The sequence below is a fragment of the Bradyrhizobium sp. I1.14.4 genome (assembly GCF_050435825.1).
GTDB lineage: Bacteria > Pseudomonadota > Alphaproteobacteria > Rhizobiales > Xanthobacteraceae > Bradyrhizobium.
Genome location: NZ_JBNDLA010000002.1, coordinates 333985 through 445292, shown reverse-complemented (window position 1 = coordinate 445292; position 111308 = coordinate 333985). Strand labels below are relative to the sequence as shown.

The 111308-nt window shown below is 64.7% G+C and carries 115 protein-coding genes and 2 pseudogenes (1 of these 117 running past the window's edge); 69 read left to right on the top strand and 48 right to left on the bottom strand.

Annotated elements, in window-relative coordinates:
- Positions 1-102: 102 nt before the first annotated feature.
- Together ABIB78_RS05915 and ABIB78_RS05910 are read left to right on the top strand one after the other, a co-directional pair.
- Entirely contained in the window at positions 103-351 is a 249-nt protein-coding gene (locus tag ABIB78_RS05915) for a hypothetical protein (RefSeq protein WP_429022503.1), read from the top strand.
- Between the two features lie 131 nt (positions 352-482).
- Positions 483-2564 carry a methyl-accepting chemotaxis protein gene (locus ABIB78_RS05910; protein WP_429022501.1) on the top strand — a complete coding sequence of 694 codons (2082 nt, stop codon included), beginning with the start codon at positions 483-485 and terminating at the stop codon, positions 2562-2564.
- A gap of 44 nt (positions 2565-2608) precedes the next feature.
- Here the strand turns inward: ABIB78_RS05910 and ABIB78_RS05905 are convergent, their stop codons facing one another.
- The 3 genes from ABIB78_RS05905 to ABIB78_RS05895 all read right to left on the bottom strand — a co-directional run bounded on the left by ABIB78_RS05905 (position 2609) and on the right by ABIB78_RS05895 (position 4924).
- Positions 2609-3772, bottom strand: coding sequence for an acyl-CoA dehydrogenase family protein (locus ABIB78_RS05905; protein WP_429022499.1), 1164 nt, complete (start codon positions 3770-3772; stop codon positions 2609-2611).
- Between the two features lie 138 nt (positions 3773-3910).
- Positions 3911-4243 carry a hypothetical protein gene (locus ABIB78_RS05900; RefSeq protein WP_429022497.1) on the bottom strand — a complete coding sequence of 111 codons (333 nt, stop codon included), beginning with the start codon at positions 4241-4243 and terminating at the stop codon, positions 3911-3913.
- A 3-nt stretch (positions 4244-4246) separates the two neighbouring features.
- On the bottom strand, positions 4247-4924 hold the full coding sequence (locus tag ABIB78_RS05895; RefSeq protein ID WP_429022495.1) for a nitroreductase: 678 nt from the start codon (positions 4922-4924) through the stop codon (positions 4247-4249).
- 149 nt (positions 4925-5073) lie between these two features.
- On the opposite strand from ABIB78_RS05895, the gene ABIB78_RS05890 reads away from it, so the two are divergent.
- Entirely contained in the window at positions 5074-5322 is a 249-nt protein-coding gene (locus ABIB78_RS05890; protein WP_429022493.1) for a hypothetical protein, read from the top strand.
- 224 nt (positions 5323-5546) lie between these two features.
- Here the strand turns inward: ABIB78_RS05890 and ABIB78_RS05885 are convergent, their stop codons facing one another.
- Positions 5547-5792 carry a PilZ domain-containing protein gene (locus tag ABIB78_RS05885; protein WP_429023002.1) on the bottom strand — a complete coding sequence of 82 codons (246 nt, stop codon included), beginning with the start codon at positions 5790-5792 and terminating at the stop codon, positions 5547-5549.
- Positions 5793-5943: 151 nt separating this feature from the next.
- Positions 5944-6819, bottom strand: coding sequence for an MBL fold metallo-hydrolase (locus ABIB78_RS05880; protein WP_429022491.1), 876 nt, complete (start codon positions 6817-6819; stop codon positions 5944-5946).
- 134 nt (positions 6820-6953) lie between these two features.
- On the opposite strand from ABIB78_RS05880, the pseudogene ABIB78_RS05875 reads away from it, so the two are divergent.
- Both ABIB78_RS05875 and ABIB78_RS05870 read left to right on the top strand, forming a co-directional pair.
- A pseudogene (locus ABIB78_RS05875) lies at positions 6954-7121 on the top strand (glycerophosphodiester phosphodiesterase family protein); the annotation flags it as partial.
- Positions 7122-7201: 80 nt separating this feature from the next.
- Positions 7202-7834, top strand: coding sequence for a DapH/DapD/GlmU-related protein (locus tag ABIB78_RS05870; protein WP_429022489.1), 633 nt, complete (start codon positions 7202-7204; stop codon positions 7832-7834).
- A gap of 1 nt (position 7835) precedes the next feature.
- Here ABIB78_RS05870 and ABIB78_RS05865 read toward each other — a convergent pair whose 3' ends face one another.
- Positions 7836-9458: an ABC-F family ATP-binding cassette domain-containing protein gene (locus tag ABIB78_RS05865; RefSeq protein ID WP_429022488.1), complete on the bottom strand. Its 1623-nt coding sequence runs from the start codon at positions 9456-9458 to the stop codon at positions 7836-7838.
- A gap of 158 nt (positions 9459-9616) precedes the next feature.
- Between ABIB78_RS05865 and ABIB78_RS05860 the strand changes: the two genes are divergently transcribed.
- The 5 genes from ABIB78_RS05860 to ABIB78_RS05840 all read left to right on the top strand — a co-directional run bounded on the left by ABIB78_RS05860 (position 9617) and on the right by ABIB78_RS05840 (position 15467).
- Positions 9617-10060 (top strand): DMT family transporter, encoded by a 444-nt coding sequence (locus ABIB78_RS05860; RefSeq protein WP_429022486.1) that lies wholly within the window; start codon positions 9617-9619, stop codon positions 10058-10060.
- A gap of 266 nt (positions 10061-10326) precedes the next feature.
- Positions 10327-11418 (top strand): hypothetical protein, encoded by a 1092-nt coding sequence (locus ABIB78_RS05855; protein ID WP_429022483.1) that lies wholly within the window; start codon positions 10327-10329, stop codon positions 11416-11418.
- A gap of 127 nt (positions 11419-11545) precedes the next feature.
- Positions 11546-14320, top strand: a complete 2775-nt coding sequence (locus tag ABIB78_RS05850; protein ID WP_429022482.1) for a xanthine dehydrogenase family protein molybdopterin-binding subunit — start codon at positions 11546-11548, stop codon at positions 14318-14320.
- Entirely contained in the window at positions 14317-14841 is a 525-nt protein-coding gene (locus tag ABIB78_RS05845) for a (2Fe-2S)-binding protein (protein ID WP_429022480.1), read from the top strand. Before ABIB78_RS05850 ends, ABIB78_RS05845 begins: the two co-directional genes overlap by 4 nt.
- Positions 14842-14852: 11 nt before the next feature.
- Positions 14853-15467: an Isoquinoline 1-oxidoreductase subunit gene (locus tag ABIB78_RS05840; RefSeq protein WP_429022479.1), complete on the top strand. Its 615-nt coding sequence runs from the start codon at positions 14853-14855 to the stop codon at positions 15465-15467.
- Between the two features lie 73 nt (positions 15468-15540).
- On the opposite strand, the gene ABIB78_RS05835 is transcribed toward ABIB78_RS05840, so the two are convergent.
- From ABIB78_RS05835 to ABIB78_RS05815, 5 genes are all read right to left on the bottom strand, one after another.
- Positions 15541-15690, bottom strand: coding sequence for a hypothetical protein (locus ABIB78_RS05835; protein WP_016843021.1), 150 nt, complete (start codon positions 15688-15690; stop codon positions 15541-15543).
- Positions 15691-15753: 63 nt separating this feature from the next.
- On the bottom strand, positions 15754-16575 hold the full coding sequence (locus tag ABIB78_RS05830) for a tetratricopeptide repeat protein (RefSeq protein WP_429022476.1): 822 nt from the start codon (positions 16573-16575) through the stop codon (positions 15754-15756).
- Between the two features lie 32 nt (positions 16576-16607).
- Entirely contained in the window at positions 16608-17294 is a 687-nt protein-coding gene (locus tag ABIB78_RS05825) for a substrate-binding domain-containing protein (protein ID WP_429022474.1), read from the bottom strand.
- A 5-nt stretch (positions 17295-17299) separates the two neighbouring features.
- Positions 17300-18004, bottom strand: coding sequence for a GrlR family regulatory protein (locus tag ABIB78_RS05820; RefSeq protein WP_429022472.1), 705 nt, complete (start codon positions 18002-18004; stop codon positions 17300-17302).
- 213 nt (positions 18005-18217) lie between these two features.
- On the bottom strand, positions 18218-19252 hold the full coding sequence (locus tag ABIB78_RS05815) for a glutamine synthetase beta-grasp domain-containing protein (protein ID WP_429022471.1): 1035 nt from the start codon (positions 19250-19252) through the stop codon (positions 18218-18220).
- A 538-nt stretch (positions 19253-19790) separates the two neighbouring features.
- Between ABIB78_RS05815 and ABIB78_RS05810 the strand changes: the two genes are divergently transcribed.
- The gene (locus ABIB78_RS05810; RefSeq protein ID WP_429022469.1) at positions 19791-20003 is read left to right on the top strand and encodes a DUF2735 domain-containing protein; all 213 of its coding nucleotides are present in this window, start codon (positions 19791-19793) and stop codon (positions 20001-20003) included.
- Positions 20004-20137: 134 nt separating this feature from the next.
- Here the strand turns inward: ABIB78_RS05810 and ABIB78_RS05805 are convergent, their stop codons facing one another.
- The gene (locus tag ABIB78_RS05805; RefSeq protein ID WP_429022467.1) at positions 20138-20449 is read right to left on the bottom strand and encodes an MliC family protein; all 312 of its coding nucleotides are present in this window, start codon (positions 20447-20449) and stop codon (positions 20138-20140) included.
- A 100-nt stretch (positions 20450-20549) separates the two neighbouring features.
- Between ABIB78_RS05805 and ABIB78_RS05800 the strand changes: the two genes are divergently transcribed.
- Complete coding sequence (locus ABIB78_RS05800) at positions 20550-21293, top strand: tyrosine-protein phosphatase (RefSeq protein ID WP_429022999.1); 744 nt, start codon at positions 20550-20552, stop codon at positions 21291-21293.
- A gap of 112 nt (positions 21294-21405) precedes the next feature.
- Here the strand turns inward: ABIB78_RS05800 and ABIB78_RS05795 are convergent, their stop codons facing one another.
- Both ABIB78_RS05795 and ABIB78_RS05790 read right to left on the bottom strand, forming a co-directional pair.
- The gene (locus ABIB78_RS05795) at positions 21406-21612 is read right to left on the bottom strand and encodes a hypothetical protein (protein WP_038375209.1); all 207 of its coding nucleotides are present in this window, start codon (positions 21610-21612) and stop codon (positions 21406-21408) included.
- A 148-nt stretch (positions 21613-21760) separates the two neighbouring features.
- Positions 21761-22450: an SGNH/GDSL hydrolase family protein gene (locus ABIB78_RS05790; RefSeq protein WP_429022463.1), complete on the bottom strand. Its 690-nt coding sequence runs from the start codon at positions 22448-22450 to the stop codon at positions 21761-21763.
- A gap of 124 nt (positions 22451-22574) precedes the next feature.
- Here ABIB78_RS05790 and fabG (ABIB78_RS05785) point away from each other — a divergent pair, with 124 nt between their 5' ends.
- Positions 22575-23255 carry a 3-oxoacyl-ACP reductase FabG gene (gene fabG / locus ABIB78_RS05785; RefSeq protein ID WP_429022462.1) on the top strand — a complete coding sequence of 227 codons (681 nt, stop codon included), beginning with the start codon at positions 22575-22577 and terminating at the stop codon, positions 23253-23255.
- Here fabG (ABIB78_RS05785) and ABIB78_RS05780 read toward each other — a convergent pair.
- Entirely contained in the window at positions 23252-23671 is a 420-nt protein-coding gene (locus ABIB78_RS05780; RefSeq protein WP_429022459.1) for a hypothetical protein, read from the bottom strand. The two genes, fabG (ABIB78_RS05785) and ABIB78_RS05780, sit on opposite strands and share 4 nt — an antisense overlap.
- 63 nt (positions 23672-23734) lie before the next feature.
- Here ABIB78_RS05780 and ABIB78_RS05775 point away from each other — a divergent pair, with 63 nt between their 5' ends.
- The 3 genes from ABIB78_RS05775 (at position 23735) to ABIB78_RS05765 (ending at position 25132) form a co-directional block, all read left to right on the top strand.
- A complete protein-coding gene (locus tag ABIB78_RS05775; RefSeq protein ID WP_429022457.1) occupies positions 23735-24418 on the top strand; it encodes a DUF2161 domain-containing phosphodiesterase in 684 nt (227 codons plus the stop codon).
- 16 nt (positions 24419-24434) lie between these two features.
- Entirely contained in the window at positions 24435-24734 is a 300-nt protein-coding gene (locus ABIB78_RS05770; protein WP_429022456.1) for a putative quinol monooxygenase, read from the top strand.
- An 89-nt stretch (positions 24735-24823) separates the two neighbouring features.
- On the top strand, positions 24824-25132 hold the full coding sequence (locus tag ABIB78_RS05765; protein ID WP_229184264.1) for a hypothetical protein: 309 nt from the start codon (positions 24824-24826) through the stop codon (positions 25130-25132).
- 81 nt (positions 25133-25213) lie between these two features.
- Here the strand turns inward: ABIB78_RS05765 and ABIB78_RS05760 are convergent, their stop codons facing one another.
- Both ABIB78_RS05760 and ABIB78_RS05755 read right to left on the bottom strand, forming a co-directional pair.
- The gene (locus tag ABIB78_RS05760) at positions 25214-25837 is read right to left on the bottom strand and encodes an N-acetyltransferase family protein (protein WP_429022454.1); all 624 of its coding nucleotides are present in this window, start codon (positions 25835-25837) and stop codon (positions 25214-25216) included.
- 139 nt (positions 25838-25976) lie between these two features.
- On the bottom strand, positions 25977-26375 hold the full coding sequence (locus ABIB78_RS05755; protein WP_429022452.1) for a PaaI family thioesterase: 399 nt from the start codon (positions 26373-26375) through the stop codon (positions 25977-25979).
- Positions 26376-26558: 183 nt separating this feature from the next.
- On the opposite strand from ABIB78_RS05755, the gene ABIB78_RS05750 reads away from it, so the two are divergent.
- On the top strand, positions 26559-27344 hold the full coding sequence (locus ABIB78_RS05750) for a cobalamin-binding protein (protein ID WP_429022450.1): 786 nt from the start codon (positions 26559-26561) through the stop codon (positions 27342-27344).
- Positions 27345-27538: 194 nt separating this feature from the next.
- On the opposite strand, the gene ABIB78_RS05745 is transcribed toward ABIB78_RS05750, so the two are convergent.
- Together ABIB78_RS05745 and ABIB78_RS05740 are read right to left on the bottom strand one after the other, a co-directional pair.
- A complete protein-coding gene (locus ABIB78_RS05745; protein WP_429022448.1) occupies positions 27539-28816 on the bottom strand; it encodes an ArgE/DapE family deacylase in 1278 nt (425 codons plus the stop codon).
- A 54-nt stretch (positions 28817-28870) separates the two neighbouring features.
- Positions 28871-29596 carry a pyridoxamine 5'-phosphate oxidase family protein gene (locus ABIB78_RS05740; protein ID WP_429022445.1) on the bottom strand — a complete coding sequence of 242 codons (726 nt, stop codon included), beginning with the start codon at positions 29594-29596 and terminating at the stop codon, positions 28871-28873.
- A gap of 72 nt (positions 29597-29668) precedes the next feature.
- Here ABIB78_RS05740 and ABIB78_RS05735 point away from each other — a divergent pair, with 72 nt between their 5' ends.
- From ABIB78_RS05735 to ABIB78_RS05725, 3 genes are read left to right on the top strand one after another with little or no spacing between them, the layout of a single operon-like run.
- The gene (locus ABIB78_RS05735; RefSeq protein WP_429022443.1) at positions 29669-31168 is read left to right on the top strand and encodes a PLP-dependent aminotransferase family protein; all 1500 of its coding nucleotides are present in this window, start codon (positions 29669-29671) and stop codon (positions 31166-31168) included.
- Positions 31169-31214: 46 nt separating this feature from the next.
- Positions 31215-31367 carry a hypothetical protein gene (locus ABIB78_RS05730; RefSeq protein ID WP_168200253.1) on the top strand — a complete coding sequence of 51 codons (153 nt, stop codon included), beginning with the start codon at positions 31215-31217 and terminating at the stop codon, positions 31365-31367.
- A gap of 11 nt (positions 31368-31378) precedes the next feature.
- Positions 31379-31624 (top strand): DUF6719 family protein, encoded by a 246-nt coding sequence (locus ABIB78_RS05725; RefSeq protein ID WP_429022440.1) that lies wholly within the window; start codon positions 31379-31381, stop codon positions 31622-31624.
- A 50-nt stretch (positions 31625-31674) separates the two neighbouring features.
- On the opposite strand, the gene ABIB78_RS05720 is transcribed toward ABIB78_RS05725, so the two are convergent.
- Entirely contained in the window at positions 31675-32070 is a 396-nt protein-coding gene (locus tag ABIB78_RS05720) for a hypothetical protein (RefSeq protein ID WP_429022438.1), read from the bottom strand.
- Positions 32071-32109: 39 nt separating this feature from the next.
- Positions 32110-32268, bottom strand: a complete 159-nt coding sequence (locus ABIB78_RS05715) for a hypothetical protein (RefSeq protein WP_429022435.1) — start codon at positions 32266-32268, stop codon at positions 32110-32112.
- 435 nt (positions 32269-32703) lie between these two features.
- On the opposite strand from ABIB78_RS05715, the gene ABIB78_RS05710 reads away from it, so the two are divergent.
- The gene (locus tag ABIB78_RS05710) at positions 32704-32931 is read left to right on the top strand and encodes a hypothetical protein (RefSeq protein WP_429022433.1); all 228 of its coding nucleotides are present in this window, start codon (positions 32704-32706) and stop codon (positions 32929-32931) included.
- A gap of 43 nt (positions 32932-32974) precedes the next feature.
- On the opposite strand, the gene ABIB78_RS05705 is transcribed toward ABIB78_RS05710, so the two are convergent.
- On the bottom strand, positions 32975-33532 hold the full coding sequence (locus ABIB78_RS05705; RefSeq protein WP_429022431.1) for a CreA family protein: 558 nt from the start codon (positions 33530-33532) through the stop codon (positions 32975-32977).
- A gap of 223 nt (positions 33533-33755) precedes the next feature.
- Between ABIB78_RS05705 and ABIB78_RS05700 the strand changes: the two genes are divergently transcribed.
- From ABIB78_RS05700 to ABIB78_RS05685, 4 genes are all read left to right on the top strand, one after another.
- The gene (locus tag ABIB78_RS05700; protein WP_429022429.1) at positions 33756-35519 is read left to right on the top strand and encodes a L,D-transpeptidase; all 1764 of its coding nucleotides are present in this window, start codon (positions 33756-33758) and stop codon (positions 35517-35519) included.
- Between the two features lie 82 nt (positions 35520-35601).
- Positions 35602-36171, top strand: coding sequence for a glutathione peroxidase (locus ABIB78_RS05695; RefSeq protein ID WP_429022427.1), 570 nt, complete (start codon positions 35602-35604; stop codon positions 36169-36171).
- 179 nt (positions 36172-36350) lie between these two features.
- Positions 36351-37349, top strand: coding sequence for a polysaccharide deacetylase family protein (locus ABIB78_RS05690; protein WP_429022425.1), 999 nt, complete (start codon positions 36351-36353; stop codon positions 37347-37349).
- An 83-nt stretch (positions 37350-37432) separates the two neighbouring features.
- Positions 37433-37990 (top strand): dihydrofolate reductase, encoded by a 558-nt coding sequence (locus tag ABIB78_RS05685; protein WP_429022423.1) that lies wholly within the window; start codon positions 37433-37435, stop codon positions 37988-37990.
- A gap of 39 nt (positions 37991-38029) precedes the next feature.
- On the opposite strand, the gene ABIB78_RS05680 is transcribed toward ABIB78_RS05685, so the two are convergent.
- A complete protein-coding gene (locus ABIB78_RS05680; protein WP_429022421.1) occupies positions 38030-38482 on the bottom strand; it encodes a DoxX family protein in 453 nt (150 codons plus the stop codon).
- 100 nt (positions 38483-38582) lie between these two features.
- Entirely contained in the window at positions 38583-40892 is a 2310-nt protein-coding gene (locus ABIB78_RS05675; protein WP_429022420.1) for an NADP-dependent malic enzyme, read from the bottom strand.
- A 223-nt stretch (positions 40893-41115) separates the two neighbouring features.
- Here ABIB78_RS05675 and ABIB78_RS05670 point away from each other — a divergent pair, with 223 nt between their 5' ends.
- Complete coding sequence (locus tag ABIB78_RS05670) at positions 41116-43128, top strand: hypothetical protein (RefSeq protein WP_429022418.1); 2013 nt, start codon at positions 41116-41118, stop codon at positions 43126-43128.
- 186 nt (positions 43129-43314) lie between these two features.
- On the opposite strand, the gene aspS is transcribed toward ABIB78_RS05670, so the two are convergent.
- Positions 43315-45090, bottom strand: coding sequence for an aspartate--tRNA ligase (gene aspS, locus ABIB78_RS05665; RefSeq protein ID WP_429022415.1), 1776 nt, complete (start codon positions 45088-45090; stop codon positions 43315-43317).
- A gap of 190 nt (positions 45091-45280) precedes the next feature.
- Between aspS and ABIB78_RS05660 the strand changes: the two genes are divergently transcribed.
- Entirely contained in the window at positions 45281-46753 is a 1473-nt protein-coding gene (locus ABIB78_RS05660; protein ID WP_429022413.1) for a protein adenylyltransferase SelO, read from the top strand.
- Positions 46754-46760: 7 nt separating this feature from the next.
- Here ABIB78_RS05660 and ABIB78_RS05655 read toward each other — a convergent pair whose 3' ends face one another.
- Positions 46761-47750 (bottom strand): zinc-dependent alcohol dehydrogenase family protein, encoded by a 990-nt coding sequence (locus ABIB78_RS05655; protein WP_429022411.1) that lies wholly within the window; start codon positions 47748-47750, stop codon positions 46761-46763.
- 102 nt (positions 47751-47852) lie between these two features.
- Here ABIB78_RS05655 and ABIB78_RS05650 point away from each other — a divergent pair, with 102 nt between their 5' ends.
- From ABIB78_RS05650 to ABIB78_RS05620, 7 genes and pseudogenes are all read left to right on the top strand, one after another.
- Positions 47853-48752, top strand: a complete 900-nt coding sequence (locus ABIB78_RS05650; protein WP_429022410.1) for a LysR family transcriptional regulator — start codon at positions 47853-47855, stop codon at positions 48750-48752.
- 123 nt (positions 48753-48875) lie between these two features.
- Positions 48876-49079 carry a hypothetical protein gene (locus ABIB78_RS05645; RefSeq protein WP_429022408.1) on the top strand — a complete coding sequence of 68 codons (204 nt, stop codon included), beginning with the start codon at positions 48876-48878 and terminating at the stop codon, positions 49077-49079.
- 50 nt (positions 49080-49129) lie between these two features.
- A pseudogene (locus tag ABIB78_RS05640) lies at positions 49130-49606 on the top strand (NuoB/complex I 20 kDa subunit family protein); the annotation flags it as partial.
- A gap of 83 nt (positions 49607-49689) precedes the next feature.
- A complete protein-coding gene (locus ABIB78_RS05635) occupies positions 49690-50184 on the top strand; it encodes a ferritin-like domain-containing protein (protein ID WP_429022406.1) in 495 nt (164 codons plus the stop codon).
- A 344-nt stretch (positions 50185-50528) separates the two neighbouring features.
- Positions 50529-50921 (top strand): VOC family protein, encoded by a 393-nt coding sequence (locus ABIB78_RS05630; protein WP_429022404.1) that lies wholly within the window; start codon positions 50529-50531, stop codon positions 50919-50921.
- 119 nt (positions 50922-51040) lie between these two features.
- On the top strand, positions 51041-52258 hold the full coding sequence (gene chrA / locus ABIB78_RS05625; RefSeq protein WP_429022402.1) for a chromate efflux transporter: 1218 nt from the start codon (positions 51041-51043) through the stop codon (positions 52256-52258).
- Positions 52259-52370: 112 nt separating this feature from the next.
- Positions 52371-53483 (top strand): acyltransferase family protein, encoded by a 1113-nt coding sequence (locus ABIB78_RS05620; RefSeq protein ID WP_429022400.1) that lies wholly within the window; start codon positions 52371-52373, stop codon positions 53481-53483.
- Positions 53484-53534: 51 nt separating this feature from the next.
- Here ABIB78_RS05620 and ABIB78_RS05615 read toward each other — a convergent pair whose 3' ends face one another.
- Positions 53535-53999 (bottom strand): hypothetical protein, encoded by a 465-nt coding sequence (locus ABIB78_RS05615; protein ID WP_429022398.1) that lies wholly within the window; start codon positions 53997-53999, stop codon positions 53535-53537.
- Between the two features lie 422 nt (positions 54000-54421).
- On the opposite strand from ABIB78_RS05615, the gene rnd reads away from it, so the two are divergent.
- Both rnd and ABIB78_RS05605 read left to right on the top strand, forming a co-directional pair.
- Positions 54422-55570 (top strand): ribonuclease D, encoded by a 1149-nt coding sequence (rnd, locus tag ABIB78_RS05610; protein WP_429022397.1) that lies wholly within the window; start codon positions 54422-54424, stop codon positions 55568-55570.
- A gap of 356 nt (positions 55571-55926) precedes the next feature.
- Positions 55927-56130 carry a cold-shock protein gene (locus tag ABIB78_RS05605; RefSeq protein ID WP_021079877.1) on the top strand — a complete coding sequence of 68 codons (204 nt, stop codon included), beginning with the start codon at positions 55927-55929 and terminating at the stop codon, positions 56128-56130.
- An 89-nt stretch (positions 56131-56219) separates the two neighbouring features.
- Here the strand turns inward: ABIB78_RS05605 and purN are convergent, their stop codons facing one another.
- Together purN and purM are read right to left on the bottom strand one after the other, a co-directional pair.
- Positions 56220-56870 carry a phosphoribosylglycinamide formyltransferase gene (gene purN / locus ABIB78_RS05600; RefSeq protein ID WP_429022394.1) on the bottom strand — a complete coding sequence of 217 codons (651 nt, stop codon included), beginning with the start codon at positions 56868-56870 and terminating at the stop codon, positions 56220-56222.
- Positions 56867-57952 carry a phosphoribosylformylglycinamidine cyclo-ligase gene (gene purM / locus ABIB78_RS05595; RefSeq protein WP_429022392.1) on the bottom strand — a complete coding sequence of 362 codons (1086 nt, stop codon included), beginning with the start codon at positions 57950-57952 and terminating at the stop codon, positions 56867-56869. Before purM ends, purN begins: the two co-directional genes overlap by 4 nt.
- Positions 57953-58112: 160 nt before the next feature.
- Here purM and ABIB78_RS05590 point away from each other — a divergent pair, with 160 nt between their 5' ends.
- The 4 genes from ABIB78_RS05590 to ppx all read left to right on the top strand — a co-directional run bounded on the left by ABIB78_RS05590 (position 58113) and on the right by ppx (position 63282).
- Positions 58113-58655, top strand: coding sequence for a CDP-alcohol phosphatidyltransferase family protein (locus ABIB78_RS05590; protein ID WP_429022390.1), 543 nt, complete (start codon positions 58113-58115; stop codon positions 58653-58655).
- 97 nt (positions 58656-58752) lie between these two features.
- On the top strand, positions 58753-59430 hold the full coding sequence (locus ABIB78_RS05585; RefSeq protein ID WP_429022388.1) for a chromosomal replication initiator DnaA: 678 nt from the start codon (positions 58753-58755) through the stop codon (positions 59428-59430).
- A gap of 132 nt (positions 59431-59562) precedes the next feature.
- Positions 59563-61767, top strand: a complete 2205-nt coding sequence (locus ABIB78_RS05580; RefSeq protein WP_429022386.1) for an RNA degradosome polyphosphate kinase — start codon at positions 59563-59565, stop codon at positions 61765-61767.
- Positions 61768-61779: 12 nt separating this feature from the next.
- Positions 61780-63282 (top strand): exopolyphosphatase, encoded by a 1503-nt coding sequence (gene ppx / locus ABIB78_RS05575; protein WP_429022384.1) that lies wholly within the window; start codon positions 61780-61782, stop codon positions 63280-63282.
- 12 nt (positions 63283-63294) lie between these two features.
- Here the strand turns inward: ppx and ABIB78_RS05570 are convergent, their stop codons facing one another.
- Together ABIB78_RS05570 and ndk are read right to left on the bottom strand one after the other, a co-directional pair.
- Positions 63295-64134 carry a TerC family protein gene (locus tag ABIB78_RS05570; RefSeq protein WP_429022383.1) on the bottom strand — a complete coding sequence of 280 codons (840 nt, stop codon included), beginning with the start codon at positions 64132-64134 and terminating at the stop codon, positions 63295-63297.
- Between the two features lie 110 nt (positions 64135-64244).
- Entirely contained in the window at positions 64245-64667 is a 423-nt protein-coding gene (gene ndk, locus ABIB78_RS05565; protein WP_429022381.1) for a nucleoside-diphosphate kinase, read from the bottom strand.
- A gap of 349 nt (positions 64668-65016) precedes the next feature.
- Between ndk and ABIB78_RS05560 the strand changes: the two genes are divergently transcribed.
- From ABIB78_RS05560 to ABIB78_RS05550, 3 genes are all read left to right on the top strand, one after another.
- Positions 65017-65283 carry a hypothetical protein gene (locus tag ABIB78_RS05560; protein WP_021079868.1) on the top strand — a complete coding sequence of 89 codons (267 nt, stop codon included), beginning with the start codon at positions 65017-65019 and terminating at the stop codon, positions 65281-65283.
- Positions 65284-65506: 223 nt separating this feature from the next.
- Positions 65507-65689, top strand: a complete 183-nt coding sequence (locus ABIB78_RS05555; RefSeq protein ID WP_429022378.1) for a hypothetical protein — start codon at positions 65507-65509, stop codon at positions 65687-65689.
- Positions 65690-65796: 107 nt separating this feature from the next.
- On the top strand, positions 65797-67659 hold the full coding sequence (locus ABIB78_RS05550; protein ID WP_429022376.1) for an ABC-F family ATP-binding cassette domain-containing protein: 1863 nt from the start codon (positions 65797-65799) through the stop codon (positions 67657-67659).
- A 232-nt stretch (positions 67660-67891) separates the two neighbouring features.
- Here ABIB78_RS05550 and ABIB78_RS05545 read toward each other — a convergent pair whose 3' ends face one another.
- From ABIB78_RS05545 to ABIB78_RS05535, 3 genes are all read right to left on the bottom strand, one after another.
- Complete coding sequence (locus ABIB78_RS05545) at positions 67892-68446, bottom strand: hypothetical protein (protein WP_429022374.1); 555 nt, start codon at positions 68444-68446, stop codon at positions 67892-67894.
- 103 nt (positions 68447-68549) lie between these two features.
- Positions 68550-69002: a DNA polymerase III subunit chi gene (locus ABIB78_RS05540; RefSeq protein WP_429022372.1), complete on the bottom strand. Its 453-nt coding sequence runs from the start codon at positions 69000-69002 to the stop codon at positions 68550-68552.
- A gap of 15 nt (positions 69003-69017) precedes the next feature.
- A complete protein-coding gene (locus ABIB78_RS05535) occupies positions 69018-70520 on the bottom strand; it encodes a leucyl aminopeptidase (protein ID WP_429022370.1) in 1503 nt (500 codons plus the stop codon).
- Positions 70521-70881: 361 nt separating this feature from the next.
- On the opposite strand from ABIB78_RS05535, the gene lptF reads away from it, so the two are divergent.
- The 8 genes from lptF to ABIB78_RS05495 all read left to right on the top strand — a co-directional run bounded on the left by lptF (position 70882) and on the right by ABIB78_RS05495 (position 81014).
- Positions 70882-72048, top strand: coding sequence for an LPS export ABC transporter permease LptF (gene lptF / locus ABIB78_RS05530; protein WP_429022369.1), 1167 nt, complete (start codon positions 70882-70884; stop codon positions 72046-72048).
- Complete coding sequence (gene lptG, locus ABIB78_RS05525; RefSeq protein WP_429022367.1) at positions 72045-73142, top strand: LPS export ABC transporter permease LptG; 1098 nt, start codon at positions 72045-72047, stop codon at positions 73140-73142. Before lptF ends, lptG begins: the two co-directional genes overlap by 4 nt.
- A 77-nt stretch (positions 73143-73219) precedes the next feature.
- A complete protein-coding gene (locus ABIB78_RS05520; RefSeq protein WP_429022365.1) occupies positions 73220-75637 on the top strand; it encodes an LPS-assembly protein LptD in 2418 nt (805 codons plus the stop codon).
- An 88-nt stretch (positions 75638-75725) separates the two neighbouring features.
- Positions 75726-76673: a SurA N-terminal domain-containing protein gene (locus tag ABIB78_RS05515; RefSeq protein ID WP_429022363.1), complete on the top strand. Its 948-nt coding sequence runs from the start codon at positions 75726-75728 to the stop codon at positions 76671-76673.
- A 17-nt stretch (positions 76674-76690) separates the two neighbouring features.
- Complete coding sequence (gene pdxA, locus ABIB78_RS05510; protein ID WP_429022361.1) at positions 76691-77692, top strand: 4-hydroxythreonine-4-phosphate dehydrogenase PdxA; 1002 nt, start codon at positions 76691-76693, stop codon at positions 77690-77692.
- Entirely contained in the window at positions 77693-78547 is an 855-nt protein-coding gene (rsmA, locus tag ABIB78_RS05505; protein WP_429022359.1) for a 16S rRNA (adenine(1518)-N(6)/adenine(1519)-N(6))-dimethyltransferase RsmA, read from the top strand.
- Between the two features lie 19 nt (positions 78548-78566).
- A complete protein-coding gene (locus tag ABIB78_RS05500) occupies positions 78567-79625 on the top strand; it encodes an alcohol dehydrogenase (RefSeq protein WP_429022356.1) in 1059 nt (352 codons plus the stop codon).
- A 354-nt stretch (positions 79626-79979) separates the two neighbouring features.
- On the top strand, positions 79980-81014 hold the full coding sequence (locus tag ABIB78_RS05495; RefSeq protein WP_429022354.1) for a hypothetical protein: 1035 nt from the start codon (positions 79980-79982) through the stop codon (positions 81012-81014).
- Positions 81015-81091: 77 nt separating this feature from the next.
- Here ABIB78_RS05495 and gmk read toward each other — a convergent pair whose 3' ends face one another.
- From gmk to ABIB78_RS05450, 9 genes are all read right to left on the bottom strand, one after another.
- Entirely contained in the window at positions 81092-81745 is a 654-nt protein-coding gene (gene gmk / locus ABIB78_RS05490; RefSeq protein ID WP_429022352.1) for a guanylate kinase, read from the bottom strand.
- Positions 81746-81748: 3 nt separating this feature from the next.
- Positions 81749-82636, bottom strand: coding sequence for a YicC/YloC family endoribonuclease (locus ABIB78_RS05485; RefSeq protein ID WP_429022350.1), 888 nt, complete (start codon positions 82634-82636; stop codon positions 81749-81751).
- A gap of 126 nt (positions 82637-82762) precedes the next feature.
- Entirely contained in the window at positions 82763-84022 is a 1260-nt protein-coding gene (mltG, locus tag ABIB78_RS05480; RefSeq protein ID WP_429022348.1) for an endolytic transglycosylase MltG, read from the bottom strand.
- A 127-nt stretch (positions 84023-84149) separates the two neighbouring features.
- Positions 84150-85415 carry a beta-ketoacyl-ACP synthase II gene (gene fabF / locus ABIB78_RS05475; protein WP_429022347.1) on the bottom strand — a complete coding sequence of 422 codons (1266 nt, stop codon included), beginning with the start codon at positions 85413-85415 and terminating at the stop codon, positions 84150-84152.
- Positions 85416-85511: 96 nt separating this feature from the next.
- On the bottom strand, positions 85512-85751 hold the full coding sequence (locus tag ABIB78_RS05470; RefSeq protein ID WP_056294916.1) for an acyl carrier protein: 240 nt from the start codon (positions 85749-85751) through the stop codon (positions 85512-85514).
- Between the two features lie 289 nt (positions 85752-86040).
- Positions 86041-86778: a 3-oxoacyl-[acyl-carrier-protein] reductase gene (fabG, locus tag ABIB78_RS05465; RefSeq protein WP_024581467.1), complete on the bottom strand. Its 738-nt coding sequence runs from the start codon at positions 86776-86778 to the stop codon at positions 86041-86043.
- A 21-nt stretch (positions 86779-86799) separates the two neighbouring features.
- Positions 86800-87753, bottom strand: coding sequence for an ACP S-malonyltransferase (fabD, locus tag ABIB78_RS05460; RefSeq protein ID WP_429022344.1), 954 nt, complete (start codon positions 87751-87753; stop codon positions 86800-86802).
- A gap of 222 nt (positions 87754-87975) precedes the next feature.
- Positions 87976-89001 carry a fatty acid desaturase family protein gene (locus ABIB78_RS05455; protein WP_429022342.1) on the bottom strand — a complete coding sequence of 342 codons (1026 nt, stop codon included), beginning with the start codon at positions 88999-89001 and terminating at the stop codon, positions 87976-87978.
- Positions 88998-89708, bottom strand: coding sequence for a TetR/AcrR family transcriptional regulator C-terminal domain-containing protein (locus ABIB78_RS05450; protein ID WP_429022340.1), 711 nt, complete (start codon positions 89706-89708; stop codon positions 88998-89000). Before ABIB78_RS05450 ends, ABIB78_RS05455 begins: the two co-directional genes overlap by 4 nt.
- 350 nt (positions 89709-90058) lie before the next feature.
- Between ABIB78_RS05450 and rpsF the strand changes: the two genes are divergently transcribed.
- From rpsF to rplI, 4 genes are all read left to right on the top strand, one after another.
- The gene (gene rpsF, locus ABIB78_RS05445; protein ID WP_029083529.1) at positions 90059-90523 is read left to right on the top strand and encodes a 30S ribosomal protein S6; all 465 of its coding nucleotides are present in this window, start codon (positions 90059-90061) and stop codon (positions 90521-90523) included.
- Positions 90524-90529: 6 nt separating this feature from the next.
- Positions 90530-90769, top strand: a complete 240-nt coding sequence (gene rpsR, locus ABIB78_RS05440; protein ID WP_016844287.1) for a 30S ribosomal protein S18 — start codon at positions 90530-90532, stop codon at positions 90767-90769.
- 126 nt (positions 90770-90895) lie between these two features.
- Positions 90896-91864 (top strand): hypothetical protein, encoded by a 969-nt coding sequence (locus ABIB78_RS05435; protein ID WP_429022335.1) that lies wholly within the window; start codon positions 90896-90898, stop codon positions 91862-91864.
- A gap of 51 nt (positions 91865-91915) precedes the next feature.
- Positions 91916-92518, top strand: coding sequence for a 50S ribosomal protein L9 (gene rplI / locus ABIB78_RS05430; protein WP_429022332.1), 603 nt, complete (start codon positions 91916-91918; stop codon positions 92516-92518).
- 40 nt (positions 92519-92558) lie between these two features.
- Here rplI and ABIB78_RS05425 read toward each other — a convergent pair whose 3' ends face one another.
- The 3 genes from ABIB78_RS05425 to ABIB78_RS05415 form a co-directional block, all read right to left on the bottom strand.
- Positions 92559-93020, bottom strand: a complete 462-nt coding sequence (locus tag ABIB78_RS05425) for a PaaI family thioesterase (RefSeq protein WP_429022329.1) — start codon at positions 93018-93020, stop codon at positions 92559-92561.
- Positions 93017-93622 carry a TetR/AcrR family transcriptional regulator gene (locus ABIB78_RS05420; protein WP_429022326.1) on the bottom strand — a complete coding sequence of 202 codons (606 nt, stop codon included), beginning with the start codon at positions 93620-93622 and terminating at the stop codon, positions 93017-93019. Before ABIB78_RS05420 ends, ABIB78_RS05425 begins: the two co-directional genes overlap by 4 nt.
- A gap of 91 nt (positions 93623-93713) precedes the next feature.
- Positions 93714-94697 carry a hypothetical protein gene (locus ABIB78_RS05415; RefSeq protein WP_429022325.1) on the bottom strand — a complete coding sequence of 328 codons (984 nt, stop codon included), beginning with the start codon at positions 94695-94697 and terminating at the stop codon, positions 93714-93716.
- Positions 94698-94955: 258 nt separating this feature from the next.
- Between ABIB78_RS05415 and ABIB78_RS05410 the strand changes: the two genes are divergently transcribed.
- A complete protein-coding gene (locus ABIB78_RS05410; RefSeq protein WP_429022323.1) occupies positions 94956-96209 on the top strand; it encodes a class I SAM-dependent methyltransferase in 1254 nt (417 codons plus the stop codon).
- A gap of 36 nt (positions 96210-96245) precedes the next feature.
- Here the strand turns inward: ABIB78_RS05410 and ABIB78_RS05405 are convergent, their stop codons facing one another.
- Positions 96246-96467 carry a hypothetical protein gene (locus ABIB78_RS05405; RefSeq protein ID WP_429022320.1) on the bottom strand — a complete coding sequence of 74 codons (222 nt, stop codon included), beginning with the start codon at positions 96465-96467 and terminating at the stop codon, positions 96246-96248.
- A 546-nt stretch (positions 96468-97013) separates the two neighbouring features.
- Between ABIB78_RS05405 and ABIB78_RS05400 the strand changes: the two genes are divergently transcribed.
- The 13 genes from ABIB78_RS05400 (at position 97014) to ABIB78_RS05340 (ending at position 111117) form a co-directional block, all read left to right on the top strand.
- Positions 97014-98522 carry a replicative DNA helicase gene (locus ABIB78_RS05400; protein WP_429022317.1) on the top strand — a complete coding sequence of 503 codons (1509 nt, stop codon included), beginning with the start codon at positions 97014-97016 and terminating at the stop codon, positions 98520-98522.
- Positions 98523-98570: 48 nt separating this feature from the next.
- Entirely contained in the window at positions 98571-99875 is a 1305-nt protein-coding gene (gene alr, locus ABIB78_RS05395; protein ID WP_429022315.1) for an alanine racemase, read from the top strand.
- Positions 99876-99905: 30 nt separating this feature from the next.
- Entirely contained in the window at positions 99906-100676 is a 771-nt protein-coding gene (locus ABIB78_RS05390; RefSeq protein WP_429022313.1) for an exodeoxyribonuclease III, read from the top strand.
- Positions 100677-101072: 396 nt separating this feature from the next.
- A complete protein-coding gene (locus tag ABIB78_RS05385; RefSeq protein WP_429022311.1) occupies positions 101073-101798 on the top strand; it encodes a sulfite exporter TauE/SafE family protein in 726 nt (241 codons plus the stop codon).
- A gap of 422 nt (positions 101799-102220) precedes the next feature.
- Positions 102221-102544 carry a hypothetical protein gene (locus ABIB78_RS05380; RefSeq protein WP_429022309.1) on the top strand — a complete coding sequence of 108 codons (324 nt, stop codon included), beginning with the start codon at positions 102221-102223 and terminating at the stop codon, positions 102542-102544.
- A gap of 168 nt (positions 102545-102712) precedes the next feature.
- Complete coding sequence (locus ABIB78_RS05375; RefSeq protein WP_429022308.1) at positions 102713-103327, top strand: hypothetical protein; 615 nt, start codon at positions 102713-102715, stop codon at positions 103325-103327.
- Between the two features lie 98 nt (positions 103328-103425).
- The gene (gene radA / locus ABIB78_RS05370; RefSeq protein WP_429022306.1) at positions 103426-104907 is read left to right on the top strand and encodes a DNA repair protein RadA; all 1482 of its coding nucleotides are present in this window, start codon (positions 103426-103428) and stop codon (positions 104905-104907) included.
- 172 nt (positions 104908-105079) lie between these two features.
- On the top strand, positions 105080-105715 hold the full coding sequence (locus tag ABIB78_RS05365; protein ID WP_429022304.1) for a CvpA family protein: 636 nt from the start codon (positions 105080-105082) through the stop codon (positions 105713-105715).
- 69 nt (positions 105716-105784) lie between these two features.
- Entirely contained in the window at positions 105785-107311 is a 1527-nt protein-coding gene (gene purF / locus ABIB78_RS05360) for an amidophosphoribosyltransferase (RefSeq protein ID WP_429022997.1), read from the top strand.
- Positions 107312-107323: 12 nt separating this feature from the next.
- Positions 107324-107467 (top strand): hypothetical protein, encoded by a 144-nt coding sequence (locus ABIB78_RS05355; RefSeq protein ID WP_429022303.1) that lies wholly within the window; start codon positions 107324-107326, stop codon positions 107465-107467.
- Positions 107468-107555: 88 nt separating this feature from the next.
- Positions 107556-108296, top strand: a complete 741-nt coding sequence (locus tag ABIB78_RS05350; RefSeq protein WP_429022301.1) for an SDR family NAD(P)-dependent oxidoreductase — start codon at positions 107556-107558, stop codon at positions 108294-108296.
- Between the two features lie 306 nt (positions 108297-108602).
- Positions 108603-109742 carry a hypothetical protein gene (locus ABIB78_RS05345; protein ID WP_429022299.1) on the top strand — a complete coding sequence of 380 codons (1140 nt, stop codon included), beginning with the start codon at positions 108603-108605 and terminating at the stop codon, positions 109740-109742.
- Positions 109743-109890: 148 nt separating this feature from the next.
- Positions 109891-111117 (top strand): ABC transporter substrate-binding protein, encoded by a 1227-nt coding sequence (locus ABIB78_RS05340; RefSeq protein ID WP_429022297.1) that lies wholly within the window; start codon positions 109891-109893, stop codon positions 111115-111117.
- A gap of 100 nt (positions 111118-111217) precedes the next feature.
- On the opposite strand, the gene ABIB78_RS05335 is transcribed toward ABIB78_RS05340, so the two are convergent.
- On the bottom strand, positions 111218-111308 hold the 3' portion of the coding sequence (locus ABIB78_RS05335) for a DUF2147 domain-containing protein (RefSeq protein WP_429022295.1). Its footprint extends 479 nt past the window's final position; the window shows 91 of its 570 coding nt (coding positions 480-570); the start codon falls outside the window, past its right edge — the gene reads right to left on this strand; it ends in the stop codon at positions 111218-111220.

Sequence of the window (111308 nt, the reverse complement as noted above, 5' to 3'; positions counted from 1 at the left end):
TTTTCCCGGCATTAAGCAATTCGTCGCAGGCGCTTCGCCGCGGCCCAAAATCGCCAGATTTCTTTTCTGGATATGCTTTCGCTTCGAGAAGGAGAACCCGACATGCGGATCGCAAAGCTGGTTTTCGCAAGCTCGCTTGCAGCCATCGCTGCCCTTGCCACGCCAGCGCTGGCGAAGCGTGCCGAGCGACAGAAAGCCGACGAGAAATCCACCACCAATTCGGCCGGCTGCCAGGCCTATCAGCAGGCCGCCGACGGTACCTGGACCCAGCTTCCTTGTGGCGAAGCGGGCTCCAACGCCGCGACGCAACACCGCGCCGCGACCAAGGGCGCTGACGACGACGAGCACTGACCGTCACGCCCTCGACTTTCGGACAATACAGACCTGCGGGACCGCCACGGCTCCCGCATCATAAACCCAAGCTTAATGCGCACCTGGTACGGTTGAGGCCTCCCCTCTCTCGTCAAGAATGGCGCGCATCCATGAAAATCGGTACTCTCCTGACGGCCGCGATCGTCTCCTTGTCCGCGGTCGGCGGTGGCTTGGCGGCCTACGTCGCGGTGACCAAGTACCAGACCATGGACAAGGTCTCGACCGCACAGAGCCGGCTCGAGATCGTCCGCGCCGTTGGCGACATCCCGCGCTACATGAACCCCGAGCGTGGCTACGCGACCAACCTGCTGCTCGCAGCTGGCACGATCGATCCGAAGCAAATCGCTGAACTCGACCGTCAGCGTCAACTGACCGACGGTGCCCTCGCCAAGGTCAACCAGGTGCGCGCCACCCTGCCGGGATCGCTCGACGATGGCGAGGCCGTCGCGCGCGAGATCGACGCGCTGAAGACGAAGTTTTCCGGGCTGCGCGACGCCATTGCGGCTGCAATCGCCGGCCCGGTCGATGCCCGCCGCGCGGCCGCCGGCAAGATCGTCGCCGACAACTCCGTGTTCAACGCCGGTGTCACCACGCTGCTCGACGAGCAGGTGCGCCGGCTCGCCGGCCTCGACGGCAATGCCTATCGCCAGGCCAGCTACGCCAACGTCGCCTGGACGCTGCGCGACACCGGCGGCCTGAATGCGAGCCTGCACAAGGCGCTGGTCGGTGCCAAGCGCGTCGCGACCGAGCCGGAGAAGCTGGAACTCTATCGCTCGACCGGCCGCACCGAGCAAATCCTCTCGACCCTGCAAGAGCTGCGCAACAATCCGGCAACGCCGGCGAACGTCATGACCGCGCTCGGCAAGATGCAGGCCGACTATGTCGAGCGATTCGGCAAGGCGCTGAAGCTCGCCAAGGAAGGCGCGGTGACCGGCAAGTACGAGCAGGATCTCGACACCTACTACCCCGAATCGCAAATCGGCCTCGCTGCCATCATCGCCGTGCGCGATGCGTTTTACGAGAATGCCGAGCAGGTCCTCGCGAGCGCCTATTCGTCGGCGCGCTTCAGCTTCGTGATCGCGCTGATCGGGCTGCTCGCGGTCATTGCCGTCAGCGCCGGCCTCATCGTCGTGGTCCGCCGCCGCATCCTCAATCCCATCGCCGCCCTCACCGGCCGCATGTCGCGTCTCGCCGCGGGCGACGTCGCCGAGGCGATCCCGGGCGCCGCGCGCAACGACGAGATCGGCGCGATGGCCGCCGCCGTTCAGGTGTTCAAGGACAACAGGATCGAAGCCGATCGCCTCGCGGCCGAGAAGGAAGCTGAGAACGACGTCAAGATGCGTCGTGCCCGCGTGCTCGATGATCTGACCCGCGCCTTCGAAGCCAAGGTGACCGAACTGGTCGGCGGATTGTCCGCGGCGTCCTCGGTGATGGAGGATACGGCGCAATCGATGTCGGCAACCGCAACCGCCACCAACCGCCAGGCCGCGGTCGTCGCCGCGGCGTCGGATCAGACCTCGACCAACGTGCAGACCGTCGCAAGCGCGACCGAGGAACTGACCTCCTCGATCTCGGAGATCGCCCGTCAGGTCGCCACCTCGACCGAGATCGCCGCGCGTGCCGTCGACCATGCCCGTCGCACCGGCGACACCGCGCGCTCGCTGGCCGAGGGCGCCCAGAAGATCGGCGACGTCGTGACGCTGATCCAGAGCATCGCGGCACAGACCAACCTGCTCGCGCTCAACGCCACCATCGAGGCGGCCCGCGCCGGCGAGGCCGGCCGCGGCTTTGCCGTCGTCGCGTCGGAGGTGAAGTCGCTGGCCGGCCAGACCGCGAAGGCGACCACGGAGATTTCCGAGCAGATCACCGCGATCCAGACCGCGAGCGACGAGACCGTGACTGCCATCCGCAGCGTCGTCGACGTCATCACCGAGATCGACCAGATCGGCACCGCGATTGCCGCGGCGATCGAGGAACAGGGCTCGGCGACCAAGGAGATCTCGCGCAGCGTTCAGGAAGCCGCGCGCGGCACGCAGGAGGTCAATTCCAATATCTCAGGCGTGCAGCGCGCCGCCGACGACACCGGCACGGCGGCAAACCAGGTGCTGGGCGCAGCCGAGCAGCTCTCGACGCAGTCCAAGGACCTCGCCGGCCAGGTCAACCGCTTCCTCTCCGACGTGCGGGCTGCGTAAGGTGGTGGCTTGGCCCGGTGCCGCCCGTCACGACCGAGAGCCCTCTAGCCGCCGCGCAGGCCGAGCACGCGGCGAGCGATCGCCTGGCGATGCACCTCGCTCGGGCCTTCGTACACCCGCATCAGCCGGGCCTTCTGCCAGAGCGCGTTCAGCGGCAATTCCAGCGTCACACCGAGCGCGCCGAGCGTCTGCATGGCGTGGTCGCAGGCGTCATAGGCCATTTCGGTCGCGAACACCTTGATCATCGAGGCCTCGTGGCGGATGTCCTCGCCGCGATCGGTCTTGTCGGCGGCCTCGCGCACCATCAGCCGGCACGCATGCATGCGCGTGGAGATATCTGCGATCCACCACTGGATCGCCTGGCGTTCGGCGAGCTTGACGCCGAACGTCTCGCGCTGCTTGGCGTGCTCGCACATCATGTCGAGCGCGCGCTTGGTGATGCCGACGCAGGTCGATCCCATCTCGAGCCGCCGCGTGCGCAGGCGCAGCTGCATCGGCGCATAGCCCTTGCCGACCTCGCCCAGCACGGAGTCCTTCGGGATGCGGCAATCCTCGAATACGATCTCGTAGGTCGAGCCGCCGCCGACCATCGGGATCTCTCGCTCGATGATGAAGCCCGCCGTGCCCTTCTCGACGATGAAGGAGGTGATGCCGCCCTGGCGCTGATCGTTACCGACCCGCGCCATCACGATGACGAAATCGGCGGCGCGCGCATTGCTGATCCAGATCTTGCGGCCGTTCAGCACCCACTGCTCGCCTTCGAGCACCGCGCGCGTCTTCATGGCCGCGGGATCGCCGCCGGCGCCGGGCTCGGAAATCGCGATCGCCGATGCCATCCGGCCCTCGATATAGGGCTGCAGATATTTTTTCTTCTGCGCGTCGGTGCCGACCGCCTGCAGCATGCGCAGGTTCGGCGAGTCCGGCGGCAGCACGAACGGCACGCAGCTGCGGCCGAGCTCCTCGTGCACCGCCGCCATCGTCCGCGTCGGCAGGTCGTGGCCGCCGAGATCCTCGGGCGCATCGAGGCCCCACAGTCCGAGCTCCTTCGAGACGTCGCGCAGCCGCTTGCGGTGCTCTGAGGTGAGCTCCGGATGATCGCTGCCGGGCAGTCGGGATTTCAGATATTGCGGCTCGAGCGGAATGAGTTCGCGATCGACGAATTTCGCGACGGTCTCGCGGATCATTGCTGTCTGTTCATCATCGCTCATCTGAGATTCCTCGCCTGTGCGTTGTGCTTCAAAAGATCAGTAGCGCATTCTTTGCTGGCCGGAATAGCGGAAACGCGCGCTCGCGCTCACTGTCGCGCGAGGGTTTCACCGCGCGGAATTCAATATCCCGCGGCGCGGTCAGCGGCTGCGCAATTGCGCCGGACGTGGCGGCGCGTCGAGCAACCGGTCGCGCGCCACGAGGTTGTTGGTGGAAAGAAAGCGATCGACGATCGGCACCCAGATCGCCGTTTCATTCTCGCCGAACGGCATGTGACCGTCGCCGCCGAATGCAGCCGTTCGAATCGGCGAGAGCTTGCTGCCTGATTTCGCGAACACCTCCGACAGCCGCGTTACAAGTTTCGAGGCGACGCGTATGCCATCGGCTCGCCCGCCACCGGAGGCCGAGATGAGGACGACCAAGGCCAGGACAACCGCGCCGATGCTGCTGCGGATCCGGACCGGTCGGATCATACTCTAGTCGGCAAAGCCGACGTAGCGGACAAAGTCGCCGTTGGCCTCGCGATCCGAGCGCACCGCATTCGCAGCGAAGCCGTCGTCGGGATAGCCCATCGCGACACAGGTCATGATCACCTGGTCTTCCGGGATATTGGCAACCTCGCGCACGATGTCGGAACGCGTGATGCCCTGGCCGTTGATCACGCTGCCAAGGCCCCGATCCCAGGCTGCCAGCACGATGCCATAGCAGAGCGCGCCGAGATCGAAATGGCAGACCGCGCCGGGATCGAGGATCCGGTCGTAGGTCAAGACCAGCGAAACCGGGGCGTCGAACTGGCGGAAGCCGCGCAGCACCCAGTCCTGCCGCATCGGCTTGTCGTCGCGGGCGATGCCCATCGCGCCGAACAGCTTCTTGGCGATGTCGACCTGGCGACCGCGGTGCACGCCCTGGTACTCGCCATGGCTGACGATGTCGCGCTTGGCTTTGGCGCCGGCGACCATCTCGTCCATGTTGCGGCGGCGCACTTCCTCCAGCGGCGCCCCGGTCACGACGTGGACGTGCCAGGGTTGGGTGTTCATCGAGGACGGCGCGCGCTTGGCCACCTCGATGATCTGCTCGACGGTCGCCCGCGACACCGGCTGCTTCTTGAACCCGCGCACGCTTTTGCGTGACTGTACCAGCGTCTCGAATTCCATTCCGCGTTTCCCCATTTTGTTCCGCACTGCACGCGGAATTTCTCACAGCTTGCCGGGGTATTTTATCGACAAAATCGGCGATGGGAACTTGATCGGGCCAGGAATCCGATATCCAATCCAGCCACTGGTTTGGTTTAGGGAGAACCCAGATGAAGCGGATTTTCTTGGCGGCCGTGATCGCGACCTTTGCCGCCGGTTCGGCATTTGCACAGGACGCCTCCTGCGAGACGAAGGCCGTCGGCAAGGACGGCAAGCCGCTGGCCGGCGCGGCCAAGACCTCATTCATGAAGAAGTGCACGACCGCCACCTGCGAGACCAAGGCGGTCGGCTCCGACGGCAAAAAGCTCGCGGGCGCTGCCAAGACGTCGTTCATGAAGAAGTGCCAGAGCGGCGCCTGAGCTCCTCGCCGGCGCTTGTTCGCCCCCTCAATCGGGACAGACCATCGGGTCGCGCAAGGCGCGGCCCGAACGGCTTTTGACGGGTGGACGGACCTTGATCGGCACGCGCCGTGGAGCATTCTCCGGTCCTGATTGAATCAGAACCGACGCTGCAGTTTCTTGTCTTGGCGTGTTTTCCTTCACGCGAACCGGCATCCACTTTGCCGAAAGCGCTGTAAAGGCGTTCAGAACGAGACGCCGACCCGCACGCCCCTGCTCCAGACCCGCCGGCAACGCTTCCTGGTGTTACCGTGAAACATTTCGAAACGTTCCGGCAGCTGGACCGGCTTCGAAAACTCCAGGCAGGCCCCGCCGGCGGAATAGTCCACCAGCCGGCATTCGATCAGCGGCGCCTTCGGTTCAAGCTGGAGCTTGACCATGCTGGACACGCAACCTGTCGGTCGAACACGCGCAAATCGCCGGGGATGCATCACCGCCGCCTCTGGTGGAATCATACCAATAAGCTCGCCGGCGACCGTTAAAATTCCGTTCAAGCCGATTGTCACGATTGGTGTCTGGCGGCAAACGAATCGGCGCGCTTCGCGCCAGCACGGCGCGGCCGGGGTGGCACTGCGCTCCCGCCTACCCGCGCTTGAAACGATAGTCGAAACGGTCGCCGTCCGCCGTGATCAGGCCGACCGTCGGGGCCGGAAAATGGATCGGCAGGATCAGCGTGTCGGTCCCCGCGACGGATGCAAAGAATTTCCGTCGCGATAGCGCCGATTGCTTCGGATCCCAATCTGGCTTCGCCGACCATTCCGGCTCGCGGCACTGGATCGCGTGGTGCATCAGATCGCCGGCAACCACCGCGCGCTGCCCCTTCGAGAAGATGTTAACGCAGCAATGGCAGGGCGAATGACCCGGCGTCGGCGTCAGCGTGACGCTGTCGTCGAGCGCATAGTCGTCGTCGACCAACAGCGCCTGCCCGGCCTCCACGATCGGCAGGCAATTGTCGCGAAATACCGTGCCGGGCGGATTGGCGCCCTTGGCGTTCTCGGCCTCCCAGGCCGCGTACTCACCCTTGTGAAAGACGTATTTCGCGTTCGGGAAGGTCGGCACCCAGCGCCCGTCGCGCAGCGTCGTGTTCCAGCCGGTGTGGTCGATATGCAGATGGGTGCAGAACACGTAGTCGATCTGCTCGTAGGAGATGCCGAGCGCGAACAGCTCGTTGCGCCAGCGCTGCTTGCCCGGGAAATCGAACGGCGGCGGGTGTCCCTTGTCCTCGCCGGTACAGGTGTCGACCAGGATGGTGTAGCGCGGCGTCCGCACCACGAAGGTCTGATAGGTGATCATCATCATGCCGCGCGCGGCATCGAAGACTTCGGGCTCCATCGTCTTCAAATGATGCGTGAACACATCGTCGCTATAGGTCGGGAAGAAATCCTGCGGCCGCCGCCACGGCCCTTCGCGCTCGATCACCGCGTCGATCGTGATGTCACCGATCCTGATCTGCTTCATGCCGTTTCGCTCCCGCTTTTTTGCGAAGCGTAACGGCCGCTACCGCCACCCACAAGCCGAGCGCCACGCAGCGCCCCATGCGGCTTTGCATTGCTGGTGGAAGCGGCCATGCCGCAATTCATCCGAAATGTTACCGCATGGCGGCGGCGAACAGCGCGGTTTTCGTGCTCGGCCCCTATCAGGGCGGCGAATTCTCGACCGGGATCGACAATGCCGGCATGTTCAGGCGCCTGCCCGAGAACTTTTCCGGCGGCATCTGGACCAACGAGATCGAGACCATTGCCCGCCTGACCGGCCGCTAGATGCAGCCTCTCTCTTCTTGTCATCTCGCCGTGATAGACAGCGCGCGACTCAAGCAGCTCACCGTATCGAGGATAACGCTATGAACGGACCGAACGTCCCCCGCCCCAAGCTTGCCGAAACCGTCATCGAGCCGACGGTCAAGCTGCGGGAGGTCAAGGTTGGACGTTGCTGTGAAATCCTCGGCGACACCGCAATCGAATACACCGAGCTTGGCGATTACTCCTACCTCGGCAGCGGCTGCATCGTCGCCGACGCCCAGATCGGCCGCTTCTGCGCGATTGCGGCGCAGGTCCGGATCGGCGCACCCAATCATCCACTCGATCGTCCCTCGCAGCATCGCTTCACCTATTGCCCTGAATATTACACGGCCGCCGCCGAGCGCGATCATCGCTTCTTCGGCGATCGGCGCGCCGATCGCGTCGTGATCGGCAACGACGTCTGGATCGGCCATGCCGTGATCGTGCTGCCCGGCGTCACCGTCGGAGACGGCGCGGTGCTGGCGGCCGGCGCGGTGGTCTCGCGCGATGTTGCGCCCTACACCATCGTTGGCGGGGTGCCGGCCCGGCCGATCAAGGAGCGGTTCAATCGCAGGATTGCGGCCGAGCTGTCGCAGATCGCCTGGTGGAACTGGCCGGCTGAGACCATCTGGGAGCGCCTCGGCGAATTCCAGTCCGGCGACATCGAGGCGTTTTGTGCGCGATGGAAGGCTTGAACTAGCTCCGCAACCCCGGCGCTTCGTGCCCGGTACGCGCGACATATTCGGTGTAGCCGCCGCCAAACTGATGGATGCCGTCCGGCGTCAGCTCCAGCACGCGGTTGGAGAGCGCGGCGAGGAAATGCCGGTCGTGGGACACGAACAGCATCGTGCCCTCGAACTCGGAGAGCGCGTTGATCAGCATCTCCTTGGTGGCGAGATCGAGATGGTTGGTCGGCTCGTCGAGCACGAGGAAGTTCGGCGGGTCGAACAGCATCTTGGCCATCACCAGCCGCGCCTTCTCGCCACCCGAGAGCACCCGGCACTTCTTCTCGACATCGTCGCCGGAAAAGCCGAAGCAGCCGGCGAGCGCGCGCAGGCTGCCCTGCCCTGCCTGCGGAAACGCGTCCTCCAGCGACTGGAACACGGTGCGCTCGCCGTCGAGCAGGTCCATCGCGTGCTGGGCGAAATAGCCCAACTTGACGCTACCGCCGACCGCGACCGCGCCATCATCGGGCTCGGTTGAACCGGCGACCAGCTTCAAGAGCGTCGACTTGCCGGCGCCGTTGATGCCCATCACGCACCAGCGCTCCCGGCGCCGGATCATGAAGTCGAGCCCGTCATAGATGCGCTTGCTGCCATAGGCCTTGTGGACGTTCTTCAGGCTGACGACGTCCTCGCCGGAACGCGGCGCCGGCTGGAATTCGAACGCCACCGTTTGTCGCCGCCGCGGCGGCTCGACCCGCTCGATCTTGTCGAGCTTCTTGACCCGGCTCTGCACCTGGGCCGCGTGCGAGGCGCGCGCCTTAAAACGCTCGATGAACTTGATCTCCTTGGCGAGCATCGCCTGCTGCCGCTCGAACTGCGCCTGCTGCTGCTTGTCAGAGAGCGCGCGCTGCTGCTCGTAGAACTCGTAATTGCCGGAATAGGTGGTGAGCTGACCGCCGTCGATCTCGACCACCTTGTTGATGATGCGATTGATGAACTCGCGGTCGTGCGAGGTCATCAGCAGCGCGCCCTCATATCCTTTCAGGAATTGCTCAAGCCAGATCAAGCTTTCGAGATCGAGATGGTTGCTCGGCTCGTCGAGCAGCATCACGTCGGGACGCATCAAGAGGATGCGCGCCAGCGCCACGCGCATTTTCCAGCCGCCGGAGAGCTTTCCGACGTCGCCGTCCATCATCTCCTGGCTGAAGCCGAGACCGGCCAGCGCCTCGCGCGCGCGGCCGTCGAGCGCATAGCCGTCGAGCTCCTCGAACTGATGCTGCACCTCGCCATAGCGCGCGATGATCTCGTCCATCTCATCGGCCTTGTCGGGGTCGGCCATCGCGGCCTCGAGTTCCCTGAGCTCGGCTGCGACAACGCTGACAGGCCCCGCCCCGTCCATCACCTCGGCGACCGCGCTGCGGCCGGACATCTCGCCGACATCCTGGCTGAAATAGCCGATCGAGATGCCGCGATCGAGCGAGACCTGGCCTTCGTCCGGGATTTCCCGGCCCGAGATCATGCGGAACAGCGTGGTCTTGCCGGCTCCGTTCGGCCCGACCAAGCCGATTTTCTCACCCTTCTGGAGAGCGGCTGAGGCTTCGATGAAGAGGATCTGGTGGCCGACTTGCTTTGAGACGTTGTCGAGGCGGATCATGCTCAATACTGGGAACTGAGGGTTTGTGGCCTCTTATTCGATCTGGGACCTGGGTGGAAGCCCATTCCGTGGGTTTCGCGCGGCGCTCCACGCATGCCACGATCGTTGCCAATCGAATATGACATGAAATCCTTCGGCGATCGGTTTTGGGGCATCACATGCAAGTCTGGTTTCTCTATCTCCTCGCGCTCGGCGCCGGCATCTGCGTCGCGGTTCAGCAGGTCCTGAACGGCAATCTGCGGTCCGTGCTGAACTCGCCGGCCTGGGCCGGGCTGGTCAGCTATCTCGGCGGGCTGGTGACGATGGTGGTCGTGCTGGTCGCAACGCGGGAGCCGGTGCCGTCCTGGAAACTGGTAACGGCTGTGCCATGGTGGGCCTGGAGCGGTGGCATCCTCGGCGGTGTCTTCATCCTGTTGATGATCCTGCTGTTGCCGTCGCTCGGTGCCGCGACCCTGCTGGCGCTGGTGGTCGCAGGTCAGATGATCGCGGGCATCGCAATGGACCATTTTGGCTTGTTCGGGCTGACGCAGCATCCCGTATCGATTTCACGGCTGGCCGGCATCGCGCTGATCATCGGCGGTGTTCTTCTGATCAAGGATTGAGGCAATCGACAAATCAGTCGATGCGATTGATTCCCTGAATGAGAAAGCTCCGCTGAATTCGGCGTCGAATGATGTTATGACGCAACCAACCGCGTAGTCTCCGGGTGTGGACACCCGCCGATTCGTCGCTTAGCTGTAAGCACCCGCCCTCGTCGTGATGCGGGATCGACCATCCCTGTTTCATTTGCGTCAAGAAAGAATTGCGCGTCCCGCCAGCGTCGAGAGGCCGTACTTCGGCGCGGGCCGGAGGCTGCGAGGAGTATTGCATGACCCATCGTTTCCGTTTGGCCGCCGCACTAGCATTGCTGCTCGGCAGCAGCAGCACCGCCTTGGCCCAGTCGCTGCCCGACTACATGGCACCGATCTCGGGCAAGACCACGTCCACGCAGGCCGATGTCGCGACCAAGGATGTGCTCGCGCTCAACACCGGCATGTTCGAGCTCTATGGCGATGCGGCACGGATCTTCCAGAAGAACATCCTCGACAAGCATCCGGTGATCCTCGGCCTGTTTTCCGGCGCCGGTGGCCGCCTGATCCTTTACCGGCCGGGCAAGCCGCCGACCGAGGCACCGCAGGTGCCGGTCGTCTATCAGTTGCTCAAGTCGGTCGGCCACAGCACGATGGCGCTGGCCGAGGTGGTCGGCCCTTATGTCAACAACCCCGACGACAAGTCGTGGCGCGGGTCGATGCAGGCCTATCGAAGCCGGATGCAGTCGGCGCTGGACGGGCTCGATGCCACGCCGATGCAGGCGGACTGGCGCGACAACAACCGCGCCATCCTGCAGAACAACATCGCCTTCATGGACGAATGCCTGTCGGCCGGCGCCATCCCCTTCACCAAGCTCGAGGTGTTCGGCAAGAAGCAGGCGCCGCTGCTCGCTCGGAACGTCGCCTGGGCCGCGCAGACCCAGGTCGCTCACTGGGTGAGCGTGATGGCCGACTGGAAGACCCAGCTCGGCGCCGACTGGGACCAGACCTATGCCGCGAGCAACACGATCTACGTGGCGCGGCAGAACAACGTGATCTTCAGCGTGCTGGCGCAGTTCTTCGGGCCTGACGCCATCAACAGCCGCCTGATGCTGATCGAGACGATCTCCTTCACCACGACGCCGTCGGACATGCTGGAATCGCTGACCCGGATCATTGCCGACCGCTCGGTTGGCGCGCTGTTCTTCGGCAGCTACCATTTGATGGACTATGAGCTGATGGGGGGTGACGCGCGCGAGGCGATCATCGCCGAGACCAGGAAGCGCGGCATGACGGCGTTCCTGCCACCGGTGGTGCCGTTCGGTTCCAAGCAGTGGCCGACGCTGATCACACCGGGTCCGGGACCGGCCACCATCGCCGACCTCAAGTGAGGCCGCGGCTACGACCTATTGCGGCGTTGCGATTGTGCTGATTCTGCCGCAATACTTCAGCGTGCATTGCGCAAATCGATAAATTTCGGCGCGAGACGGCATCAAAGCGTTGATGAAAGATCAGACCATGCGGCCTTCGCGACGCGAATTCGTGACGTGGTTGTCGGCAGGCGGCATTTCGGTCGGCCTGTCGCATCTGGCGCTTGCGAAGGAGCCGGCCTTCGCGACCCGCGAGACGCTTCCCGGGCGCGGTCATTTCAATCCGGCGGCCAAGGCCGCCGGCCGCGTCGATGGTGTGGCCAAGGTCACCGGCGCAAAACTCTACGCCTCCGACTTTCGCGCCGCCGACATGCCGGGCTGGCCTGCGACCACCTCGCACGCCATCCTGGTCCGCGCCAATGACGCGACGCACGTCTATGCCGGCATGGACCTCGCCCGTCTCGATGGTCCGCTCAAGCCGTCCGTAATCGTGACCGCTGCCGACCTCGACCGGATCGGCACGCGGGTGCCCGAGTTCTACACCGGTGACCTGTTCTGCCCGGTCGGCAAGACACCGCTCTATCTCGGACAGCCGGTCGCGCTGTTGATCTTCGAGCAGTTCGACGCCTACGACCGCGCGCGCCTCGCGCTGCGCGATGTCGGCTTCATCAAGTTCGGCGACGAGACCGGGCCGGTGATCTTGCCGAACTATGGCGCGTACCGCTTCACGCGCGTGGCCGGCGCCACGCCTGACGCGCCCGACGTCTATTCGCCTATCCAGGCCGGCTGGGTCTCGCCGAGCCGCATCCAGAACGCGGCGCTGCCGATCTGGCTGCCGCTCGCCAAGGAGACCAAGGCCGACTACGCCAGGGCTGCGACCTATGGCGAAGAGATCCGCGCTCAACTCGGCAAGGACGATCCGTCGCAGCTCGTGCTCGACCGCGAGTTCGACACCCAGTCGGTCGATCCGATGTTCCTCGAGCCGGAGAGCGGTCTCGCCTGGTACAGCGACGACAGCGGCAATCTCGAGCTGGTGCTCGGCGTACAGTCGCCCTATGAGGCGACCGAGTCGATCGCTTTCATGCTCGGCAAGGCCCGTTCCCCGTTCAGGCCCTCGCACATCAACGCGCAGTTCGCCCATATCGGCGGCGGCTTCGGCGGTCGCGACCACACCCCGTTCGTGCTTTACGTGGCGCTTGCCGCGATGTTCTTCCCGGGACGGCCGGTGCGGCTGGGGCAAGACCGCTACCAGCAATTCCAGGGCGGCATCAAACGCCACCCGATCAAGATGCGTTCGCGGATCGGCATCGATCGCGCGAGCGGCAAGATCACGGCGTTCGCCGCCGACCATGTGCTCGACGGCGGCGGGCTCGCCAACTTCTCCGCCAACGTCGCGGTCGTTGCCGCCACCGCCGCGATCGGCATCTATGACATCCCCAAGGTCGACGTCACCACCGTGGCGCTGCATTCGCGCGGCGTGACCGCAGGCTCGATGCGCGGTTACGGCACCTTGCAGACCATGGCCGCGCTCGAAGTGCTGATCGATGAGGCCGCCAGCGAGCTCAAGCTCGATCCGATCGCGTTCCGGCGCAACAATGCACTGAAGCAGAACGGCCGGACCATGACCGGCAATCCCTACATCGTCTCGGTCCGCACGCCCGATATCCTCGACAAGCTCGAGACGCATCCGATCTGGCGGCAACGCGCCGCGTTCAAGCAGAAGGCAGCGGAAGGACGGCTGGTTGGCACTGGCGTCGCCTGCGTCACCAAGGATTACGGCGCAGGCGCGGATTGCTCGCTCGGGCGGGTCGAGATTGATCCCGAGGGACGGATCGCGATCAACTGCGATCACGTCGAAATGGGCAACGGCATCGGCACGGCGCTCGCGAACCGGGTCGCGAGCTATCTCGGCGCCGTCGCCGACGAGGTTGCCGTCTCCCGGGTCGACAGCTACGAGGCGCTCGGACTCGTCAGCTCCGGCGATCCCTACACGATGGATCAGAAGGCCCAGGATCTCGCCGAGAAGAACCCGCGCTGGGTGCCCGCGATCAGCTCGGCCACCAGTGCCTCGATCGGCGCCCATGTCGGCACGCATTCGTCGGCCGAGGCGGCCCGCGTCATCTTCCGCTTCGGCCTCTGGCCGGCGGCGCTCGAGCTCTGGCGGATCGGGAAATCCGATCCCCGCGCCAGGCAATGGGACAAAGCGCGCTGGCAGGACGGGCAGCTAGTGCTTGACGGCCTCGCACCGCTGCCGTTGCCGCGGCTTGCTGCGACCGCGCATGCGCGGGGCTTCGTCACGGGCGCGATGGCGCACAGCTTCTCGCGCTGGGCCTGGTCGCGCGCGCGCTTCCCGCTGTTCGGCGAGCAGTACCGCGCCGAGATCGATGCACTGGCGATCCGCCACGGCGGCGGCAGGTTCGAACGGATCGACCGCGTCAGTGTGAAATTCCCGCCAACCGACAACAACCGGATCGGCACCGCCTACACCTCGATGTGCGGCACGCTGGTCCGCGTCGAGATCGAGCGCGCGACCGGCACCCTGCGGATCGCCAAGGCCTACAGTGTATTCGAATGCGGCCAGGCGCTGGCGCCCGAAGTCGTGCTCGGCCAATGCCATGGCGGCTTCGCCATGGGCGTCGGCTACGCGCTGCTCGAAACCCTGCCCCCATTCGAAGGCGGGCCCGGCAATGGGCAATGGAATCTCGGCCAGTACCTGATCGCGCGCGGCTCCGACCTGCCGCTGCACGACCTCGAGATCGAGATGCTGCCGCCGCTGACGCCGGACGAACCGCCCAAGGGCATGGCCGAGGTGGTGATGATCCCGATCGTGCCGGCGCTGCTCAACGCCATCAACGATGCAACCGGTCACCGCTTCCGCTCGTTGCCGGTAACATCAGCCCTGCTCAAGGGAGCGCTTGCGTGACGACGCTCAACCTCACCATCAACGGCCAGAAGCACGGGCCGATCGAGGTCCGTGACGACCTCTCGATGAACGATTTCCTGCGCGAGGTGCTCGGCATGACCGGCACCAAATTCGGCTGCGGCGCCGCGCAATGCCTGAGCTGCGCTGTTATTATCGATAACCCCGACGGCACGAGCTACACCAGCCCGACCTGCGTGGCGCCGGCGGCGAATTTCGACGGCAAGGCGATCCGCACCGTCGAGGGCCACGCCAAAGACGGCGAACTCTCGGCGTTGCAGCGGGCCTTCATCGACCACTTCGCGTTCCAGTGCGGCTATTGCACGGCCGGCTTCCTCAACGAGGGCCAGGTGCTGCTCGAACGGCTGGCGAGGACGCCGGTTGCGCGGAACCAGCTCGAGACCGTCATCGCGGATGCGCTCGACGGCCATCTGTGCCGCTGCACCGGCTATATCAAATATCACGAGGCCGTGCGCGACGTGATCCTCGCCGATTCCAAACGCTATTTGACCGCCAACAAGTGAGCCCGCGAGCGATGCCATCGGAAGCGCGGTTTCGGATCATTGCAGTGTTGACGGCGCTCGCGACCAGCCTGTGCGCGGGCTACGCCGCATCGGAGAGCGCGAGCCACGCCCTCGCCTCACCGGAAAGCTTTGCCGGAATCGAGAATGTCGAACAACGCTCCGCGGCGATCTTCAGCGAGCTCGGCAAGGTTTTGACGCATCCGCGCTGCACCAATTGCCATCCCGCAGGCGACAGCCCTCGGCAGGGCGACATCAGCCGTACGCACCAGCCACCGGTCACGCGCGGCGCCGATGGCCATGGGGCTGAGACGATGCGCTGTTCGATCTGCCACCAGCACGCCAATTTCGATCCCGGCCGCGTGCCGGGTCACCCGGAATGGCACCTCGCGCCGCGCGAGATGGCGTGGGCCGGCAAATCGGTCGGAGAAATCTGCGCCCAGATCAGAGACCCCGCACGCAATGGCGGCCGCAAGGTCGAGGATTTGATCGAGCATATCGGCAAGGACACGCTGGTGGCCTGGGCCTGGCATCCCGGCTTCGGCCGATCGCCGGCGCCGGGCACGCAGCAGCAGGCCGGCGCGCTGGTCGAGGCCTGGGTGAAGACCGGCGCGGCCTGCCCGCCGTGACGCATGATCCGGAAAAGTGCGAAGCGGTTTTCCGAAAAGATCATGCGTAAGCAAAAGAGAGCGCCGCAGGGAATCAGTGGCGCTTGAAATACTGCACGTCACGCTCGTGCTTCTCCGCCGCCGCGCGCGACTTGAAGGTACCGAGATTGCGGCGCTTGCCGGTCTTCGGATTGACCTTGCGGGAATACAGCCGGTACTCGCCGGAACGCAGCTTTCGGATCATGACATCGCCTCGCCAGAACATTTCGCATCTCAACGAGATGCCACGGCGAGCGTTCCTGTTTGACTAGAAGCAGAGATTGGTCACGGCATTGCCGCGCTTGTCCTTGATGACATAGGGACAGCGGGCGCGCTCCAGCGCCTTCTTGGCATCTTCATCGCCGAGCGCTGCCGCGCGCTCGTAATAGGCCTTGGCCGCATCGCTGTCCTTCGGCCCGCCGCGGCCGGCCTGCGCGAAGGCGCCCATCCGCTCCAGCGCGCCCGGATGGTTCTGCGCAGCGGCCTTCTCGAACAACGCCCGCGCGCCGGCATCGTCCGGCGCACCGCCCTTGCCTTCGGCCAGCATCATGCCGAGCTGGTACTGCGCTTCGGCGTTGGTCTCGGCTGATTTGGCGAGCAATTCGCGCGCGCGTGCCGGATCAGCAGCCGGGCTGCTGCCGCCGAGGGCGGCGAGATTGCTGACGCCGCGCGCGTTGCCGGCCTGCGCTGCGCGCTCGAACAATTTGCGCGCCTGCGCCTCGTCCTTGGCGACGCCGGTGCCGTTGCCGTAGAGCACGCCGAGCTCGACCATCGCCGATGTCGAGCCCTTGTCGGCCGCTTTGCGCCAGGCGGCCGCGGCTTCCGCGGTCTGCCGATTGGCAGCATAGGCACGGCCGAGCTCGTACATTGCGCGGCGCGACGATTTTGCCGCCACCGCGCAATATTTGATCGCGGTGGCGATATCAGGCGCCGCGATCTCGGGCACGCCCCTCACGTCGGCAGGCTTGTCGGGATCGGTGGGATCGGCGGCGAGCCGGTCGCACAGCACGAGATCGGCTGATTGCGCGTGGGCAAGCACAGGTGCGGCCAGCGCGACAGCAAGGACCAGCGTATGGAGAGGTTTGAACATGGGCGGCAGGTTGCGTCGCGGTGCAGGCAAATTCAAGGCTCGAGCCCCGTCTCACGCAGTACCGGCGCGACATCAGCTGACGACAGGTAGCGCAGCAGATGATCGGCAGTCTCTGCGCGTTGCGACGTCGTCATGCGGCCGGCAGAGAACACCGCCGGCGTCTGCAAGTTCTGGGGAATTCGCCCCACGACCTCGATCCCGTCGACCTGCTTCAACTCGCTGATCTGTTGGATCGCAAGATCGGCTTCGCCGCTGACGAGCTTTTCGGCGGTAAAACCCATCGGAATGATCACCGCACGGGCGTCGATCGCATCCACAATGCCGAGACGCTCGATCAACTGCGCGAACAGGATACCGCTGGCACCAAGCCGCGAATAGGCCACCGCCCGCGCGCCGAGCAGAGCCGCGCGCAGCGCGGCTTCGGTCGCGATATCGGGATGAACAGCGCCGGCCTTCACCGCGACGCCGACATAGGAGCGCGCGAGATCGACCGCACTTTCCTGCGCAACGCAGTCCTCACCGATCATCTCGTCGAGGCCTTCGCGAGTCAAAACCAGAAGATCGGCCGCTTCGCCGTCGCGCAGGCGTTTGAGCAGCGCCAGCGTCGGCGCGAAATCGGCATCGATCCGGACACCGCTCGCCGCCTGATAGGCCTCGGCGAGGCGCGCGACCGCGCCCTTCAGCGCCAGTGTCGAGAGCACGCGAACCGAATCTTTCATCTCACTCACGCCCGCCGCATCAGCTTCAGCGCAGCGGTGAGGCGGAGGCTGCGCTTACCGGCAAGCGCGGTCGCTTCGAGCACGGCGCCGTCGGCGTCGCAACTGCCGGCAAAGCCGATGCCGACCTCATGGCCGCCGAAGACAGGGTTCTCGCCCATCGCCGAGGTATGTTCCTGATTGAGGATCTGCCCCTTCCAGCGGCCTTTCTCGGAGGTGTAAGTGCCGAGATAGTAGAAGAATGCATCGCCGCCGAGGATGCGGCCGTCGTTCAGCAGCATCACACCGGTGAGACCGCCGTCGACACCGTCGAGCAACTGGATGTGGATCGAATAGAGCCCGTCGATGATGCCGCCCTCGCCGACCCCGCCGGCGATAGGGATGTCCGCCTCGGTGATCGGCGTCATCACCGACTGGAACGGCACGCCGGGCAATTCCTTCAGTTCGCCCTTGAAGCGGTAAAGATTGCCGTCCGGCTGGCCTTTTGCGATCAGCGTCGCGTCATCGGTGCCGGCCATCGCGCGGTAGGTCGGATCGGGGTTGTGGCGGACGGTCTGGATCTCGATTGCGACCTCGTCGCCGTCTTTCGCGTAGGTGCCGATATGGGCGAAGGCCGAGTTTCCGCCGAGCATCTTGCCGTCGCCGACATACATCACGCTGCGGCCGACGGCGCCGCCCAACTCGAACCGGACCTTGTAAAACCCCTCAAACAAGCGCCGTGTCCCCGGCAGCCAAGATACGACCGTTGTCTAGCGCGGTTCATAACGCAGCGAAACCGCTTTCGGCGGAAAGCCGCCTGCAAAGACTGTCATTAAAACGCAAAAGGTCCGCCAAGGCAGTCGCCCTGGCGGACCCGATTGCGGTACCGGATGGCTCCATCCGGGTCTGGTGGCTGCTTAGGCCGCCGCCGTTTAAGCCGCAGCCATTTAAGCCGCCGCCTTCGCGCCGGTAGGAACCTCGGAGATCGTCTTCAGGATCTGCGAAGCGATCTGGTAGGGGTCGCCCTGGGAGTTCGGGCGGCGGTCTTCCAGATAACCCTTGTAGCCATTGTTGACGAAGGAGTGCGGCACGCGGATCGACGCACCACGATCAGCCACGCCATAGCTGAACTTGTTCCATGGCGCGGTCTCGTGCTTGCCGGTGAGACGCTTGTCGTTGTCCGGGCCGTAGACGGCGATGTGGTCCATCAGATTCTTGTCGAAGGCCGCCATCAGGCTCTCGAAATATTCCTTGCCGCCGACTTCGCGCATGTACTTGGTCGAGAAGTTGGCGTGCATGCCTGAGCCGTTCCAGTCGGTGTCGCCGAGCGGCTTGCAGTGGAATTCGATGTCGATGCCGTAGCTCTCGGTGAGACGCAGCATCAGATAACGGGCCATCCACATCTGATCAGCGGCGGTCTTGGAGCCCTTGCCGAAGATCTGGAATTCCCACTGGCCCTTGGCCACCTCGGCGTTGATGCCCTCGTGGTTGATGCCGGCGGCGAGACAGAGGTTGAGGTGCTCTTCGACGATCTTGCGCGCGACGCTGCCGACGTTCGAATAACCGACGCCGGTGTAGTACGGGCCCTGCGGCGCTGGATAACCGTCGGACGGGAATCCGAGCGGACGGCCGTCCTTGTAGAAGAAGTACTCCTGCTCGAAGCCGAACCAGGCACCCTCGTCGTCCAGGATGGTGGCGCGCTTGTTCGAGACATGCGGCGTCTTGCCGTCGGGCATCATGACTTCGCACATCACCAGCACGCCGTTCTCGCGCGCGGCGTCGGGATAACAGGCGACCGGCTTCAGCACGCAGTCAGAGCTGTGGCCTTCAGCCTGCTGGGTGGACGAACCGTCAAAGCCCCACAGCGGAAGCTGTTCGAGGGTCGGAAACGACGCGAATTCCTTGATCTGCGTCTTACCGCGCAGGCTCGGCGTCGGAGTATATCCGTCGAGCCAGATATACTCCAGCTTGTACTTGGTCATTGAACCTCTCTGTTGATGATGCAAACCGTGAGGAACCGAAAGCCAGTCGGCCGCCGCACGCGTACCCGGCCACCATCGGCCGTCTCTGACTAAGCAATTAAAATGCCAGTCGCTGCAGCGCGGCACCCGCTTGGTTGCCGATGTCCACAGCGGGACATCGCATTTTTGCTGCGACATAGCAGCGCGGCTGGCATGCGCCGCGGTCAGCCAAAATCTTCTTTCCGCGCCCTCCGTCGCCCGTTTCTGCAGCAAATTCGGCTACGGCATCATCAGGCGATTAATGCGGCGGCAGCGCCATGTGACAGTTCGTGTCCAACCGTCAGGCGCCCGGCAACCATCGCCATGGCTCAAGCGTTGGTCAGCTGCATCCTGCCTCGCAGGATGCAAACCGGAATTTGCACACGAATTAGACAGACAATGTCTAATTCTTGGTCACTTGCACCCCGCCAGCCCCGGGCCGATATCGAAAATACGCTAACCACACGCGAATGAGTCGGGCGCACCATGGAGGCTCGCTCCGGCCACAGGAGACTTTGACATGATCACCACGGGCGAAAACCAAGGACCAATCCAGGGATCGGCAACGATCTACCAATTCCCTACAGGAGGCCGCGCGGCTCTCGGCGGACGCCGCTACGGCGAAATGCGATCGGCGCGCGAGCTCGCCGCCGACGTTGAAACCTCGGCATGCAGCGAGAGCTGGTACCATCAGGCGGCCATTGAGGACGCCAAGCCGAGCCGCGATCACTGATGTCGACGCGACAGAGAGGCGTGACGCAAAAACGTCAGACAGCAGCTGAGCAATAGAGATGGGTCGGAACCAAGCGTTTCGGCCCTTTTTTCATGCCAGTCGTTTCATGCCAGGTCGTTGCAAACGAAGTCGTTTCAAGCCAGTTCGCAGGCCGTCACCGGCCGCTTCGCATGGCGGAGCCTGGTCAGTCCGGCCCGATTGATCTCGAGCGTGACCCCGCCGCCTCCATAGCGTGTGCCCGTCAGCGACAGGCGCTTCTTCAGCGTCACTGCCTTGCCGCCGAGTTGCAGATGCGCGCGCGTATCCCCGTTGAAGAACGCCGCAATGAATTGCGTGCCATCGGCACAGTGATAATTCCGGAACGCGGACTGCGCCGGTGCCGCCGAGAAACCAAGAACCTCGAAAAGAATTGCGCCGATGAGAATGGCGCCCCCGCGATAAGTCATATTCTCCCCCCGAGAGGCCGGTTATAGACCTGTCTGCGCCGCTACTCCTGCGCCAAGATCTCCTGCATCAAGACCTCAACAGCTGCAACAGGCCCGCATGATGTCCGAAACCCCTGCCCGTCACCTCAATCTCGCCGGCGCCAGCAATTTTCGCGACCTCGGCGGTTACCAGACGCGCGACGGCCGGACGGTGCGCTGGCGGCAGATCTTCCGCTCCAACCATCTTGCGCATCTCACCGAGCAGGACGTCGCCGTGGTGCGCTCCCTCGGAGTCAAAAGCGCCTTCGATTTTCGCGGTGTCGCCGAGCGCGCCGAGGCGCTGTGCGGCATGAGCGATGTCACCGTGCATTCGCTTCCGGTCGAGCCGACGGTGGTAGCCGCACTGCGCGAGATCGCCAGCAACCGTCAACTGTCCGAAGCCGATGCGATCGACGTGATGCGGGATTCCTACCGCGGCTATGTGCAGGACAACACGCCGCGCTATCGCACGCTGTTTGCCCATCTGCTCGAAGACCGCGCGCCACTGGTGATCCATTGCACCGCCGGCAAGGATCGCACCGGCTTTGCCTGCGCGCTGATTCTGCACGCGCTCGGCGTGTCCGAGCACGTGATCGCGGACGACTATCTGTTGACCAACCAGTTCTACAAGCGCGATCCGGCGCACAGCACCGAGCTGCCCGACGACGTCAAGCAGGTGCTCGGTACGGTACGCGTGGCGTTTCTGGAGGCTGCGTTCGAGGCGATCGATGCCGACTACGGCGGCCTCGACGGCTATTTCCGCGAAGGCCTCGGGCTCGGTCGGGCCGAGCGCAAGGCGCTTGAAGGCCGCTATCTGCAGGCCTGATCGATTCGCACGAGAGCGTTTTCAAGCGAAGTGGGCACCGGTTCGCGTGAAGAAAACGCGCCAAATCGAGAATCCAGAGCTTCGGTTCTGATTCAATCAGAACCGAAAAAGTCTAAGCCGCCGCAGCCTCGAGCTCGAGCTCCGCATCGAGGTCGGCAATCACATCTTCGAACGCCGAGATCGCCTGCTGGATCGCCGCGATCTGCATCAATTCCCAGCTGCCCACTGGTCCGTTGCGGTTTTGCAGCGCCACCACGAGATCGCGCCGCTGCTCCTTAAGCTGAACGAGCGGTAAACCGTGATCCGGAAGATTTCCCATTCGCATACCCCTACCTTGGCTGGTGTTTTTGCTTCTAAGGAAAGGGTTCTGAAAACGACTTACGGAACTGCCGCAAATTTTATCCAACCGGCCCTACTCCGTAATCTTACGTAGTCCGGCTTGCGTAGTCAGGCTTGCGTAGTCAGGCTTACGTGATCGCTTCCGGCTTCAAGGCATCCTCGATCGCGCCGAACAGCGACTGGGTCACGCAATTGGTCGCCCACTCGCTGGTGTGAAGCTGGCCGCCGTCGTCGAGCTCGGCGAGCGGAATTCCGTCATCGGCCCAGCGCTTCATCAGCGCGAAGCGGCTGAACAGGTTGACCCGCTTGCTTGAGGTGACTTCCGCGATCATCGGCATGATCACATTGGCGAGGTTGAGCGCGGCCTCCGTTCCGACAATCGCCTGGGTGTACTGGGAATCCATCACGACGACATCGAGCGGAAGTGCTGCAAGCACGTCCAGCCCCGCCTCCAGCGTGGCGCGCACCTCGGCCGGATTGTAGCTCTTGTAGACCGCGTTGGTGCCGACCTGCCAGATCACCAGCACGGACGCTTCGGCCGTGACGTCGGACTCGATGCGCGAATATTCCTCCGGCGCCTCCTGGCCGCCGATCCCGCGATTGATCACATCGATCATCCGGCCGAAGAACCGTTGCCGCAGCAGCATTTCGAGCCGCGGCGGAAATGGCAGAATGTTGTCGGCGCCCGCCGTCGACGACGATCCGAGCGCCACCACCTTGATCTTGCGCTGATGCCGGAGCGCTTCCGCGAGGTGCGGCAGCGGATGTCCGAACTTGACGATGTCGAGATGGGTTTCGCACGGCCTCGGTGTCGGCATCGCAAACATCCTTGACGCGAATGAACTGATGAATGCGCGCAGTAGGAGGCGAAATCGGCGGCATTGCAAATGAATTCCGCCTGATCATAGTGGGCAGCAGCTTGTTGTGAGTACGGAGACGGTCATGAACGGAAAAGCCATCGTCATCACCGGCGCCCTCGGCGCGCTTGGCAAAGTGGTCGCCGAGGAGGCGCTGGCGCGCGGCGCGCGCGTCGCAGGCATCGATTACGCCGCCTCGCAGCTTGCCGCGACGGCTGATCATATCGAGCTTGGCGGTGTCGACCTCACCGACACGGCGCAGGCGAAGGCCGCGATCGACAAGGCGGCCGCGCATTTCGGCAGGCTCGACGGGCTGATCAATATCGCTGGTGGTTTCACCTTTGAAGCGGTGGGCGACGGCGATCCCGCAACCTGGCAGCGCATGTATGCGATGAACGTGATGACCGCCTTCAACACGTCGCGCGCCGCGATTCCGCACCTCATCAAATCGGGCGCTGGACGGATCATCAATATCGGCGCGCTGGGCGCGTTGCAGGCGGCCTCCGGGATGGGACCGTATGCTGCGTCAAAGGCCGGCGTGCACCGCCTCACTGAGTCGCTCGCTGCGGAGCTCAAGGGCAAGGTCACGGTCAACGCCGTGCTGCCCTCGATCATCGATACCGCGGCCAATCGCGCCGCGATGCCGAAGGCCGACATCTCCAAATGGGTGACGCCGAAGGAACTCGCCGAAGTCATCCTGTTCCTTGCCAGCGACGCAGCAAGCGCCGTCACCGGCGCGCTGCTGCCGGTCAACGGGAGGGTCTAGTCGGCAACCAGCAGCCGCAGCTTCGACCTGAAGCGGATGCTCTGCTTGCCGGCGAGCGCCATGCCGTCCCCCTCGGCGGTCTGATCGGTGTAGGTGCCGGTAAATCCAATGGTGACGACCTTGCGTTCCCACACCGGGCGCTCGCCATAGGTTGGCGAATGCTCCTCATTGGTGACCTCGCCCTTCCACTTGCCATCGGCCGCCGTGTAGCCGCCGTAGGCAAAGAAGAACGAGTCGCCGCCGCGCATCTGGCCGTCGCGCAGCACCATGACGCCCTGGTTACCGCCAGAGACGCCGTCGAGAAATTCGACAGTGATGTGATAGAGCCCGTTCCGGATCATGAAAATGGCCGCGCCTTGTCCAGCCTCACAATAGCCGCTGGGGCCGGCTTTGAGCAATTCCGTCCGCATCGGCATGGCTCTTTCCGGGCTATGCTGCCGTCATGAGTCGCGGCCAAACGGCCGCCGGAGCCCTGCCCGTTGGAAACTGCGCTTTATCTGCCCGTCAAACGCTTCCTCGAAAAGCTCGGCTTCACGGTGAAGGGCGAGATCGGCGGCTGCGACCTCGTGGCGCTGAGCGGCGACGATCCGCCGGTCGTCGTGATCGGCGAACTCAAGCTTGCGTTCAATCTCGAACTGATCCTGCAGGCGGTGGATCGCGCCGGCGCCGCCGACGAGATATGGATCGCGGCAAAGATATCGATCCGCGGCAAGGGCCGCGAGAGCGACGCGCGCTATCGCAATCTGTGCCGACGGCTCGGCTTCGGCATGCTCGGCGTGACCGATCGCGGCGACGTCGAGGTACTGGTGCCGCCGCCAACCGCGGCACCGCGCCGCGATCCGAAGAAGCGCTCGCGCCTGATCGCCGAGCACCGCAAGCGCAAGGGCGATCCCGCCATGGGCGGCTCGACGCGCGCACCGATCATGACCGCCTACCGGCACCAGGCGCTGGCGTGTGCCTCCGCGCTGTCGGATGGGCCACGGCGGGTGCGCGACCTGCGCGCGGAGATTCCCGACGCCGGCAAGATCCTGCTGCATAATGTCTATGGCTGGTTCGATCGCGCCGAGCGCGGCATCTATGTGTTGACCGATGCCGGCCGTGCCGCACTGAAGCGCTGGCCGCAGCAGCCGATGAGTACGTCAGGGGCCGAAGCCGCCCCGTAAGGAACTGGGGGAAATCATGATTGTCGTCACGGGCAGTGTCACCGCCCGCCCCGACACCTTCGACGAGGTACGGCGGTTGAGCCTCGAACACGTCCATCGCTCGCGCAGCGAGCCCGGCTGCATCTCGCATGCGGTCCATGTCGACTGCGAGAATCCGCTCAGGCTGGTGTTTTTCGAGCAATGGGCCGACCGAGCGGCGCTGGCAGCCCATTTCGCGGTCCTGGCGTCACGCGATTTCGTCCGCTCCCTGCAATCTCTTGCGGCTGCGGCGACCACGATCGAACTTTATGACGCTCACAAGATTGAGAGACTTTAGCTGCATGGCTGGATTGCCATCTCATATTCATATTGCAATGCAACATTAAGGACCTTACGTATCTCCCGCGATTCAAAGATGAGGCGGCGATGAGCGGAGACTGGAACACCAAGTATGGCACCCGGCGCGTGCGGCATGATCCGCCGACGTTGGAGGAGGCAATCTTCGCCGCCATCGGGATCACCGACGACGTGGAGGCCCAGGCCGAGATCGCATCGTCCCTGATGGGGCTGCCCTATGAAGAGGTGCTGGCCGAGGTGAAGAAGACCGCGCGCGTCAGTGCCCGCACCGGCACGGCAACCCGCGTGATCGCGGGCGAACAAGGTGCGCAGCGCTCCGTAGTGGTCGAGCGCCGCGTGGTCCGCCGCTTCGCGACCGACAAGCGGACCGGTACCTAACAAGCAACATCCGTTGACTCAAAGAAAAAGGGCAATCCGCTGAGCGGATTGCCCTTTTTGCGTTTGATCCGAGATCTCGCCTCAGGCTGCCCGGCCCCAACCGGACATCTGCATCACCATTCGCCAATAGGCGCGGTTCATGTCGACGATAGCCCGTGCGGCCTCGACCGGTGTAACCGGTGCAGCAGCCGGCGCCGAGTCGGGCTGATGCTGCTCGGTCAGGTCGATGTTGCCGGTCGACTCACCGTGACGGAAGGTCAGTTGCGCACCGAACTTGGCGGCGAGCGCACGCATCGCGTCGTTCTGCGCACCGGTGGTGATGCGCAGGCTGCTGTAGCCCTTGGCATGCGCCTCGGCGATCAGCTTGCGAAACAGCGTGCTGCCGACGCCCTTGCGCCGCACCGACCGCTCCACGCTGAAGGCGATCTCGGGCTGCGCGTCCGGTGACTGCTCCGGCGGATGCAGTTCGGCCGCGCCGCGGACCACGCCATCCTCGAAATAGGCGATGATGATGGTGCCGTCGTTGGCGCAGCGCTCGGCATAGCGGCGGATGAAGCTGTCGTCGATGAAGCCATGAAAGCGATCATGACGGCTGGTACGATCCAGCCGTAGCAGATGGTCGCGCAGCAGAGGAAGCTCCTCCTGCTGGCTCAACGTCCGAACGGTGCCCTTGGCGGACGTCGGACGGATGGAATCACAGTTCATTTCATAACTCCTCTTGGTAGCCCTCGAGGAGGCGTCGAGTCCCTAGCACCCCTATATTGTGCATCGCACCATATAATTCAAGTACTGAGATTCATTTACATAAACAATGTTGTGATTGGTAAATCACATCATTGCCTCATCATAATACCAATTGCGTTTGCGTAACGACGGCGACTAACTTGCCGTCCTCGGTCTCCAGCCTGGTCTGCCAGACTTGGGTCCGCCGGCCCCGGTGAACTGGGGTTGCCGTCGCGATCACGGTCATCCCCTCCCTGGCGCCGCCGATGAAGTTGGTCTTGCTCTCCAGTGTCGTGGTGCCCTTGGCGTCCTCAGGCAGGTTGATCACAGTGGCGGCGGCGCCGACCGAGTCCGCAAGGGCCATCACCGCCCCGCCATGGATGGTGTGATGGAGGGTGCAGAGGTCCGGCCGCACCAGCATCTTCGCCACGACGCGATCCTGGCCAGCCTCGGTGAAGGTGACGCCCTTCAGTTCCGCGAACGGCATCTTCATCGACTGGATCTTTTCGAGCGGCGTCATGGGCACTCCCTGGCTTGTTCTTGCGGCGTCGGTCCGTGGGCAGAGCCCGCGCCTTCGGCCTCTTCGAGGTGGTGCCGGCATGATGGATTGCCTGACCGGGCCGGGCAATGACCTCCGAGGTAATGGTGCGGATGACGTCATGGTATCAGTGACAATCGCTCATCAGTCTGCATACCGTCCGCGATGCGCGACTTCCCTCCCCGCCGGATCGTCTGCCTGACCGAGGAGACGGTCGAAACGCTGTACCTGCTCGGCGAGCAGGACCGCATCGTCGGCGTCTCCGGCTATGCGGTGCGGCCGCCGCAGGTCCGCCGCGAGAAGCCGCGCGTGTCGGCCTTCATCTCCGCCGACATTCCAAAGATCCTGGCGCTCGAGCCCGACCTCGTGCTCGCCTTCTCCGACCTCCAGGCCGACATCGTCGCCGATCTCGTGCGTGCCGGCGTCGCCGTGCATGTCTTCAACCAGCGCAACGTCGCAGGCATCCTCGCCATGATCCGCAGCCTCGGTGCGATGGTCGGCGCCACCGGTCGCGCTGGGCAGCTCGCGCAAAGCCTCGAGCAACGGCTGGCCGCGATCGCGGCGACGCCGCGTCCGGCGCCGCGGCCAAAGGTCTATTTTGAGGAGTGGGACGATCCGCTGATCAGCGGCATCGGCTGGGTAGCCGAGTTGATCGAGATCGCCGGCGGCGCGGATGTGCTACCGCATCTGCGCGCTCACAAGGCCGCCAAGGATCGCATCGTCACGCCTGATGCCGTGCGCGAGACGATGCCTGACGTCATCCTGGCGTCCTGGTGCGGCAAGAAGGTCGTGCCCGACCGCATCCGCACGCGCGAGGGCTGGAGCGACATTCCGGCCGTGCGCAACGATCGCATCGTCGAGATCAAGTCAGCGATCATCCTGCAGCCCGGCCCCGCCGCACTGACCGACGGGCTCGATGCGATCGTGAAGGCGTTGTGGGCGGAGCGCTGAACCTTCCAACATCGTCCCGGCCTACGCCGGACCCATACTCCGCGGCGAATGTTGTGATCGGGACTCGTCGTCCCAGCGCTGCACATCAATCAAGATTGGGGGTTATGGTCCCGGCTCTCGCCGGGACGACACCGAATTTTGTTGCGCAATCACGCATAAGACTCTCATTGCAATGACACTGGGAGAGAGCGCCGCTACGCCTTCTCCACCCCGCACCATTCCGCGATGAACAGCGCGATGGCCTTGGTCGACTTCCGCAGCGTGTCCAGCTCGACATACTCGTTGAAGCCGTGCATCGCAGCGCCACTGGCGCCGAAGCAAAGGCTCGGGATGTCGTAGTTCAGGCCGTAGAAGCGCGTGTCGGTCAGCGCGGTGAAGGCGCGGTCTTCCACCGCCCCGCCATACACCGCCTGGTGCGCCCTGGCGAAGGCGGCTTCCGGCGCCTCGGAGTTCACCAGCTCGTAGCCTTCCGACAAAAAGCCCGACCACTCGACCTGCGGCGGGTTGTTGGAGAGGAAACGATGATCGCGCGCCGCAGCCGACACGCAGGCCGAAATCTCCTTTTGGCATTCGGCGATCGACCAGCCCGGCAGCACCGCGATTCGGCAGTCGACATCGCACCAGGCCGGCACGCTGGAGGCCCAGTCACCGCCCTTGATGATGCCCGGATTGAAATTGATCGGATGATTGACGTCCTTGAAATGACGGTCGGCCTTGGCGCGCTCGTTCCAGTCGATCTCGAGCTTCTCCAGCGCATGCACCAGATGATACGCCGCCATGATCGCGTTCGAGCCGGCACCGGCCTCGAACACATGCACCGGGAAGCCGCGCACCTTCAGGCGGAACCAGATCACGCCGACCTGTGAGCGGATCATCTTGCCGTTGGTCGGCTCCGGGATGAAGCAGGCATCGGCGCGATAGCCGCGCTGCAAGGTCGAGAGCGCGCCGACGCCGGTGCTCTCCTCCTCTATGACAGATTGGAAGTGAATCCGCGCCGTCGGCTTCAGGCCGGCCCTCTTGATCGCATCCAGCGCATAGAGCGCGGCAATCGTGCCGGACTTCATGTCGCAGGCGCCGCGGCCGTACATCCTGCCGTCCTTGATGACAGGCGAGAACGGCGGCGTTTCCCACATCTCGAGCGGGCCGGTCGGCACCACGTCGCAGTGCCCCTGCAGGATCAGCGATTTGCCGGCATTGGTGGCCGGACGGTAGGTGCCGACCACCGTGCGTGCCTTGGAGAAATCATGCTCGATCGGGCCGAAGCCGCGCAAATCCTTCAACTCGTCGAGATTGATGTGCCAATCGTCGACCTCGTAGCTGCGCTCGCGCAGAAGGTCGCCGATCATGTCCTGGCACGGCCCCTCGGCGCCGCGGGTCGAGGGGATCGCGACAAAGGCCTGCGTCGTCGCAAGCTGCGCATCGAATCCGTCGTCAACGGCAGCAAGGATTCGTTGTTGCGTCTCGGCAGTCATTCGGCGGCTCCATGGAGGACATCAGAAGGGCGGGAGCCGCAGCGTAACCTGATTTCATTCCGCGGGGTATTGCGCAAAATAGGCATCCCGCAATGCATCTTCGAGCAGCCGGCCTTCCGAATAGCCATGAAGTGTCGCAGGCCGCGTCACGCCGTCGAGCAACCGCGGACACGGCTCGGGCGCGCCGAGCACGGTGCGCACCGGGATGCGCTCGGCATAGATCGGCAACTCGTAATCCTCATCGTCGTCGGCGACGCCCTTGGCGCGCACCTTTGCCGAAGCCTCCTCGATCTCCATCGCGATGAACGAGGTCGCCTTGATCTCCTGCTTGCTGCTGGCGCGCAGGCCCGCGGTGCGCTCGGGGAAAAAGCGGTCGACCATCGCAACGACGGCGCGCTCCTTCTCAGCGGGATCGGTGACGAGATAGGCTGTGCCGAACGCCATCACCGCGCGATAGTCGGCCGAATGGTTGAAGCCGCAGCGGGCCAGCACCAGGCTGTCGAGATGGGCGACCGTCAGGCACACAAGCTGGCCCTCCGACTGGTTCTCCAGCATCCGGCTCGCGCTCGAGCCGTGCCAATAGAGTTTGGTGCCCTCGCGCCAGAAGAAGGTCGGCGTGCAATAAGGCTGGCCGTTGATCACGTAGGAGACGTGGCACAGCATCGAGGCGTCCAGGATCCTGTGCACGATGGCATGGTCATAGAAGCCGCAGTCGTGGCGGCGCTTGACCCGGTTACGGGATGACGTTGGGTAGGACGGAGTGGACGCGCCTTCGGTCACGGTGAACCTCGCGAAATCTGGAATCTGTCCAGAGTTGTAGCGGCCCATTTGGTCTGCGATAGTGCCAATTCGATGCGAAAAATTCCGACCAATTCGCGCAAGCCCGAGCTGCCGCTCGACCTCACCGGCCCGCACGTGACCCCGGGCGCGGCCTCGCAGCAACGGCTCTATCAGGCGCTGTGCCACACCATCGTCGGCGGTCTCGTCAAGCCGGGCGAGCCGCTGCCGCCGTCGCGCGCGCTGGCCAAACAGACCGGCTTCCGCCGCAACGCCGTCACCACGGCCTATGAGCGGCTGATCGCCGACGGCTTTGCGGTGGCGACAACGGGCTCCGGCACGTTCGTCGCCGCGCGCATTCCGGCCCAGGCCGGCGCGCCGCGACCTGCAAAGATCGAGATCGAGCCGCCCCAGCACAATGCGCTGTCGCTCGGCTGCACGCATATCGATGAGCGCGCGCTACAGCGCTTCCGCGCCTTTGCCGGCCGCAGGCTGCGCGCCTTCGGGTCCGAGCATCTGCATTACGGCGATCCCCGTGGCAGCAGCGAGTTGCGTGCTGCCATATCAGACCATTTGCTGTCGGCGCGCGGGCTGCGCTGTGACCCCGACCAGATCATGCTGGCGTCGGGCACACTGCATGCGCTGCGGATCGTGCTCGGCGCGATCCTCAAGCCTGGCGATCAGGTCTGGTGCGAGGATCCCGGCTATCCGGCGGCGCGGCGCGCGATCGAGCATTGCGGCTATCGCCCGGTGTCGGTGCCGGTCGACGCCTCAGGCATGCGCATCGACAAGGGACGCGCATCCGCGCAAAGAGCGCGCGCCGCCTATGTCACGCCGTCGCACCAGTTTCCGCTCGGCGTGCAGATGTCGATGCCGCGGCGGCTCGAGCTGCTCGACTGGGCCAGGGACGCCGGCGCCTTCGTGCTCGAGGACGATTACGACAGCGAGTTCCGCTACGACGGCGCGCCACTCTTGTCGCTCGCCGGCATCGATCATTTGCGCCGCGTGATCTACATGGGCACGTTCGCGAAGACGCTGTTTCCGGGATTGCGGATCGGCTACTGCGCCCTGCCCGAACCATTGATCGGTCCGGTGACGGCGGCGCGCGCCGCGCTCGATCGCTTTCCTGGCACGCTGATGGAAGGCGCGGTGGCCGACATGCTGAACTCCGGCGCCTTCGCCGCCAATCTGCGCAAGGCGCGAAAACTCTATCGCGAGGCGCGTGACATCCTGGCGTCGACGCTTTCCAACGCATCGGAGGGCGAGCTCACGGTTCCCGTGCCCTCACAGGGCCTGCATCTGGTCGCGCGGCTGGATCCCGCGACCGATCCCCTGATTGCCACGCAGGCCAAGGCGGCCGCGGCCGTCGGCGGCTGGCTGCTCGCCGAGACCTACCATCGCGCGCAGCCATTGCCGGGATTCGTGCTGGGATTTTCCGGTCATCCGGTTCCGCAACTTATCGCGTCGGCGGAACAACTGGCGAGGACAACGCTGACTGCGCTGCGCGCGACGCGCAAGGTATCTGTCAAGGCGTCCGCCAAGCCGCGGCGCCCTATGAGAATCGCGACCGCCTGATTAAGGTCGCCCGCGTTCAGTCAGCGTCAGCCTACGGAGATACCGGATGCCCGCCAATCGCAACGTCCTGTATCTTGTGATCGCCGCGCTGGTCGTGATCGCAGGCATGCTCGGCTACAACCTTTATCAGGCGAAGAAGCAGCCCGAAGGCCTGCAGATCAATGTCGGCCCCGACGGGCTCAAGATCCAGAACAAGTGAAGGAGGCTGCGATGCCGCGCATCGGATTCGTCGCGCTGACCAGCATCGTCGTACTTGGCGCGATGGCTCACTCGGCCGCCGCGGAGCAGGCTTTCATGCGCGAGGGTGATATCGTCGACCTTCGGGTCGGCCAGCGCGTCTTTGTCGATGACGGCTCGTGCCCGGCCGGGCAGATCAAGCAGATCGTTGGTTCCAAATTGAGTCAGAACGGCGTGGTGCGGACCCGCAGCTGCGTGCCGCGCCTCGCCAAAAAATAAAACGCCCCGCTCGCGCGAGGCGCTCCCTTCATCGCCATTTGACGCGCCGCTCAGTTCGAGATCGGCTCGAACATGCATTGCAGCGTCGGCTTGGCGATCCTGGTGAAGGTCGGGCCGATCTCGGCCTGCTTGGACGGCGGCACCCAATCGGTCTCGATAGTCGGCACGCCGTTCTCGCTGATACCGCGCAGCAACGCCTGGCGGAGATCGGGATCATCCACCGTCGCGGCGGCGTGGTCATGCAGGCAGCCGCACACGGCCTCGGGATGCGCCCAGCGGCCGAGCATATGCGGCGCGCATTGGCGCACGAATTCGTCGCGCGGTTCAGGTACCCGATAGAGCGACCGGATCTGCATCGACTCGAGTGGAAGTTGGGATTGGGCCTGCGCGGAACCCGCCAGGACGAGCGATGCCAACATCGCGGCGGAACAGATACGGAGCAACATGGGGAGCCTTTACCGGCAGTTCTGTTTTTCGCGTCGCGGTCAGTTGGCCTGCGCCATCACGATCGGGGCCGAGGTGACAACCGGCGAGCCGTTATAGGAGAAGGTGCCGATTCCGGGCAAACCGTTGTCCGGGGAACCTGCCATCGACGAACCGGCGATCACAAAAGCGAAGGCAAGGATCAGACTCATGGTCCGCATTTGACAGTCTCCGCTATTCCGGTCGGCGTCCGGCGCCGCTGTGTTGACGCTTTAATAACGATCTGCCGTTTCGGGAGTTCTGCGGAACAAGCTGAAAATGGTTTCGTCGGCCTGAGAATTGTTTCGTCAGCCGCGAGCCCACGAAACATTCGACGGAAAACACCAATGTTTTCAGTCACACCGCAGCGGTGGTGAGCGCGTTCAAGATTTCGCGCGCCGAGATCTGCCCGCCGGTTGCGGAGCGCCGGCGGATTTATGCGGGCAAATTGAGCGGGCTACGGCGCTTTCTTAACTTTCCTCTGCTGAGACAGGAAGCGGCACAGCAAGGCGGCCAAGGAGAGTCCCTGAACCGGGCGACGGTTCGGCCGACCCATCTGGGCGCGTGCAACCATCTCCGCGGTGGCACGTTGTCGTGATTCCCGAATCCAACGAAGGATGTCAGTCGTGGGCAATGGCAACATGGGCGTTGGCAATGAATCCGCGGCCAGCAAATCCGGCCAGCAGCAACAGATGACAGCCGCGATGCCGCAGCAGGGCGCCCATGTGATGGGCGACAATGAGTGCGCCCAGCAGAAGCTGGTCCGCCTCGTCGGCTGCCGCGACTCGAAAGCCCGTCCCGGCCTCGACATCCGCGCGAAGCAGTTCGGGCAAACCGAGCGCTAGCTCGTCTGCCGCTTCAGCCGAACGAGCCAAGCCCCTGCACCGGCTACTGAATGAACTCGCCGCACTTCTGCACGGCGGCATCGGCCGCGCCCCAGGGCATGATCGGCACCGACGACGTCGAGTTCTTCGGCGAGCCCTCGATCAGCTTGTCGGAATAAACCATGTAGACCAGCACGTTGCGCTTGGCGTCGCAGCCGCGCACGATCTGCATCTTCTTGAAGAACAGCGACCGCCGCTTGCTGAACATGTCGTCGCCCTGGCCCAGCTTGTCCTTGATGCGAATCGGCCCGATCTGCCGGCAAGCCAGCGAGATATCAGAGACTTCTTCGGCAAGCCCAAGCCAGCCCTTGAAGCCGCCCCTCTCCGGCACGGTGAAGTGACAGGCAACGCCCTCGACCTCGGGGTCGTCGACGCCGTAGGTCGCAAGCTTGTCGTTGGGGCTCACCCATTTGAATACGGTCGAGCGGCGAAAGATCAGGTCCGGCTCGTCGGCCGCGACCGCAGGGTTCGCCTGCCCCAAGGTCACCAACATCAGCACCGCCGCACACCCCCATCGAGACGCCTGTCGCAGGTCACACAAGCTCACATTTCTCGATGTCATTGAGGTCTCCGCGGGGTGGGTCCCGCCTATGTAGTGCGCAAACGCCGCACAGGAAGGCGCTGACAGTTCGGTGATCAGACCGGGCGCTTTAACCTCTTGTGAGGCTTTTTTGCTACTCTTTCGTCGAAAATACGCCCCGCACGGAAGGGTTGGATCGCTTGCGCTAGTGAACGCGTTCTGCGTCTGCGACAACCAAGGAATAGTTTGGACTGGGATTCGGAATATGCGCGCAAGCGGTCGTCGGATTTCGATTTTTGATTCTGCGAACGGGCAGTTCTGGCAGTTCGTAATTCTGACAGCGGCCGGCACCCTCGCCGCCTCCTCGCAGGCCGATGCAGCGCTCTTCTATTGGAATCGCGACTCCGCCTATTACGGCGGCTACGAGCCGATGCCGCTGCTACAGCCGCACCGGCAAAAGCCGAAGCGCAGCACCGCCAAGACGAATCCGGCAACCGAGAAGCAGGCCGGCGGCAAGCCGCAGGGTCCCCTGATCATCTCGGTCTCGATCGACCAGCAGCGGGTCAGCGTCTACGACGCCAACGGCCTCTACGCCCAGAGCCCGGTGTCGACAGGCATGAAGGGGCATTCGACCCCGATGGGTGTCTTCAGCGTCATCCAGAAGCAGAAGTACCACCAGTCCAACATCTATAGCGGCGCGCCGATGCCGTACATGCAGCGCATCACCTGGTCGGGCATCGCCATGCACGCCGGTGTGCTGCCCGGCTACCCGGCCTCCCACGGCTGCATCCGCATGCCGTTGTCGTTTGCGGTCAGGATGTACAACTGGACGCGGATGGGCGCCCGCGTGTTCGTTACGCCGGCCACGATCTCTCCGGAAAGCTTCTCGCACCCGATGCTGATGACGCAGAAGGTCGCGCCGCAGCAGCCGGTCGCCGACGACGTTCTGAAGATGGACGCGCCGCTCGGCGTGAAGAGCGACAAGGGCGCCGACAAGCCGCAGACCGGTCTCGATTTGCGCACCAGCGTCGGCCATGCTGCCCCCGCGTCGTTGCGTGACAACACCCACACCGCCGATGCCAGCGCTGCGATGCCGGCAGCTAGCGCGTCGGTGACGATGTCCGATGCGTCCTCCTCTGCCTCCTCTGCGCCGAGCGACGCCATTGCCGACCAGCTTGCAGCAGACAAGTCCGAGCCGACGAAGCCCGAGACCGCCGCCGCCGATAAGCCAGCCGAGACCAATTTTGCCACCGACGACAAGACGGTCGGCGAAACCACAGGCAGTACCGACACACCGAAGCCCGAGGTCTCCGCGAATGACCCGGTGAAGGCCGAAGCCAATGCCGATACACCCAAGACCGATACACCCAAGACCGATACAGCCAAGACCGATACAGCCAAGACCGATGCGGCCAAGGATAAAGCGAGCAAGGATGTAGCCAAGGCGGCGGACACGGCCAAGGCCGCTGACAAGGCCGCTGACAAGTCCGCCGAGGCGGCAACCGCGGCGGATGCCCCGGACGCCAAGAAGGACCCGGCGCGGCTGCCGGGCGTCGCCAAGATCGACGTGTCGAAGCGCGCCGGCCAGATCGCGGTGTTCATCAGCCGCAAGGATTCCAAGCTCTATGTGCGGCAGAACTTTGCACCGCTGTTCGAAGTGCCGGTGACGATCGAGGCCAGCGACCGGCCGCTCGGCACGCATGTGTTCACGGCGGAAGCCGACAAGACCGATACGAACCTGCTGCGCTGGTCGGTGGTGACGCTGCCGACCCGCAATGCCGCCCGCATCGAGGTGGAGGAGCGCGCCTCGCATCGTCGCAAGGTCGCGACCGCAGCGCCGGCCGAGGCCAAGCCGCAGCCGGCGACCAACACCCCGGAGGAAGCGCTCGACCGCATCTCCATTCCATCAGACGCGATGGCGCGGATCAACGAAGCGCTCGGCACCGGCGGATCGATCATCGTCTCGGACCTCAGCGTGAACCAGGGCGAGACCGGCGAAGGTACCGACTTCATCCTGCCGCTGCGCTAGGCCCGCCCATAACGCCTTCTTGAAAGCCTGCGCCTGCCCGCTGGATTATGATGTCGTGCACATCTGTTCCGGGAACGAGACCATGATGGATCGCAGGAAACTGATCGTGGCGGCCCTCGCCGCGGCCGCAGGATCCCGCGCGCTGCATGCAGAGCAGCCCGCGATGAGCCGGATCACGGCCTACGCCTTCTCATTCCCGGCACTCAGCGGCGGCGACATTCGCCTTGCCGACTATGCCAACCGTCCGCTGATGATCGTGAACACGGCGTCGCTTTGCGGCTTCACGCCGCAATATGCCGGCCTGCAGCAATTGTGGATCGAATTCCGCGATCGCGGCTTCGTCATCATCGGCGTGCCCTCCAACGATTTCGGCGGCCAGGAGCCCGGCGGCCCGGCCGAGATCGCCGAGACCGCGCAGCATCAATATGGCGTCACCTTCCCGATCGCAGCGAAAGCGGTCGTCCGAGGCGCGAGCGCGCATCCGTTTTACCGCTGGGCCGCCGAGGCACGGCCGAAGGACGTGCCGCGCTGGAACTTCCACAAATACCTGATCGGCCGCGACGGCTACATCGCCGACGTTTTCCCTGAACAGGTCGCGCCCGACGACACCCGCATCAAGACCGGAATCGCACGGGCATTGGCGGCAGCTTGAGAAGCGGCAATAATCCCGGAATCCCCGGAATTAACTGATCCAAACAGGATATTAGGCACGCGCCCGCCGCGTTCATTGCCTTGGCGACTCCACTCCAACTAGGGTACGATCGGTTGGGGGTGAAGCGGCCTGGTTGCGGCAATGCCGGCACCGGGAGCGCGATCAGCAGGGAACACGCCATGCGCATTGCGGCAGGTCTGATTTTCGCAGGGACCGTATCGTTGCTCGCCTCGAGCGCAGCTTGGTCGCAGACGCCGCCCGCCAAGGGCGCCGCCGCAGCGCCGACGGCCGCACCTGCGGCTGCAGCTCCAGCGCCTGCCGTCGCCGCGCCGGCTCCCGCCGCCGCGGCCGCCCCAGTGCCGCCGAAGCAACCGCCGCAGCCGGCGCGCGCCGCCTGCAACAATCCGAACGCGCTCGGCGTCAGCCGCACCGTCGAGATCGACACCACCGGTGGACCGGGGTTCGGCTTCGAGCATTTCAAGCAGCTCGACTTCCTGCGCGACCATGAGGTGGTGCTGACCTTCGACGACGGTCCGTGGCCGGGCAATACGCCCGCGGTGCTGAAGGCGCTGGCGGATGAATGCACCACGGGCATCTTCTTCCCGATCGGCAAGCACGCGACCTATCATCCCGAGATCCTGCGCCAGGTCTATGCCGCCGGCCACACCGTCGGCGCCCACACCTGGTCGCACGCCAATCTGAACAACAAGAAGCTGACCGAGGGCCAGAGGAAGGACGAGATCGAGCGCGGCTTTGCCGCGGTCAAGTGGGCGCTTGAGACATCACCCTCGCCGTTCTTCCGCTTCCCGGCGCTGCAACATCCGCCGGAAATGGTGACCTATCTCGGCACCCGCAACATCGCGATCTTCTCCTGCGACCTCGACTCCTTCGACTTCAAGTCGAAGAATTCGCAACAGGTGATCGACACCGTGATGAAGAAGCTCGGCAAGCTCGGCAAGGGCATCATCCTGATGCATGACTTCCAGAAGCACACCGCGGAAGCCCTGCCCACGCTGCTGACGCAGCTCAAGGCCGGCGGCTACAAGGTGGTCGCGATGCGCGCCAAATTCCCGGCGACCGTGCTGCCGCAATACGAGCAGGAGCTCGCCAAGGACGTCAAGCTGCCGACCGTGAGCTCACGGCCGGTGAACAGCGTCGTCACCACCGTCGATCAGTAAACGCACCGGCGACAATACTAGAGCGTTTTCGAGCGAATCGGATATCGGTTCGCGTGAAGAAAACGCATCAGAAGAAGACTCTTATGTCTGCGTTGCGTATCGAGGGTTTCGTCATCGTCTCCGCCGATGGCCGGTTGGCGAACGCGCGGAACGTGATGCCTGACGATCTCAAGATCGAGGGCGACAAGCGGTTCTTTAGCGCCGCCCTCGACCGTGCAGACCTCATCGTGCATGGCCGCCACTCCCAGGAAGAGCAGCCGAACGCGCCGAAGCGGCGGCGCCTCATCCTGACGGCCAAGGTCGCCGCCACCGCGCCCGACGCAGACAATCCGAAGGCGCTGCTGTGGAATCCCGCCGGCTGCCCGTTCGAGACGGCGAGCCGCGAGGCCGGCGTGACCTCAGGCATGGTCGCCATCATCGGCGGCCCCGGCGTGTTCGGCATGTTCATGGACCGCTACGACACGTTCTGGCTCTCGGTCGCTCCGAAGGTGCGCATCCCCGACGGCGAGCCCTGCTTTCCGGGCGTCCCTGCCCGCACCCCACAGCAGGTGCTCGCCGCGCACGACCTTCGCGCCGGCGTGCCGCAGCTGATCGACCCCGAGCAGGATGTCAGCGTCACGCCGTGGCGGCGGATCAGCTGAGATTGTAGGGCGGCTGACCCGGCTACGCTGCCGCCACGCTTACACGTCCCCGTAGGCCGGGTCGTCGCGGCGCGGGCCGCGGCCGTAGCCTGCGATGATGAACAGCGCGCCGATCAGCGACAGGTTCTTCAGCGCATCGATCAGGGTCTTGAGGTTGTCGGGCGCCGGCTGATTCCAGAAGTCATGGAAGTAGAAGGTGGCGAAGCACACGAAGATGATCAGCAGGATCGCGAAGAACCGCGCCAGCAGGTTCACCGCGATCATCAGCCCCGCGACGATCTCGAAGCCGCCGATCGCGATCGCGAGCAGCTGCATGAACGGCATGCCGACGAAGGTTTCGATCTGCTGCGTATAGGGCGCGACCACGGCCGGGATCGTCACCTTTGCCGTGAGCAAATCAGCCGTTGCCTGGATGCCGAACAGCTTGCTCGCTCCCGAATAGAGGAACAGCACGGCGAACAGAATGCGCCCGAAGGTGATGAACGCTGGCATGGGTCGGCCTCACTGGATGGCAGAAATCGGACGAAGCAGGCGGAGCGATTATGGCCGCCCCGCCTGCTTCGATCAAATCGAATCCGTCTGGCTTCCCTGCTCAGCCGAACAGCGTCGGCTGTGCGCGGCCGGCACGCTCCTGGGCCTCGACCGCGGCGACCGCGGTCATGTTGAGGATGCCGCGCGCCGTCACGCCGGGAGTGAGGATATGCGCCGGGCGCGCCGGACCGATCAGGATCGGGCCAACCGGCAGCGCATTCGCCAGCGATTTGATCATCTGGTAGGCGATGTTGGCGGCATCGAGATTCGGCATGATCAGGATGTTGGCCTCGCCTTCCAGGCGCGATTGCGGCAGCACCATCCGCCGTGCAGCGCCCGACAATGCGGTGTCGCCCTGCATTTCGCCGTCGGCCTCGATCTCCGGATGCTTGTCCTTCAAGAGCTGGGTGGCCCGCCGCATCTTGCGCGAGGAGTCCGTATCATAGCTGCCGAAGTCGGAATGTGACACGAAGGCGACCTTCGGCTTGAAGGCGAAGCGCTGGACGTGGATCGCCGCGAGCGACGCCACTTCGGCGAGTTCCTCCGCGCTCGGGTTTGGCCGCACCTGGGTGTCGGCGAGGAAATGGGCGCCCGTCGAGGTGATCATCAACGCCAGCGCGGCATAGTCGCTGACTCCCGGCAAAAAGCCGATGATCTCGCGGACGTGGCGCAGATGGCTCATGTAGCGGCCCTCGACGCCGCACAGCATCGCATCGGCCTCGCCGCGCGACACCGCGAGCGCCGCGATCACCGTGTTGTTGGTGCGCACCACGGTCCGCGCCGCCTCGGGCGTCACTCCGTGCCGGCCGGCGACGTCGATATAGGACTGCACATAGGAGCGGTAGCGCGGATCGTCCTCGGGATTGATCAGGTCGAAGTCGCGGCCGGCTTTGATCGACAGGCCGAAGCGCTTGATCCTGGTCTCGACCACCGATGGACGGCCAACCAGGATCGGCCGCGCCAGCTTCTCCTCGAGCACTACCTGCGTCGCGCGCAGCACCCGCTCATCCTCGCCCTCGGCGTAGATCACGCGCACCGGCTGGGTCTTCGCCTTGGCAAACACCGGCTTCATGGTGAGGCCGGAGCGGAACGCAAAGCGTTCGAGGTTGGCGGCGTATTCGTCGAAATTGGTGATCGGCCGGGTCGCCACGCCCGACTCGATCGCGGCCTTGGCCACGGCCGGCGCGATGCGCAGGATCAGGCGCGGATCGAACGGGCTCGGGATCAGCGAGCCCGGGCCGAACCCCTGGGTCTCGCCGGCCTCCAAACCATGGGCCACCGCATCCGACGGCGGGTCGCGCGCCAGCTGCGCGATCGCATCCACCGCGGCATGCTTCATCGCCTCGTTGATCGCGGTGGCGCCGACGTCGAGCGCGCCGCGGAAAATGAAGGGAAAGCACAACACGTTGTTGACCTGGTTCGGATAGTCCGACCGGCCGGTGCAGATCATCGCGTCGGGACGCGCCAGGCGCGCCTCTTCCGGCATGATCTCCGGCACCGGATTGGCAAGCGCCATCACCAGCGGCTTGTCGGCCATCTGCTTGACCATTTCAGGCTTCAGCACGCCCGGCGCCGACAGCCCGATGAAGATGTCCGCGCCCGGAATGACGTCGGCGAGCACGCGTGCGTCGGTCTTCTGGGTATAGACCGCCTTCCAGCGATCCATCGTGGTGTTGCGGCCGTCATAGACGACACCGTCGATATCGCAGACCCAGATGTTCTTGCGCTGCGCCCCCATCGAGACCAGCAGATTGAGGGTCGCGATCGCGGCGGCGCCTGCGCCGGAGCAAACGATCTTCACCTCGGGCAGCGTCTTGCCGTTCAACTGCAGCCCGTTCACGATCGCAGCCGCGACGATGATGGCGGTGCCATGCTGGTCGTCGTGGAACACCGGGATCTTCATGCGTTCCTTGAGCTGCGTCTCGATCTCGAAACACTCCGGCCCGCGGATGTCCTCCAGATTGATGCCGCCGAAGGTCGGCTCCAGCGCGGCGACGGTCTCGACCACGCGCTCGATCGTATTGGCATTGATCTCGATGTCGAACACGTCGATGCCGGCGAATTTCTTGAACAGCACCGCCTTGCCTTCCATGACGGGCTTGGAGGCCAGCGGACCGATATTGCCGAGACCGAGCACCGCGGTCCCGTTCGAGACCACGGCGACCAGATTGGCGCGGGCGGTGAGCGAAGCCGCCTCGGCCGGGTTCTTGGCGATCTCGGTGCACGCGGCGGCGACGCCCGGCGAATAGGCCAGCGCCAGGTCGCGCTGGTTGGCGAGCGGCTTGATTGCCTGGATCTCGAGCTTGCCGGGCCGCGGCAGCCGGTGATAGGCGAGCGCTGCGTTATGGAGTTCTTCAGACGATGACGACATGCGTGCTCCCCGCGTTTCCGGCCCAAATTTCTTGTTTCTGTGCTAATCCAGGCGAATGTCATTTGTCCGGTAAATCGAGCTGGATGTGAAGCATGTCCAGCCGCTTGGATGCAACATCCGATAACGTCCCCGTCAACAGGCCCGGGCGGGCCCGTCGAGCGATGCGGCGCCTTCCGACCGCGGATTGGCAATTTTATTCCCTTCATGATCCGGAGTTGACCGAATGAAGAAAATTCTGCTCGGCCTGATCGCCGTCGTCGTCATCGCGGCCGCCGGCTTCTTCGGGTTCGACTTCTACGCCCAGCGCCGGGTCATGCGCGACGTCGAGGCCGCCTTCGAGCAGATCCGTGCCTCCGGCGCCAAGGCGAGCCACGGCAAGGTCGCCTTCGACGTCAAGAGCCGCACACTGACGATTTCGGACGTTGCCGCCGAGTCGGCGACACAGCCCCCGGTCAGCATCAAGATTGCCAGCCTCACGGCGTCGGGCCTCGGTCAACCGGACGCAGCGCGGGTCTCCGCCGATAATGTCGAGTTCAACGATGTCGAGGTCGGCGTCGCGGGACCGACCCCGACGATCGCCTCCCTCACCTACAAGGCGCCGCGGGTCACGATGAAGGACTATTCCGGTCCCGCCGGCCTGCCTCAGCTTCCGGCCTCGTCGTCGATCTTCGAGCTGTACCGGTTTGCATTCGGGCAGCTTGCGCGCATCAACGCGTCATCGGTGACCGCGGCCACATTGACCGGAACGATGGCTTTCAGCGCCGCCGCACATGCCGGTGACGGCGCGGGCGGTGCGTTCGACTACTCGGGCCTTGCCATCGAAAAAATCAAGGACGGAAAGATCGCGTCCAGCAAGACCGACAAGGTTGCGTTCACGATCAACTCGCAGGCGTCAGGCAAGCCGGTCAAGATGACCGGTGACCTCGCCAATATCGCCGCGACCGATATCGACGTCGGTGCGATGGCGGCGATGTTCGATCCGGCCAAGGCCAACGACGACCGGGAGTATCGGATTCAGGGACACGTTTCGGTCGGCCCCTATGTTGTCACCGTGACGCCTGATGCCATCACCGCCACGCCTGGCCTGAACATGCGGATCGAGGGCGTGACCGTCGACGACACCAGAATCAACCCGTCACGGATGCAACTGCCGACACTAATGGCGATGATCCCGCCACAAGGGAGCCCGCCGCCGTCTCCCGCCCAGGCGCGCGAACTGCTGGAGAAAGTCGCCGGCCTCTACTCGGGTGTCGGCATCGGAAATGCCGAGTTGCATGGGCTCTCGGTCGAGACGCCGAAAGGCCCGCTAAAGCTTGCCTCGATGCGGTTCAACTTCGAACACGGCAAGATCGGCGAGCTTGCTGTCGAGGGCCTTGATGCCCGTGCGCCGAACGGCCCGTTCAAGGTCGGACGTTTCGCGCTGAAGTCGCTCGATGTCGCCAGCTTCATCCGGCTCTCGGCGCAGTTCGCCGCGCAGAAGCCCTCGCCTGAACAGGCGCTGGCGCTGTTGCCGATGATCGAGGGCGTCGAGGTCAGGAGTGTCACCTCGCCCTACAAAGCCACCGGCAAGCCGGTCAACATCGATGTGTTCAGCCTCGACTGGGGTCAGTTCGTCGGATCGATCCCGAGCAAGCTGCGGCTGGTCGCGAAGATGGCAGCGCCGCTGGATGCCACCGATCCGCGGCAGCAGCCGCTGATCGCAGCCGGGATCGACCGGATGGCGGTCGACGCCGATCTCGGCGCTGTCTGGACCGAGGCATCTCGCTCGTTCGCGCTCGAGCCGGTCAAGCTCAACATGGCGGGCCTCCTGAATGCGTCGGCGAAGGTCGCGCTCGCCAACGTGCCGCGCGAGGCATTTTCGGCCAGTGCCGCGGAAGCAATGGGCGCGGCTGCGCAGATCGAGGCCGGCACGATCGAGCTTACCGTCCACGACCTCGGCGTCATCGACCTCGCGGTCGCCCAATACGCGCGCACCCGGAACGTCGGCCGCGACGATGCGCGCAACGCCGTCCTCAACAGCATCAAGGCGCAAAGCGAAGCGATCGGTGGCGCCAATCCCGATGCCACCGCCCTCATCACCGCGATCAGGCAGTTCATCGAGACGCCGGGGCAGACGCTGGTCGTCAAGCTGACGCCGCGCGCGAAAGCGCCGGCGCTTCAGCTGATGCAACTGCTCAAGACCGATCCGCAATCGGCGCTGGCGCAATTCCGGATCGAGGCCTCGACGGGGCTGTGATTGTTGATTTCCCTCTCCCCGTTCTTACGGAGTCGAGACGAGCGAAGCTCGCTCTTAGAGCGTCAGGGTGAGGGGTTACCTCCGCAAATTCCGCGGCTGAGTATGCGCGGAGAGAGAGGCCCCTCACCCGGATTGCTCCGCAATCCGACCTCTCCCCGTAAGAACGGGGCGAGGTAACTTCAAAGGCTAGCTCTTGGCCGGCAGGTTGGTGCGGATGTGCAGCTCCTTGAGCTGCTTCGGGGTTGCTTCCGACGGCGCGCCCATCAGCAGGTCCATGGCCTGCTGGTTCATCGGGAACAGCGAGATCTCGCGCAGATTGTTGGTGCCGCACAACAGCATCACGATGCGGTCGAGGCCGGCCGCCATGCCACCATGCGGCGGTGCGCCGTACTGGAACGCACGGTACATGCCGCCGAAGCGGTCGATGACCTCCTGCTCGCCATAGCCCGCGATCTCGAACGCCTTCACCATCGCTTCCGGCTTGTGGTTACGGATGCCGCCGGAGGCGATCTCGTAGCCGTTGCAGGCGATGTCGTACTGGAACGCCTTGATGGTCAGCGGATCCTGCGTCTTGAGCGCGTCGAGACCGCCTTGCGGCATCGAGAACGGGTTGTGCGAGAAGTCGACCTTCTTGTTCTCCTCGTCATACTCGTACATCGGGAAGTCGACGATCCAGGCGAGCTCGAACCGGTCCTTGTCGATCAGGTTCAGCTCCTCGCCGAGCTTGGTGCGCGCAAGGCCGGCGAACTTCCAGAACTTCTCCGGATCGCCGGCGACGAAGAACGCCGCGTCGCCTTCCTTCAGGCCGAGTTGGTCGCGGATCGCAGCGGTGCGCTCGGGGCCGATGTTGTTGGCAAGCGGACCCGCGCCCTCGCCGCCCTCGCGCCACATGATGTAGCCGAGGCCCGGCTGGCCCTCACCCTGCGCCCACGCGTTCATGCGGTCGCAGAACGCGCGGCTGCCGCCGCCGGTGCCCGGGATCGCCCAGACCTGGTTCTTCGGGTCCTCCAGCATGCGCGCGAACACCTTGAAGCCGGAGCCGCGGAAATGCTCGGAGACTTCCTGCATCACGATCTTGTTGCGCAAATCGGGCTTGTCGGAGCCGTATTTGCGCACGGCCTCGGCAAACGGGATCCGCGGCCAGTTCCTGGTCACCGGCTTGCCCTTGGCAAAATCCTCGAACACGCCCGTGATGACAGGCTCCATCGCCGCGAACACGTCGTCCTGTTCTACAAAGCTCATCTCGACGTCGAGCTGATAGAACTCGCCCGGCAGTCGGTCGGCGCGCGGGTCCTCGTCACGGAAGCACGGCGCGATCTGGAAGTAGCGGTCGAAGCCCGACATCATCAGGAGCTGCTTGTACTGCTGCGGCGCCTGCGGCAGCGCGTAGAACTTGCCGGGATGGATCCGCGACGGCACCAGGAAGTCGCGCGCGCCTTCCGGTGAGGACGCCGTCAGGATCGGGGTCTGGAATTCGAAGAAGCCCTGCTCCTTCATCCGCTTGCGCATGGAATCGACCACCGCGCCACGGGTCATGATGTTCTGGTGCAGCTTCTCGCGACGCAGGTCGAGGAAGCGGTATTTGAGCCTGATGTCCTCGGGATATTCCTGCTCGCCGAACACCGGCAGCGGCAGCTCGGCTGCCGGGCCAAGCACCTCGATCTCCTTGATGTAGATCTCGATCAGGCCGGTCGGCAGTTCCGGATTGTCGGTGCCTGCGGGACGGCGGCGCACCTTGCCGTCGATGCGGACCACCCATTCGGAGCGGAACTTCTCGACCTCGGCGAACGCCGGCGAGTCCGGATCGGCCACGCACTGGGTGATGCCGTAGTGGTCGCGCAGATCGACGAACAGCACGCCGCCATGGTCGCGGACACGGTGGACCCAGCCTGACAGCCTGGCCGTCTGGTCGATATCGCTCTCTCGGAGCGCGCCGCATGTGTGTGACCGGTAGCGATGCATATTCGTTCCAAAAACTGCTGTCGGAGGAGAATCGGCAGCCAAACGGCTTGACCGAAGTTGCCGAGGGTTTACCCGACGAGACCGGGGGCGGCAACCAAGGGAACGGCCGGTTTTGCCCCGAAACCGCACATTTTACGGCTGCTCGCTGTCAATCGTTTGCCTATTCGGCCCGCAGGCCTATCTTCCGCACATGACCATCCATTTCCCGTTCCAGAACACCTATTCGGCGCTGCCGGCGAACTTTTTCGCCCGCGTCGCGCCGACCCCGGTGGCCGCCCCCCGGCTGATCAAGCTGAACCGGGCGCTCGCGGTCCAGCTTGGGCTGGACCCGGACCTGCTCTCGACGCCCGAGGGGGCCGAAATCCTCGCCGGCAAGCGCTTGCCTGACGGTGCGGACCCGATCGCGATGGCCTATGCCGGCCACCAGTTCGGGCAATTTGTTCCCCAGCTCGGCGACGGCCGCGCCATCCTGCTCGGCGAGGTCATCGACCAAGACGGCCTCCGCCGCGACATCCAGCTTAAGGGATCCGGCCCCACCCCGTTTTCCCGCCGCGGCGACGGCCGCGCCGCGCTGGGCCCGGTGCTACGCGAATACATCGTCAGCGAGGCGATGTTCGCGCTTGGCATTCCGACCACCCGGTCGCTCGCCGCTGTCGTCACCGGCGAGCCCGTGATGCGCGAGACCGCGCTGCCGGGCGCGGTGCTGACCCGGGTCGCCGCGAGCCATATCCGCGTTGGCACCTTCCAGTTCTTCGCCGCCCGCGGCGATACCGACGGCGTGCGCGCGCTCGCCGATCATGTCATCGCCAGGCACTATCCCGAGCTGAAGGATGCAGCCCAGCCCTATCACGCGCTGCTCGCCGGCGTCGTGGCGCGGCAGGCGGCGCTGGTCGCGCGCTGGCTCCTCGTCGGCTTCATCCACGGCGTGATGAACACCGACAATACATCGATCTCGGGCGAGACCATCGACTACGGTCCCTGCGCCTTCCTCGACGCCTACGATCCGGCGCAGGTGTTTTCCTCGATCGACGAGATGGGCCGCTACGCCTATGCCAACCAGCCGCGCATCGCGCTGTGGAATCTGACGCGGCTCGCCGAGTGCCTGCTGCCGCTGTTCGACAGCGAGCAGGAAAAGGCCATCGAGCAGGCGCAGACGATCCTCGGCGAATTCCCGCAGGAATTCACCGCGGCCTATCAGGCCGGGCTGCGCGCCAAGGTCGGCTTGTTCACCGCGCGCGACGGCGACGACGCGCTGATCCAGGATCTGCTCGATGTGATGGCCAAGAACGCGGCCGACTTCACGCTGACCTTCCGCCATCTCGGCGAAGCCGCAAGCGATGATGCCGCCGACGTCCGCGCGCAGTTCACTGATCCCGCAGCCTTCGATGAATGGGTTACCCGCTGGCGGGCCCGCCTTGCGCTGGAGCCACAGAGTGGGGTCGAGCGCAAGGCCGCGATGGGTGCTGTCAATCCAGCCTTCGTCCCGCGTAATCATCGGATCGAGGCGGTGATCCAGGCCGCCGTCAACAACGATGACTACGCGCCGTTCGAGGAACTGCTGAGCGCGCTGGCAAAGCCCTATGAGGACCAGCCGCAGTTCGCGGCCTACGCCGATCCGCCGCTGCCCGAGCAGCGGGTGACGCAGACGTTCTGCGGGACGTGAAATGCTCTCACACCGTCACCACGATCTTGCCGAACTGCGCATTCGACTCCAGGAAGCGGTGCGCCTCAACGATCTGCTCGAATGGAAAAATCCTGGCGATGATCGGCTTCAGTGCGCCGTCCGCAAGCCCGTCGAGGATAAACGCCTTCGCGGCGGCGAGCCGCGCCGGGTCGCGCACGATCTCGTGCACGAGGTAACCGCGCAGGGTCAGGCTCTTGCCGAGCACGCTGGGCAGCGGAAACGGCGTCGGTTCGGGACTGAGCCCGCCATATTCGATCAGGATGCCACCCGACGCCATCGCCGCCGTCAATGGCGAGAAGGCGGGGCCGCCGACCGCATCGAACACGACGCGCACGCCGTTCGGTCCCGCGATCTGCTCCAGCCTTGATTGCAGGTCTTGCTCTGCGGATGCGATCACGTGGACAGCGCCGGCCTCACGCAGCGCCTGCGCCTTGGCTGATGTCCGCGTCACCGCGATCGGGAGCGCGCCCACGCGATTGGCGATCTGGATCGCCGCCAGCCCGACGCTGCTCGACGCAGCCGTGATGACGACGAACTCCCCTCGTCTGAGCCTTGCAATATCGACCAGCGCACCGAACGCGGTGAGATACTGCATCCAGACCGCGGCGGCGGATTCAAAGCCAAGTTCGGGCGGATGCTTGACGATGATCTCGGCCGGAAAGGTCGCAAGATCGGCATGGGCCGGCCACCTCACCATCGAGATCGGCGGCACGATGCTGACCATATCTCCGGGCGCAACTCCATCGACGCCCTCGCCGATCGCCTCAACGATCCCGGCAGCCTCCAGCCCGAGGCCGGACGGCAACGTCGCGGTCTCGATATAAATCCCCCTTCGCAGCGAGGCCTCGGCGCGGTTTAGCCCGAGCGCCTTGACCCGGATCTGGACCTCGCCGCGCGCCGGCGGCGCGATCGCCATCTCCTCGATGCGCAGTACCTCGGGACCACCATGCCGGTGAAAGCGGACGACGCGGGCCATTGGGCTCACTCCAAAGCAATTGAATGGAATGATGCTATGCCCCGCGGCATTCAGCGGATAAATCACCTTGCAGCTTCGACAATCGAAACCAGGGGTTTCCAATTGGACCGCCTCACCAGCATGGCCGTCTTCGTCAGGGCGGTCGATCTCGGCTCGTTCGCGGCCGCCGCCGATGCACTCGAAATGTCCGCCCCGATGGTCGGCAAGCATGTGCGCTTTCTGGAGGAGCGGCTCGGCGTCCGCCTGCTCCACCGCACAACGCGGCGACAGAGCCTGACCGATTCCGGGCAAGCCTATTACGAGCGCTGCCGCATTGTGCTCTCCGAGGCCGAGGCCGCCGACGCGCTCGCCTCCGATCAATCGTCGGAGCCACGCGGACGGCTGCGGGTGACGATGCCCGCGCTGTTGGGGCGGCACTGCATCGTCCCCGTGCTGCTGAGGCTCGCGCAGAAACATCCCGCGCTCGAGCTCGATCTTTCGTTCGGCGATCCGATCGCCGATCTGATCGAGGGCGGCTACGACCTTGCGATCAGGACCGGCTATCTCGCCGAGCAGTCCGGCGTGATCGCGCGGCGCATCGCGCGCCAGTACATGGTGGTGTGCGGCTCGCGCGCGTATCTGAAGGCCCACGGCAAGCCGCGCGGGCTCGACGAGCTCGGCCAGCATCAGGCGATCATCTATCGCCGCTCCGGGCGCGTGCGCCCGTGGCTGTTTCCGCACGATGGTGTCCAGCCGCGCGAGATCTGGCCGGTTGGGCGGCTCAGACTCGACGATCTCGAGGCGATCGCCGATGCCGCGGCAAAGGGCATGGGGTTGGCGTGGCTGCCATCCTGGCTGGTGCGCGAACGCCTCGAAAACGGCACGCTAGTCCATGTCCTCGGCAACGAAGGGGAATTTCCCTACGATTGCCACGCGCTGTGGCTCCCGACACCGCGATTGCCGCTCAAGGTCCGGCTCGCGGTGGACGCGCTGGTAGCGGCCCTGCCGAAGCTCGTGACCTAGCGCCATCTCCCGGATTTGTTAGCAACGATTTCTCGCGCTCATCGTTGGCCGGGCAGCGTGGAACGTGCGGCCTGGTCCGATTCGGGTTCCGTTCCGCGGAGATGCAGATGATGGAGTGCCAGCATGAACCGGCGCGATGAGGAGCTGAAAACCGCGATCAAGCGCAGCAATCCGAACGGCGTCGAGCCGCCCTTGTCCGAGGACGATCTTCAACGACAACAACTCGGGCCGCGCGGCGTGCCGGGACAGCCGGATCCGGCCAAGATGACGCCGCAGCGTGCGAAGAAGACGCCGATCGATTCCGGTTCCGGCGGCCACACCGCGTAACGCACGGAGGAACCGCGATGGCGTTGGCAGAATCCCAAACCTGGTTCGAGGACCGTCGTCACGAACTCGGCGACCGCGCCTATTTCGTTGCCCCGCTCGACGATCTCGTGACCTGGGCGCGATCGGGATCGATGATGTGGATGACGTTCGGGCTCGCCTTCTGCGCGATCGAGCAGATGCAGGTGTCGATGCCGCGTTATGACGTGGAACGCTTCGGCGCCGCACCGCGGGCCTCGCCGCGGCAGTCGGACGTCATGATCGTCTCGGGAACGCTCTGCAACAAGATGGCTCCCGCCCTGCGTAAGGTCTACGACCAGATGCCGGAACCGCGTTACGTCATCTCGATGGGGTCCTGCGCAAATGGCGGCGGCTATTATCATTACTCCTACTCGGTCGTGCGCGGCTGCGACCGTATCGTGCCCGTCGACGTCTATGTCCCGGGCTGCCCGCCGACCGCGGAGGCGCTGCTGTACGGCATTCTGCTGCTGCAAAAGAAGATCCGCCGCACCGGCACGATCGAACGATAGATCGATCCGGCTGAGGGCGCTTTGAACGGGCGCTGCGCGCCGGCACAAGCGAGACAAGCAAGCGAGAGAGGAAGGGCTTCAACATGAAGATAACCAGCTTCAAGGATATGTATGTCTCCGAGCTTCAGGAACTTTGCAGCGTCGAGGACCAGCTCGCCGTGGCGCTGGCACGGATGGCGGAGATCGCCTCGCATCCGTCGCTGAAGGATGCGTTCAACCGCCATCACCGCGAAACCATCGTGCAGGGCGAGCGGTTGAAATCGCTGCTGCGCATGCATGGCGCCGATCCGCTGGAGCATATTGACCAGGCCATGCAGGCGTTGATTCACGAGACCGCCAAGATGGTTTCGCTGCTGCCCGACGACAATCTTCGCGATGCCGGCCTCGTCGCATCGGCGCAGAAGCTCGAGCACTACGAGATCGCGGCCTATGGCAGCGCGGCCGCGCTTGCCGGCCAGCTCGATCTGCGCGACGACCAGCGACTGCTGCACGACGGTCTCGAGGAAGAACGGCACGCCGACACGCTGCTGACGGCGATCGCCAAGGGTGAGATCAACCAGGATGCTCTTGCCGCGTAGTAGCCCCGGCCCAGTCCGCCTGATGTGAGCGTTAACTCACCTTGCACCATGCCGGGAGGCCGGCGGCGGTAACCATAAGGCTTAACAGCGCGTCAACGCTCCCCCAACAAGTCTAACTGTTTCTGATGGGGGAGAATGACCCGTGGACGCATTTGCATTTGAATTTATGGGACTGGCGATGATCGCGCTGTGTCTCGTCGTGCTGGCGATGCCTGCGGCGCGCCGGCCGTCGAAGAAGATGGGCTACGAGTGACGCGCCCGACGCGGCGGGAGGGCCGCGTGCATTGGTGTGTGATAGACAGGTGCTCCGCTCGGGCCGTCGTCGTCAATCGAGGAGATCGTTCATGTTGGACCACGTCTCCATCACCGTCTCCAACATACGCGCTGCGGAGCCCTTTTACGACGCCGTGATGGCCGCGCTCGCCGTCACCAAGATGAGCAGCGGTGACACGTGGATCAGCTACGGCGAGCGCTGTGACGCCGATCATCCAGACCTGACCTATTTGCTGATACGCCCTGGACCGATGCCTGAAGAAGCCTACGGGCGGCATTGGTGCTTCAAGGCGCAACTCCGGGAGCAGGTTGACGCTTTCTGGCGTGCCGGGCTTTCGGCAGGAGGATCGGACGACGGCGCGCCGGGTCTGCGTTCCGAATATCATCCCCACTACTACGGGGCCTTTCTGCGTGACCCCGACGGCAACCGTATCGAAGCCGTCTGCCATCGGCGCTTCGCGTAAAGGCCACAGCCGGGCTCGCCCGTACGTCGCGAGAAATATCGCGCGTGGGTGTCATCGAATGACGATATGCTGCCCTTATGAGTCCTGACGCGGGACGCTAGTCCGGGAATTAACGACGCTTGAACGATACCGACGTCCGGCACTCCGGCACATCCACAGCGAGGTCGGCGCACCCGCCGCTGGAGGTGCTGCTCATCTTCCTCAAGCTCGGCGTGACCTGCTTCGGCGGTCCCATCGCCCATATCGGCTATTTCCGCGACGAGTTCGTCACCCGCAGGCGATGGCTCGATGAGCAGGCTTATGCGGACCTGGTCGCGCTCTGCCAATTCCTGCCGGGCCCTGCGAGCAGCCAGGTCGGCTTTTCGCTCGGCCTGATGCGATCAGGCTATCTGGGAGCGCTGGCGGCCTGGACCGGCTTCACGCTGCCCTCGGCCATCGCGCTCGTGCTGTTCGCCTTTGGCGCCAGCGGATTGAGCGGCCCGGCGGGCGCAGGGCTGGTGCATGGCCTCAAGCTGGTCGCGGTGGCGATCGTGGCGCAGGCCGTCTGGGGCATGGCGCGCTCGCTCTGTCCCGACCGCGAACGCGCATCGATCGCGACGGTGGCGGCCCTCGTCATCCTCGCCAGTTCCTCGTCGATCGCCCAGATCGGCGCCATCATTCTCGGCGCCGTCGCCGGGCTTTGGTTCTGTCGGGCGCAACAGCCCGACGGCGTCACGCATATCGCGATGCCGGTGTCGCGCCGCATCGGCGAGGCAGCGCTGATCCTGTTCCTTGCCTTGCTGGTCGGATTGCCTCTCCTCGCCCGCACATGGCCCGGCCTCGGCCTGTTCGAGGCCTTCTACCGTTCCGGCGCGCTGGTGTTCGGCGGCGGCCACGTCGTGCTGCCGCTGCTGCGCGAAGCCGTGGTGACGCCGGGCTGGATTGGCGACGACGCATTCCTGACCGGCTACGGCGCAGTGCAGGCCGTGCCGGGCCCGCTGTTCACCTTTGCCGCCTATCTCGGCGCCGCGATCGGCGGCGTGCCGGGCGCGATCACAGGCCTCGCCGGCATCTTCCTGCCGGGAATCCTCATCCTGCTCGCGGCGCTGCCGTTCTGGGATGGCTTCCGCAAGCGGCCGGCGGCGCAGGCGATGATGCGCGGCGTCAACGCCGCCGTGGTCGGCATCCTCGGTGCCGCGCTCTACGATCCGGTCTGGACCGGCAGCGTCCACCGTCCGCTCGATTTCGGCGTCGCGCTGGCCGGCTTCGTCCTGCTCACGGCATGGCGCGCGCCGCCGCTCGTGGTGGTCGTCCTCAGCGCGGCCGCCGGCATCGCCATGGCGCTCCTGCAATCGTGAACAGCCGCGCCGACTTGTCGCCCGCCGGATTAAGAACGCCTTCACGGCTGGCCGGCATGATACCGGGCACATGCCGAGCGTTGCTAAACAATCGGATCCGACCCGGGTTCCCATGCTCGACCTGCTGCGGCTCGCCGCGGTCGGGGCTGTGATCCTGTACCATTACGGCTTCTGGGGCACCGCATCGCACGGCGTTCAGAAGGTGGCGATGCCGTATCTCGCCCCGGTCGCCCAGTACGGCTTCCTCGGCGTCCCCGTGTTCTTCGCGATCTCTGGCTTCGTCATCGCCTATTCGGCCGAAGGCCGCACGCCGGTCGGATTTGCGATCGCCCGCTTCAGCCGGATCTATCCGACCTTCGTCATCTGCATGACGCTGACATTCCTCGCGACGCTGCTGCTGGGCCACACGTATTTCCACGTGACGTGGGGGCAATGGCTGGCGAACCTGTTCGTCGCGGCGCCGATGCTCGGCCAGCCCTATGTGGACGACGCCTACTGGTCGCTGGTGATCGAGGTGGTGTTCTACACCTGGGTCGCGCTGTTGCTGGCCTGGGGCATTTTCCCGCGGAAGATCGACACGATCATCCTGGCATGGATTGCAATCACCTTCGCCAACGAGCTGACGCTGGACGTTCCGCTGTTCGAGAAGCTGTTCATGGCCGACGACAGCGGCTTCTTCGCCGTCGGGCTCCTGATCTACGAGCATTATCGCGGACGGCGCGACACCAGGCTCTACAGCCTGCTGACGCTGGCGACGGGCACCGCGACATTCCAGGCCGTGCACAAGCTGGAACGGCTCGGCGTCCACACCCATGGCAGCTTCGATCCGCGCGTCGTGACCGTGATCTGCATTGTCTCGCTCGGGATCGTGTTCGCCGCCACCCGCATCAAGTCGGTGCCGTTGCCGGAAAGCATCGTCAGGGCCGTCGGCGGCATCACCTATCCGCTCTATCTGCTGCACCTGCAGCTCGGCTACGTGATCCTGCTGTTGATGACGCCGACGCCGGACGCGCTTTCGACCGTGCTCGTGGTGGCAAGCATGGTGGTGTTGGCATGGTTCGTCTGGCGCTTCCTCGAAGGCCCGGCGCATTATCTCATCAGGGACAGGCTCACGATGCTGACCTCGCGGCTCGGCTGGCCCTCGCGCATTCGCGCGGGCGAAGCGCGGATCAATCCGGGCCACATCGCCGCACCGGTCGAGGCCGGGCGGATCGCCAATCACTGATTTGCCCGGCGGCGCAAGCCCGTGCATCGTTACTGACGTGCTCTCCGCTGCTCAGCGCCGCGACCAGCGATTGCTCGCCAATCCTGCGCAGACCACGGCGTCGGCGCTGTTGGGAATGGTCCGCGCGAACCAGCGGTCGACATCCGGCGAGGTTTGGGTCCTCGGCTCATCGCGATAGCGAAGCTGGCCATAGGCACCCCGCATCGCCATCGTCGCTTTCTCGATGGTCTGGTCAGGGTAAAGAGTTGCAGCCAACCTGAGGCAGAGACCATCGAGATCGCCCCCGCACGTCTCGTCCGAAACAGCCGGCACGACGCTTCGACATTGTGCGCGCCCCAACACATAGATGACGGGATTTCGCGTCCGCCAGCACAGGCAGAACTCCGCCGTCATCGCCGTATCGAACATCCGCTTGAAAAAACCGCTGCCGCGATGGGTGTTTCTGACTGCGGTGCCTGAAAGATAGATCACGGGGTAGCCAGCAACGGCCAGGCGCTGAACGATGAGGTAAGCCACGCATTCACCGCCATGATGGAGCAGGACAATGCCATGGTCGGTTCGTCATGGCTCAATCACGTCTTGTGAAGGCGGTGACAAACAAGCCCAGTCTCGCCGGGAGAGCACGTATGAGCCGTAACACATTGCGCAGGGAAAGCCGGAGTGTTCGGTTACACCTGTGGTCCTACCCCTGAGCTTTTTTCATTGCTCGGGGTCCATGGGTGCGATCGGCACCCGGCTTTCCCTGCGCCCTCCGCTCAAGAGGGCTGAAAACGGGCAAACCTCGGGTGCATTCCGCGCCGCGAGACCATCAGGACCCGCGCCAAGCCATGCAATTAAGCCCAGTTCCGCCCCCCGCGCAGGGCCAAAATCCCTGCAAGACCCTTGACATAGCTGCCCTTTCGGCAGATCGCGTGGGGTCAAGCCGTCATGGACTGTTCATGGATCTGATTAGCACGACCTCCGACCTCGCCGCCGCCTGTGATCGGCTCGCCAAACACAAGGTCATCACCGTCGACACCGAGTTCTTGCGGGAGACGACTTACTATCCCCTGCTCTGCGTCGTGCAGATGGCAAGCGCGGATGAAGCCGTCGTGGTCGACGCGCTGGCGCCCGGCATCGACCTCAAGCCGTTCTTCGAACTGATGTCGAACGAGGCTGTGCTTAAGGTATTCCACGCTGCGCGGCAGGACATCGAAATCGTCTGGCACCTGTCCGGCACGATTCCACATCCGATCTTCGATACCCAGGTCGCCGCCATGGTGCTCGGCTATGGCGACAGCATTGCCTATGACCAGCTCGTCGATCGCGTCACCGGCCACCGCCCCGACAAGACCCATCGCTTCACCGACTGGTCGCGCCGCCCGCTGACCGAAGAGCAACTACATTACGCCGTCTCCGACGTCACCCATCTGCGCGAAGTCTTCGCGGCGCTCGATGCCGATTTGAGGAAGCGCGACCGCAGCGACTGGGTCAGCGAGGAGATGGAGATCCTAACTTCGCCGAAGACCTACGACTTCCATCCCGAGCGTGCCTGGGAGCGGCTCAAGACCCGCGTGCGCAAGCCGCGCGAGCTCGCGGTGCTGATCGAGGTCGCCGCTTGGCGCGAGCAGGAGGCACAGAGCCGCGACGTGCCGCGCTCGCGCGTGCTCAAGGACGATGCGGTCGGCGACATCGCCACCCATGCGCCGACCTCGCTGGAGAAGCTCGGCAATCTCCGTTCGCTGCCGAAGGGTTTCGAGCGCTCGAAATGGGGCGCCGACATCATTGCCGCGGTGCAGCGCGGGCTTGCGCGCGACCAGGCTATGCTCCCCAAGCTGGAAAAGCCGCGCAACAACGCCAATGGCGCGGCGACCGTCGAGCTCTTGAAGGTGCTGTTGCGCATGACCTCGGAGCGCCACGGCGTCGCCAGCAAGGTGATCGCCACGGTCGACGATCTCGAGCAGATCGCAGCCAGCGATCAGGCCGAGGTCGGCGCCTTGCACGGCTGGCGGCGCGAATTGTTCGGCGAGGCGGCGCTCAAGCTCAAGCACGGCGAGCTCGCGCTCGCGATCGACAAGGGCCGCGTGGTGCGGGTGGATCGGGGATAGCGCACGAGGTTCCCGTACATCCGACCGTCGGCCAGTGGCCGAACGCTCCGCGCCGGAGCTCGGCCGAGACAGGCGGAGGTTGCGCCAGATGAAATCACCGCGCTGCTGAAACCACCGCGCTTGCTAAGGCGCAATTTTCGTGTTGCAATCCCTTCACAATCGGATTGCGGCCGTTCGACTGCGCGTTTCACGACGTTGATGTCCAAGGCTTCAAGAGGCGGCTTCGCGAAACTTCGGACTTGAAGACTTTGGATCTGAAGACCCGGAAATTGAACAGACAGCGGAAAGCCCGCTTGTGGCGTGGCACGTGGAAAACGTGGCCGCGTCTTTTTTATGTCTAGACTGGGAGAAAGACGATGCCGAAGGGTACCGTCAAATGGTTCAACCCGACCAAAGGTTATGGGTTCATCAAGCCGGCCGTCGGCGACAAGGATGTGTTCGTCCACATCTCGGCGGTCGAACGCGCAGGCCTCAGCACACTCAACGAGAACCAGACCGTCGAGTACGAGCTGGTGGAGAACCGCGGCAAGGCGTCGGCAGAGAACCTCAAGGTTCACTGAACGCCGCTACCAGCGGAATTCATCCTGATGCCTCCCCCGGCTGCATCACCCGGGGGATTGTTCTCGGGGATCTCTCGCGCAACCGCGTCCTAAGGCGCCGGCGCGATCAGCGTGCTGTCGCTTGCGGCGCTGCCCAGCGTCTTGCAGCGGTCGCCTTCGAGCTTGAGCCGGCCGCTCGCCAGAAGCCGCAGCGCCTCCGGATAGATGCGATGCTCGATGGTGATCACGCGTGCGGCGAGCGTCTCAGCCGTGTCATCGTCAGCCACCGTGACCGCGCCCTGCATCACGATCGGTCCGGCGTCGGTCTCCGGGATCACGAAATGCACCGTCGCGCCGGACAGCTTGACCCCTGCACGCAAGGCCTGACCGTGCGGATCGAGGCCGGGAAAGCAGGGCAGCAGCGAGGGATGGATGTTGAGCATCCGCCCGTACCAGTGCCGCGCGAATTCGGCGGTGAACAGCCGCATGAAGCCGCCGAGGCAGATCAGCTCGACCTGCTTGTCGTCGAGCGTCCGCTGCAGCACCGCCTCGAAGCCGGCGCGATCCTTGCCGAACGGCTTGCTCTCGATGACGATGGTCGGAATGCCGCTCGCGGCCGCCTTCTCGAGCCCGGCCGCGTCGGCGCGATTGGAGATCACGGCCACGATCTCGGCCGGAAAGTCCACAGCCTTCGCTGCTTTGATCAACGCGGTCATGTTGGAGCCGCGGCCGGAGATCAGGATGGCGACGCGGCGCTTCATCGCGAGAGATCGAGATGACCGTTATAGACCACGCGATGCTCGCCCTCGTGCGCCCCCTTGGCCTCGATCACCTCGCCCAGCAGCGTCACGGTCTCGCCGCCGGCGGTGAAGGCCTCGGTCACCGCATCGACCGCGTCAGGCTTGACGATCGCGATCATGCCGATGCCGCAGTTGAAGGTGCGGAGCAACTCGAGCTCGGCGATGCCGCCCTGCTCGGCCAGCCATTTGAACACCGGCAGCACCGGCAGCCGCGCCAGATCGATGCCAACGCCGAGATGCTTCGGCAGCACGCGCGGAATGTTGTCGGTGAAGCCGCCGCCAGTGATGTGGGCGAGCCCCTTCACCGCGCCGGTCTCACGGATCGCGCTCAGGCAGGATTTCACATAGAGCTTGGTCGGCGTCAGCAGCGCCGCGCCGAGCGTCATGACCGGTGCGAACGGCGCCGGCGCATCATAGGCGACGCCGGACTGCTCGACGATCTTGCGCACCAGCGAATAGCCGTTGGAGTGCACGCCCGACGAAGCCAGGCCGATCACGGTGTCACCCGCCGCGATATCCCCCGTCGGCAGCAGGGTGCCGCGCTCGGCGGCGCCGACCGCGAAGCCGCCGAGGTCGTAATCGCCATCCTTGTAGAGGCCGGGCATCTCGGCGGTCTCGCCGCCGATCAGCGCGCAGCCGGATTCGCGGCAACCCTCGGCGATCCCCGCGACGATCTGCGCGGTAGCCTCCGGATGGAGTTTGCCGCAGGCGAAATAGTCGAGGAAGAACAGCGGTTCCGCGCCCTGTACGACGAGGTCGTTGACCGACATCGCGACGAGGTCGATGCCGATGCCGCTGTGGATGCCGGTCTCGATCGCGATCTTCAGCTTGGTGCCGACGCCATCGGTCGCGGCCACCAGGACAGGATCCTTGAAGCCGGCGGCCTTAAGGTCGAACAGCCCGCCGAAGCCGCCGATCTCGGCATCCGCGCCGGGCCGTGCGGTGGCCCGCACCATCGGCTTGATCAGATCGACCAGTCGATTGCCGGCGTCGATATCGACACCCGAATCCGCGTAAGTGAGCCCGTTTTTGCGCTCGGTCATGCCCAATTCCAGATGATCAGGGGCTGGTTACGAGGAATTCCGCCCCCGCGCAATGGCTCGCGGCGATGCTCCCGCGATACTATGTAGATAACACCCGGCCGCTGCGCAAAAGAGCCGGATATCGAGTAAAATCAGGCTTCTAACCGGGAAGCGATCCAAGTTGAGCATTCCTAACATCATCACCCTCGGCCGCATCATCCTGGTGCCTGTGATCGTCTGGGCCATCGTGTCGAGCCAGATGGAGATCGCCTTCGCGATCTTCGTGATCGCCGGCGTCTCGGACGCGGTCGACGGTTTCCTCGCCAAGCGCTTCAACATGACGAGCGAGCTCGGTGCCCTGCTCGACCCGCTCGCCGACAAGGCGCTCTTGGTGTCGATCTATGTCGCGCTCGGAATCTGGGGCGCAGTGCCGCGCTGGATCGTGATTCTCGTGGTCTCGCGCGACATCATGATTGTCGCCGCCGTGATTGTGTCATGGTTGTTCGACAAGCCGGTTGAGATGAAGCCGCTGATGGTGTCGAAGCTGAACACGGTGGCGCAGGTCGCGTTCGCGGCGCTGGTGCTGGCCTCCCTCGGTTTCGGTTTCGAGCCGCACCCCTACGACCTGATCCTGATGGGTCTGGTCACGATCTTTACTTTGGGTTCGGTGTCCCTCTATCTCGTGGAGTGGGTGCGGCACATGAGCACGATCGAGGCTCGGTAGAGCATGATCCGGAAAAGTGGAAACCGGTTTTCCCTCGCGACAAACGCAAGGCGTTTGCGCGGAGATCATGCTAAAATAAAGTGGTTTGGAGACTTGCGTGGCCGGTAGCGTTCAACCTCGTCAATTGGCCTTGGCCCTGCCGCACGAGGAGAAACTGACCCGCGACGATTTCCTCGAGGGGCCCGCCAATGAGGCCGCGCTGGCGCTGATCGACGGCTGGCCCGACTGGCCGAACCGAATCATGCTGCTGGTGGGGCCTGACGGCTCCGGCAAGAGCCACCTCGCCGCGATCTGGGCCGAGAGCGCCGGCGCGCGCTCGACCGCAGCCCATGCGCTGACCGCCGACGCGGTGCCGACGGCGCTCGCGACCGGCGCGCTGGTGGTCGAGGACCTGAGGCCTTCGGATTTCGACGAGCGCGCGATGTTTCATCTGATGAATCTCGCGCGCCAGGACGATGCCTTCGTGCTGATCACGGCGCGCGTTCCGCCTTCGGCGTTCGAGATCGAATTGCGTGATCTGCGGTCCCGGCTCCGCGCGGTGCCGACGGTGACGCTGCTGCCGCCCGACGATCAGCTGTTCCGCGGCCTGATCGTCAAGTTTTGCGCCGATCGCCAGATGAGCGTGGACGAACCGCTGGTCAGCTATTTGAGCAACCGGATCGAGCGTTCCTACGTTGCCGTCCGGCAGGCCGTCGAACTGCTGGATACCGAGGCGCTGCGGCTCGGCCGGCCGGTCACACGGACGCTGGCGGCGGAGCTGTTGCGGGACACCTGACCATCCCCGCGGCTTGACGGCGCAGGCCGGCGGAACATCAATGTCATCGAAACGTCATCGCAATATCACATGGTCTGTGCGGCCCCCGGCTAGACCGCTTCAGCCACCTGCCTCGAATTGGACCAACACTTGATGGACTCGGTACAAGCAACTGAAATCAAAGAGAAAGAGGCGGAACTCCCTCCCGTTCCCGCGATCGCGACCAGCCCCGAGCGATTCATCAACCGGGAGCTCTCCTGGCTGCACTTCAACCGGCGGGTGCTCGAGGAATCGGTCAATCTCGGCCATCCCGTGCTGGAGCGGGTCCGCTTCCTGTCGATTTCGGCGAATAACCTCGACGAGTTCTTCATGGTCCGTGTCGCCGGCATCAAGGCTCAGGTCCGCGAGGGCATTGCCGAGCGCAGCCCGGACGGCCTGCTGCCGGCCGAGCAGCTCGTGATGATCAACAAGACCGTGTCGCGCCTCGCCTCCGACCAGCAGGCGATCTGGAGCGACCTGCGGGACATCCTGTCCAAGGTCGGTATCCAGCTGGTCGACGGCCGCGACGTCACCAAGTCCGAGCGCACCTGGATCGAGGATCACTTCCTCCACAGCATCTTCCCGCTGCTGACCCCGCTCGCAATCGACCCGGCGCATCCGTTCCCGTTCATCCCGAACCTCGGCTTCACGGTGGCGCTGCAATTGTCGCGGATCTCCGACGGCAAGGCGATGAACGCGCTGATCCGCATGCCGGGCAAGATCGACCGCTTCATCCGCATCCCCTCCACCAAGGAAGGTGCGCCGGTCCGGCTGATCACGCTCGAACAGGCCACCGGCCTGTTCATCGGCCGCTTGTTCCCCGGCTACACCGTCAAGGGCCAGGGCGCGTTCCGCATCATCAGGGACTCCGAACTCGAAATCGAGGAAGAGGCCGAAGACCTCGTTCGCCTGTTCGAGACTGCGCTCAAGCGTCGCCGCCGCGGATCGGTGATCCGGCTCGAGATCGAGGCCACGATGCCCGAAGAGCTGCGCGTCTTCGTGCAGCAGGCATTGTCGGCCGCGGACGATGAAGTGATCCTGGTCGACGGCGTGCTCGCGATGAACGAGCTGTCGCAGCTGACCCGCCTCAATCGCCCCGACCTCGAATTCCCGCCCTACGTGCCGCGCCATCCCGAGCGGGTGCGCGATCATGGCGGCGATATCTTCGCCGCCATCCGTCAGAAGGACCTCGTGGTCCATCACCCCTACGAATCCTTCGACGTCGTCGTCCAGTTCCTGCAACAGGCAGCGCGCGATCCCGACGTGGTCGCGATCAAGCAGACGCTCTATCGCACCTCGAACAACTCGCCGATCGTGCGCGCGCTGGCGGATGCCGCCGAAGCCGGCAAGTCGGTGACCGCGCTGATCGAACTCAAGGCGCGCTTCGACGAGGAGGCCAATATCCGCTGGGCCCGCGACCTCGAACGCGCCGGCGTGCAGGTGGTCTACGGCTTCATCGAATTGAAGACGCACGCCAAGCTGTCGATGGTGGTGCGCCGCGAGGGCGGCAATCTCACGAGCTATGTGCACACCGGCACCGGCAACTATCATCCGGTCACCGCCCGCATCTATACTGACGTCTCCTACTTCACGTCGGACCCGATCATCGGCCGCGACGTCGCGCGTGTGTTCAACTACATCACCGGCTACGCCGAGCCGAGCGACATCGAGAAGATGGCGGTATCGCCGCTGACGCTGCGCAAGCGGATCATCGAGCACATCCACGGCGAGATCGCCCACGTCAAGCACGGCCGGCCCGGCGCGGTCTGGATGAAGATGAACGCGCTGGTCGACCCCGACATCATCGATGCGCTGTACGAGGCCTCGCAGGCCGGCGTCTCGGTCGAGCTCGTGGTGCGCGGCATCTGCTGCCTGCGGCCTGGGCTGCCCGGATTGTCGGAGAACATCCGCGTCAAATCGGTGATCGGCCGGTTCCTGGAACACGGCCGAATCTATTGCTTCGGCATGGGCCAGGGCCTGCCGAGCGCAAAAGCTGCTGTGTATATCTCGTCCGCCGACATGATGCCGCGGAACCTCGACCGCCGCGTCGAGGTTCTCTGTCCGCTGCAAAATCCCACGGTGCATCAGCAGGTTCTCGAACAGATCATGGTCGCGAACCTGAAGGACACCGAGCAGAGCTGGCAATTGTTGCCGGATGGATCGTCAACGCGTATGAAGGCCGCGAAAGGCGAAGAGCCGTTCAATCTACATGACTACTTCATGACAAATCCGAGTCTGTCCGGCCGTGGTAAGTCTCTCAAGGAATCTTCACCGCGCCGTCTCACGCGTCGCAACGAGCGTCAGCAGCCATCGTCTTAAGGGGGCCTTACGGTGAAGCGGCCGCGGAAGCGCGCTTCCAGCGTCGCTGTGATCGATATCGGCTCGAACTCGGTTCGTCTCGTGGTTTACGAGGCGATGGCGCGCAGCCTCATCACCATCTTCAACGAGAAGGCACTGTGCGGGCTCGGACGCGAGGTGCAGAGCACCGGCCTGCTCGCAACCGATGCCGTCAACAAGGCGCTGACCGCGCTGCGGCGCTTCCGCGCGCTGTGCCGGATCCAGCAGGTCGGCCGCGTCTACGCGATCGCGACCGCGGCCTGCCGCGACGCCAAGAACGGTCCTGACTTCATCGCCCAGGCCGAGCGCATCTGCGGCGCCAAGATCGAGATCCTCACCGGACCGCGTGAAGCGAAGCTTTCTGCGCTCGGCGTCGTCTCGGGTGTGCACAATCCGAACGGCATCGTCGGCGATCTCGGCGGCGGCTCGCTCGAATTGATCGACGTAAAGGGCAGCCGCGTCCGCAGCGGCGTGACGCTGCCGCTCGGCAGCCTCGCGCTGCAAGACCTCTCGAACAAATCGCTCAAGCGCGCCGAACGCATCGTCAAGAACGAGCTGCTCGGCGTGGCCCAGCTCAAGACCGGCCGTGGCCGCACCTTCTACGCGGTCGGCGGCACCTGGCGCGCGCTGGCGCGTATCCATATCATCCAGAGCGGCTACCCGCTCAAGGTGATGCACGGCTATTCGATCCCGGCAGCGGATGCGCTCGATTTCGCGCAGCGGCTGCGACGGCTTGCGGCCACCAACATGCTGGCAAACATCGAGTCGGTTGCCGATGCGCGGCGGCCACTGCTGGCCTACGCCGCGCTCGTGCTCGAATACATCATCCGCGTGGCGCAGCCCAAGACCATCGTGTTCTCGACCTTCGGCGTGCGCGAGGGCCTGCTCTACGAGATGCTGCCGCAGGCCGAGCGCGGCAAGGACGGGCTGGTGTGCGCCGCGCAGAACCTCAACGAATTGCTGTCGCGCTCCGCCCGCCACGCCCAGGAGCTGACCGCGTGGACCGACCGGCTGGTGCGGGTCGTCAGGCTGCGCGAGACCGAGGAAGACCGCAGGCTGCGGCACGTCGCCTGCCTGCTCTCGGACATCGGCTGGCGAGTGCATCCCGATCATCGCGGCGAGGAAACCCTCAGCCTGATCATGAACGGCAATTTCGGCTCGATCACGCATCAGGGACGGGCCTTCGTCGCGCTCTCGGTGTTCTACCGCTACGCCGGCCTCAGCGAGGAAAACGAACCGCCGCCGCAGATCCGCGCGCTGGTGACGCCGGCGATGGACGAGCGCGCGCGCGTGCTCGGCGCCGCGTTCCGCGTCGCGCATCTGATAACGGCGGCGCGCACCGGCGTGCTGCCGGCCACCCATTTCCGCACCCAGGGCCGCAAGCTGATGCTGGTGTTCGAGCACCGGATGGTGGATCTGGTGGCCGACCGCGTCGGCAGTCGCTTCAAGCAATTGGCGCGGCTGCTCGGACGCGCCGGCTCGATCGTGCGGCGCTAGAGCTCTCGCCTATCACGCAGCCTTGGCGGCGTGCTTGGCTTTCAGCTGCGCGTGGCGGCGCCAGATCGATCCCACCACCAGCACCACGATGATGCCGAGCACGGCGAGCGCGATTTCGCCGCCATTGCCGCCATGGGCGAATTGCGGCGAGATGCCGACCGAGGTCAGCCAGGAATCCAGCTTGGCACCAAGCGGGCCCGCGAACAGCGCATCCAGCCTCGGATGAACGGCGGGATCGGTCGCGATGACGTCGCCTGCGATCCAGCCGAGCAGTGCGGCACCGGCCCAGACCAGGATCGGCAGCTTGTTGAGCAGCGCCATGATCAACGCCGCACCGGCAACGATCAGGGGAACGCTGATCGCAAGTCCGAGCACCAAAAGCGGTACGCTGCCATTGGCGGCGGCAGCCACCGCGATCACATTGTCGAGGCTCATCACGATGTCGGCGACGACGACGATCTGAACCGCGGCCCACAGATGCGAGGCCGCATGCACGCTGTCCTCGTCCTCCTGCTCCGGCACCAGAAGCTTGGCGGCGATCACGATCAGCGCCAGTCCGCCGACCAGCTTCAGGTAGGGAAGCGCCATCAGGCTGGCGACGATGCCGGTGAAGATGACGCGCAGCAGCACCGCTGCGGCGGCGCCGAGAATCATGCCCCACAGCCGCTGGCGCGGCGCGAGCCCGCGGCAGGCCAGCGCAATCACGAGCGCGTTGTCGCCCGACAGCAGGACATTGATCCAGATGATCTTGCCGACGGCGACCCAGAAGGTCGGCGTCGCCATCTCGTTCTTGAACTCGGTGAAGAACGCGCCGATGTACGCCGGATCAAAGATCTGCCACAGCCAGTCCACAGCGGGTCCTATTCGGCCTTGCGGCCGCCCCTGGCGGCGTTTGTCCGCCGCTCCCGAGTTATTTCGACACGGTCTCCTCGGGAGACCGTGCCACTTTCAGTCACGCGCTATTAGCCGACGATCTCGTTGCCGGCGAAGAACTGCGCGATCTCGATCACCGCGGTCTCCGGCGCATCCGAACCGTGCACCGAATTCTCGCCGATCGATTTCGCATAAAGCTTGCGGATGGTGCCTTCGGCCGCCTTCGATGGATCGGTCGCGCCCATCACGTCGCGATATCTGGGGATGGCGCCCTCGCCTTCCAGCACCTGGACCACCACCGGGCCCGAGGTCATGAAGTCGACCAGTTCGCCGAAGAACGGGCGCGCCTTGTGGACGGCATAGAAGGTCTCGGCCTGGCCGCGGGTCATGCGGATGCGCTTCTGCGCCACGATCCGCAGGCCGGCCTTCTCGATCACCGCATTAACCGCGCCGGTCAGGTTGCGCTCGGTGGCGTCGGGCTTGATGATCGAAAAGGTGCGTTCAATCGCCATGATTTCGTCCTTGTAAACGGTGGCTGGGAGTTGCCGGGGCTTATATCGGCGCGATGGGGTAACGGCAAGCGACCCTGTGACGCGTTAGCCTTTAGTTTTGACGCATTTTCGCGACGAAAACCGTCGTCCAGGCGGTCTCCATCAGAGATGGGCTCGGCCGACTTACCGCGATTTCACCTAGGTGAACCCATTCTGTCAGTGCCGTGCCGCTGCCGTTCAGCTCCAGCCACATAGGCTCTGCATCGATCGGACGCCTTGCTGGCCCTCCATCCGCAAGCCTCACAGGACGTCTCGGGAAACGATGTCACCGCGGGCGCGTCACACGCGCCCATAGCTCGAGGAGACGATCATGTTACGCAAAATCTCGCTTGCCGCCGTTGCCGCGATTTCGCTCGGCGCCGCCGCGCTCGCCCCGACCTCCGCCTCTGCCTGGGGTGGTTGGCATGGCGGCTGGCACGGTGGATGGCACCATGGCTGGTGGGGCGGCCCGCGCGTCATCGTCGGAGGTCCCGCCTATTACGGCGGGTATGGATATGGCTACGGCGGTTGCTACGTGCGCCGCGTGGTGCCGACCCCGTGGGGTCCCCGCTGGCGCCTGGTCAACCGCTGCTATTGATCCCATCTGTTCTGTCGACTGCTCCCCTGACTTTGCTTTCGCCCCGGCCCTGCGCCGGGGCTTTTTTATGCCCCTCAGGGAACCCAGCCGCATGATGCGCCTCACCACCTCAAAGCGAGAGCAAGGCGGCACGGAAACCAAAATCGGGGGTCGCGACTTGTCACGGCAAGGATCACGAAACACGCGAGGTGGAACTCGCCAAGAGACATGCCAAGAGACATCTATGACGATGACAATGACCCCGACCGAGAACGATCCCGATCAGATTGATCGCAAGACCTGCCGTTACATCTGCGATGCCGTGGGTGAACGGCTCCAGCAAAGCATGCGGCCAGAACCCGCACTTTCGTCCCGCCTGCAGCAACTCCTCGAGGAGATGCAACGACGGGAAAACGATCAACATTAGAGTTTGCGGGCTCACCAGCAGCCCAATTGCGTTTTGCAACAGCCACCACGGAGAGATTTTACAAACAGACGGGTTGCGTTTGGCAGCGGGTCCGGTGACAACGCTGCATGCTCTCCATCACTGACATTTCAGTCCGGATCGCCGGGCGGCTGTTGATTGATCACAGTTCTGTGCAGATCGTGCCCGGCGCGCGCGTCGGATTTGTCGGCCGTAACGGTGTCGGCAAGTCGACGCTGTTTCATGCCATCAGGGGCGACCTTCCGGTCGAGAGCGGCAGCATCGCGCTGCCGCCGCGCTGGCGGATCGGCAGCCTCGCGCAGGAAGCGCCCGACGGACCCGAAAGCCTGATCAACGTCGTGCTGAAGGCCGATCTCGAGCGCGACGCGCTGCTGCGCGAGGCCGAGACTGCGCACGATCCGCATCGGATTGCCGAGATCCAGATCCGGCTGGTCGACATCGACGCTCACTCGGCTCCCGCCCGCGCCGCGGCGATCCTCTCCGGCCTCGGCTTCTCGACCGCCGACCAGGCGCGGCCATGCGCGGAATTTTCCGGCGGCTGGCGCATGCGCGTGGCGCTGGCGGCGACGCTGTTCTCCGCGCCCGATCTCCTGCTGCTGGACGAACCGACCAACTATCTCGATCTGGAAGGCACGTTGTGGCTGGAGAACCATCTCGCCAACTATCCGCGCACCGTGATCGTGATCAGCCACGACCGCGATCTGCTGGATACCTCGGTCGATCAGATCCTGCACCTCGACCGCGGCAAGCTGACGCTCTACAAGGGCACCTATTCCTCATTCGAGGAACAACGCGCCCAGCGTGAATTGCTCGATGCCAAGCACGCCAAGCGGCAGGCCGATGAGCGCAAGCGCCTGCAGGACTTCGTCGATCGCTTCAAGGCGAAGGCCTCCAAGGCGCGCCAGGCGCAGTCGCGCGTGAAGATGCTGGAGCGGATGAAGCCGATCACCGCACTGGTGACCCAGGATGTTCGCGAGATCTCGTTCCCGGCGCCCGAGAAGCTGCTGTCGCCGCCGATCATCGCGGTCGATGACGTCTCGGTTGGCTACGAGCCGGGCAAGCCCGTGCTCAATCGCGTGACGCTGCGCATCGATACCGACGACCGCATCGCGCTGCTCGGCGCCAACGGCAACGGCAAGTCCACGCTGGTCAAGCTGCTGGCAGGCAAGCTCGCTCCGTTCGCAGGGAGGATCACCAGGGCCGATAAACTTTCGGTCGGCTATTTCGCCCAGCACCAGGTCGACGAACTCAACCTCGACGGCTCGCCCTATGATCACATCCGCAAGCTGATGCCGGAGGCGCCGGAGAGCAAGGTGCGCGGCCGGGTCGGCGCGATCGGCTTCTCCGGCAAGGCCGGCGACACGCTGGTGAAGAGCCTGTCGGGCGGCGAGAAGGCGCGGCTGCTGGTCGGGCTCGCGACGTTCTACGGCCCCAACATGATCATCCTGGACGAGCCGACCAACCACCTCGATATCGACAGCCGCGCGGCGCTGGCGGAGGCGATCAACGAATTCCCCGGCGCCATCATCATGGTCTCGCACGATCGTTATCTGATCGAGGCCTGTGCCGACCGATTGTGGGTGGTGGCGAACCAGACCGTCACGACGTATGACGGCGATCTCGACGAATATCGCCGCATGATCCTGTCGGCCAATGACGGACGGCCGGCGGCGCGCGAGCGCGTCAAGGAGCCGGCAAAGCCCGAGCGCATCCGCAACGAGAAACGCACTTCACCCCGGCAGCGAATCGCGCAGGCCGAGGCCGAGATCGAACGCATCAACGGCATCATCGCCAAGATCGACACGGCGCTCGCGCTGCCCGATATCTTTACGCGCGATCCCAAGCAGGCCGCGCAGCTGACCAAGGCGCGCGCCGGCGCCGAGAGCGCGCTGCAACGCGCCGAGGAGGAATGGCTGGAAGCCAGCGCCGAGCTCGACGAAGCCGCGAACTAGATTTGCCCCACTGGGCGGCGCCACATATCGGTGTCGTCCCTGCGAAAGCAGGGACCCAACCACAGATGGTCATTGTTGCGCGATCGCGGAACGACGAGTCCCTTCACCACATCCGCCGCGGAGCATGGGTCCCTGCTTTCGCAGGGACGACGTGTGGAGGGAGTCTGGACTCTCATTCTTTGTGTCATGCCCGCGCATACATGCATCGAGCTGTCGCTGAGGCGAAAATGCCTTAACCGTGCGAGGTCTTTTTCTTCTTCGGCTTCGCCGGCTTCGGCTCCGGCACTGGATCCGGGCCACGTTCGACGGACGACAGGCGTCCTGAGGTGAACGTGTAGATGCCGGCGCGCGGGCCGCGCGACCAGGTAACGACCGCAACGCGCCCGCCGCCCGGAGCACTGGACAGGTTCACGCTGTCTGGGGCGCCGATACCTCGCACCACGTCGCATTCGGTGTGGCCGAGCGCGACGCTGCCGCCCGTCGGTTGCGGCGGTGGGGCACCGGGAGCCTGCGCGTTCGCATCGGCGGCGCCCGGTGGCGGCGCCATGCCTGGACAGCCTCCGTCGGCACTGACGAGATCGTCGTTCGTCACCGGCTTGTCCGGCGTCAGCGGAGGCGATTCGATCGAGATGTTGCGGACGAACACCCGCCCCGGACGCGAGAACCATTCCGCATCGCGCGAAAACAACTCGGATGCGCCGCCTGAGCAGCCGGCAAGGCCCGGCGCAAGCACCAGCAACGCCAGCAGCGACTTCCGACTGAATGTTCCGTCTCGCACGATCGACAAGGCTCCAAACCCCTTTACCTAAGAGCTTGTCCGAACATCACTTTGCGGCATGACCGTGACCCGCCCCAGGAAACGTCGAATTATCATTAATTAGTAGATATCGCTATTGGCGCCGCTGCCAGCGTCCCCGCTCGTCGGTCTGCCAATAGGTGACCTCGAAGCCGCGCGCTTTGCAGGCGATCCAGCTCTCCCGCGCCGAAGCTACCGCGTCGGGGTCGTCGCCATTGAACACGAGCACCACCCGCTCGTAGCTGTCGCAGTCGGCCGGCAACGTCGCATTGTCGACCAGGAAGCGGACATTGGCCCGGTTCGGATTGCCCTCCTCGATCGACAGGATGATCGGCTGGTCCTGTGCGTCGGCAACACGCGAGGTCGCGTGCGGCAGGAAGGAATCGTCGCTGTACGTCCACAGATGCACGTCAAGCGTTTCGGCACGCTCCTGCGATGTCGATTGCACGACCACGCGCCAACCGCGCTCGAGTGATTTCTCGAGCAGCGGCGGCAGCACGCTCTCCAGCGTCATGTTCTGCAGATGGTAGAACAGAACCTCGGTCATGCGGCGGCTGACACTCTATTTCCTGGCTTCATAATATTCCGCGACGAGTCGCTCGAGCAGCCGGACGCCGTAACCCGAACCCCAGCTCTGGTTGATCTCGGTCTTCGGCGCGCCCATAGCGGTGCCGGCGATGTCGAGATGAGCCCAGGGCCTACCGTCGACGAAACGCTGTAGGAATTGGGCTGCCGTGATCGAGCCGCCATTGCGCCCACCGGTGTTCTTCATGTCGGCGAATTGCGAGTCGATCTGCTTGTCGTATTCGGGACCGAGCGGCATGCGCCACACCTTCTCGCCGGTCTCCAGGCCGACCTTGGCCAGGCGCTCGGCGAGTTCGTCGTTGTTGGAGAACATGCCGGCGTGATCGGTGCCGAGCGCAACCATGATCGCGCCGGTCAGGGTCGCGAGATCGACCATGAACTTCGGCTTGAACTTCTTGGCGACGTACCAAAGCACGTCGGCGAGCACGAGCCGCCCCTCGGCGTCGGTGTTGATGATTTCGATGGTCTGGCCGGACATCGAGGTGACGATGTCGCCGGGACGCTGCGCATTGCCGTCGGGCATGTTCTCGACGAGGCCGATGGCGCCAATAGCGTTGACGCGGGCCTTGCGCGCCGCGAGCGCATGGATCAGCCCGACGACGCAGGCCGCACCGCCCATGTCACCCTTCATATCCTCCATGCCGCCGGCCGACTTGATGGAGATACCGCCGGTGTCGAAGCAGACGCCCTTGCCGACGAATGCGACCGGCGCCTCACTCTTCTTGCCGCCGTTCCAGCGCATGATCACGATGCGGCCGGGCCGCGCCGATCCCTGCGCGACGCCGAGCAGCGCGCCCATGCCGAGCTTGGTCATCGCCTTGACGTCGAGGACCTCGACGGTGACGCCGAGCTTGCGAAGCTGGCTTGCGCGGCGTGCGAACTCTTCGGGGTACAGCACGTTCGGCGGCTCGTTGACGAGCTCACGCGCCAGGTTCACGCCATCGACGATGGACGACTCAGAGGCAAAGGCCTTCCTGGCAGCTGCAACGTCGTCGACGGCGATCGAGACGTCGGCCCGCACAGCGCCGTCCTCGCCGTCCTTCTTCTTGGTCTTGTAGCGGTCGAACTTGTAGGCGCGGAGGCGGACGCCGGTGGCGATCGCGGCCGCCTGGCCGGCTGCCATCGCGGCATCGGGCAGTTCGGCGATGACCGTCATCGAACCGCTGCCGGCGTTGAGCTTGCCGGTCAGCACGCCGCCGAATTTGAGATAATCCTTCTCCTTGAGGTCGGCCGCCTTGCCGGTGCCGATCACGATCAGCCGCTCGACCTTGATTCCCTCCGGCGCCAGGATGTCCAGGGCTGCCCCGCTCTTGCCCTTGAACTGGTTGGCGGCGGCTGCCCGCTTCACCGTCTCGGCGGCCGCTCCCAGCGCCTTCCGGGTGGCGGCTCCCAGCTTCAACTGCTCGTCGCAAAACGCGACCAGGATGCCGCGAGCGGACGCGGAGAATGGGACAAAGCCGACCTTGACGGCGTCGGACATAGGAAAATCCTCCAGAACTCAGGGTGTTGCTCGGACCTGAAGCGGTCCTTCCGGTACTCGGGGTGAGTATTGCGATGGCGGTCCGGAACCAGCCCGGACCGGGCTTGTCGCATACTATGACCTGCCGGCCGCGCCGCTGCCAAGCGCTGGAGTGGCCGGAAGGCCACAAAAGCGATTAATTAACCATAAATTAAGCGTGCCTTGGCCCGGCCATTTTGTTGACGGATCAAAGGGATGGTAGTGAGAGAGTGGACACAGAGTGAGCCGGACGGGTCCGCGGCTCGACCATAGGGGAACCCGGGTTGACGGGATTGGTCGAAAGCCGTGCGTTTGGTTGCGCCATGGGGGTCGTGCGGTAGCGATGGGGTCGATCGACAAGTACATCTTCAAAACGACGCTGGCGTCGTTTGCGCTTGTCCTGGTCAGCCTCACCGGCGTGATCTGGATTACCCAGGCTTTGCGCGGCATCGACCTGATGACCAGCCAGGGTCAGACCATCCTCACCTTCCTCGGCATCACCAGTCTCGTGATTCCTGCCCTGGTGCTGATCATCGCCCCGATCGCGCTGATGATCGCGATCTCCCACACGCTGAACAAGCTCGCGACCGATTCCGAGATCATCGTGATGAACGCAGCGGGCTTCTCGCCGTTCCGGCTGTTCCGGCCGTTCTTCTTTGCCACCTGCGTGGTGGCGGCACTGGTCGCCTTCATCGGCGCCTATCTCGCCCCCGACGGCATGCGCCGGATCAAGCAGTGGAACGCCGAGATCACCGCCGACGTTCTGACCAACATCCTGCAGCCCGGCCGCTTCGCCCAGCTCGACCAGAATCTGACGATTCGCATCCGCGAACGCCTGCCCGGCGGCGTGCTCGGCGGCGTCTTCGTCGACGATCGCCGCGATCCGCAGCAGCGCGTGACCATCGTCGCCGACCACGGCACCGTGCTGAAGAACGAGAGCGGCTCATATCTCGTGCTGGAGGACGGCAATCTCGAGCGATTCGAAGTCGGCAAGCGCGATCCGACGCTGGTGGTGTTTCAGCGCTACGCCTTCGACATGTCGAAATTCTCGCAGGGCCGTGACGTCACTCTCGGGATTCGCGAGCGTTACCTCTGGGAGCTGGTGTGGCCGGACGAGAACGATCAGACCTATCAGCAGCTGTCAGGCCAGTTCTTCGCGGAGCTGCATGATCGCTTCATGGCACCGATCTATCCGTTTGCGTTCGCGGCCCTCACCTTTGCCTTCCTCGGCGCGCCGCGCACCACGCGCCAAAGCCGCAATTTCTCGATCGGCGGCTCGGTGTTCGCGGTGTTCGGCCTGCGCATGGTCGGGTTCGCCTGCTCGGTGATGGCGGTGAAGTCGCCGCTGGCCGCCCTGGTGCAGTATCTGATGCTGTTCGGCGGTATCGGCATCGGCATCTGGATGATCGTCGGCGGCGTCGTCGTCGAACCGCCGGCGGCGCTGATGGAAGCGATCAACCGGAACAACGAGCGCATTGCGCGCTTCTTCCGGAGGCCGGCAACCGCATGAGCATGGTCACAAACACGCTCGGGCGTTATTTCGCCGGCCGCTTCGTCGTCGCGGCGGTAGGCGTGTTCGCGGGCATCTTCGTGCTGCTCGTGCTGGTCGACTACATCGAGATGGTGCGCAAGACATCCGGCCTGATCGGCGCCTCTGCCGTTACCGTCGCTGAGACCTCGCTGTTTCGCGTGCCGCAGTTGCTCGAAAAGCTGATGCCGTTCTGCGTGCTGATCGGTGCGATGACCTGCTATCTCGCACTGTCGCGGCGGCTGGAGCTCGTCGTGGCGCGCGCCGCTGGCGTCTCGGCCTGGCAATTCATCTCGCCGGCGCTGGCCAGCGCGATCCTGCTCGGCATCTTTGCGACCACCGCCTACAATCCGGTGTCCGCCCATCTGCGCGAGCTCTCCAAGCGGATGGAGGCCGAGCTGTTCGGCTCTGCGCCGGGCGGTGGTATTCAGGACGCGTCAGGCTTCTGGCTCAACCAGATCAACGACGAGGGTCAGGCGATTATCAATGCAGCCCGCAGCGAGCAGCAGGGCGTCCGCCTGACCGGCCTCACGGTGTTCCGATTCGATACGGCACTGCAGTTCAAGGAACGAATCGAGGCCCGCGAAGCGGCGCTCGAAGAGGGCCGCTGGGTGTTCACAGGAGTACGCCGATATACCCTCGATAAGCCTCCGGTGGACCAGGACACCTTCTACCTGACCACCACCCTTACCCCTGCACAGGTGCGCAACAGTTTCTCCACCCCTGAAACTGTGTCCTTTTGGCAACTTCCGAACTACATCCGTTCGTCGGAGAGCTCAGGGTTCGCGACGGCTGGCTATCGCTTGCAGTATCACAAGCTCATCGCACAGCCGTTTTTGCTGGCTGCGATGGTGATGTTGGCGGCTTCTGTGAGCCTCCGCTTCTTTCGGATGGGCGGCGTGCAGAAGATGGTTTTGAGTGGCGTGGGCGCAGGCTTTCTGCTCTACGTTCTGTCGAAAGTGACTGAAGATTTGAGCAAGGCTGAGTTGATGCATCCCATCGCCGCGGCGTGGTTGCCTGTCGTTGTGGGTAGCCTCACCGGATTCTTAGCCTTGCTGTATCAGGAGGACGGGTAGTGGCTATCGTCGCCGCCCGCCAGTTGAGGTCGTCTGCATTCGGATGGCGCAGTGCCCTGCGCCGTCAACGAAGCCGCATGACCACGTTTGGCGTCTCGATCTCAACTCTCCTCGCCGCGTTCGTCGTGGTCAGCGCGCTCGACGTTGTCGCGTCGACGCCGGCCGCCGCACAGGCCTTCACCTACAATCCGCGTCCGCCCAAGCCGGTGCGCGCGCCGGCCAAGAATGACGGGCAGATGCTCGTTCAGGCGACCGAGGTCGATTACGACTACAACAACAGCCGCATCTCGGCCGTCGGCAACGTGCAGATGTTCTACAACGGCACCAGCGTCGAGGCCGACAAGGTCATCTACGACCAGAAGACCAAGCGTCTTCATGCCGAAGGCAACATCCGCATGACCGATGCGGAAGGCAAGATCACCTACGCCAACATCATGGATCTCAGCGACGACTACCGTGACGGTTTCGTCGATTCGCTGCGCGTCGATACCGAAGACCAGACCCGCATGGCGGCGACGCGCGCCGATCGGTCCAGCGGCAACTACACGGTATTCGACAACGGCGTTTATACCGCCTGCGCGCCGTGTAAGGATGATCCGAAGAAGCCGCCGCTCTGGCAGGTCAAAGGCGCGCGCATCATCCATAACCAGACCGAGAAGATGCTCTATTTCGAGAACGCCCAGCTCGAATTCTTCGGCGTTCCGATGGCCTACCTGCCCTACTTCTCGACACCCGATCCGACCGTGAAGCGCAAGAGCGGCTTCCTGATGCCGGGCTTCACCAGCTACACGGCGTTCGGCTACGGCGTCGAAATCCCCTATTATTGGGCGATCGCGCCGGACATGGACGCGACCTTCAATCCGCGCATCACGTCCAAGCAGGGCGTGCTGCTGCAGACCGAATTCCGCCAGCGTCTGTCGAACGGCTCCTATCAGGTCCGGCTTTACGGCATCGACCAGCTCGATCAAGGCGCCTTTGCCGGCCAGCCGGGCGACCGCCAATTCCGCTGGGGCGTCGACACCAAAGGCCAGTTCGCGCTGAACGACAAATGGGTCTGGGGCTGGGACGGCGTAGTGCTGTCCGACTACTTCTTCATGTCCGACTACCGGCTCGCCCAGTACAAGGATCCGTTCGGATCGTTCCTGTCGCTGCCGACGGAAGCCATCTCGCAACTCTATCTGACCGGTGTCGGCAACCGCAGCTTCTTCGACGCGCGCGCGATCTACTATCTCAGCTACTCGGGCAACCAGAACCAAGTCCCGGTGGTCGCGCCTGTGATCGACTACAACAACGTGATCAACAACAACATCCTGGGCGGCGAGTTCAGCTACAAGATGAACTTCGTCAACCTGACGCGCGAAACCGCGGTATTCGACCCGATCACGACGACTGCCAACACCAATAGTCTGTGCTTGACCACATCCGCCGATCCGATGGCGCGAACGCCGTCGCAATGCCTGTTGCGCGGCATGCCGGGCACCTACACTAGGCTGACGGCCGAGGCGCAGTGGCGCAAGTCGTATACCGACCCGCTCGGCCAGATCTGGACACCGTTCGCCAGCGTCCGCGCCGATGCCATCAACGCCGACATCTCCAACCAGCCCGGCGTTTCCAACTTCCTGCCGGTCGGCGACACCCAGACGGTCCGTCTGATGCCGACCATTGGTCTCGAATACCGCTACCCCTTCATCAATGTGCAGCCGTGGGGAACGACGACCGTCGAGCCGATCGCGCAGGTCATCATCCGGCCCAACGAACCCGATGCCGGCAAGCTTCCGAACGAGGACGCGCAGAGCCTGGTGTTCGACACCAGCAACCTGTTCGCGGTCGACAAGTTCTCCGGCTACGACCGCGTCGAAGGCGGCAGCCGCGCCAATGTCGGCGTGCAGGCCACCACGCAGTTCGACCGCGGCGGCAGCATCAAGGGGATGTTCGGACAGTCCTACCAGATGTTTGGGATGAACTCGTTCGCGGTCGCCGACGTCACCAACACCGGCATCGACTCCGGCCTGCAGAACCCGCGCTCGGATTATGTCGCGAGCCTCGCCTATTCGCCCAATCGCACCTATACGTTCAGCGTCCGCTCGCGGATGGATGAAGCGACCTGGAACATCAACCGGTTCGAGGCCACGGCGAGCGCGAATTTCGACCGCTGGTCGGTCGCCGTGACGTACGGCGATTACGCAGCGCAGCCGGAACTCGGCTATTTGACGCGCCGCGAGGGCATCCTCACCAGCGGATCGGTCAAGGTGGCGTCGAACTGGGTGGTTCAGGGTGCTGCGCGCTGGGACCTTGAAGCGAACAAAATCAACCAGTATGCGCTCGGCGCGGGCTATGTGGACGACTGCTTCGTGCTGGCTGCCAATTATGTCACGTCCTATACCTATCAGGCCGGCTCGCAGCCGCCCGTCCTCAGCCACGCGATCATGTTCCAGATCGGGCTGCGGACGATCGCCCAAACCTCCACGTCCAGCAGTTCGGCTGGCATGCAGTAGCGAGCGAGCGGTCTGTGGCGAGGGGCTGGTATTGCCCGCGGGCCTGTGGCTCCGGCTTGAATTGGTTTAAACGGCTGACATGACGACAATGACGACCGCTAGCCTGCCAACGCGCCGCCAATCGCTTGTGTTGAGTTCCCTGCTGGCTCTGTTCCTCCTACTGGGGGGCGGTGCGCGACTGCATGCCCAGACCATCGCCGTCATGGTCAATGGCGAACCCATCACCAATTACGACATCGAGCAGCGCGCCAAGCTGAACGCCCTGACCGGCGGCAAGAACCCCGACCGAAAAGCCATCCTCGACGAGCTGATCGACGAGAAGCTGAAGATCAAGGAAGCCAAGAAATTCGGCGTCGATCCCTCCGCCGGCGATATCGATCAGTCGTTCGGCGGAATGGCGCAGCGGATGCGGCTTTCGGGCGATCAGCTCACCAAGGTGCTGGAGGGCAAGGGCATCCGCCCGGATACGCTGAAGCAGCGCATCAGGGCCGACATGGTCTGGACCAGCCTGGTCCGTGGCCGCTTCAAGGAGAGCCTGCAGGTCGGCGAAAAGGACGTCGCCACCGCGGTCAAGGAAACTGGTGATGCCCCCGACGCCGAGGCGTTCGAATACCGGATGCAGCCGGTCGTTCTGATCGTGCCCCGCGGCGCTCCGCAGTCGGAATTCGAGGGACGCCGCAAGGAAGCCGACTCCCTGCGCGAGCGCGTGACCAGTTGCGAGGAAGCCAACACCTTCTTCAAGTCGATGCGCAACGCCGCGATCCGCGAGATCGTCGTGAAGACATCGGCCGACCTGCCGCAGGCGCTGCGCGACATCCTGGACAAGACCCCGGTCGGCCACCTCACCCCTCCCGAGGTCACCAAGCAGGGCATCGAGATGGTCGCCCTGTGCGGCCGCAAGGCAACCACCGTCGACACGCCGAAGAAACGTGAGATGCGGGACAAGATGTACGTGCAGAAGTACGAGGCGAAGTCGAAGGCCTACCTGCAGGACGTCCGAAAAGCCGCGATGATCGAATATCCAGGCGGGCGATGATCGACTATCGTTGACGCATGGCTCAACCCCTCGCACTGACATCCGGCGAGCCGGCAGGCATCGGCCCCGACATCACGCTCGCCGCATGGCTGCGACGCCGCGAACTCGATCTCCCGCCGTTCTATCTGCTGGGTGACCGCGCGTCCCTTGCTGAACGCGCGAAGACGCTTGGGCTTGCCGTCGAGTTTGCCGAGGTCAGCGCCGAGGAGGCATCCGCAGCGTTTGGTCGCGCCCTCCCCGTCGTCGCGACCGGCAAGCCGGCGACGGCGCGACCGGGCAAGCCCGACGGGACGAGCGCGGATGCGGCGCTGGCGCCGATCCGTCAGGCCGTCGCCGACGTCGCCTCCGGCAAGGCCAGCGCGGTCGTCACCAATCCGATCGCCAAGAACGTGCTGTACCGCGCCGGCTTCCGTCATCCCGGCCATACCGAATTCCTCGCCGAGCTTGCCGCCCGTGGCGGCCCCGCGCCGCAGCCGGTGATGATGCTGTGGTCGCCGGCCCTCGCCGTCGTCCCGGTGACGATCCATGTGTCGGTCCGCGAAGCACTGGCACAATTGTCGACCGACCTGATCGTCTCGACGGCGCGGATCGTGGTCGCGGACATGAAGGCACGGTTTGGTCTCGCGGCGCCGCGGCTCGCTATTGCCGGCCTCAACCCGCATGCCGGCGAAGACGGCACGCTCGGCATGGAAGACGTCGAGATCGTCGCACCCGCGGTCGAGATCCTGCGCCGCGACGGCATTGCCGCCCGCGGCCCGCTGCCGGCCGACACCATGTTCCACGCAGCCGCACGAACAACCTACGACTGCGCGCTCTGCATGTATCACGACCAGGCGCTGATCCCGATCAAGACCGTCGCATTCGAGGACGCCGTTAATGTCACGCTGGGCCTGCCATTCATCCGGACTTCGCCCGATCACGGCACAGCGTTCGATATCGCCGGCACCGGCAAGGCCAATCCCTCGAGCCTGATCGCCGCCCTCCGGCTCGCCGCGCGCATGGCCGCGGCATCAAGCTAAGTGAGCGCGATCGACGATCTGCCGCCGCTGCGCGACATCATTCGCGAGCATTCGCTGTCGGCACGCAAATCGCTCGGCCAGAATTTTCTGCTCGATCTCAATCTCACCGCACGCATTGCCCGCGCCGCGGGCCCGCTGGAAGAGTCCACCGTGATCGAGGTCGGTCCCGGCCCCGGCGGACTGACGCGCGCGCTGCTTGCGATGGGCGCCAAGCGCGTGATCGCCATCGAGCGCGACGAGCGCGCGATCGATGCGCTCGACTACGTCGTCAAGCGTTATCCCGGCCGCATCGAGATCGTGCATGGCGATGCGCAGCGCTTTGATCCCCGTCCCTTGCTCGATGGCGGCAAGGCCAAGATCGTCGCCAACCTGCCCTACAACATCGCAACCCAGCTTTTGGTCGACTGGCTGTCGATCGAGCCGTGGCCGCCCTGGTACGACACCATGGTGTTGATGTTCCAGCGCGAGGTCGCCGAGCGCATCGTGGCCCATGAGGACGAGGAGGCCTATGGCCGGCTCGCGGTGCTCGCCAACTGGCGCGCCGAGACCAAGATCCTGTTCGACATTTCGCCCGCGGCATTCGTGCCGCAACCGAAGGTCACCTCCTCGGTGGTCCGATTGATACCGCGCACCGCGCCCGAACCGTGCGACCGCCGCATGCTCGAGCAGGTTGCGGCCGCAGCGTTCGGCCAGCGCCGCAAGATGCTGCGCCAGAGCCTGAAATCGCTGTCGATCGATCCGGCGCGGCTTGCGGCCGCAGCCCATGTCGATGCGACGCGGCGCGCCGAGACCATTCCGGTTTCGGGCTTTGTTGCCATGGCGCGGGAATTGGCCGATATACGGTCCACAAAATAGAACATCAGGAGAAAACGTAATGGCGCGTATGGTTCGCCAATCCCTCGTCAAATTCGATGCACCGCTGTGCGAGACCATCGTGGACACGCCCAAGCCGCAGGGACGCGAAGTGCTGGTGCGCATCGAGCGCTGCGGCCTGTGCCATTCCGATCTCCACATCCAGGACGGCTACGCCGATCTCGGCGGCGGCAAGAAGCTCGATACCACCCGCGGCATGACCCTGCCCTTCACGCTCGGCCATGAGATCGCGGGTATCGTCGACGAGGTCGGCCCCGATGCGCCGAAGGATCTGATCGGAACGAAGAAGGCCGTCTTCCCCTGGATCGGCTGCGGCCAGTGCCGCGACTGTCTCGCCGGCGACGAGAATCTCTGCGTCAAGCAGCGCTTCCTCGGCGTCTCGATCGACGGCGGCTTTGCCACCCACGTGCTGGTGCCCGACACAAAATACCTGCTCGACTACGATCCGCTGCCGGTCAATCAGGCCGCCACGTTAATGTGCTCCGGCGTCACCGCCTACGGCGCGCTGAAGCGCCTGGTCGATCGTCCGCGCCAGCGCAATCTGCTGCTGATCGGTCTTGGCGGCGTCGGCATGATGGGCCTGTCGTTCGCGCAGGCGCTGTTCAAACAGCCGATCACGGTTGCCGATCTCAGCCCCGCGGCGCGCGAGACCGCGCTGAAGAACGGTGCGGCGGCCGCCTACGATCCCGCGGAGCCTGATGTCGTCAAGCGCATGCTGAAGGAGAGCGACGGCGGCTTCGACGGCGTCGTCGACTTTGCCGGCAACGAGAAGTCGATGGCGTTTGCGGTGTCGACGGTCGCACGCGGCGGCAAGATCGTAGTGTCCGGCCTGATGGGCGGCCAGTTCGCGCTGCCGATGGTGCAGTGGGTCTACAAGCGAATGACCATCGAAGGCTTCATGGTGGGCACGCTGGCCGAAGCCCAGGAATTGATGGCGCTCGCCCGCGCCGGCAAGATCAAGCCGACGCCGATGAAGGAAGAGCCGATGGCCGACGTCCAGAAGTGGATCGATGAATTGCGCGCCGGCAAGGTCGTGGGACGCATCGTCCTGAAGAACTAGCGAAGGCGTCCCGCCGGCGTTGGCATCGCCGGCGGGATGCACGGTTTCTTGCAGCATCAACGCGAGCTCTTTCGCGCCGCGCGCTGCGCGTGTTGCACCGGCCTTGCAACGGTCGCGGCACGCAGGTCGCCACGGGCCACATCCAGATGCGCGGGCGATGCAGCGGAACCTGACGGTCGAACGAAGCAATCATTCACTCCGTGTTCCGCAGCCTTTGGCTCGCCGCAATTGCGGCACGCAACGAGCCCCAATTAAGCCCTACCCGTTCCGGATTTGTGGCGCATTGCGACCCAACTCTTTGCCGAGATTGGGATCGTCAGCGTTTGCGTAAAAAAAGAAATACCGGGGACGTGTATGTCAAATCGTTCAGCGAAATTCGCTGCGGCGCTTGCCGCCAGCATCTTGGCCGGCGCCAACTTCGGCGCCATGGCCCAGAACGCCGCCAATACGGCGAGCACCAACACCGCGACTAGCAAGACGGCGGACACCTGCCTGTCCGCGCCGAAGGGAACCGCGCCTGCGGGAAGCCACTGGTTCTATCACCTTGACCGCAGCACCAAGAAGCAGTGCTGGTATCTCGGCGAGGCCAAGAACAAGGCTGCCAAGACCGCGACCACGCAGCAGCAGCCGCCTGCGGCTGCGCCTGACACGGCGACGGCCGACGCGGCGCCACCACAGAGCCAGCCAGCGCCGCAGCCGGTGATGCGCAAATCCGTCGCCGATGCCCACGCCGAGTGGCCCTCGCCGCAGGCCGCAGCTGCGGCAGTCGCAAGCCCTGATGCCGGTCAGGCCAGCGGCATGGCAGCCATAACCGATGCGGCGGCGTCAGCCGCCCCCGCCGGCGCGAACGCCCAGCCGTCAGAGGTGAACGCCAGGTGGCTGGACGCATCGAGCATGGCCGGAACCAACGGAACGCGGCACGCGGCAGACCAGCCGACCGTGGTCGCGCAGGCCGATGCGACGCCGCAGCAGGCGGCCGCGCAGGCACCCGCCGCTCCTGCCACGGCCGAGGCGGAGAAGTCATCGTCCTCCTCGACGCAGATGTTGCTGATCGTGATGATCGGCGCCCTGGCGCTGGCCGGCCTGGTCAGCGCGCTGGTGTTCCGGCTGACGCGCACGCGGACGCCGCCCTATCAGATCAACGATGAGTGGCGCGCACCCTGGGATTCGCTCCACACCGAGCCGGCGCCGCCGATGTCGGTCGTCAGCCGCGACCGTCCGGTGCGCCTGTCGGAGGCAGCGCCGCGCCGCTCAGAGACACCGGTTCCGCGCCGCGCCGAGACGCCGGTTGCTCGCCGCGAGACGGCGCGCGGGCCGGATCAAACCGAACAAGACAACAAGCAGATCGCGGCGATGCTGCAGCGGCTGGCGCGCAGCGCGGCGAACTAGATTGCGCGAAGAATGACCCGTGATGCGATCCCTGCGATCGCATCACGATCCCGGATCTGGCAACGATCCCCGGAGCGCTACTTCTCGAGCTGACGCTGCAGGCCGCGCACGAATTCGGTGAGGCCGGTGCGGCGCTCACGCTTGAGACGTTCGGCCTTCAGGATCGACTGCACCTCGGCAAAGGCGTCGTCGACGTTCTGGTTGACGACGATGTAGTCGTATTCGGCCCAGTGGCTCAGCTCATGGCTGGCACGGTTCATCCGTCCGCGGATGATCTCCTCCGTATCCTGCGCCCGGGTATGCAACCGCTTCTCGAGATCGGCAGCCGACGGCGGCAGGATGAACACCCGCACGACGTCCACGCTGGCCTTCTGGTGGAGTTGTTGCGTGCCCTGCCAGTCGATGTCGAACAGAACGTCCTGCCCCACCGTTAGCGCTGCCTCGACCGGCGCACGCGGCGTGCCGTAGAGATTATCAAAGACGGTCGCCCATTCGAGCAGTTCGCCGTGCTCGACCATCGTCTCGAACTTCTTCTTGTCGACGAAAAAATAGTCGCGGCCTTCGACCTCGCCCGGCCGCATCGGCCGCGTGGTCGCCGACACCGACATCTTCAGGCCGGGCTCACGCTCCAGCAGCATGCGCGACAGCGTCGTCTTGCCGGCGCCCGAGGGCGACGACAGGACGAACATCAGTCCGCGCCGCTCAACGCCGTCAAAACCCTGCGCCGTCATCACTCACTCCAGATTCTGGACCTGTTCGCGGAACTGCTCGACCACGTTCTTCATTTCAAGTCCGGCATTGGTCAGCTCGACGTCGTTCGACTTCGAGCAGCAGGTGTTGACCTCGCGATTGAACTCCTGGGCGAGGAAGTCGAGCCGCCGCCCGACCGGGCCGCCCTTGCCGATCATCTCGCGCGCCTGGTTGATGTGCGAGGCGATACGGTCGAGCTCTTCACGGATATCGGCCTTGGTCGCGATCAGGATCGCCTCCTGGCTCAGCCGGTCGGCATCGAAGCGATCGGAGGTCTCCAGCAGCGCTGCGATCTGCTCGGCAAGCCGCGCCTTGATCGTCTCGGGCTTGCGGCCGGGAGTGGTCTCGGCGCGCTTGGCGAGGCGCTCGATCTCATCCATCCGCTGCATCAGGATCTGGCCGAGCGCATCGCCCTCGCGGCGGCGCATCTCGATGAGGCTGCCGAGCGCCTGCTCGAAGGCCATCGCTGCCGCCTCGCGCGCCGCCTTGTCCTCGTCCTCGTTGCTGTCAGGCTCGACCACCTCGATGACGCCCTTGATACCGAGCAGTCCGTCGATGCTCGGCGCCACCGCGTCGATCTGTTGCGCCAGCGTACCCGCGACCTTCACGACGGCGGCCAGCACGTCCTCATTGATTCGGATGGTCTGCGCCGCATCTGTGCGCTTCACGCTCAGGTTGGCGTAGACCGTGCCACGCGACAGCAACTCGCCGGCGCGCTTCTTGGCGAGGGCTTCCAGTTCGTCCCAGCCCGGCGGCAACCGCAACCGCAGGTCGAAGCCCCTGGCGTTGACCGATTTCAGCTCCCACTCGAACGTATAGGGACCGCTCGCGCCATGGCTTCGGGCAAAGCCAGTCATGCTCGACAGCGCCATTGCGTGAAACTCCAACAGAAGGAAATGGGACTCACCCGGAGCCTGCGAGACTCGTGGGGAGCCGGTGCGACCTTAAAACGGATTCCGTGAAAGTGGAATTACGTTCCACCCACAAACAATGCCAAGCTAGCGCTGCACGACAGGCGGCGATGTGGTCTGCTGGGCTGCGCCTTGGCGACCGCTGCGCGGCGGCTTCTTCTGATTGGTCGGCTTCGGCGGCGTGGCCGCCGTGGGATTGGTGTCGGCCGCGCCGGGCGCCGCGGCGGCAGGCGCCGGATCATCCGCGGGCTCGACGGTGTCGTTCTGGATCTGCTTTTCCGACGCGCGCAGCTTGGCGACGTTCTTCGCGTGCTGGTCGTAGGTTTCGGTAAAGGCGTGGCCGCCGGTTCCGTCGGCAACGAAGAACAGGTCGCGGGTGCGTGCCGGATTGGCGGTCGCCTCCAGCGAGGCGCGGCCGGGATTGGCGATCGGTCCGGGCGGCAGGCCGTCGATCACATAGGTGTTGTAGGGCGACGGCTGGGTGATCTCGCTACGCTTGATCGGGCGCCCCAGCGTGCCCTTGCCGCCCACCAGTCCGTAGATGATGGTCGGATCGGACTGCAGCTTCATCCTCTGCCGCAGGCGGTTGACGAACACAGCGGCAACGCGGCTGCGCTCGTCGGCGCGGCCGGTTTCCTTCTCGACGATCGATGCCAGCGTCACCAGTTGGTCGGGTGATTTCAGCGGCGAGTCGGAATTGCGGCGTTCCCAGATCTCGGCGAGCACGCGCTTCTGCGCCTGCTGCAGTCGCTGGATCACCTGATCGCGCGTGGTGCCACGCGGGAATTTGTAGGTCTCCGGCAGCAACGTTCCCTCGCGCGGAATCTCGCGCACCGAGCCGGTGAAGATGTCGTTGTCGGAGAGCCGCGAAACGATCTGCTCCGAGGTCAGACCTTCCGGAATCGTGATTGCGTGCTGCACCACCTTGCCGTCGACGATGGTGGCAATGACGTCGCGCAGGCTCGCATTCTTCTGGAACGAGTATTCACCGGGCTTGAGATCGGAGCTCGCCTTCAGCGCAAACACGCTGCCGATGAAGACCCACGGATTGACGTTGATCACGCCCTCGCGCGAGAGCACGTCGGCGATATCACGCTTGCCGGCGCGCGCGGGGATGTTGACGATCTTGTCTTCCTGCAGCGGCCCCGGGGATTCCATCGTCTGCTTGCCGTAGTAGTAGGTAGCGCCGGCGCCGATCATCAGGATGATCAGGATGGTGAAGATCGCATTGCCGACGATCACGAAGGGATTGCGGGCGCGATCCGAACGCTTGGGCGGCGGCGGGACCTGTTCGGGCTCCAGCGCGGCGCGTGGACTCCTCGGTGAAATGGGCGGCCTCTCACTCATCGATGCAAACCAATATCCTGCCGGTTGAATCGTGGCCGGACAAACCCCTGCCCTGCCAATAGCATACGCCCGCTATTAGGAGTCACCGCGGAATACGGCAAAACGGTGGACTAGTTCTAAAGACCTACTAATTGGTCACGCGCTGCACGATCACGGAGGCGTTTGTGCCACCGAAACCGAAGGAATTGGACAGCGCCACATTCACGTCACGCTTGCGCGACGTGTGCGGCACAAGATCAATCGCAGTCTGCACCGACGGATTGTCGAGATTGATGGTCGGCGGCACCACATTATCGCGAATCGCCAGGATCGCGAAGATCGCCTCGATCGCGCCGGCTGCGCCGAGCAGATGTCCGGTCGCGGACTTGGTCGACGACATCGACACCTTCGATGCCGCATTGCCGAGCAGACGCTCGACGGCGCCGAGCTCGATCTCGTCGCCGACCTGTGTCGAGGTGCCGTGCGCATTGATGTAGTCGAGATCGGAGGCCACGAGGCCGGCGCGCTTCAGCGCCATGCTCATGCTGCGGAAGCCGCCATTGCCGTCGGGCGGCGGTGAGGTGATGTGATAGGCATCGCCCGACAGGCCATAGCCGGTGACCTCGGCGTAGATCTTCGCGCCGCGCTGCTTCGCATGCTCGTATTCCTCGAGCACGAGGACGCCGGCCCCCTCGCCCATCACGAAGCCGTCGCGGTCCTTGTCGTAAGGCCGCGAGGCCTTTTCCGGCGTGTCGTTGAAGCCGGTGGACAGCGCACGTGCCGCGCAGAAGCCGGCGATGCCGATGCGGGAGATCGGCGATTCGGCACCGCCTGCGACCATTACCTCGGCATCGCCGAGCGCGATCAGCCGGGCCGCGTCGCCGACCGCATGCGCGCCGGTCGAGCACGCCGTGACGACGGAATGATTGGGACCCTTCAGGCCGTGCTCGATCGAGACATAGCCCGACGCCAGATTGATCAGGCGGCCCGGAATGAAGAACGGAGAGACCCTGCGCGGCCCACGCTCCTTCAGCAACACCGCGGTCTCGGCAATGCCGGTGAGGCCGCCGATGCCGGAGCCGATCATCGTGCCGGTGGCGAACTGGTCCTCATCGGAGTCCGGGTGCCAGTTGGCATCGTCCAGCGCCTGCTTGGCCGCGCACATTGCGTAAAGGATGAAGTCGTCGACCTTGCGCTGGTCCTTCGGCTCCATCCACTGATCGGGATTGAAGGTGCCGTTGGAGCCGTCGCCGCGCGGAACGTAGCAGGCAACCTGGCTCGGCAGGTCGGACACTTCGAACGTGTCGATCTTCTTGCCGCCGCTGTCTCCGGCGAGGATGCGCGCCCAAGTTGCGTCAACGCCGCAGCCGAGCGGTGTAAGCATGCCCAGCCCCGTGACGACAACTCGTCTCATTTCCACGTCTCCGGCCAGCAATGCGCGGCTGATAATAAGAAGCCGGGGGACCGTGCGATCACGGTCCGTCCGGCCCCGTCAACTTCGCGATCGGCGTCAGCTCTTCGCGTTCTTCTCAAGAAACTTCGTCGCGTCGCCGACGGTGAGAATCGTCTCCGCCGCGTCGTCGGGAATCTCGCAACCGAACTCTTCTTCAAAAGCCATCACGAGCTCGACCGTGTCGAGGCTGTCGGCGCCGAGATCATCGATGAAGCTAGCGCTATCGATCACCTTCTCGGGTTCGACACCAAGGTGCTCGACCACAATCTTCTTAACCCGCTCGCCAATCTCGCTCATCGTTCAACCTCGTTGTTCCATTGGACCCGACCCCAAGACGATACGAGCCATCGTGGTCGTCTCGATTACTCAGTCGCGCATAGTCTTGATTCGGCCCGGTCGTAGCCGACTAAAGCCCCGGCGAACGGCAGGCGTCGCCACGCCAATATACAGGGTTTCAAAATCCTGCAATGGCGTTCTTTGCCCATCCATGGGGGGTTCAGCTATCATACTTCCAAAGCCTTGACTACACGCCTGAACCGGCTCCCGAAAACGGCTTTTCGCCGCATTGCGAGAGCCAGTGATCAGCTCAAATCATGGCCATCCCACCGTTGACGTGAATCGTCTGTCCGGTGACGTAGGCAGCCTCGTTTGAGGCCAGATAGACGGCCGCAGCAGCGATATCCTCGGGCGTTCCAAGCCGCGCCGCAGGAACCTTCGCCAGGATGGTTTCGCGCTGCTTGTCGTTGAGCGCATCGGTCATCGGCGTCTTGATGAAGCCCGGCGCGATGCAGTTGGCGGTCACGCCGCGCTTGGCGTATTCGGCGCCCAGCGTCTTGATCAGGCCGATGATGCCGGCCTTCGACGCGGTGTAGTTGCCCTGCCCCGGATTGCCGGTGACGCCGACGATCGAGGTGATCGCGATGATGCGGCCGAAGCGCTTGCGCATCATCAATTTGGTCGCAGCGCGTGCGAGACGGAACGTCGCGGTCAGGTTGACCGCAATCACATCGTCCCAATCCTCGTCGCGCAACTGGACGAACAGGTTGTCGCGGGTGATGCCGGCGTTCGCAATCAGGATGTCGACCTGCCCCATCGCAGCTTCCGCCGCCGGCACCAGCGCCTCGACATCATCCTTGCTGGAGAGATTGCACGGCAGCACATGAACGCGCTCGCCGAGCTTCGCCGCAAAGCCGTCCAGCACCTCGCGCCGCGTCCCCGAAATCGCTACCGTCGCGCCCTGCGCATGCAGCGCCTGTGCGATCGCGCCGCCGATGCCGCCGGTTGCACCGGTCACGAGCGCCGTCTTGCCAGTCAGATCAAACATCGAATTCCCCTCCCGGCTGCTCTAAGCCGAAGCTGCCAGCGCATCCTTGGCCGCAGCAATATCGTTCGGACCGCCGACGGACACGCCGACCGCACCATCGGCAATGCGCTTGACGAGGCCGCTCAGCACCTTGCCGGCGCCGATCTCGAAGAACCGCGTCACGCCCCGCCCCGCCATATAGGCAACCGACTCGCGCCAGCGAACCGTCCCCGTGACCTGTTCGATCAGGCGGCGGCGGATCTCATAGGGATCGGTGATTGCGGAAGCCAGCACGTTGGAGACGAGCGGCGCCGCGGGCGCCTTGATGGCGACGCCAGCCAGCGCCTGCGCCATCGCGTCGGCCGCCGGCTGCATCAGCTTGCAATGGAACGGGGCCGACACCGGCAGCAGCATCGCGCGCTTGGCGCCTTTGGTCTTGGCGATCTCGACGGCGCGATCGACCGCGGCCTTGTCGCCGGAGACTACCACCTGGCCACCGCCATTGTCGTTGGCGGCCTGGCACACCTGGCCCTGCGCCGCCTCGTTGGCGACCGCCACCGCCGCCTCGTAGTCGAGGCCGAGCAGCGCGGCCATCGCACCGGCGCCGACCGGCACCGCCTTCTGCATCGCAAGCCCGCGGGTGCGCAGCAGCCGCGCGGTGTCGCTGACGGTCAGGCTGCCGGCGGCGGCAAGCGCCGAATACTCGCCGAGCGAGTGGCCGGCAACGAAGGCCGCGTTGCGGCCGACCGAGCAGCCGGCTTCGCTCTCGAGCACGCGCAAGGTGGCGATCGAGACCGCCATCAGGGCCGGCTGGGCATTTTCGGTGAGCTGCAGCGTCTCCGCCGGACCGTCCCAGATGATCGCGGTCAGCTTCTCGCCCAGCGCGGAATCGACCTCGTCGAACACCGCCTTCGCAACCGGAAAGGCGTCGGCCAGAGCCTTGCCCATGCCAACCGCCTGCGAGCCCTGCCCGGGAAACGTAAATGCTGCCGTCATCGGCGCTCCCTACCTTGTTGAGCGTGATCTCCGCGCAAGCGCCGCGCGCCTGCCGCAGGGGAAAACGGTATCCGCGTCGCGCCAAACGCGCCACGGCGGGTCCGGGCCAATCCCTGCAACCAAGTCCTGCAACCGGCCTCGGACCGGGCCGTAAGACACTGATGGGAGGCGCGATGTCAAGCCGCGCGCGCGGAACCCTGGGGATGCCGGGCCGGCTCGGCCCTAGAATCCGCCGGCATTCTGGTCGGCGTTAACCTCAGCGCCGGCCCTCGCCCGGCGCGCGCTGTTGACCAATTGGCCCGGACGATCTTCCCGATCGGCCCTGGCGGTCGCCAGCCGCAGCACGGCGGCGTAGCCCGGCTGCACCTCCATCCGCTCGGCATAGCGGCTGCCGCTCAGGATGCGGTGAACGCGCGGCAGGTTGTAACAGGGCACGTAGAACAGCAAATGATGCTCGAGGTGGTAGTTCACGTAATACGGCGCGATGAACAGCCGCTCGAGGAAATTCGCGCGCGTGGTGCGGGTGTTGCGCAAGGGATCGGAGCTATCAGGCACGACGGCATGTTCGGCGATGTTGCGGATGCGCGTGATCACCATCATCCAGGTCAGCAGCGGCACCAGCCACAGCAGCGGATAGGCCCACCACACGCCCGCGGCGGCAAGGCCGGCGAACAGCAGCGCGTTGGCGACGCATTGCGGCCCAAGCTTCTCCCAGAAGTTTGCGGCGCGCCGCGACAGCGGCCACTCCTTCGGCCCGATCGCATTGAGCAGTTGCGCCTGGCGCTGCTGGTAGCCGGTCTGTCCGGTGATATCGCGGAGGAATTTCCGGCGGTAGCTCATCTTCGTGATCGGAAACGGCGCTGACAGCACGAGATCCGGATCATCCTCCTGTTGCGTCCGGGCATGATGCTGCAAATGATAGCGGCGATAGCCGCGGGTTTCCGCGAAGATCGGATAGGCGCAGAACCACTGGCTCAGCGTGAGATTGGTCTTCTCGTCCGCCGAGAGGCAGCCGTGCGCACCGTCATGCATCAGGATGGCGAGCCCGAGTTGGCGCGAGCCGATGATCGCGACCGCGAGCAGATAAGTCAGCGGATTGGGCCACCACGCAACCAGCGCGATCGCGCCCAGGATCAGCGCCCAGGCATGCACGATCAGGGCGACGCCCTTCCACGTCGTGCGTTGCCGGACCGTGACCAGTTCGTCCTCGGTGAGGAAATCGCGGGCACGCATGCGAAGCGCGGTCATGAGCTTGTCTCCCCGTCCGTTGAGGGTGAAGTGTCGCGATCGCCGACCAGGCGCAGGCGCGTCCCATCATTGGCCGACGTCGCGGCTGCCTGCTCGCCGAGCGCGCGCAGCAATTCGCCGCACATCTCCTCGGAGCTGCGGCCCATCGCAAAACCTTCGACGATCACACCGATCGCGATCGCCCAGAAGCGCCGCGAGCTCTCCTCGGGCGCGCGCAGCGAGCGCCAGCCGTGCCGTTCGACCTGGCCCGCATAGGCGCGCGCACCCTCGCTGTGCAGACGCTCGATGGTGCGCTCGACCAGCGGCGCGAGGTCCTGCCGGCGCCGGGTCAGCGTCAATGCCTCGGCGAAGAAGGCGACCGTGTCGGTCGCCGTCACGGTCTCGGCCAGGGCGTGCGTGTAGTCCCGCGGCGTGTGGGCCTTCAGGGCGGCCTGCTCGGTCGCGCGCGCGAGGTAGAGCATGTCGCGGCTCGCGGCTTCGACGAACAGCGCCTCCTTGGTACGGAAGTAGTAGGTGATCTGGCTTGGAAAGGCGTCCGCGGCCGCGGCGATGTCGGAGATCGACGTGCCCGAAAGCCCGCGCTCCTTGAACAGGCGGCTGGCGGCATCAAGCAGCAGCGAGCGCATCTTGCGTCCCGCCGACCGCGTCGCGCGGACCGTGTGCTTCGGATCGGGCGCAGGCATGCCGCTGACGGTCTCCGAACCCATCGATCGTCCTCCCTGAGATATTTGTATGACATACAAACAAAGAAATCAACACGGAACTGGGCGAAGTTGCGCCAAGCGGCCCGGAGGGCTAGGACCCCTCGTACATCCGGAAAGCCAAAACCCTCTGCGGACCCTTGCCTTCGCGGCCAAAATCCTTATAAAGCGCGCCATTCGTGGGCTCCGGCCGGGAGCTGAACGGACGGTCTCAGCAAATTCACCAGTGGATTTTGATGTGGCAGGGCCAGTCGGCCCGTCGTCCCGTGCTCCCGCCTTCTGAGCAGCTCGAGTCCTTTCCGAAGGTCTCGAAGGGCTTGTCGCCGGAACCCGCGCCAACACAGGAAAGGACAACCATGCCTCTTTACGAGCATGTTTTTCTCGCGCGTCAGGATGCGAGCACCCAGCAGGTGGATGAACTGACGGCCCAGATGACGGGGATCGTCGAACAGGGCGGCGGCAAGGTCACCAAGACCGAGAGCTGGGGCGTGCGCTCCCTCACCTACCGCATGAACAAGAACCGCAAGGCGCATTTCGTGCTGATGAACATCGACGCACCGTCGGCTGTCGTCACCGAGATCGAGCGCCAGGAGCGGATCAACGAAGACGTCATCCGCTATCTCACCGTGCGCGTCGAAGAGCACGAGGAAGGCCCGTCCGCGATGATGCGCAAGGCCGACCGTGATCGCGAGCGTGACGACCGTGGTGGTGGCTTCCGTGGCGACCGCGAAGGCGGTTTCCGTGGTGACCGCGAAGGTGGTTTCCGTGGCGACCGTGGCCCGCGCCGTCCGCGCGAAGAAGAAGCTGCGACCGAGGAGTAATGAATCATGGCTGATGCTGGTGCCCGCCGTCCGTTTTTCCGTCGTCGCAAGTCCTGCCCGTTCACGGGCGCGAATGCGCCGAAGATCGACTACAAGGATTCCAAGCTGTTGATGCGTTACGTCTCCGAGCGCGGCAAGATCGTGCCGAGCCGCATCACGGCCGTGTCCGCCAAGAAGCAGCGTGAGCTCGCCCGCGCCATCAAGCGCGCGCGTTTCCTCGGCCTTTTGCCCTACGTGATTCGCTAATCGACGACGGCCGGCGGCACGCGCCGCCGGCCGCTCATTCTCATAAGGCTTCCGGGTCGTCCGGTCGCCGATGGTTGGGGTTCTCGACAGAGTGCCTCTAACCGCTCGAAAGGAGCGGGACAGCTGATGATCGCGATACTCATTGTTGCACTTGCCGCCGGCGCCGCGTCGGCGCTGATGTTCGCCTCGATCAGTTCGGGCGCGCTGATCTCGTTGCTGCTGTACTTTCTTGCGCCGCTGCCACTGATGGTGTCGGCACTCGCATGGGGACCGCTTGCCGCAGCCATCGGCGGCGTCGCTGCCGCCTCCGTGCTCGGCGCGATCTTCGGACTCCCCTATTGCATCGCGTTTGCCATGATGGTCGCCCTGCCCGGCTGGTGGCTCGGCCACCTCGCGCTGCTCGGACGGCCGATCGCGGGCGCAGCCGGTGACAGCGTCACCCAGCAGCCGCCTGCGCTCGAATGGTACCCCGTCGGCCGTATCCTGCTCTGGGTCGCGGCCTTCGCCATCATCACCACGACCGCCGCGCTGCTCACGCTCGGCTCGGATGCCGACACAGTCACCGGTGCTTTGCGGCGCGGCCTGCTTCAGGTGCTGAGCGCTGGCGACGGGCTGCCCAGCGGTGAGATCGAACGATTGGTTGACCTACTGGTGATCCTCGCTCCCCTCGCCGCAACAATCCTCGCGATGGTCGCGCTGACGCTGAGCCTGTGGCTCGCGGGCAAGATCGCACAAACCTCCGGTCGGCTGAATCGACCGTGGCCAGATTTCCGCACCACCGCGCTCCCCGCCATGACGCTGTTCGCGCTGTCGGTAGCGGTGGCCGTCAGCTTCGTCGGCGGCATGCTTGCGCTGCTGGCGCAGATCGTCACCGCGGCGCTCGTAATCGCCTATGCGCTGGTCGGCTTCGCCGTGCTGCATACCCTGACGCTGTCGCTCGCCAATCGCGGCTTCTGGCTCGGCGGCATCTATGCGGTCCTCGTCATGTTCGGCTGGCCAATCGTGGCGATGTTCGCGCTCGGCATCGCCGACGCCGTGTTCGGACTGCGCCAGCGCTATCTGCAAACGAGACCGCCGCCTTTGCCCGCGGCCTGAGATTCGATCCAACCACTTAAACCCGTACTTAGCATCTAAAGGAGAACGAAAATGGAAGTCATTCTGCTGGAACGCGTTGCCAAGCTCGGCCAGATGGGCGAAGTCGTGCGCGTCAAGGACGGGTTCGCCCGCAACTTCTTGCTGAAGCGCGGCAAGGCGCTGCGCGCCACCGACGCGAACCGCGCCAAGTATGACGGCATGAAGGCCGAGCTCGAGGCCAACAACATCCAGGCCAAGGGGGAAGCCGCCAAGGTCGCCGAGAAGATCGACGGCCGCGACATCATCATCATCCGCCAGGCGTCCGAGTCCGGCCAGCTGTTCGGCTCGGTCTCGGTGCGCGACATCGTCGTCGCGCTGGCTGCCGACGGCGTCACGGTTTCCCGTCCGCAAGTCTGGCTCGACTCGCCGATCAAGACGATCGGCAAGCAGAAGGTGACGATCGCCGTTCACCCCGAGGTCGAGACCAGCGTCACCGTGACGGTCGCCCGCTCCGCCGAAGAGGCCGACCGGATCAAGCGCGGCGAGGACATCTCGACCCGCCGGGAAGACCAGGACGCTGCCGCCGAGGCGCTCGCCGCCGCCGGCGAATTCTTCGATCCGGAAGCCCAGCACGACGAAGAAGCCGCACCGGCTCCGGCTGCCGAAGAGAAGTAAGCTTCTCTCCATCGCCGTACCGACTGAAGCCCGGCCTTGATCAGGCCGGGCTTTGGATTCGCGCCGCCGCCTGATCGTCGAGCATCGCGATCGACGCCAGGGCGGTGGCGGTGTGCTTCTCCTTGCCGTCGATAACGCAGAACACGTCGGCCGCAACGACGGCGACCTGACGTCCCGGCTTGATCACGCGCGCCCGGCAGATCAGGCGATCGCCCGACGCCGGCGACAGCAGGTTCAGCTTGTACTCCGCCGTCAACGCCGGCTGGCCGCGCGACGTCGCCGCCGCAATCGTGGTGGCGTTGTCGACCAGAAACGCCGTCACCCCGCCGTGAAACAGCCCATGCTGCTGCAGCAACTCCGGCCGCCGGTCGACCGCGAGCGTGCACGCACCGCGCGACAGCCCGGACACTTCAGCGCCGACGAGACCCATGAAGCCCTGACGGCCGACATTGTCGCGAATTCGCGTCGCGATCGACGCAAAGTCCGGATCGATTTCGCTCATGACGTTCCTCCTGTTCGCTCCGGCGCACCCGGCGCCACCACCGCGCGGATCGCGCAGGCGATCAGCGTCTCGACCTGTTCCCGCGGATCGTTGTGGTGACGGCCGGACAGATAGGCGCGGCAGAAGATCTGCGCCGGCCCGATGATCTGGCTGAAGAACAGCGTCGCGCTCATCGGCAGCAACTCGCCGCGTGCGAGCAACGGCGCGCGCCAGCGCTCGATGCCATCAGTGAGCCGCGAATTCTCGGTGCGCTGCGCGCCGCGGACCTCCTCGCCCCACTCGCTGCGCGAAATCTCGAACAGGAAGCGCGCCTCGCGCCGGTTGATCACGACCCAGTCGAGATGGGCGTGGATCAGCCGTGCAATGCCCTCGCTTGCGCCGCATGTGCCGTCGACGGAAGTGATGATCGCGGCGTGATAGGCCTGCAGGATTTCCAGGAACAGGGTGCCGGCGAGCTCCTTCTTCGAGGTGAAGAAGTGGAAGAAGCTGCCGTTCGAGGCGCGGGCGCGGGACCGAATCTCGGCCACCGTCGCGCCCTCGAAGCCATCGCGGTCGAACACCGCCAGCCCCGCCGTCAGCAGACCTTCGCGCGCTGTATTCACGTCGCCTCTCTCGAATTAGATCACTACTCTAGAGTAATGCTCTAATTGCGGTCAAACGAATACGCCGGACCTCGCGGCCCGGCGTTGGGGATTACTTCGAGGTCGGAGCCTCCGGCGGACCGGAGCCTGCCGTCGGGGGCGGAGGTGGCGGCGGCGGAGGCGGTGCAGTCGCGGTTACCGGCGGCGCGGCAGGTGCCGGCGTGGGAGATGTGGCAGCAGCCGGCTCGGGCGCCGGCGAAGCGGCCGGAGGCGCCGGTGTGACCTGCGGAACCGGGTCCGAACGCACGGCAGAAGGTTCACTGCCGGCGCTGCTCTTGGGTGCATCGACCTTGGGCGCATCGACCTTGGCCGTGTCGGGCTCGCTGGCAGGCTTCGCCGGCTTCTCGGCCTCACCCTTGTCCTCGCGCTTGATGGCGGTCTGCGATTTGGACTCGTCGCCGGTCGCCTCGCCCTTTGGCGCTTCCCCGGACTTCGGCTCCTCGACCGGCTTGCCGCGACGGCCGTGCTTCTGACGCGCCGGCTTGCCCTCGCCCGCGGCCTGCGGCGTCTGGCCGTCGTCCGGCTTCGCGCCCTCCGGCGCCTCGGTCGGGCGCGCCATGCGCCTGCCGCGGTGGGCGGGATGTCCTTCTGTCGTCAAACCGTCCGCGTCGGGCTTCACAGCTTCCTTGGCCCCTTCCTGCGGTGCCGCTCCCTGGTGCTGACGGCGGGCCGGGCGCTCGGCCGGTTGCTCCGGTGACTGGTTCGCCTCTTGCCGGCCTTCCCTGCCCTTGGCGCCCTTCGGCTGATCCCTGGCCTGGTAGCGCGGGTCGTTGGCGCCGTTCGAAATCAGATAGGACGCCAGCACGCCGGCCATATCGCTCGACGTCGTGTAGTGCTGGCGCAGGAAGCCCGGCAGTGAACCGGCCGGCACGGTCTTCAGCAGGCCGCGCGGGCTCTTGTGGCAGGCCGTGCAGGTGTTTCCGAAAATCTGGGAGGGGCTTTTGCCGGCCTCGAGGTTTTGCGCTTGCGCCGATACGGCTGCCAGACAGCCAATCAGAAGCGTCACCGTCGCCAGACTGAGGGCTCGGCTCAACATTCCTTAAGTCTCCAGATTCCGGGAAAATCGCCGCCTGCGCCCCATGGATCGGCCGCGGCGGTCACCTTTTAGCCGATTATCGCGCGAATGGAAGCGCGCGCGTGACGCATCCACGCAATTGTCACATTTTGGAATATCGGCTTTGACCACAACGCAATAGCGCCTTTTAATTCCCTACCTATGTTGAGGACGGGGACACATTGGAGTGATCAGCTCCGGTGGTGTCGATGTGCAGCTTGCCGTTCCGTTGGTGCTTCGATGGACCGATTGTTGCGATACTTCTTGGGGCGCTTCATCCGCCGCGGCTCGATCACGTTCACGACCGCGAGCGGCGCTCAATTCACGTGCGGCGACAGCACTGGCATACCAGTCGCCGTGCGCTTCACGACCAGGGCTGCCGAAGTCCGCATCCTGGTCGATCCCGAACTTTATCTCGGCGAAGCCTTCATGGACGGCACGCTCGTGGTGGAGCAAGGCACCATCGCCGATGTGCTGGCTGTCCTGATGGGCCAGGCGGCGATGTTGCCGAACTTTGCCAGGCTGCAGGCCTGGGTGCGGTTCCTCGGACGGCGTGCCCAACAGATCAATGTGCGCCGCCGGTCCCGGAGCAACGTCGCCCGCCACTACGATCTCGACGGCCGCCTCTACTCCCTCTTCCTCGACGCGGACAAGCAATATAGCTGTGCCTATTTCGAGACGCCGGACGCGCCTCTGGACGATGCCCAGCTCGCCAAGAAGCGCCATCTCGCCGCAAAACTCCTGATCGAGCCGGGTCACCGCATCCTCGACATTGGTTCCGGCTGGGGCGGGCTCGGGCTCTATCTCGCCGAGATGAGCGGTGCCGACGTCACTGGCGTCACGCTGTCGACCGAACAGCTGCAGATTTCCAATGCCCGGGCAGCGGAGCGGAGCCTGGCGCATTCGGCGCGTTTCCTGCTGCAAGACTACCGTGACATCCCCGGCCCGTTCGACCGCATCATCTCGGTCGGCATGTTCGAGCATGTCGGAGTCGCGTTCTATGAAACCTTCTTTGAGCGCTGCGCCGAGCTCCTGAGCGATGACGGTGTCATGGTGCTGCATTCGATCGGTCGCTCGACCGGTCCCGACGTCACCAATCCCTGGATCCGCAAGTACATCTTCCCCGGCGGCTACATTCCCGCGCTCTCCGAGGTTATGCCGGCGATCGAGAAGGCCGGATTGCTGGTCTGCGACATGGAGATCCTGCGGCTGCACTATGCCGAGACGCTGAAAGCCTGGCGCGAGCGCTTCATGGCGCGACGCGAGGAGGCTGTGCGGCTCTATGACGAGCGCTTTGCCCGGATGTGGGAATTCTATCTGGCGGCTTCGGAGATGTCGTTCCGCGTCCAGAACATGATGAACTTCCAGCTGCAGCTCACCAAGCACCAGGGCGTCGTGCCGATGACCCGCGACTATATCGGCCGCGAGGAGGCCCGCCTGCGACTCAAGGAAGCCGACGCGGCCAAGCCACGGCTGCAACTCGCCGGCGAATAGGTCTGAAGCAACGGGTGCTGCTAGTTGCGGGTGCTGCTAGTTGCGCAGGCTGTAGACCGAGCCGCGATGGGCAAAGGTCGGCGCCGGACGCGCCAGATGGGCCGCGGCGGCCGAGATCAGCCTGGCATCGCAGGGAACATTCCGGACCTCCGGACGCGCCACCTGCTCCATCGCCTCGACAAGCGTCGCCAGCCAGCGGCGGTCCGTGCCACCGGCCCGGCCAAGCCTGAGTCGCGCTGTCTGAAACCCTCGAGCCATCGACGCCGTATCTTCCCTGAGCGGAGACAACCCGCAATCCGCCGGGTCGTTCCCGCGAAACTGCCGCAAAGAAAATGCGGCAGGTGTGATCTGCTTCACAGAGGTCTGCTCCGGGCTGTCGTAATGGTCCCGAATGACCCGAGAAACACATCAGACGATGTTGGACCCGCAGCGCGACCTCGTGACCGACTACGCCTTGATCGCAACGGGCGTGGCGGCCGCCTTGATCGCGCTGGCTTTCCTCATCCTGGTCTGAGGACCAGACGCCAACACTCGCCTCGCCTCTGCATGGGTCCGCCGGCCCTGAAAAAGGTTCAGGCTGCGCCGAACTTTTGCCAACGACATCGCTGATCGGCCGGGCCCGCCCGGTTTCGGACAAATCCCCGTCAAGCGGAATGCATCCGGCCGTCCCGGATTCACACCTCGCGTTGTGTGAATCGTGCATAAGGCACATCCGTCCTTTCGCTTCGTGCCGGGCTGGCGCTTGATCGCGGCCCCACATCCGAAAATCTCAGTAACGACGAAATCAGAAGAATAAGCTCGTCCATGGCCTTGATTGATTCGAACGTCCACAAGCTCGCGCCCGACGCCGCATCGACGGCATCCTACCGCAGTGCGCCGCACAACATCGAAGCGGAACAGAGTCTGCTAGGCGCGATCCTGGTCAACAACGACGCCTTCTATCGCGTCTCCGATTTCCTGGAGCCGAAGCACTTCTTCGAGCCGTTGCACCAGACGATCTACGAGACCGCCAGCTCCCTGATCCGGATGGGCAAGGTCGCGACGCCCGTAACCCTGAAGACGTTCCTGCCTGCCGATACCGACATCGGCGGCATGACGGTCAGCCAGTACCTCGCGCGCCTCGCCGCCGAGGCGACCACCATCATCAACGCGCAGGATTACGGACGTACCGTCTATGATCTCAGCCTGCGCCGCGACCTGATCCGGATCGGCGAGGACATCGTCAACGTCGCGTTCGACGCCCCGGTCGACTTTGCCCCGCGCGCGCAGATCGAGGACGCCGAACGGCAGCTCTACAGCCTCGCCGAAACCGGCCGCTATGATGGCGGCTTCCAGCGCTTCGCGCAGGCGCTGACGATTGCCGTCGACATGGCGGCGAAGGCGTTCCAACGCGACGGCAAATTGTCCGGCATCTCGACCGGCTTGCGCGACCTCGACGCCAAGATGGGCGGCTTGCAGTCCTCCGACCTCATCATCCTTGCCGGCCGTCCCGGCATGGGCAAAACCTCGCTTGCCACCAACATCGCCTACAACGTCGCCAGGGCCTACGAGGGCGAGGTGCAGGCGGACGGCACGACAAAGGCGATCAACGGCGGCGCAGTGGGCTTCTTCTCCTGCGAAATGAGCGGCGAACAGCTCGCCACCCGTATTCTCGCCGAACGCTCCGGCATCCCCTCGAGCTTGATCCGCCGCGGCGGCATCTCCGAGCTCGATTTCGAGAAGATCCGCGACTGCTCGATCGAGTTGCAGTCGCTGCCGTTCTATGTCGACGAAACCGGCGGTCTTTCGATCTCGCAGCTCACCGCGCGGGCGCGGCGGCTCAAGCGGCAGAAGGGTCTCGACCTGATCGTGATCGACTACATCCAGCTGTTGCAGGGCTCGGGCAAACGCGGCAACGACAACCGCGTGCAGGAAATCACCGAGATCACCACCAACCTGAAGGCGCTGGCCAAGGAACTGAACGTTCCGATCATCGCGCTGTCGCAGCTCTCGCGTCAGGTCGAAAACCGCGACGACAAGCGACCGCAACTCTCGGACTTGCGTGAATCCGGTTCGATCGAGCAGGACGCCGACGTCGTGATCTTCGTGTATCGCGAGGAATATTACCTCGCCAACAAGGAGCCGCGCGCGGGTACGCCGGAATACGAGAAGTGGCAGATGGACATGGACCTCGCCCACGGCAAGGCCGAAGTCATCATCGGCAAGCAGCGCCACGGCCCGACCGGCACAGTCGATCTGCATTTCGAGGCCAGCGTCACGCGCTTCGGCGACCTCGCACCCGACGGTCAGGTTCCGGATCGCCCCTCCTACTAGTGGAGGGGCACGGTTGAACGCCGCAAGCCCGGCGCGTACAACTGCGTCATGAACATCGTGACCGACGCGAAATCGCAGCTGACACCCGAAGCCAGTCTGCTGGCGGCCCATCCGACCGCCAGCGGCATCCTCACCGTCGACCTCGACGCCATCATCGCCAACTGGCGCAAGCTCGAGAAGACCGCGGTACCGGCGGAATGCGCCGCCGTGGTCAAGGCCAACGCCTATGGCTGCGGCGCTGAGCAGGTGTCGCGGGCGCTCGCCAAGGCGGGCTGCAAGACCTTCTTCGTCGCCACCGTCGAGGAAGCCGCCGTGGTGCGCGCGGCCGCTCCGCAGGCGACGGTATATTCGCTCGGCGGCTTCTTCCAGAACACCGGCGACGCCTACGCCAAGATCGACTGCAAGCCCGTGATCGGAGATCTCAACGAACTCGCCGAATGGGACGTGTTCTGCCGCCGCTCCGGCTGGTCCGGCGGCGCCGCCATCCATATCGACACCGGCATGAACCGGCTCGGCCTCACCGTCAGCGAGGCGCAGGGCATTATCCCGCGCATCAACGCCGGCGATCACGGCATTACGCTGGTGATGAGCCACCTCGCCTCTGCCGAATTGCTCAACAATCCCGCCAACGCCAGGCAGCTTGCGAGCTTCCGCGAGATCGCGAGCCTGTTCACCGGCGTGCCGGCATCGCTGGCGAACTCCTCCGGCGTGTTCCTCGGCGCCCAGTTCCAGTTCGAGATGGTGCGGCCCGGCTGCGCGCTCTACGGCGTCAACCCGACGCCGGAGGCCGACAACCCGATGCAGCAGGTGGTCGATCTCAAGGCGCGCATCGTGCAGATCCGCAACATCGACCGCGGCGAGACCGTCGGCTATGGCGGGACCTGGACCGCACGCCGGCCGACCCGGCTTGCGATCGTCTCCGCCGGCTATGCCGACGGCTATTTCCGCGCTGCCAGCGCCAATGACGGCACCCGCGGCGCCGAGGTCGTGGTCGCCGGCAAACGCTGCCCGATCGCCGGCCGCGTCTCGATGGACCTGATCGCGGTCGATATCACCGACCTCGACAAGAATGCCGTGCGGCGCGGCCACATGGTGACGCTGATCGGCGAAGGCATCACGGTCGATGAGGTCGCGCATCATTTCGGCACCATCGGCTACGAGGTGCTGACCAGCCTCGGCCGCCGTTTTGTGCGGATCTACAGGGGCGGCGATACAGTCGCTGCGAGAAGCGACGCAGTCGCCGAGAAAGGCGACGCCGTCGCCGAGACGAGCGAGCCGGCCGTCACGCAAGCGGCGCCTCCAGCCGTGCCGACGGCAGCGCCCGCTGCGCCGCCACCATTGCCGTCCGCCTGACGACGTGACTTGTCGCGATTGCAAGTGCGCATGAAGATCGCGACCTTCAACATCAACAACGTCAACCGCCGGCTGCCGAACCTGTTGCGCTGGCTGAAGGCAGCCAAGCCCGACGTCATCAGCCTGCAGGAGCTCAAGGCAAGCGACGCCGAGTTTCCCGCCGCCGCGATCGAAAAGTCCGGCTACGGCGCGGTGTGGCAGGGACAGAAGACCTGGAACGGCGTCGCCATCCTCGCCCGCAACGCCGAGCCGGTGCTGATCCGCACCGCCCTGCCGGGCGACGCCGGCGATCACGAGGCGCGCTACATCGAAGCTGCGGTGCGCGGCATCGTGGTCACCAGCCTCTATCTGCCGAACGGCAATCCGCAGCCCGGACCGAAATTCGATTACAAGCTTGCCTGGTTCAAGCGGCTGCGCGGCCACGCCGCCAAGCTGCTCGAGCAGGACGTCCCGGTAGTGCTCGCCGGCGACTACAATGTCGCGCCGACGGCTTTCGACATCTATCCGACCCACTCCTGGGACAGGGATGCGCTGATCCAGCCGAAGAGCCGCGCCGCGTTCAAGGCGCTGGTCGATCAGGGCTGGTGCGATGCGATCCGCACGCTGCATCCGGATCGTCAGATGTTCACCTTCTGGGACTACAAGCGCAATCGCTGGCCGCGCGATGCAGGCCTCCGGCTCGATCATCTGCTGCTCAGCCCCGCCGTGGCGGCGCGGCTTTCGAAAGCCGGCGTCGACCGCGACATCCGCGGCGAGGAAGGCGCCAGCGATCACGCGCCGGCGTGGGTGGTGCTGAAGTGATGGGTGGCGCACTTGTGCCCCATTCGAGCTGTCGTCCCTGCGAAAGCAGGGACCCATACTCTGCGGCTTGTGTTGTGAATGGGACTCGTCGTTCCAGCATCGTGCGCCGATCAGCACTCGCGGTTATGGGTCCCTGCTTTCGCAGGGACGACACTGAATTTGTTGCACGGTCTGTGAGACACACATCCTCATTCTCGCGACATGATCTGTCCGAGCTTTGCATCTCGTTCCGCCCTTTCCTTGGATAGAGGGCGCAGGGAATGCCGGGTGCGCTATTGCGCACTGGTGAATGACGATGGAGAGAAGCCGCCTTGTGTCGACCCGCGCGACGAGGGCACACTGGGTCTTGTCCCTCGATACGCGCGCAGAGCGCTGCTTGGGCTCTGGAGCGCACAGGTGGGCTTTGTCTTCGTCCTCATCGTCGGCCTGGTCGCCGGTACCATTTCCGGCATCGTGGGCACCGGCTCGTCGATCATGCTGATGCCGGTGCTGGTCTATCAGTACGGGCCGAAGCAGGCGGTGCCGATCATGGCGGTTGCCGCTGTCATGGCCAATCTGTCGCGCATCCTGGCCTGGTGGCGCGAGGTCGACTGGCGTGCCTGCGTCGCCTACTCGATCACGGGCATTCCCGCCGCAGCCCTCGGCGCGCGCACCCTGCTCGCGCTGCCCTCGCGCGCGGTCGATATCGCGATCGGCGTGTTCCTGATCGCGATGGTGCCGGTGCGGCACTGGCTGACGCGGCACGCGTTGAAGGCCAATCTCTGGCATCTCGCATTCGGCGGCGCCGTGATCGGCTATCTCACCGGCGTCGTGGTCTCGACCGGCCCGCTCAGCGTGCCGCTGTTTTTATTCTACGGCCTCACCCGCGGTGCGTTCCTTGCCACCGAAGCGGCAAGCTCGCTCGGGCTCTATGTCAGCAAGTCGGTGACGTTCGAGCGGTTCGGCGCGCTGACCCCGGACATCGCGCTGAAGGGCCTGATCGCCGGCGCCTCGCTGATGGCCGGCGCCTTCATCGCAAAGCGCTTCGTGCTGCAGCTCAAGCCGGAGTCGTTCCGCCTGATCATGGACGGCATCATGCTGGCGGCGGGTACAGCGTTGCTGTGGTCCGCAATGGCGCCGTAAATCCCAGGCTGCAGCTCTCACAGCGACCGCGCACCACCAAGCCTTGCGCAAGCTGACTTCGCCCTGACGATCACGAAGACTCTCTCAAGGAGTCGTAATTCTACGGGCTTTCTTCGCATCGGGTGCTGCATACTCCGAAAGAGTTTTGCTGCGCGCTTACTTTCGGTGGTTATCCGGATTGCCTACACCTGACCGTTACGATTATGACAACTGCATTACTTGCGTTCGATCGATTTTCGGAAAAGGACTTTGCTCAAGTAGGCATCATGAGGTCGCCCGGCGACCCCGGATGCAAGTCCCGAGCATCCAGGCGACACATGGTGTGCAATTCGCGCGCACCTCTGCGGCCGTTGTGGTCGGTGTCATCCCGGAGGCCAGGGCATTCGAGCATCGCAAGTTGGAGCAATGGGAGTCGCGGGTCGTTGAAGCCCACGACAGGCAGGAAAGGCAAGCGCGCGATGCGCAAGGTGATCATCACAGCTGCGACGGCGTTGACGTTCGCTGTTGTTGGCTCGGCCTTCTGGCCGACAGCAAAGCCCGACGTCGAGCACTTCGGAGACAGCGTCTACGAGACGATCTGGGTCTGGCGAATTCCGGCCTATGCGAACAATCCGTCGTGGCGCGTCCGCTGGAGCTGGAGCGATCCGCTGCGGGCGCAGGCGAGATGCTGCCGGGCCTTGCCGACGAATTCGCTGCCGCGCGAGATTCCGCCGATGCTGCTGTCGAAGCGAGACATACGAGCCTAAATGCGCTCGTCGATGCATCGACAGGCGCCGAAACGCATTTGATTCAAATTCGCGCTGTAGTTGAACTTACTTTTTATCCTTAACCAGAAACCCGATCTTTAATTTACATCTGCAAGATGCAGTTTACCTTGTCTCCGCGAACACAGCGGACTCAGGGACAACAACAAGATGCGCCAGTTAAGCCTCACGCTGTCGTTGGCTTTCCTTCTCGCAGCACAAGCTTTGAGCGTCGCCGCCGACGATACGAAATCGGGCCAATCGGGTTCGGCTGTCGCCGCGACCCGCGTTGCATGTTCCCTGCAGCCGAAAAGCGAGGAACCGTCCGATCCGTCGTCGACCTCGGCAATTCCTCACGCCGAAAAATTCATCGCACGGGAACATTTCAAGGAGGACATCGCGTCGAGCGCTTCGATCAAGATCTCCTGGCTGGGCGCCACCTTCGCGCAGCGCTTCACGAACAAGGTCGAGGACGATATCGGCGGCGCATTGTTGCAAACCTTCATCCTGAGCGCGGCCTCAAGCGACAAAGAGATCCTGGCCAAACTGGGTCAGAGCCACGAGAGCAGGTTGGCCGACGTCTGGTGCGCGTTGAAGCAGCAGCCCAACGGCGGCGGCGGCCCTCTGGAGACCAATGCCAAGCCGAATGTGTTTTACGTCCGCGATATCGCGGGAGAGCTTGGTGCCGTCGACGTGCTCTGGGGTGGCGTCGGATGGGAGATCGGCGCGAGCCCGGTCGGAGACAAGCCGCGATGGCCGGTCGGAACGCGGGTGTTCTCTCGCTGATCACTGTCGCGCCGTCAGGCGTTCCGCCTTCGATGGATCGTGCGCGCCGGCCGAACCGTGTTATGGATCGTGCTCGACAGCGCGACTCACCTGCTCCCATGGCCAAATCCACCCTCTCCTTCGTGTGCCAGAACTGCGGCGCGGCGTATAATCGCTGGCAGGGCAAATGCGACTCCTGCGGCGAGTGGAACACGCTGGCCGAGGAGGACGCGACCGGCTCGGTGCCGGTCTCGATCCGGTCCAAGCGCAAGGGACGGACGTTCGCTCTGGAAAGCCTGACCGGCAAAAGCCAGGAGGCGCCGCGCGTCTCCTCCGGCATGGCCGAGCTCGACCGCGTTACCGGCGGCGGCTTCGTCCGCGGCTCGGTGCTGCTGGTCGGCGGCGATCCCGGCATCGGAAAATCCACGCTGCTGACCCAGGCCACCAGCATGATGGCGCGCGCCGGGCATCGTGCGGTCTACATTTCAGGCGAAGAGGCGGTCGCCCAGGTGCGGCTGCGCGCCGAGCGGCTCGGGCTCGCGGACGCGCCGGTGCAGCTCGCCTCCGAGACGTCGGTCGAGGACATCGTCTCGACGCTGTCGGAAGGCGCGGTGCCGCGCCTGATCGTGATCGATTCGATCCAGACCATGTGGACCGACACCGTCGAATCCGCGCCCGGCACGGTGACCCAGGTCCGCGCCTCGGCACAGGCGCTGATTCGCTTCGCCAAGAAGACGGGCGCCGCGATCATCCTGGTCGGCCATGTGACAAAAGACGGCCAGATCGCGGGACCGCGCGTGGTCGAGCACATGGTCGACGCGGTGCTGTCGTTCGAGGGCGAAGGCTCGCAGCAGTTCCGCATCCTGCGCTCGGTGAAGAACCGTTTCGGCGCGACCGATGAGATCGGCGTGTTCGAGATGACCGGGCTTGGCCTGCGCGAAGTCACCAACCCGTCCGAATTGTTCCTCTCCGAACGCGAACTCGGCAGTCCCGGAACGGCCGTGTTCGCCGGCATCGAGGGCACCCGCCCGGTGCTGGTCGAGTTGCAGGCGCTGGTGGCGCCGACCTCGCTCGGCACCCCGCGCCGCGCCGTGGTCGGCTGGGACCCGAGCCGGCTGTCGATGGTGCTGGCGGTGCTCGAGGCGCATTGCGGCGTGAAATTGTCCGGACATGACGTCTACCTCAATGTCGCGGGCGGCCTGCGCATCCAGGAGCCGGCCGCGGACCTTGCCGCCGCCGCCGCGCTGGTCTCCTCGCTGGTGAACGCACCGCTGCCGACGGACGCGGTCTATTTCGGCGAGATTTCGCTGTCGGGCGCGATCCGGCCGGTGGCGCAGACCCCGGCCCGGCTGAAGGAGGCCCTCAAGCTCGGCTTCGGCCGCGCCATCCTGCCCGAATCGATCCGCGGCGAGAGCGGCGGCGATGCGGGGCTCGTGCTGAACAGCGTCGGCAATCTGACCACGCTGGTCGCCGAAATCGCCGCACGCGGGACGCCCAGAGGCGGCCGGACGACGTCCCGAGCCGTCCAAGGCGGCTCCAAGGACGCTGATGCGGCTGAGAAAAATGCCACACCGGCCCGATTCCGTCGCGAGACCAGCTAAAGCAGGCGTGACGTATCAGCCCCTCGCCGCTATACATCCGCCGCGCGGGACAGGTGGCCGTCCGGCCTTGCCGGATGCCCCCAATGCGCCTCAGTTAGGACGGCACCGACTTTGCCGATTCGCGAGAGCCCTTAACAGCGGACCCAAACGTACCAGCGGACCCGACCAGCCGATGCCCATAACGATACTTGATCTCGTCCTGCTCGGCGTGATGCTGATCTCGGGCTTGCTTGCCATGGTACGCGGCTTCATGCGCGAGATCCTGTCGATCGCGGCCTGGGGCGCCGCCGCGCTGGTCACGCTCTATGCGTTCTCGAAGCTGCTGCCGACCGCCAAAACCTACTTCAATAACGACACGATCGCGGCCGTGGTGGTGGTGGCCGGGGTCTTCATCGGCACCCTGATCGTGGTCTCGATCGTCACCGTGCGGATTTCGGACATGATCCTGGATTCCCGGATCGGCGCGCTCGACCGCACCCTCGGCTTCCTGTTCGGGCTCGCCCGCGGCCTCCTGATCGTGGTCGTGGCGTTCATGTTCTTCACTTGGCTGGTTCCGGACAAGCAGCGGCCCGATTGGGTGACCGGGGCGAAGTCCCGGGTGGTGCTGCAGGGAACCGGGGATTGGCTGATGTCGCTCTTGCCTGACGACCCAGAGAACACCATTTTAAAGAAGTTCAAGAAGAATAAGCCAGACGACGATTCTGCGGCCGATACCAATGATCAGGCGACGCCGGCGTCGGGCGATGGCTATAGCAAACCTGCGCGTGACAGCTTGAAAAAGCTGATCGAGAAACCCGCGGGCCGATAACGTATTTGGTTTGGGCCCTTACGAGAGGCGATGAACGAGATGCAGACCACTTCCGATCACGCCGACCAGATGGACCTCGACCTCGGCCCGATCGAATTGCAGGACCATCTTCGACAGGACCATCTGCGGGACGACGATCTCAGATACCACCCCGATCTTGACGGCGACACACTCCGCGAGGAATGCGGCGTGTTTGGCGTCTTCGGCCACCCCGAGGCCGCCGCGATCACCGCGCTCGGGCTGCACGCCCTGCAACACCGCGGCCAGGAGGCCGCCGGCATCGTCTCCTTCGACGGCGGCCGCTTCCACAGCGAACGCCGTCTCGGCCTGGTCGGCGACGCCTTCTCCCGCCGCGAGGTGATCGAGCGCCTGCCCGGCAACGCCGCGGTCGGCCATGTCCGCTACTCCACGACCGGCGGGACCATCCTGCGCAACGTGCAGCCGCTGTTCGCCGAGCTCAGCGCCGGCGGCTTCGCGGTCGGCCACAACGGCAACCTGACCAACGGCCTGACCTTGCGCCGCGAGCTGGTCAAGGGCGGCGCCATGATGCAGTCGACCACCGACACCGAGGTGATCCTGCATCTGGTCGCGCAGTCGAAGCGCACCCGCTTCATCGACCGTTTCATCGAGGCGCTGCGCACCATCGAGGGCGCCTATGCGCTGGTCGCGCTGACCAACAAGAAGCTGGTTGGCGCGCGCGATCCGCTCGGCATCCGTCCGCTGGTGCTCGGCGATCTCGACGGTCATCCGATCCTGACCTCGGAGACCTGCGCGCTCGACATGATCGGTGCCAAATATGTCCGCGACATCGAGCCCGGCGAGATCATCGTGTTCGACGAGGCCGGCGCGCACAGCCACAAGCCGTTCCCGCCGAAGCCGGCCCGGCCCTGCATCTTCGAGTACATCTATTTCGCGCGGCCGGATTCGATCGTCGGCGGCCGCTCGGTCTATGACGTGCGCAAGGCGTTCGGCGCCCAGCTCGCGCGCGAGAGCCATCCCGAGGTCGACGTCGTGGTGCCGGTGCCGGATTCCGGCGTGCCCGCCGCGGTCGGCTACAGCCAGTATTCCGGCGTGCCGTTCGAGCTCGGCATCATCCGCAACCACTATGTCGGCCGCACCTTCATCCAGCCGACCCAGAGCGTGCGCGAGCTCGGTGTGCGCATGAAGCATTCGGCCAACCGCGCCGCGATCGAGGGCAAGCGCATCATCCTGATCGACGACAGCCTTGTGCGCGGCACCACCTCGAAGAAGATCGTGCGCATGATGCGCGACGCCGGCGCCCGCGAGGTGCACTTCCGCCTCGCCTCGCCGCCGATCCTCTATCCCGACTATTACGGCATCGACCTGCCGGACCGCGGCGGCCTGCTCGCCGCGACCCATTCGCTGGAGGAGATGCGCGACATCATCGGCGCCGACTCGCTCGCCTTCCTGTCGATCGACGGCATGTACCGCGCGATGGGTTATGAAGGGCGCGATGCCACGAACCCGAAATTCGCCGACCACTGCTTCACCGGCGCTTACCCGACCCATCTCACCGACCAGAGCGAGACCGAGCCCTCGCCGCGCCAGCTCTCCCTGCTGGCGGAGGCGAGCTGACGGAGCGACGTCATGCAGCCAATCATCGGCATTCTCTGCGGAGTGCTGCTGGTCGGCTTCATCGCTTACGCCTTCAGGCAAGGCATGAAGGTGACGCCCGACGGCTCGGGGAACGGCACCAACAGCGCCAATATGGACCAGGGGCCCGGCCCCTAGAGCCGGGTGGGCAGAATTCCGTCATGGCCGGGCTTGTCCCGGCCATTTCTGTCTGCAATACCCGCCGCAAAGACGCGGACAGACAGACATGACAAAACCCCTCGCCTCCCGTATCGCCCTCGTGACCGGCGCCTCGCGCGGGATCGGCTATGCGACATCGGTTGCGCTGGCAAAAGCCGGCGCGCATGTCGTCGCGGTGGCGCGCACGCAGGGCGGGCTGGAAGAGCTCGACGACGAGATCCGGAAGGACGGCGGCAGCGCTACGCTGGTGCCGCTCTCGCTCACCGATTACGAGGGGATCGCGCGGCTCGGGCTCGCGCTGCATGAGCGCCACGGCAAGCTCGACATCCTCGTCGGCAATGCGGGCACCGCAGGTCCCTCCTCGCCGCTCGGCCATATCGAGCTGAAGCCGTGGAACGACGTGTTCGCGATCAACGTCACCGCGAACTTCCAGCTGATCCGCTGCATGGACCCGTTGCTGCGCCAATCCGACGCCGGCCGCGCGGTGTTCGTGACCTCGGGCGTGGCGCACAAGGCCAACGCCTATCTCGGCCCCTATGCAGCCTCCAAGGCCGCGCTGGACGCGCTGGTGCGCTCCTGGGCCAACGAGACCGCCAACACGAAGCTCCGCGTCAATCTGTTCAGCCCCGGCCCGATCCGCACACGGATGCGCGCGCAGGTGTTTCCCGGCGAAGACCCGATGACGCTGGATACGCCCGACATGGCCGCCGAATTCATCGTGCCGATGTGCGCGCCCGACTGGACCGAAACCGGCAAGCTCTACGACTACAAGGCGCGCACGCTGCGGAGTTTTCAGCCGCCGGTGTAAGCCGTCACAGGCGCGCCGTGCATTCGATGTCATCCCCGCGAATGCGGGGATCCAGTATTCCAGAGGCGATTGCGTTTTGAATCGAGAAGGCGCGGCGTACTGGACCGCCCGGTCCCGTCTACGCGAAGGCTTCGACGAGGCCACGAATCCCTGGCACGCCGAAGCTTTAGCGAAGGCGGCAAGCCGGGCGATGACACCTTTTATGACACGTCGACTCGCCTTTCCCATGCAATTGACTCCACCCCCGGCTCGCGATTGACTGCGCTCCCAGCAGGACCACCGCCAAGAAAAATCTCGGGAGGCATCATGACGCCGACGTTCAATCGCGCGCGCTCCATTCTGTCCGGATTGTTTCTGTCCGCCGGCATCGCATCATTGGCCCTGCTCGGCACCCAAGCGCCTGCACATGCCGGCGACATCCCCACCTTCTCCGTCGATGCGTCATGGCCAAAGCCGCTGCCGAACAACTGGATCCTCGGCCAGGTCGGCGGCATCACGGTGGACTGGCAGGGCCATATCTGGATGATCCACCGGCCGCGCTCGCTGACCGACGACGAGAAAGGCGCAAGCCTCAATCCGCCGCGCTCGAAGTGCTGCATCTCGGCGCCGCCGGTGCTCGAATTCGACGCCGACGGCAATCTGTTGCGCGCCTGGGGCGGCCCCGGCGACGGCTATCAATGGGTCGGCCGCGAGCACGGCATCGAGGTCGACGAACGCGGCTTTGTCTGGATCGGCGGCAACGCCGACAATGACAATGCGATCCTCAAATTCACGCTCGACGGCAAGTTCGTTTCGCAGATCGGCGCGATCGCGCCGAGCAAGGGGTCGAACGACACGACGCAGCTCGGCAAGCCGGCCGAGACCGCGATCGACAAGCAGGCCAACGAGATTTATGTCGCCGACGGTTACGGCAACCACCGCGTCATCGTGTTCGACGCCACGACCGGCGCCTACAAGCGGCACTGGGGCGCCTATGGCAACAAGCCCGATGACGCCAAGCAGCCGCCCTACGATCCGAAGGCGCCGGTCGCGCAGCAGTTCGGCAATCCCGTACATTGCGTGAAGATCGCCAACGACGGGCTGGTCTATGTCTGCGACCGCATCAACAACCGCATCCAGGTGTTCAGGAAGGACGGCAGCTTCGTGAAGGAGTTCTTCTTCGAGAAGAACACGCTCGGCAATGGCGCGGTCTGGGACATCGCGCTGTGGCCCGATCCGCAGCAGACCTATCTGCTCGCTGCCGACGGCGAGAACAACGAGATTCGGATCATCAGGCGCGACGACGGCACCGTGGTCGGCAGCTTCGGCCGCAACGGCCGCAACGCCGGGCAATTCCACTGGGTGCACGCACTCGCGGTCGACGCCAAGGGCAACGTCTATACCGCCGAGGTCGACACCGGAAAGCGGATCCAGAAATTCAGGCTGACCTCGGATGCGCTCAAATAAGCGGCACGCGAGATGACGCTTCGACGCAGTTCATCCGGCTTTATGCGGATTGCCGCCTGCCCTGAGAAAGGGTAAGCGGGAACTCGAACGACCGGCACAAAGGCCCCGCAAGAGGGCTGTCCGGGCTTTTGACAGTGGAGGGAATTTCATGACAACGACGTTCGCGCGGCGCTGCGCCGCGCTTCTTGCTTGCGCTGCACTCGGCTTTTCAACTTCTGCGTTCGCGCAGGACAAGACCGTCAAGATCGGCGTGCTGAACGATATGTCGAGCCTCTATGCCGACATCGGTGGCCCGAACTCGGTGGTCGCGATCAAGATGGCGGTCGAGGATTCGGGCCTGCTCAAGAAAGGCTGGAAGATCGACGTCCTGAGCGGCGATCACCAGAACAAGCCCGACGTCGGCGTCAACATCGCACGACAATGGGTCGACAACGAGAAGGTCGACGCGATCGCCGATACGCCGAACTCCGGTGTGGCGCTTGCCGTCAACAATCTCGTCAAGGAAAAGAACATCGCCCTGCTGAATTCGGGCGCGGCGACCGCCGACCTCACCGGCAAGGCCTGCACGCCGAACACGGTGTCGTACACCTATGACACCTACATGCTGGCCAACGGCACCGGCAAGGCGCTGACAAAGGCCGGCGGCGACACCTGGTTCTTCCTGACCTCCGACTATGCCTTCGGCCACGCGCTTGAGCGCGATACCACGGCGGTGGTCACCGCCAGCGGCGGCAAGGTGCTCGGCAGCGTCAAGCATCCGATCAACACCGCGGATTTCTCGTCGTTCCTGCTGCAGGCGCAATCGTCCAAGGCCAAGGTGGTCGGCCTTGCGAACGCCGGCGGCGACACCACCAACGCGATCAAGCAGGCGGCCGAATTCGGCATCGTGTCCGGCGGCCAAAAACTCGCGGCGCTGCTGCTGTTCATCAACGACGTGCATTCGCTCGGGCTGAAGACCGCGCAGGGCCTGACGTTCACGGAATCGTTCTACTGGGACATGAACGATCAGACCCGCGCCTGGTCGAAGCGGTTCGCCGCGCTGGCCAGCAAGAACGCGATGCCGTCGATGACCCAGGCCGGCAACTACGCGATGGTGCTGCACTATCTCAAGGCGATGGAGGCACTCGGCGGCAATCCGCATGACGGCGCCAAGGTCGTCGCCAAGATGAAGGAGATCCCGACCGACGATCCGCTGTTCGGCAAGGGTCCGCTGCGGATCGACGGCCGCCGCATCATCCCGGCCTATCTGTTTGAGGTGAAGAAGCCGGAAGAGTCCAAATATCCCTGGGACTACTACAAGCTGATCGCCACCATCTCGCCGGAAGACGCCGCCAAGCCGCTCGAGGCCAGCGAGTGTCCGCTGGTGAAGAAGTGACTGCGTAGCAGTCATTCCGGGATGGTGCGCAGCACCAGACCCGGAATCTCGAGATTCCGGGTTCGCGCTTTGCGCGCCCCGGAATGACCCGTTGCACTCATCACTTCGCCGCCGATTTTGCCTTCGCCGGCGCCGGCAACGACGTCCATTCCCTGTCGGCACGCGGGCCGCCGGCATCGCCGGTCAGGCCG

Coding starts and splice junctions, on each gene's coding strand:
- ABIB78_RS05915 (WP_429022503.1), top strand. CDS start 103: ATGCGGATCGCAAAGCTGGTTTTCGCAAGCTCGCTTGCAGCCATCGCT.
- ABIB78_RS05910 (WP_429022501.1), top strand. CDS start 483: ATGAAAATCGGTACTCTCCTGACGGCCGCGATCGTCTCCTTGTCCGCG.
- ABIB78_RS05905 (WP_429022499.1), bottom strand. CDS start 3,772: ATGAGCGATGATGAACAGACAGCAATGATCCGCGAGACCGTCGCGAAA.
- ABIB78_RS05900 (WP_429022497.1), bottom strand. CDS start 4,243: ATGATCCGACCGGTCCGGATCCGCAGCAGCATCGGCGCGGTTGTCCTG.
- ABIB78_RS05895 (WP_429022495.1), bottom strand. CDS start 4,924: ATGGAATTCGAGACGCTGGTACAGTCACGCAAAAGCGTGCGCGGGTTC.
- ABIB78_RS05890 (WP_429022493.1), top strand. CDS start 5,074: ATGAAGCGGATTTTCTTGGCGGCCGTGATCGCGACCTTTGCCGCCGGT.
- ABIB78_RS05885 (WP_429023002.1), bottom strand. CDS start 5,792: ATGCATCCCCGGCGATTTGCGCGTGTTCGACCGACAGGTTGCGTGTCC.
- ABIB78_RS05880 (WP_429022491.1), bottom strand. CDS start 6,819: ATGAAGCAGATCAGGATCGGTGACATCACGATCGACGCGGTGATCGAG.
- ABIB78_RS05870 (WP_429022489.1), top strand. CDS start 7,202: ATGAACGGACCGAACGTCCCCCGCCCCAAGCTTGCCGAAACCGTCATC.
- ABIB78_RS05865 (WP_429022488.1), bottom strand. CDS start 9,458: ATGATCCGCCTCGACAACGTCTCAAAGCAAGTCGGCCACCAGATCCTC.
- ABIB78_RS05860 (WP_429022486.1), top strand. CDS start 9,617: ATGCAAGTCTGGTTTCTCTATCTCCTCGCGCTCGGCGCCGGCATCTGC.
- ABIB78_RS05855 (WP_429022483.1), top strand. CDS start 10,327: ATGACCCATCGTTTCCGTTTGGCCGCCGCACTAGCATTGCTGCTCGGC.
- ABIB78_RS05850 (WP_429022482.1), top strand. CDS start 11,546: ATGCGGCCTTCGCGACGCGAATTCGTGACGTGGTTGTCGGCAGGCGGC.
- ABIB78_RS05840 (WP_429022479.1), top strand. CDS start 14,853: ATGCCATCGGAAGCGCGGTTTCGGATCATTGCAGTGTTGACGGCGCTC.
- ABIB78_RS05835 (WP_016843021.1), bottom strand. CDS start 15,690: ATGATCCGAAAGCTGCGTTCCGGCGAGTACCGGCTGTATTCCCGCAAG.
- ABIB78_RS05830 (WP_429022476.1), bottom strand. CDS start 16,575: ATGTTCAAACCTCTCCATACGCTGGTCCTTGCTGTCGCGCTGGCCGCA.
- ABIB78_RS05825 (WP_429022474.1), bottom strand. CDS start 17,294: ATGAAAGATTCGGTTCGCGTGCTCTCGACACTGGCGCTGAAGGGCGCG.
- ABIB78_RS05815 (WP_429022471.1), bottom strand. CDS start 19,252: ATGACCAAGTACAAGCTGGAGTATATCTGGCTCGACGGATATACTCCG.
- ABIB78_RS05810 (WP_429022469.1), top strand. CDS start 19,791: ATGATCACCACGGGCGAAAACCAAGGACCAATCCAGGGATCGGCAACG.
- ABIB78_RS05805 (WP_429022467.1), bottom strand. CDS start 20,449: ATGACTTATCGCGGGGGCGCCATTCTCATCGGCGCAATTCTTTTCGAG.
- ABIB78_RS05800 (WP_429022999.1), top strand. CDS start 20,550: ATGTCCGAAACCCCTGCCCGTCACCTCAATCTCGCCGGCGCCAGCAAT.
- ABIB78_RS05795 (WP_038375209.1), bottom strand. CDS start 21,612: ATGGGAAATCTTCCGGATCACGGTTTACCGCTCGTTCAGCTTAAGGAG.
- ABIB78_RS05790 (WP_429022463.1), bottom strand. CDS start 22,450: ATGCCGACACCGAGGCCGTGCGAAACCCATCTCGACATCGTCAAGTTC.
- fabG (WP_429022462.1), top strand. CDS start 22,575: ATGAACGGAAAAGCCATCGTCATCACCGGCGCCCTCGGCGCGCTTGGC.
- ABIB78_RS05780 (WP_429022459.1), bottom strand. CDS start 23,671: ATGCCGATGCGGACGGAATTGCTCAAAGCCGGCCCCAGCGGCTATTGT.
- ABIB78_RS05770 (WP_429022456.1), top strand. CDS start 24,435: ATGATTGTCGTCACGGGCAGTGTCACCGCCCGCCCCGACACCTTCGAC.
- ABIB78_RS05765 (WP_229184264.1), top strand. CDS start 24,824: ATGAGCGGAGACTGGAACACCAAGTATGGCACCCGGCGCGTGCGGCAT.
- ABIB78_RS05760 (WP_429022454.1), bottom strand. CDS start 25,837: ATGAACTGTGATTCCATCCGTCCGACGTCCGCCAAGGGCACCGTTCGG.
- ABIB78_RS05755 (WP_429022452.1), bottom strand. CDS start 26,375: ATGACGCCGCTCGAAAAGATCCAGTCGATGAAGATGCCGTTCGCGGAA.
- ABIB78_RS05750 (WP_429022450.1), top strand. CDS start 26,559: ATGCGCGACTTCCCTCCCCGCCGGATCGTCTGCCTGACCGAGGAGACG.
- ABIB78_RS05745 (WP_429022448.1), bottom strand. CDS start 28,816: ATGACTGCCGAGACGCAACAACGAATCCTTGCTGCCGTTGACGACGGA.
- ABIB78_RS05735 (WP_429022443.1), top strand. CDS start 29,669: ATGCGAAAAATTCCGACCAATTCGCGCAAGCCCGAGCTGCCGCTCGAC.
- ABIB78_RS05730 (WP_168200253.1), top strand. CDS start 31,215: ATGCCCGCCAATCGCAACGTCCTGTATCTTGTGATCGCCGCGCTGGTC.
- ABIB78_RS05725 (WP_429022440.1), top strand. CDS start 31,379: ATGCCGCGCATCGGATTCGTCGCGCTGACCAGCATCGTCGTACTTGGC.
- ABIB78_RS05720 (WP_429022438.1), bottom strand. CDS start 32,070: ATGTTGCTCCGTATCTGTTCCGCCGCGATGTTGGCATCGCTCGTCCTG.
- ABIB78_RS05715 (WP_429022435.1), bottom strand. CDS start 32,268: ATGCGGACCATGAGTCTGATCCTTGCCTTCGCTTTTGTGATCGCCGGT.
- ABIB78_RS05710 (WP_429022433.1), top strand. CDS start 32,704: ATGTCAGTCGTGGGCAATGGCAACATGGGCGTTGGCAATGAATCCGCG.
- ABIB78_RS05705 (WP_429022431.1), bottom strand. CDS start 33,532: ATGACATCGAGAAATGTGAGCTTGTGTGACCTGCGACAGGCGTCTCGA.
- ABIB78_RS05700 (WP_429022429.1), top strand. CDS start 33,756: ATGCGCGCAAGCGGTCGTCGGATTTCGATTTTTGATTCTGCGAACGGG.
- ABIB78_RS05695 (WP_429022427.1), top strand. CDS start 35,602: ATGATGGATCGCAGGAAACTGATCGTGGCGGCCCTCGCCGCGGCCGCA.
- ABIB78_RS05690 (WP_429022425.1), top strand. CDS start 36,351: ATGCGCATTGCGGCAGGTCTGATTTTCGCAGGGACCGTATCGTTGCTC.
- ABIB78_RS05685 (WP_429022423.1), top strand. CDS start 37,433: ATGTCTGCGTTGCGTATCGAGGGTTTCGTCATCGTCTCCGCCGATGGC.
- ABIB78_RS05680 (WP_429022421.1), bottom strand. CDS start 38,482: ATGCCAGCGTTCATCACCTTCGGGCGCATTCTGTTCGCCGTGCTGTTC.
- ABIB78_RS05675 (WP_429022420.1), bottom strand. CDS start 40,892: ATGTCGTCATCGTCTGAAGAACTCCATAACGCAGCGCTCGCCTATCAC.
- ABIB78_RS05670 (WP_429022418.1), top strand. CDS start 41,116: ATGAAGAAAATTCTGCTCGGCCTGATCGCCGTCGTCGTCATCGCGGCC.
- aspS (WP_429022415.1), bottom strand. CDS start 45,090: ATGCATCGCTACCGGTCACACACATGCGGCGCGCTCCGAGAGAGCGAT.
- ABIB78_RS05660 (WP_429022413.1), top strand. CDS start 45,281: ATGACCATCCATTTCCCGTTCCAGAACACCTATTCGGCGCTGCCGGCG.
- ABIB78_RS05655 (WP_429022411.1), bottom strand. CDS start 47,750: ATGGCCCGCGTCGTCCGCTTTCACCGGCATGGTGGTCCCGAGGTACTG.
- ABIB78_RS05645 (WP_429022408.1), top strand. CDS start 48,876: ATGAACCGGCGCGATGAGGAGCTGAAAACCGCGATCAAGCGCAGCAAT.
- ABIB78_RS05635 (WP_429022406.1), top strand. CDS start 49,690: ATGAAGATAACCAGCTTCAAGGATATGTATGTCTCCGAGCTTCAGGAA.
- ABIB78_RS05630 (WP_429022404.1), top strand. CDS start 50,529: ATGTTGGACCACGTCTCCATCACCGTCTCCAACATACGCGCTGCGGAG.
- ABIB78_RS05620 (WP_429022400.1), top strand. CDS start 52,371: ATGCTCGACCTGCTGCGGCTCGCCGCGGTCGGGGCTGTGATCCTGTAC.
- rnd (WP_429022397.1), top strand. CDS start 54,422: ATGGATCTGATTAGCACGACCTCCGACCTCGCCGCCGCCTGTGATCGG.
- ABIB78_RS05605 (WP_021079877.1), top strand. CDS start 55,927: ATGCCGAAGGGTACCGTCAAATGGTTCAACCCGACCAAAGGTTATGGG.
- purN (WP_429022394.1), bottom strand. CDS start 56,870: ATGAAGCGCCGCGTCGCCATCCTGATCTCCGGCCGCGGCTCCAACATG.
- purM (WP_429022392.1), bottom strand. CDS start 57,952: ATGACCGAGCGCAAAAACGGGCTCACTTACGCGGATTCGGGTGTCGAT.
- ABIB78_RS05580 (WP_429022386.1), top strand. CDS start 59,563: ATGGACTCGGTACAAGCAACTGAAATCAAAGAGAAAGAGGCGGAACTC.
- ndk (WP_429022381.1), bottom strand. CDS start 64,667: ATGGCGATTGAACGCACCTTTTCGATCATCAAGCCCGACGCCACCGAG.
- ABIB78_RS05560 (WP_021079868.1), top strand. CDS start 65,017: ATGTTACGCAAAATCTCGCTTGCCGCCGTTGCCGCGATTTCGCTCGGC.
- ABIB78_RS05555 (WP_429022378.1), top strand. CDS start 65,507: ATGACGATGACAATGACCCCGACCGAGAACGATCCCGATCAGATTGAT.
- ABIB78_RS05550 (WP_429022376.1), top strand. CDS start 65,797: ATGCTCTCCATCACTGACATTTCAGTCCGGATCGCCGGGCGGCTGTTG.
- ABIB78_RS05540 (WP_429022372.1), bottom strand. CDS start 69,002: ATGACCGAGGTTCTGTTCTACCATCTGCAGAACATGACGCTGGAGAGC.
- ABIB78_RS05535 (WP_429022370.1), bottom strand. CDS start 70,520: ATGTCCGACGCCGTCAAGGTCGGCTTTGTCCCATTCTCCGCGTCCGCT.
- lptF (WP_429022369.1), top strand. CDS start 70,882: ATGGGGTCGATCGACAAGTACATCTTCAAAACGACGCTGGCGTCGTTT.
- lptG (WP_429022367.1), top strand. CDS start 72,045: ATGAGCATGGTCACAAACACGCTCGGGCGTTATTTCGCCGGCCGCTTC.
- ABIB78_RS05520 (WP_429022365.1), top strand. CDS start 73,220: ATGACCACGTTTGGCGTCTCGATCTCAACTCTCCTCGCCGCGTTCGTC.
- ABIB78_RS05515 (WP_429022363.1), top strand. CDS start 75,726: ATGACGACCGCTAGCCTGCCAACGCGCCGCCAATCGCTTGTGTTGAGT.
- pdxA (WP_429022361.1), top strand. CDS start 76,691: ATGGCTCAACCCCTCGCACTGACATCCGGCGAGCCGGCAGGCATCGGC.
- ABIB78_RS05500 (WP_429022356.1), top strand. CDS start 78,567: ATGGCGCGTATGGTTCGCCAATCCCTCGTCAAATTCGATGCACCGCTG.
- ABIB78_RS05495 (WP_429022354.1), top strand. CDS start 79,980: ATGTCAAATCGTTCAGCGAAATTCGCTGCGGCGCTTGCCGCCAGCATC.
- gmk (WP_429022352.1), bottom strand. CDS start 81,745: ATGACGGCGCAGGGTTTTGACGGCGTTGAGCGGCGCGGACTGATGTTC.
- ABIB78_RS05485 (WP_429022350.1), bottom strand. CDS start 82,636: ATGGCGCTGTCGAGCATGACTGGCTTTGCCCGAAGCCATGGCGCGAGC.
- mltG (WP_429022348.1), bottom strand. CDS start 84,022: ATGAGTGAGAGGCCGCCCATTTCACCGAGGAGTCCACGCGCCGCGCTG.
- fabF (WP_429022347.1), bottom strand. CDS start 85,415: ATGAGACGAGTTGTCGTCACGGGGCTGGGCATGCTTACACCGCTCGGC.
- ABIB78_RS05470 (WP_056294916.1), bottom strand. CDS start 85,751: ATGAGCGAGATTGGCGAGCGGGTTAAGAAGATTGTGGTCGAGCACCTT.
- fabG (WP_024581467.1), bottom strand. CDS start 86,778: ATGTTTGATCTGACTGGCAAGACGGCGCTCGTGACCGGTGCAACCGGC.
- fabD (WP_429022344.1), bottom strand. CDS start 87,753: ATGACGGCAGCATTTACGTTTCCCGGGCAGGGCTCGCAGGCGGTTGGC.
- ABIB78_RS05455 (WP_429022342.1), bottom strand. CDS start 89,001: ATGACCGCGCTTCGCATGCGTGCCCGCGATTTCCTCACCGAGGACGAA.
- ABIB78_RS05450 (WP_429022340.1), bottom strand. CDS start 89,708: ATGGGTTCGGAGACCGTCAGCGGCATGCCTGCGCCCGATCCGAAGCAC.
- rpsF (WP_029083529.1), top strand. CDS start 90,059: ATGCCTCTTTACGAGCATGTTTTTCTCGCGCGTCAGGATGCGAGCACC.
- rpsR (WP_016844287.1), top strand. CDS start 90,530: ATGGCTGATGCTGGTGCCCGCCGTCCGTTTTTCCGTCGTCGCAAGTCC.
- ABIB78_RS05435 (WP_429022335.1), top strand. CDS start 90,896: ATGATCGCGATACTCATTGTTGCACTTGCCGCCGGCGCCGCGTCGGCG.
- rplI (WP_429022332.1), top strand. CDS start 91,916: ATGGAAGTCATTCTGCTGGAACGCGTTGCCAAGCTCGGCCAGATGGGC.
- ABIB78_RS05425 (WP_429022329.1), bottom strand. CDS start 93,020: ATGAGCGAAATCGATCCGGACTTTGCGTCGATCGCGACGCGAATTCGC.
- ABIB78_RS05415 (WP_429022325.1), bottom strand. CDS start 94,697: ATGTTGAGCCGAGCCCTCAGTCTGGCGACGGTGACGCTTCTGATTGGC.
- ABIB78_RS05410 (WP_429022323.1), top strand. CDS start 94,956: ATGGACCGATTGTTGCGATACTTCTTGGGGCGCTTCATCCGCCGCGGC.
- ABIB78_RS05405 (WP_429022320.1), bottom strand. CDS start 96,467: ATGGCTCGAGGGTTTCAGACAGCGCGACTCAGGCTTGGCCGGGCCGGT.
- ABIB78_RS05400 (WP_429022317.1), top strand. CDS start 97,014: ATGGCCTTGATTGATTCGAACGTCCACAAGCTCGCGCCCGACGCCGCA.
- alr (WP_429022315.1), top strand. CDS start 98,571: ATGAACATCGTGACCGACGCGAAATCGCAGCTGACACCCGAAGCCAGT.
- ABIB78_RS05390 (WP_429022313.1), top strand. CDS start 99,906: ATGAAGATCGCGACCTTCAACATCAACAACGTCAACCGCCGGCTGCCG.
- ABIB78_RS05375 (WP_429022308.1), top strand. CDS start 102,713: ATGCGCCAGTTAAGCCTCACGCTGTCGTTGGCTTTCCTTCTCGCAGCA.
- radA (WP_429022306.1), top strand. CDS start 103,426: ATGGCCAAATCCACCCTCTCCTTCGTGTGCCAGAACTGCGGCGCGGCG.
- ABIB78_RS05365 (WP_429022304.1), top strand. CDS start 105,080: ATGCCCATAACGATACTTGATCTCGTCCTGCTCGGCGTGATGCTGATC.
- purF (WP_429022997.1), top strand. CDS start 105,785: ATGGACCTCGACCTCGGCCCGATCGAATTGCAGGACCATCTTCGACAG.
- ABIB78_RS05355 (WP_429022303.1), top strand. CDS start 107,324: ATGCAGCCAATCATCGGCATTCTCTGCGGAGTGCTGCTGGTCGGCTTC.
- ABIB78_RS05350 (WP_429022301.1), top strand. CDS start 107,556: ATGACAAAACCCCTCGCCTCCCGTATCGCCCTCGTGACCGGCGCCTCG.
- ABIB78_RS05345 (WP_429022299.1), top strand. CDS start 108,603: ATGACGCCGACGTTCAATCGCGCGCGCTCCATTCTGTCCGGATTGTTT.
- ABIB78_RS05340 (WP_429022297.1), top strand. CDS start 109,891: ATGACAACGACGTTCGCGCGGCGCTGCGCCGCGCTTCTTGCTTGCGCT.